General features: G+C 44.3%; 93 protein-coding genes and 2 riboswitches (1 of these 95 cut by a window edge). Of the genes, 54 read left to right on the top strand and 39 right to left on the bottom strand.

Annotation, left to right across the window (positions count from 1 at the left end):
• The 3 genes from uvrB to luxU form a co-directional block, all read left to right on the top strand.
• Positions 1–289, top strand: the 3' end of a protein-coding gene (uvrB, locus tag AB4384_RS01505; protein WP_017066592.1) for an excinuclease ABC subunit UvrB. It extends 1,742 nt beyond the left edge of the window; 289 of the gene's 2,031 nt are visible here — the last part of the coding sequence; its start codon lies off the left edge, out of view; its stop codon occupies positions 287–289.
• A gap of 304 nt (positions 290–593) precedes the next feature.
• Positions 594–1,982, top strand: coding sequence for a quorum-sensing sigma-54 dependent transcriptional regulator LuxO (gene luxO, locus AB4384_RS01500; protein ID WP_004734031.1), 1,389 nt, complete (start codon positions 594–596; stop codon positions 1,980–1,982).
• A 24-nt stretch (positions 1,983–2,006) separates the two neighbouring features.
• A complete protein-coding gene (gene luxU, locus AB4384_RS01495; protein ID WP_017062179.1) occupies positions 2,007–2,351 on the top strand; it encodes a quorum-sensing phosphorelay protein LuxU in 345 nt (114 codons plus the stop codon).
• A gap of 74 nt (positions 2,352–2,425) precedes the next feature.
• Here luxU and AB4384_RS01490 read toward each other — a convergent pair whose 3' ends face one another.
• Complete coding sequence (locus tag AB4384_RS01490; RefSeq protein ID WP_017062178.1) at positions 2,426–3,313, bottom strand: YvcK family protein; 888 nt, start codon at positions 3,311–3,313, stop codon at positions 2,426–2,428.
• 194 nt (positions 3,314–3,507) lie between these two features.
• Positions 3,508–3,660, top strand: a riboswitch (molybdenum cofactor riboswitch).
• Here AB4384_RS01490 and moaA point away from each other — a divergent pair.
• The 11 genes from moaA (at position 3,649) to AB4384_RS01435 (ending at position 13,800) form a co-directional block, all read left to right on the top strand.
• Positions 3,649–4,638 (top strand): GTP 3',8-cyclase MoaA, encoded by a 990-nt coding sequence (gene moaA, locus AB4384_RS01485; protein WP_009848642.1) that lies wholly within the window; start codon positions 3,649–3,651, stop codon positions 4,636–4,638. (Overlaps the previous riboswitch by 12 nt.)
• Positions 4,639–4,724: 86 nt before the next feature.
• Positions 4,725–5,237, top strand: coding sequence for a molybdenum cofactor biosynthesis protein B (gene moaB / locus AB4384_RS01480; RefSeq protein WP_004734027.1), 513 nt, complete (start codon positions 4,725–4,727; stop codon positions 5,235–5,237).
• A gap of 12 nt (positions 5,238–5,249) precedes the next feature.
• Positions 5,250–5,729 (top strand): cyclic pyranopterin monophosphate synthase MoaC, encoded by a 480-nt coding sequence (gene moaC, locus AB4384_RS01475; RefSeq protein ID WP_004734026.1) that lies wholly within the window; start codon positions 5,250–5,252, stop codon positions 5,727–5,729.
• Entirely contained in the window at positions 5,726–5,971 is a 246-nt protein-coding gene (gene moaD, locus AB4384_RS01470) for a molybdopterin synthase sulfur carrier subunit (RefSeq protein ID WP_017063465.1), read from the top strand. The genes moaC and moaD overlap by 4 nt, the downstream gene beginning before the upstream one ends.
• A gap of 2 nt (positions 5,972–5,973) precedes the next feature.
• Entirely contained in the window at positions 5,974–6,429 is a 456-nt protein-coding gene (gene moaE / locus AB4384_RS01465; protein ID WP_017062176.1) for a molybdopterin synthase catalytic subunit MoaE, read from the top strand.
• A gap of 652 nt (positions 6,430–7,081) precedes the next feature.
• On the top strand, positions 7,082–8,713 hold the full coding sequence (locus AB4384_RS01460) for an ABC transporter substrate-binding protein (protein WP_372128746.1): 1,632 nt from the start codon (positions 7,082–7,084) through the stop codon (positions 8,711–8,713).
• 114 nt (positions 8,714–8,827) lie between these two features.
• Entirely contained in the window at positions 8,828–9,748 is a 921-nt protein-coding gene (gene oppB / locus AB4384_RS01455; protein ID WP_017062174.1) for an oligopeptide ABC transporter permease OppB, read from the top strand.
• A 15-nt stretch (positions 9,749–9,763) separates the two neighbouring features.
• Entirely contained in the window at positions 9,764–10,666 is a 903-nt protein-coding gene (gene oppC / locus AB4384_RS01450) for an oligopeptide ABC transporter permease OppC (protein WP_017062173.1), read from the top strand.
• Positions 10,667–10,708: 42 nt separating this feature from the next.
• Positions 10,709–11,680 (top strand): ABC transporter ATP-binding protein, encoded by a 972-nt coding sequence (locus tag AB4384_RS01445; protein WP_012603544.1) that lies wholly within the window; start codon positions 10,709–10,711, stop codon positions 11,678–11,680.
• On the top strand, positions 11,677–12,663 hold the full coding sequence (gene oppF, locus AB4384_RS01440) for a murein tripeptide/oligopeptide ABC transporter ATP binding protein OppF (RefSeq protein ID WP_017062172.1): 987 nt from the start codon (positions 11,677–11,679) through the stop codon (positions 12,661–12,663). Before AB4384_RS01445 ends, oppF begins: the two co-directional genes overlap by 4 nt.
• A 198-nt stretch (positions 12,664–12,861) precedes the next feature.
• Positions 12,862–13,800 (top strand): glutathione S-transferase family protein, encoded by a 939-nt coding sequence (locus AB4384_RS01435; RefSeq protein ID WP_102321139.1) that lies wholly within the window; start codon positions 12,862–12,864, stop codon positions 13,798–13,800.
• Positions 13,801–13,882: 82 nt separating this feature from the next.
• Here AB4384_RS01435 and pta read toward each other — a convergent pair whose 3' ends face one another.
• Both pta and AB4384_RS01425 read right to left on the bottom strand, forming a co-directional pair.
• Positions 13,883–16,048 (bottom strand): phosphate acetyltransferase, encoded by a 2,166-nt coding sequence (gene pta / locus AB4384_RS01430; protein WP_017062170.1) that lies wholly within the window; start codon positions 16,046–16,048, stop codon positions 13,883–13,885.
• A 147-nt stretch (positions 16,049–16,195) separates the two neighbouring features.
• A complete protein-coding gene (locus AB4384_RS01425; protein WP_017062169.1) occupies positions 16,196–17,392 on the bottom strand; it encodes an acetate kinase in 1,197 nt (398 codons plus the stop codon).
• Between the two features lie 341 nt (positions 17,393–17,733).
• Here AB4384_RS01425 and yfbV point away from each other — a divergent pair, with 341 nt between their 5' ends.
• From yfbV to AB4384_RS01410, 3 genes are all read left to right on the top strand, one after another.
• Positions 17,734–18,186 (top strand): terminus macrodomain insulation protein YfbV, encoded by a 453-nt coding sequence (gene yfbV, locus AB4384_RS01420; protein WP_017062168.1) that lies wholly within the window; start codon positions 17,734–17,736, stop codon positions 18,184–18,186.
• 302 nt (positions 18,187–18,488) lie between these two features.
• Positions 18,489–19,454, top strand: a complete 966-nt coding sequence (locus AB4384_RS01415) for an ABC transporter substrate-binding protein (RefSeq protein ID WP_017062167.1) — start codon at positions 18,489–18,491, stop codon at positions 19,452–19,454.
• Positions 19,455–19,705: 251 nt separating this feature from the next.
• Positions 19,706–21,172 carry a GGDEF domain-containing protein gene (locus AB4384_RS01410; protein ID WP_372109818.1) on the top strand — a complete coding sequence of 489 codons (1,467 nt, stop codon included), beginning with the start codon at positions 19,706–19,708 and terminating at the stop codon, positions 21,170–21,172.
• 132 nt (positions 21,173–21,304) lie between these two features.
• Here AB4384_RS01410 and dusC read toward each other — a convergent pair whose 3' ends face one another.
• Entirely contained in the window at positions 21,305–22,261 is a 957-nt protein-coding gene (dusC, locus tag AB4384_RS01405; RefSeq protein WP_017069187.1) for a tRNA dihydrouridine(16) synthase DusC, read from the bottom strand.
• A gap of 175 nt (positions 22,262–22,436) precedes the next feature.
• Between dusC and AB4384_RS01400 the strand changes: the two genes are divergently transcribed.
• Positions 22,437–23,057 (top strand): YecA family protein, encoded by a 621-nt coding sequence (locus AB4384_RS01400; protein WP_137002094.1) that lies wholly within the window; start codon positions 22,437–22,439, stop codon positions 23,055–23,057.
• A 127-nt stretch (positions 23,058–23,184) separates the two neighbouring features.
• On the opposite strand, the gene dsbB is transcribed toward AB4384_RS01400, so the two are convergent.
• Positions 23,185–23,694: a disulfide bond formation protein DsbB gene (gene dsbB, locus AB4384_RS01395; protein ID WP_102394342.1), complete on the bottom strand. Its 510-nt coding sequence runs from the start codon at positions 23,692–23,694 to the stop codon at positions 23,185–23,187.
• Positions 23,695–23,841: 147 nt separating this feature from the next.
• On the bottom strand, positions 23,842–25,434 hold the full coding sequence (gene nhaB, locus AB4384_RS01390; protein WP_372128745.1) for a Na(+)/H(+) antiporter NhaB: 1,593 nt from the start codon (positions 25,432–25,434) through the stop codon (positions 23,842–23,844).
• Positions 25,435–26,074: 640 nt separating this feature from the next.
• Here nhaB and fadR point away from each other — a divergent pair.
• Positions 26,075–26,914, top strand: a complete 840-nt coding sequence (gene fadR, locus AB4384_RS01385; protein ID WP_017062161.1) for a fatty acid metabolism transcriptional regulator FadR — start codon at positions 26,075–26,077, stop codon at positions 26,912–26,914.
• Between the two features lie 194 nt (positions 26,915–27,108).
• Here the strand turns inward: fadR and AB4384_RS01380 are convergent, their stop codons facing one another.
• Both AB4384_RS01380 and metG read right to left on the bottom strand, forming a co-directional pair.
• Positions 27,109–27,588 carry a DUF1456 family protein gene (locus AB4384_RS01380; RefSeq protein WP_010437231.1) on the bottom strand — a complete coding sequence of 160 codons (480 nt, stop codon included), beginning with the start codon at positions 27,586–27,588 and terminating at the stop codon, positions 27,109–27,111.
• Between the two features lie 221 nt (positions 27,589–27,809).
• On the bottom strand, positions 27,810–29,870 hold the full coding sequence (gene metG / locus AB4384_RS01375) for a methionine--tRNA ligase (RefSeq protein WP_017062160.1): 2,061 nt from the start codon (positions 29,868–29,870) through the stop codon (positions 27,810–27,812).
• Between the two features lie 157 nt (positions 29,871–30,027).
• Here metG and apbC point away from each other — a divergent pair, with 157 nt between their 5' ends.
• The 3 genes from apbC (at position 30,028) to AB4384_RS01360 (ending at position 34,248) form a co-directional block, all read left to right on the top strand.
• Positions 30,028–31,104: an iron-sulfur cluster carrier protein ApbC gene (gene apbC / locus AB4384_RS01370; protein ID WP_048613198.1), complete on the top strand. Its 1,077-nt coding sequence runs from the start codon at positions 30,028–30,030 to the stop codon at positions 31,102–31,104.
• Between the two features lie 257 nt (positions 31,105–31,361).
• Positions 31,362–32,003, top strand: coding sequence for a uridine kinase (gene udk, locus AB4384_RS01365; protein WP_004734002.1), 642 nt, complete (start codon positions 31,362–31,364; stop codon positions 32,001–32,003).
• A gap of 106 nt (positions 32,004–32,109) precedes the next feature.
• The gene (locus tag AB4384_RS01360; protein WP_102427874.1) at positions 32,110–34,248 is read left to right on the top strand and encodes an AsmA family protein; all 2,139 of its coding nucleotides are present in this window, start codon (positions 32,110–32,112) and stop codon (positions 34,246–34,248) included.
• A gap of 223 nt (positions 34,249–34,471) precedes the next feature.
• On the opposite strand, the gene cobO is transcribed toward AB4384_RS01360, so the two are convergent.
• Entirely contained in the window at positions 34,472–35,077 is a 606-nt protein-coding gene (gene cobO, locus AB4384_RS01355) for a cob(I)yrinic acid a,c-diamide adenosyltransferase (protein WP_017062158.1), read from the bottom strand.
• A gap of 84 nt (positions 35,078–35,161) precedes the next feature.
• Here cobO and AB4384_RS01350 point away from each other — a divergent pair, with 84 nt between their 5' ends.
• On the top strand, positions 35,162–35,611 hold the full coding sequence (locus AB4384_RS01350; RefSeq protein ID WP_017067202.1) for a low molecular weight protein-tyrosine-phosphatase: 450 nt from the start codon (positions 35,162–35,164) through the stop codon (positions 35,609–35,611).
• Between the two features lie 114 nt (positions 35,612–35,725).
• Here AB4384_RS01350 and AB4384_RS01345 read toward each other — a convergent pair whose 3' ends face one another.
• Complete coding sequence (locus AB4384_RS01345; protein WP_017062156.1) at positions 35,726–37,273, bottom strand: SulP family inorganic anion transporter; 1,548 nt, start codon at positions 37,271–37,273, stop codon at positions 35,726–35,728.
• 258 nt (positions 37,274–37,531) lie between these two features.
• On the bottom strand, positions 37,532–40,699 hold the full coding sequence (gene rne, locus AB4384_RS01340; RefSeq protein ID WP_102321128.1) for a ribonuclease E: 3,168 nt from the start codon (positions 40,697–40,699) through the stop codon (positions 37,532–37,534).
• Positions 40,700–41,317: 618 nt separating this feature from the next.
• On the opposite strand from rne, the gene rluC reads away from it, so the two are divergent.
• Positions 41,318–42,262 (top strand): 23S rRNA pseudouridine(955/2504/2580) synthase RluC, encoded by a 945-nt coding sequence (rluC, locus tag AB4384_RS01335; protein ID WP_017054981.1) that lies wholly within the window; start codon positions 41,318–41,320, stop codon positions 42,260–42,262.
• 265 nt (positions 42,263–42,527) lie between these two features.
• On the opposite strand, the gene AB4384_RS01330 is transcribed toward rluC, so the two are convergent.
• Entirely contained in the window at positions 42,528–43,109 is a 582-nt protein-coding gene (locus AB4384_RS01330; RefSeq protein WP_372128743.1) for a nucleoside triphosphate pyrophosphatase, read from the bottom strand.
• 149 nt (positions 43,110–43,258) lie between these two features.
• On the opposite strand from AB4384_RS01330, the gene yceD reads away from it, so the two are divergent.
• From yceD to AB4384_RS01255, 15 genes are all read left to right on the top strand, one after another.
• Positions 43,259–43,786 (top strand): 23S rRNA accumulation protein YceD, encoded by a 528-nt coding sequence (gene yceD, locus AB4384_RS01325; RefSeq protein ID WP_372128742.1) that lies wholly within the window; start codon positions 43,259–43,261, stop codon positions 43,784–43,786.
• A gap of 35 nt (positions 43,787–43,821) precedes the next feature.
• Positions 43,822–43,992 carry a 50S ribosomal protein L32 gene (rpmF, locus tag AB4384_RS01320; RefSeq protein WP_004737376.1) on the top strand — a complete coding sequence of 57 codons (171 nt, stop codon included), beginning with the start codon at positions 43,822–43,824 and terminating at the stop codon, positions 43,990–43,992.
• 9 nt (positions 43,993–44,001) lie between these two features.
• The gene (gene plsX / locus AB4384_RS01315; RefSeq protein ID WP_372113120.1) at positions 44,002–45,027 is read left to right on the top strand and encodes a phosphate acyltransferase PlsX; all 1,026 of its coding nucleotides are present in this window, start codon (positions 44,002–44,004) and stop codon (positions 45,025–45,027) included.
• 5 nt (positions 45,028–45,032) lie between these two features.
• The gene (locus tag AB4384_RS01310) at positions 45,033–45,983 is read left to right on the top strand and encodes a beta-ketoacyl-ACP synthase III (protein WP_017054985.1); all 951 of its coding nucleotides are present in this window, start codon (positions 45,033–45,035) and stop codon (positions 45,981–45,983) included.
• Positions 45,984–46,063: 80 nt separating this feature from the next.
• A complete protein-coding gene (gene fabD / locus AB4384_RS01305) occupies positions 46,064–46,987 on the top strand; it encodes an ACP S-malonyltransferase (RefSeq protein ID WP_017063479.1) in 924 nt (307 codons plus the stop codon).
• Positions 46,988–47,012: 25 nt separating this feature from the next.
• Positions 47,013–47,747, top strand: coding sequence for a 3-oxoacyl-ACP reductase FabG (gene fabG, locus AB4384_RS01300; protein ID WP_029235138.1), 735 nt, complete (start codon positions 47,013–47,015; stop codon positions 47,745–47,747).
• A 166-nt stretch (positions 47,748–47,913) separates the two neighbouring features.
• Positions 47,914–48,147 carry an acyl carrier protein gene (acpP, locus tag AB4384_RS01295; RefSeq protein WP_004737381.1) on the top strand — a complete coding sequence of 78 codons (234 nt, stop codon included), beginning with the start codon at positions 47,914–47,916 and terminating at the stop codon, positions 48,145–48,147.
• Between the two features lie 93 nt (positions 48,148–48,240).
• The gene (fabF, locus tag AB4384_RS01290) at positions 48,241–49,485 is read left to right on the top strand and encodes a beta-ketoacyl-ACP synthase II (protein WP_010437291.1); all 1,245 of its coding nucleotides are present in this window, start codon (positions 48,241–48,243) and stop codon (positions 49,483–49,485) included.
• A 104-nt stretch (positions 49,486–49,589) separates the two neighbouring features.
• Positions 49,590–50,468 carry an aminodeoxychorismate lyase gene (pabC, locus tag AB4384_RS01285; protein ID WP_065583975.1) on the top strand — a complete coding sequence of 293 codons (879 nt, stop codon included), beginning with the start codon at positions 49,590–49,592 and terminating at the stop codon, positions 50,466–50,468.
• Complete coding sequence (gene mltG / locus AB4384_RS01280) at positions 50,465–51,481, top strand: endolytic transglycosylase MltG (protein WP_017062149.1); 1,017 nt, start codon at positions 50,465–50,467, stop codon at positions 51,479–51,481. Before pabC ends, mltG begins: the two co-directional genes overlap by 4 nt.
• Positions 51,482–51,491: 10 nt before the next feature.
• Positions 51,492–52,124 carry a dTMP kinase gene (gene tmk, locus AB4384_RS01275; RefSeq protein ID WP_017062148.1) on the top strand — a complete coding sequence of 211 codons (633 nt, stop codon included), beginning with the start codon at positions 51,492–51,494 and terminating at the stop codon, positions 52,122–52,124.
• A 6-nt stretch (positions 52,125–52,130) separates the two neighbouring features.
• The gene (locus tag AB4384_RS01270; RefSeq protein ID WP_017062147.1) at positions 52,131–53,096 is read left to right on the top strand and encodes a DNA polymerase III subunit delta'; all 966 of its coding nucleotides are present in this window, start codon (positions 52,131–52,133) and stop codon (positions 53,094–53,096) included.
• The gene (locus AB4384_RS01265) at positions 53,087–53,854 is read left to right on the top strand and encodes a TatD family hydrolase (RefSeq protein WP_372128741.1); all 768 of its coding nucleotides are present in this window, start codon (positions 53,087–53,089) and stop codon (positions 53,852–53,854) included. The genes AB4384_RS01270 and AB4384_RS01265 overlap by 10 nt, the downstream gene beginning before the upstream one ends.
• Before the next feature lie 445 nt (positions 53,855–54,299).
• Complete coding sequence (gene ptsG / locus AB4384_RS01260; RefSeq protein WP_017062145.1) at positions 54,300–55,730, top strand: PTS glucose transporter subunit IIBC; 1,431 nt, start codon at positions 54,300–54,302, stop codon at positions 55,728–55,730.
• Between the two features lie 229 nt (positions 55,731–55,959).
• Entirely contained in the window at positions 55,960–56,364 is a 405-nt protein-coding gene (locus tag AB4384_RS01255; RefSeq protein ID WP_017062144.1) for a hypothetical protein, read from the top strand.
• 92 nt (positions 56,365–56,456) lie between these two features.
• Here AB4384_RS01255 and AB4384_RS01250 read toward each other — a convergent pair whose 3' ends face one another.
• A complete protein-coding gene (locus AB4384_RS01250) occupies positions 56,457–57,050 on the bottom strand; it encodes an outer membrane beta-barrel protein (protein ID WP_017067207.1) in 594 nt (197 codons plus the stop codon).
• Positions 57,051–57,195: 145 nt separating this feature from the next.
• On the opposite strand from AB4384_RS01250, the gene AB4384_RS01245 reads away from it, so the two are divergent.
• Both AB4384_RS01245 and AB4384_RS01240 read left to right on the top strand, forming a co-directional pair.
• Positions 57,196–57,285 (top strand): YnhF family membrane protein, encoded by a 90-nt coding sequence (locus AB4384_RS01245; RefSeq protein ID WP_100214626.1) that lies wholly within the window; start codon positions 57,196–57,198, stop codon positions 57,283–57,285.
• Between the two features lie 41 nt (positions 57,286–57,326).
• A complete protein-coding gene (locus tag AB4384_RS01240; protein WP_372128740.1) occupies positions 57,327–58,541 on the top strand; it encodes a patatin family protein in 1,215 nt (404 codons plus the stop codon).
• A 159-nt stretch (positions 58,542–58,700) separates the two neighbouring features.
• Here AB4384_RS01240 and pyk read toward each other — a convergent pair whose 3' ends face one another.
• Entirely contained in the window at positions 58,701–60,149 is a 1,449-nt protein-coding gene (gene pyk / locus AB4384_RS01235; RefSeq protein WP_017062141.1) for a pyruvate kinase, read from the bottom strand.
• A 319-nt stretch (positions 60,150–60,468) separates the two neighbouring features.
• Between pyk and AB4384_RS01230 the strand changes: the two genes are divergently transcribed.
• Both AB4384_RS01230 and AB4384_RS01225 read left to right on the top strand, forming a co-directional pair.
• Complete coding sequence (locus tag AB4384_RS01230; protein ID WP_017062140.1) at positions 60,469–61,686, top strand: ROK family protein; 1,218 nt, start codon at positions 60,469–60,471, stop codon at positions 61,684–61,686.
• Between the two features lie 168 nt (positions 61,687–61,854).
• On the top strand, positions 61,855–62,796 hold the full coding sequence (locus AB4384_RS01225) for a chemotaxis protein CheV (protein WP_136973550.1): 942 nt from the start codon (positions 61,855–61,857) through the stop codon (positions 62,794–62,796).
• A 332-nt stretch (positions 62,797–63,128) separates the two neighbouring features.
• Here the strand turns inward: AB4384_RS01225 and AB4384_RS01220 are convergent, their stop codons facing one another.
• From AB4384_RS01220 to AB4384_RS01205, 4 genes are all read right to left on the bottom strand, one after another.
• Entirely contained in the window at positions 63,129–66,221 is a 3,093-nt protein-coding gene (locus AB4384_RS01220) for an error-prone DNA polymerase (protein ID WP_372128737.1), read from the bottom strand.
• 73 nt (positions 66,222–66,294) lie between these two features.
• Entirely contained in the window at positions 66,295–67,764 is a 1,470-nt protein-coding gene (locus AB4384_RS01215) for a DNA polymerase Y family protein (protein ID WP_372128736.1), read from the bottom strand.
• 3 nt (positions 67,765–67,767) lie between these two features.
• Entirely contained in the window at positions 67,768–68,475 is a 708-nt protein-coding gene (imuA, locus tag AB4384_RS01210) for a translesion DNA synthesis-associated protein ImuA (protein ID WP_372128123.1), read from the bottom strand.
• Positions 68,476–68,793: 318 nt separating this feature from the next.
• Positions 68,794–69,534 carry a YciK family oxidoreductase gene (locus AB4384_RS01205; RefSeq protein ID WP_017062135.1) on the bottom strand — a complete coding sequence of 247 codons (741 nt, stop codon included), beginning with the start codon at positions 69,532–69,534 and terminating at the stop codon, positions 68,794–68,796.
• Between the two features lie 143 nt (positions 69,535–69,677).
• On the opposite strand from AB4384_RS01205, the gene sohB reads away from it, so the two are divergent.
• Entirely contained in the window at positions 69,678–70,739 is a 1,062-nt protein-coding gene (gene sohB, locus AB4384_RS01200; protein WP_009849001.1) for a protease SohB, read from the top strand.
• Between the two features lie 185 nt (positions 70,740–70,924).
• Here the strand turns inward: sohB and AB4384_RS01195 are convergent, their stop codons facing one another.
• The 8 genes from AB4384_RS01195 to AB4384_RS01160 all read right to left on the bottom strand — a co-directional run bounded on the left by AB4384_RS01195 (position 70,925) and on the right by AB4384_RS01160 (position 83,331).
• The gene (locus AB4384_RS01195) at positions 70,925–72,487 is read right to left on the bottom strand and encodes a SpoVR family protein (RefSeq protein ID WP_017062134.1); all 1,563 of its coding nucleotides are present in this window, start codon (positions 72,485–72,487) and stop codon (positions 70,925–70,927) included.
• Positions 72,488–72,498: 11 nt separating this feature from the next.
• A complete protein-coding gene (locus AB4384_RS01190) occupies positions 72,499–73,770 on the bottom strand; it encodes a YeaH/YhbH family protein (protein WP_017062133.1) in 1,272 nt (423 codons plus the stop codon).
• 127 nt (positions 73,771–73,897) lie between these two features.
• Positions 73,898–75,832 (bottom strand): PrkA family serine protein kinase, encoded by a 1,935-nt coding sequence (locus AB4384_RS01185; protein ID WP_017062132.1) that lies wholly within the window; start codon positions 75,830–75,832, stop codon positions 73,898–73,900.
• A 544-nt stretch (positions 75,833–76,376) separates the two neighbouring features.
• On the bottom strand, positions 76,377–76,877 hold the full coding sequence (locus AB4384_RS01180; RefSeq protein ID WP_017070032.1) for a YfbU family protein: 501 nt from the start codon (positions 76,875–76,877) through the stop codon (positions 76,377–76,379).
• Between the two features lie 221 nt (positions 76,878–77,098).
• Positions 77,099–77,839 carry a pyruvate formate lyase 1-activating protein gene (gene pflA / locus AB4384_RS01175; protein WP_010437353.1) on the bottom strand — a complete coding sequence of 247 codons (741 nt, stop codon included), beginning with the start codon at positions 77,837–77,839 and terminating at the stop codon, positions 77,099–77,101.
• Positions 77,840–78,003: 164 nt separating this feature from the next.
• Positions 78,004–79,005 (bottom strand): lipid A deacylase LpxR family protein, encoded by a 1,002-nt coding sequence (locus AB4384_RS01170; RefSeq protein ID WP_017063491.1) that lies wholly within the window; start codon positions 79,003–79,005, stop codon positions 78,004–78,006.
• Positions 79,006–79,205: 200 nt separating this feature from the next.
• Positions 79,206–81,482, bottom strand: coding sequence for a formate C-acetyltransferase (pflB, locus tag AB4384_RS01165; protein ID WP_017062127.1), 2,277 nt, complete (start codon positions 81,480–81,482; stop codon positions 79,206–79,208).
• A 307-nt stretch (positions 81,483–81,789) separates the two neighbouring features.
• Positions 81,790–83,331, bottom strand: a complete 1,542-nt coding sequence (locus tag AB4384_RS01160; protein WP_017062126.1) for a DUF3360 family protein — start codon at positions 83,329–83,331, stop codon at positions 81,790–81,792.
• Positions 83,332–84,130: 799 nt separating this feature from the next.
• Here AB4384_RS01160 and AB4384_RS01155 point away from each other — a divergent pair.
• From AB4384_RS01155 to AB4384_RS01140, 4 genes are all read left to right on the top strand, one after another.
• Positions 84,131–84,901, top strand: a complete 771-nt coding sequence (locus AB4384_RS01155; protein WP_004736532.1) for an ABC transporter ATP-binding protein — start codon at positions 84,131–84,133, stop codon at positions 84,899–84,901.
• Positions 84,902–85,038: 137 nt separating this feature from the next.
• A complete protein-coding gene (locus tag AB4384_RS01150) occupies positions 85,039–85,809 on the top strand; it encodes an ABC transporter substrate-binding protein (protein ID WP_017062125.1) in 771 nt (256 codons plus the stop codon).
• 79 nt (positions 85,810–85,888) lie between these two features.
• Positions 85,889–86,629, top strand: coding sequence for an ABC transporter permease (locus AB4384_RS01145; protein WP_017062124.1), 741 nt, complete (start codon positions 85,889–85,891; stop codon positions 86,627–86,629).
• A gap of 2 nt (positions 86,630–86,631) precedes the next feature.
• A complete protein-coding gene (locus AB4384_RS01140; RefSeq protein ID WP_017062123.1) occupies positions 86,632–87,309 on the top strand; it encodes an ABC transporter permease in 678 nt (225 codons plus the stop codon).
• A 163-nt stretch (positions 87,310–87,472) separates the two neighbouring features.
• Here the strand turns inward: AB4384_RS01140 and AB4384_RS01135 are convergent, their stop codons facing one another.
• From AB4384_RS01135 to emrD, 6 genes are all read right to left on the bottom strand, one after another.
• Positions 87,473–90,343: a hypothetical protein gene (locus AB4384_RS01135; protein WP_372128735.1), complete on the bottom strand. Its 2,871-nt coding sequence runs from the start codon at positions 90,341–90,343 to the stop codon at positions 87,473–87,475.
• A gap of 30 nt (positions 90,344–90,373) precedes the next feature.
• A riboswitch (cyclic di-GMP riboswitch) is annotated at positions 90,374–90,457 on the bottom strand.
• A 12-nt stretch (positions 90,458–90,469) separates the two neighbouring features.
• Complete coding sequence (locus AB4384_RS01130) at positions 90,470–91,810, bottom strand: HlyD family type I secretion periplasmic adaptor subunit (RefSeq protein ID WP_017070029.1); 1,341 nt, start codon at positions 91,808–91,810, stop codon at positions 90,470–90,472.
• Positions 91,803–93,488: a type I secretion system permease/ATPase gene (locus tag AB4384_RS01125; RefSeq protein WP_372128734.1), complete on the bottom strand. Its 1,686-nt coding sequence runs from the start codon at positions 93,486–93,488 to the stop codon at positions 91,803–91,805. Before AB4384_RS01125 ends, AB4384_RS01130 begins: the two co-directional genes overlap by 8 nt.
• Before the next feature lie 156 nt (positions 93,489–93,644).
• The gene (xthA, locus tag AB4384_RS01120) at positions 93,645–94,451 is read right to left on the bottom strand and encodes an exodeoxyribonuclease III (protein ID WP_017070028.1); all 807 of its coding nucleotides are present in this window, start codon (positions 94,449–94,451) and stop codon (positions 93,645–93,647) included.
• A gap of 169 nt (positions 94,452–94,620) precedes the next feature.
• Positions 94,621–96,711 carry a S9 family peptidase gene (locus tag AB4384_RS01115; RefSeq protein WP_372128754.1) on the bottom strand — a complete coding sequence of 697 codons (2,091 nt, stop codon included), beginning with the start codon at positions 96,709–96,711 and terminating at the stop codon, positions 94,621–94,623.
• Between the two features lie 348 nt (positions 96,712–97,059).
• A complete protein-coding gene (gene emrD, locus AB4384_RS01110; RefSeq protein ID WP_102398100.1) occupies positions 97,060–98,265 on the bottom strand; it encodes a multidrug efflux MFS transporter EmrD in 1,206 nt (401 codons plus the stop codon).
• Between the two features lie 505 nt (positions 98,266–98,770).
• Between emrD and AB4384_RS01105 the strand changes: the two genes are divergently transcribed.
• Positions 98,771–100,888 carry a methyl-accepting chemotaxis protein gene (locus AB4384_RS01105; protein ID WP_102393109.1) on the top strand — a complete coding sequence of 706 codons (2,118 nt, stop codon included), beginning with the start codon at positions 98,771–98,773 and terminating at the stop codon, positions 100,886–100,888.
• Between the two features lie 126 nt (positions 100,889–101,014).
• Here the strand turns inward: AB4384_RS01105 and AB4384_RS01100 are convergent, their stop codons facing one another.
• The 5 genes from AB4384_RS01100 to dinG all read right to left on the bottom strand — a co-directional run bounded on the left by AB4384_RS01100 (position 101,015) and on the right by dinG (position 105,899).
• Complete coding sequence (locus AB4384_RS01100; RefSeq protein WP_017066710.1) at positions 101,015–102,148, bottom strand: cupin domain-containing protein; 1,134 nt, start codon at positions 102,146–102,148, stop codon at positions 101,015–101,017.
• 36 nt (positions 102,149–102,184) lie between these two features.
• On the bottom strand, positions 102,185–102,355 hold the full coding sequence (gene rsmS / locus AB4384_RS01095; RefSeq protein ID WP_017055021.1) for a pleiotropic regulatory protein RsmS: 171 nt from the start codon (positions 102,353–102,355) through the stop codon (positions 102,185–102,187).
• Positions 102,345–102,893 (bottom strand): primosomal replication protein, encoded by a 549-nt coding sequence (locus AB4384_RS01090; protein ID WP_017062115.1) that lies wholly within the window; start codon positions 102,891–102,893, stop codon positions 102,345–102,347. Before AB4384_RS01090 ends, rsmS begins: the two co-directional genes overlap by 11 nt.
• Positions 102,894–102,915: 22 nt before the next feature.
• Positions 102,916–103,695 carry a TSUP family transporter gene (locus tag AB4384_RS01085; RefSeq protein WP_017062114.1) on the bottom strand — a complete coding sequence of 260 codons (780 nt, stop codon included), beginning with the start codon at positions 103,693–103,695 and terminating at the stop codon, positions 102,916–102,918.
• A 128-nt stretch (positions 103,696–103,823) separates the two neighbouring features.
• On the bottom strand, positions 103,824–105,899 hold the full coding sequence (gene dinG, locus AB4384_RS01080) for an ATP-dependent DNA helicase DinG (protein WP_102398102.1): 2,076 nt from the start codon (positions 105,897–105,899) through the stop codon (positions 103,824–103,826).
• Between the two features lie 513 nt (positions 105,900–106,412).
• Between dinG and AB4384_RS01075 the strand changes: the two genes are divergently transcribed.
• Together AB4384_RS01075 and AB4384_RS01070 are read left to right on the top strand one after the other, a co-directional pair.
• Entirely contained in the window at positions 106,413–107,432 is a 1,020-nt protein-coding gene (locus AB4384_RS01075) for a porin (RefSeq protein WP_104216125.1), read from the top strand.
• Between the two features lie 74 nt (positions 107,433–107,506).
• Positions 107,507–108,154: a DUF2057 family protein gene (locus AB4384_RS01070; protein WP_102398103.1), complete on the top strand. Its 648-nt coding sequence runs from the start codon at positions 107,507–107,509 to the stop codon at positions 108,152–108,154.
• 58 nt (positions 108,155–108,212) lie between these two features.
• On the opposite strand, the gene AB4384_RS01065 is transcribed toward AB4384_RS01070, so the two are convergent.
• Positions 108,213–108,941 (bottom strand): pseudouridine synthase, encoded by a 729-nt coding sequence (locus AB4384_RS01065; RefSeq protein ID WP_136973574.1) that lies wholly within the window; start codon positions 108,939–108,941, stop codon positions 108,213–108,215.
• Positions 108,942–109,262: 321 nt separating this feature from the next.
• Here AB4384_RS01065 and AB4384_RS01060 point away from each other — a divergent pair, with 321 nt between their 5' ends.
• Positions 109,263–111,488: an NADP-dependent isocitrate dehydrogenase gene (locus tag AB4384_RS01060; protein ID WP_017067848.1), complete on the top strand. Its 2,226-nt coding sequence runs from the start codon at positions 109,263–109,265 to the stop codon at positions 111,486–111,488.
• A gap of 326 nt (positions 111,489–111,814) precedes the next feature.
• On the opposite strand, the gene cspD is transcribed toward AB4384_RS01060, so the two are convergent.
• Positions 111,815–112,036 (bottom strand): cold shock domain-containing protein CspD, encoded by a 222-nt coding sequence (cspD, locus tag AB4384_RS01055; protein WP_004736548.1) that lies wholly within the window; start codon positions 112,034–112,036, stop codon positions 111,815–111,817.
• Positions 112,037–112,621: 585 nt separating this feature from the next.
• Here cspD and clpS point away from each other — a divergent pair.
• Both clpS and clpA read left to right on the top strand, forming a co-directional pair.
• Positions 112,622–112,942, top strand: a complete 321-nt coding sequence (gene clpS, locus AB4384_RS01050; RefSeq protein WP_004737430.1) for an ATP-dependent Clp protease adapter ClpS — start codon at positions 112,622–112,624, stop codon at positions 112,940–112,942.
• 39 nt (positions 112,943–112,981) lie between these two features.
• Positions 112,982–115,255, top strand: a complete 2,274-nt coding sequence (gene clpA, locus AB4384_RS01045) for an ATP-dependent Clp protease ATP-binding subunit ClpA (RefSeq protein WP_017062108.1) — start codon at positions 112,982–112,984, stop codon at positions 115,253–115,255.
• Positions 115,256–115,343 lie beyond the last annotated feature (88 nt).

The following is a 115,343-nucleotide window of genomic DNA, read 5'->3' as shown; positions in this document are numbered from 1 at the left end:
AGAGCAAGGCATCACTCCGCAAGCGTTGAAACGCAATATCAAAGACATTATGGAACTGGGTGATCTAACCAAGTCGAAGCAGCAGCGCCAATCGAAACAAGTTCCACTATCTAAGGTGGCAGAGCCTTCTGAAAGTTATGCCGTACTTACGCCGCAACAGCTTGATAAAGAGATCAGCAAGCTAGAATCTGCGATGTATCAGCATGCTCAGAATCTGGAATTTGAATTGGCCGCACAGAAGCGTGATGAAATTGATCAGTTAAGAAAGCAGTTTATTACCAACAGCTAATCTCACTTTTCGCTCGAGAATTGATCCCCCTCAACACAAGAATTGAGAGTGTTTCAGACAAAAAAACAGCCAGTAGTAAATGTTCTACTGGCTTACGTTTGTGAACAATCGGTCCACTAACAACGTCAGTTGGCTAGGTGACCCGAAGGTCATTTATACCGTTGCATCGTTCGTGCCAGATAGATAAAACATTGATTGTTTGAAGCAAGTAAAAAAACACACTACAAATACTGTGGCTAATATTTGCATAATGCAAAGCGGAATGCGACTATAATAAGAAATGTAAATTATAAATGGCTAGGATATGCAATCAAAAACGCTAGATAACAAATCGAAGTATTTGTTGATGGTAGAGGATACCGCTTCGGTAGCAGCTTTATATCGCTCGTATCTTACACCGCTCGAAATTGATATCAACATTGTCGGCACTGGCCGCGATGCAATCGAGAGTTTGAATCATCGAATCCCAGACCTTATTTTATTAGATCTACGTCTGCCTGATATGACGGGTATGGACGTACTATTTGCTGTAAAACAAAAATACCCTGAAGTTCCAGTTATCTTCATGACGGCTCACGGCTCTATCGATACCGCTGTAGAAGCGATGCGTCATGGCTCTCAAGATTTCCTTATCAAACCGTGTGAAGCCGACCGACTCCGTATTACGGTGAATAATGCGATCCGCAAAGCCACCAAACTTAAAAATAGCTCGGAACACCCGGGAAACCAGAACTACCAAGGTTTTATCGGCAGCAGCCAAACCATGCAGCAGGTTTACCGAACTATCGATTCTGCTGCATCGAGTAAGGCGAGCATTTTCATTACTGGTGAAAGTGGTACCGGTAAAGAGGTATGTGCAGAAGCCATTCATGCGGCGAGTAAGCGTGGCGATAAGCCGTTCATCGCGATTAACTGTGCCGCTATCCCTAAAGACCTGATTGAAAGTGAGCTGTTTGGCCACGTTAAAGGTGCCTTTACCGGTGCTGCGACCGATCGCCAAGGTGCTGCTGAGCTTGCTGATGGTGGAACACTGTTCCTTGATGAACTGTGCGAAATGGACTTAGAGCTGCAAACCAAGCTGCTGCGCTTTATCCAAACCGGTACTTTCCAAAAAGTCGGCTCTTCGAAGATGAAGAGTGTCGACGTTCGTTTTGTGTGTGCGACCAACCGTGACCCTTGGAAAGAAGTACAAGAAGGTCGCTTTAGAGAAGATTTATACTATCGTTTATACGTGATTCCATTGCACTTGCCGCCATTGCGTGAGCGTGGTGAAGATGTCATCGAGATCGCATATTCTCTGCTAGGCTATATGTCGGTCGAGGAGGGGAAGGCGTTTGTACGTTTTGCTCAGGAAGTACTTGATCGCTTTAATCAATATGAGTGGCCGGGTAACGTTCGTCAGCTACAAAACGTGTTGCGGAACGTGGTGGTTTTGAATAACGGCAAAGAGATTACTCTCAACATGCTTCCACCACCGTTGAACCAACCGATTGAAAACAGTCTGCGATTGAAAGAGAAGCAGAATGAAGACATCACGGTAAAAGATATTTTCCCATTGTGGATCACTGAGAAAACGGCTATCGAGCAGGCCATTAAAGCGTGTGATGGCAACATCCCTCGTGCGGCAGGTTTCTTAGATGTCAGTCCATCGACGATATACCGTAAGTTGCAAACGTGGAATGCGAAGCAGTAATCAACAAACAATAAGAAAATAATAATGACGAAAGTATTAAATCAGCAAAAAGTTGATGAGCTTGCCGGCGAAATAGGCCAAGAGAATGTCCCGGTTTTACTGGAAATCTTTTTAGGTGAGTTGAAAGGCTACTACGAACACCTAGAGATAAATAAAGAGTCGGATACCTCTAAGTACTTGGCTGATATCAGTCATGCGCTTAAGAGCAGCGCAGCAAGCTTTGGTGCGGATTCTTTGTGTAGTTTTGCGATTAGCTTAGACGCAAAAGTGAAGCAAGCGTTGCCTGTAACCGAGATTGATTTTCAAGATATGCAAGACCTCCTGTTATCGACGTACACTGAATATCAGCAGTTGATGACGGACCTTTAAAACAGCGAGTTATTACTGAGATTAAAAAAGGAGCAGCATGCTCCTTTTTTGTTGTTTGTCGCTTGAACCTATGGCTACGCCAACTGGGCTTCAATGGCTTGTTGAAGCTTCACACGGTCGTGTCGCCAATCTCGGTTTGCCGATGCAAGATCTGTGGTCACACAATTCCATTGCACTTCTAGTTCCGGGTGAGGTTCATTGCCTAACACGATGTCTATTTTCCTTGCCTTACAGGTACGTTCACACCACTCCAATTGCTCTTGAAGCGTCATTTTCCCTGCGGGACCGTGCTCTGGTGAAAGGTTTTCAACGAAGATAACTTTTGCCTTGGTGTTCTCAGAGATTGCTTTGCCAATCTCTGGAAGGAGAAGAGGGGGCATCACACTGGTTAAAAAGCTTCCAGGGCCAAGGACAATGCAGTCTGCTTGCTCAACGGCAGCAACGGCTTCTTTGGTTGCTGGCACTTCTGGAGACAAGTCCATCATGCGCAGCTTTTCCGTCATGTCATCAACGTTGGTTTCGCCGGTAACCCAGCGGCCGTCCATTGATAGAGCCGTGAGGTCTGAAGGATGCTCAGTCATCGGCACGATATTGACATCGACCTTGAGCATATTTCGAATCAGGTTAATTGCTTCCAATGGGCGAACGGAAAGGTTGTCTAACGCCGTCAGCATTAGGTTACCCAAGTTATGACCGTCTAGCTCACCTTGACCACGAAAGCGGTATTCGAACATCATCGAACTGATTGAAGGCTCTGTGATTAATTGGTTGATACAGTTGCGTGTATCTCCCCATGCGATGCCACCTTGGCAATCTCTAATACGTCCGGTGGAACCGCCGTTATCTGTCGTTGCAACAATGCCAGTTGCGTTGTTACCAAAGTCTTTTAATGCAGCTAACATGCGACCTAAGCCATGGCCACCGCCGATTGCTACGACTTTCTTTGAAGAGTAAATATTCATTTATTGTTCTTGTTAGGTTATTACCAACTATAATTTAGGTTAAATGCTTCTCGCTATATACTCAACAAGAGTTATTTTGAGCGTTTGATACGTTTTTTTTGCCGATGTGACCCGTTTTTTACCATCAGAGCTAGATTCACGTACAAATATTAAGTATTTTATTACTCAGCTACTGCGCGTGTGAATATAACGCTCAGTTGCCATAACTCCGAGCTCTCGCATGCTAAGTCGCACAGTGGTATTTGCTGTACCGATACGCATCAAGAGCCAGTGACATGTTGTCACAAGGGCTTAATTGGAAATGATTATGCCTCCCGTGTTTGGAAAGGTGTTCCGTGGCGCAACAATTCGAAGATAGATTCCATCGCAAGTTTTATTACTTGCGCTTGTCGGTTACAGACGTCTGTAACTTTAAATGTACTTACTGCTTGCCAGATGGTTACAAACCGTCAGGGCAAAAAAACTCGTCTTTTTTAAGTGTTCCCGAGATCAAACGCGTTGTTAAAGCGTTTGCAGATTGTGGTACCTCAAAGATCCGCATTACAGGCGGAGAGCCGAGTCTGCGTAAAGACTTTCCTGAAATCATACATACCGTTGCTTCTACTCCAGGCATCGAAAAAGTAGCCACCACAACGAATGGCTACCGCATGGAGAAACAAGTAGGGCAATGGCGTGATGCTGGTTTAACCCATATAAACGTGAGCGTGGATAGTTTAGATTCGCGCATGTTCCATCAGATCACTGGTGAGAATAAGTTTACTGAGGTTATGCGAGGCATTGATAAAGCGTTTGAGGTTGGCTTTGAACAAGTCAAAGTCAACGTCGTATTAATGAAAGACCTCAATAGTCAGGAATTACCAGCCTTCCTTAATTGGATCAAAGACAAACCTATTCAATTACGTTTTATCGAGCTGATGAAAACCGGCGAGATGGACGAGTTGTTCGATAAACATCATGTGTCTGGCGTTGCGATTCGCAACCAGCTTATTGCTAATGGTTGGCTGTTAAAAGTCAAAGCCGTTAACGATGGCCCGGCGCAAGTGTTTGTCCACCCAGACTACAAGGGTGAAATCGGTTTGATCATGCCTTACGAGAAAGACTTTTGTGAGAGTTGTAACCGACTGCGCGTTTCTGCGACCGGTAAACTTCACTTATGTCTGTTTGGCGACCATGGTGTTGAACTGAGAGATCTGATTCAAGAAGATCAACAAGAGCAAGAACTCATTGATCGAATTCAGGCTCAGCTTCAAACCAAGTCCGTTAGCCACTTCTTACACGATGGCAACAGCGGCATGACTCCAAACTTGGCGTCAATCGGCGGTTAACCCGCTACACACTCTAAAGCATTTTATCGCTCAGCTTCTTCAGGCTGGGCGAATCAGTCTAATGAAAAATTTATATAGGTGAACAAATGGGTCACGCAGAAAGCAAATTCCAAGCAGCAAACATCGCAGTACTAACGGTTTCAGATACTCGTACAGAAGAAAACGACACTTCAGGCGGTTACCTAGCAGAGCATGCTAAAGAAGCGGGTCACAACGTGGTTGATAAGCAAATCGTTATTGATGACATGTACAAGATCCGTGCGATCGTATCTAAATGGATCGCTGATGAAAGCGTACAAGCTATCATGATCACGGGTGGTACTGGTTTCACTTCTCGTGACAGCACGCCTGAAGCGCTTAAGCCACTGTTCGACAAAGAAGTAGAAGGCTTTGGTGAGCTATTCCGTCAAGTATCTTACGAAGAGATCGGTACTTCGACAATTCAATCTCGTGCGATTGCGGGTTTTGCTAACCACACGGTTATCTTTGCGATGCCAGGTTCTACAGGCGCTTGCCGCACCGGTTGGACTAAGATCATCAAGCAACAGATGGATGCTAGCCACCGTCCTTGTAACTTCATGCCACACCTTTCTGTATAAGGCGGTTTGAGTATGAGCCAATTTACACACATTAACGCGTCTGGCGAAGCAAACATGGTCGATGTATCGGCTAAAGCGGAAACAGTACGTGAAGCGAGAGCGGAAGCCTTCGTTCAAATGTCGGCAGAAACGCTAGAGCTGATTGTCTCTGGTAGCCACCATAAAGGTGATGTTTTCGCAACGGCACGTATTGCGGGTATTCAAGCGGCGAAGAAGACGTGGGATCTGATTCCCCTGTGTCACCCTCTGCTATTAACTAAAGTAGAAGTGCAGCTTGAAGCTATCGAGTCTGAAAACAAGGTTCGCATCGAATCTGTTTGTAAGCTTGCGGGTAAGACGGGCGTAGAGATGGAAGCGCTAACGGCTGCTTCTGTGGCTGCGTTAACGATTTACGATATGTGTAAAGCTGTTCAGAAAGACATTGTTATCGAAAACGTGCGCCTGCTAGAGAAGACAGGTGGTAAATCTGGTCACTTTAAGGTGGAGTCATGATTACAGTACTTTTCTTTGCTCAAACTCGTGAACTTGTTGGTGTGGACAGTGTTGAAGTTGATGCACAATTTAAGACGATTGAAGCGATTCGTAGTCATCTTGTGACACAAGAAGGCAAATGGGATATCGCATTGGAAGAGGGGAAGCTTCTGGCTGCACTTAACCAATCAATCGTACCTCTGACAGCTGAAGTGAAAGACGGCGACGAAGTGGCTTTCTTCCCACCAGTGACTGGAGGCTAAGCATGGATCCAAGAGTATTAGTGACAGCTGAGGACTTCTCGGTAGGCGACGAATACGACTACTTGGCTCAAGGTACAGCTGCCGGAGCGATTGTGACGTTCGTTGGTAAAGTTCGCGACATGAACCTTGGCGACAATGTGATTGGTTTGTCTCTGGAGCACTATCCGGGTATGACAGAAAAATCACTGAGCGAGATCTGTGACCAAGCTGAGGCTCGCTGGCCTATTCAGAAGATGCGTGTTATCCACCGTGTAGGTGACTTAGATATCGGCGACCAGATTGTTTACGTTGGTGTATCCAGTGCACACCGTGGTGCTGCATTTGAAGCCTGTGAATTCGTTATGGACTTCCTGAAAACCAAGGCTCCCTTTTGGAAAAAGGAACGCACGACCGAAACGACGCGTTGGGTTGATTCTCGTGATTCAGACACGAAAGCAGCGGAACGCTGGGAGAAGTAATTTCTCTTAAAGTGATGTTGCTTCAGCATTTACTCATTTGTATATGAGACAGTCAAAAACCGACCACTTAGGTCGGTTTTTTTGTACCTGCTATAAATCTATTTATAGATAATCATTGATTTGACAAATGATAATTCATTGTGGTTGCATATAAATTCAGCGCGTAATTTTGTCTTAATTGGTGCATTGGATAACCCGGTTTGGTGCAGAGCATTATGCTGTCTTGTATAAAGTGATTATCCTCACAAATAGTGTAGACGGTTTAGGTGATATGTGATGTGCAATTAGATTTCATGTGGCATTAATGTTAATTTGCGCTCAGTGTTCTAGCATAAGATGCTAAAAAAAAGTATCAACACAGATACATCAACACTAAAGGCTGTTTTTTAATTAATCCCTCTACGCAAGTCACTACTGATTTGGGGTTTTTTAGATATTTACACCGATACCTTAAGTATTTCGGAGAATTATCCGATTTTTTGCGACTTGTTTGTGGCAAATTACTTCAATGGTTGATAGTGTGTGCCTCAATCTTTGTAAGGTTTTAGATTTTTATGCTTAAATTTTGAGCTAAATAAATCTAAATCACTGCCGTTCAGTGAACCAAGCAAAGAAGTCATGGATGCAATACATAAAACTTGGAGTTTATTAAATGTACAAGAATAAAATCACTCAGGCCCTTCTTCTAGGTGCTGGTTTGGCAGTGGCTGCCTCTTCTACTCTTTCTATCGCTGCTGAAGTTCCAGCAGGCACAGAACTGGCAAAAGTTCAGGAACTTGTTCGCGGTAACGGTACTGAAGTTGCAACTATCGACCCACACAAATCTCAAGGTGTACCAGAATCTCACGTAATTCGTGATCTTCTAGAAGGTCTAGTGAACCAAGACGGCGACGGCAACACTATCCCTGGTGTTGCGGAAAGCTGGGAAACGACAGACAACAAAACATTCACTTTCCACCTACGCAAAGACGCAAAATGGTCTAACGGCGATCCTGTAACAGCTCAAGATTTTGTATACAGCTGGCAACGTGCAGTTGATCCTGCAACGGCTTCTCCATACGCTTGGTACATGGAATACACCAAGATGGCGAATGCGAAAGATATCGTAGCGGGTAAGAAAGACAAGAGTGAACTAGGCGTTAAAGCAGTGGATGCAAACACTCTAGTTGTTGAATTAGAAACAGCGGTACCATACTTCGTAATGATGATGGGCCACACAACAATGAAGCCAGTACACCAGGCAACTGTTGAAAAATACGGTGACCAGTGGACTAAGCCAGAGCACTTTGTTGGCAACGGTGCATTCTCTGTTGATAAATGGGTTGTTAACGAGCGTCTAGTACTCAAGCGTAACGAACAGTACTGGGACAACGATAAAACAGTTCTTAACAAAGTAACGTTCCTACCAATCGAAAACCAAGTAGCGGAAATGAACCGTTTCCTATCTGGTGAAATCGATTTCACAAACGAACTTCCAACTGAGCACTTCAAGCGTCTTCAAAAAGAGTACGCAGAAGATGTATCTGTAGCGGGTAACCTATGTACTTACTACTACATCTTCAATACGAAGAAAGCACCATTTGATGATGTTCGTGTTCGTCAAGCAATCTCTTACGCGATCGACCGTGATATCGTAACAGGTGCAATCCTAGCGCAAGGTCAAAAACCTGCTTACTTCCTAACGCCTGAAATCACTGCTGGCTTCAACCCTGAGCTACCTGCTTACGGTAAGATGTCTCAAAAAGAGCGTAACGCAGAAGCAGAGCGTCTTCTTGCAGAGGCGGGTTACGGTAAAGACAACCCACTTAAATTCAACCTGCTTTACAACACTTCAGAGAACCACAAGAAGATTGCTGTAGCGCTAGGTTCTATGTGGAAGAAAACACTGGGTCTTTCTGTAACACTTGAGAACCAAGAGTGGAAAACGTACCTATCTTCTAAAGATTCTGGTGACTTCGAAGTAGCACGTGCTGGTTGGTGTGGTGACTACAATGAAGCGTCTTCGTTCCTAACGCTAATGAAGAGTAACAACACTACCGGTGGTGTTCACTACGACAGCGCGGCTTACGACCAGATCATCGATAAAGCACTTAACTCAACTTCAGAAGAAGAGCGTAAAGCACTTTACCTAGAAGCTGAGGCGCTAATGGCAAACGACATGCCAATCGCTCCTATCTACCAATACGTTAAATCTCGTCTACTTAACCCGCATGTTGGTGGTTTCCCAATCAACAACGCGGAAGACAAGATCTTCTCGAAAGACCTATACATCAAAGCTCAATAATAAGCTTCGATTCTAAAAAGTTAATATAACTATAACGATACAGGCACTACATGCGCAGGGCGCGCATGTAGCGTCTTTCTAATTTTAATTGTCACAGACTGAAAGAGTGAGTTTATGCTTAAATTCATTATGAAACGGATATTTGAAGCGATTCCAACCATGTTGGTGTTGATCACTATATCTTTCTTTCTCATGCGTTTCGCACCGGGTAACCCGTTTTCAAGCGAACGTCCATTACCGCCAGAAGTTATGGCTAACATCGAAGCTAAATACGGCTTAGATAAACCAGTATTTGAACAATACACCACGTATTTGACAAATATCTTACAAGGTGACTTCGGCCCCTCGTTTAAGTACCAAGATTACACAGTAAATGAGCTGATCGCGGTTGCACTTCCAGTATCTGCGAAGGTAGGTTTCGTTGCCTTTATCTTCACACTATTGATGGGGGTCACTGTCGGGACGATTGCTGCCTTGAAGCACAACACCTGGGTCGACTACACCATAATGTCGACCGCCATGCTCGGGGTGGTAATGCCATCTTTCGTGTTGGCACCGGCGCTTATTTACCTTTTCTCCCTGCACTGGAACATATTCCCAGCAGGTGGTTGGCATGGCGGTACATTCATGTACATCGTGCTGCCTGTTATCGCGATGTCTCTTCTTTACGTAGCAACCTTTGCTCGTATTACTCGCGGTAGCATGATTGAAACGCTAAACAGTAACTTTATCCGAACTGCGCGTGCAAAAGGTCTAAGCTACCGTTATATCATTCTAAAACATGCACTTAAGCCAGCAATGCTACCTGTTGTTTCTTACATGGGACCTGCGTTCGTAGGTATCATCACAGGTTCAGTTGTTGTTGAAACCATCTTCGGCCTACCAGGTATCGGTAAGCTGTTTGTTAACGCCGCGTTTAACCGTGACTACTCGCTAGTAATGGGTGTAACCATCTTGATTGGTTTCCTATTCATCTTGTTCAACGCAATCGTTGATATTTTGCTAGCGCTTATTGACCCGAAAATTCGCTACTAACAGGGACGCATGGTTATGTTGAAGAAAAAAGAAAATTTAGAAGCGATCGAAAAGTTCTCTGAGAGCTTAGAGATTGAAGGTCGTAGTTTGTGGCAGGACGCGCGCATTCGTTTCATGCGAAACAAAGCTGCGATGGTGAGTCTGTTCATTCTTACGCTTATGGTACTGGCAGTTATCTTCTTACCAATGCTGGCTCAGTACACTTATGATGATACTGACTGGTACGCAATGCACGTTGGTCCGAATGCGGATCACTGGTTTGGTACCGATAGCTTAGGTCGTGATTTGTACGTTCGTACTCTTGTCGGTGGCCGCATCTCATTGATGGTTGGTGTGATGGGTGCCTTCGTAGCGGTACTGATTGGTACGCTTTACGGTGCAGCTTCAGGCTTCATCGGCGGTCGTACTGACCGAGTGATGATGCGTATCCTAGAGATCTTGTACGCAGTGCCATTCATGTTCCTAGTAATCGTACTGGTAACGTTCTTTGGTCGTAACATCGTCCTAATCTTCGTTGCTATTGGTGCGATTGCTTGGCTAGATATGGCGCGTATTGTACGTGGTCAAACGTTGAGCCTACGTAGTAAAGAGTTCATTGAAGCTGCACACGTATGTGGTGTAAGCAAATGGAAGATCATTACACGTCACATCGTACCGAACGTACTGGGTATCGTAGCGGTTTACTCTACGTTGCTTATTCCAAGCATGATCCTTACAGAATCATTCTTATCTTTCCTTGGTCTTGGTGTTCAAGAGCCTATGACAAGCTGGGGCGCATTGCTTCAAGAAGGTTCGCAAACAATGGAAGTTGCAATCTGGCAATTGACATTCCCTGCGGCATTCATGGTAGTTACGCTGTTCTGCTTTAACTACGTAGGTGATGGTCTGCGCGACGCGCTTGATCCAAAAGACAGATAACGAAATAGCAATTAAAAGCTATAAAAGATTAAGGAAGCAATAATGAGCTTATTAGATGTCAAAGATCTGCGCGTCGAATTTACCACACAAGATGGTATCGTAACCGCAGTAAACGACTTGAACTTCTCACTTAACCAAGGCGAAACGCTGGGTATTGTTGGTGAGTCGGGTTCAGGTAAATCACAAACGGTATTTGCACTGATGGGGCTGCTGGCTAAGAACGGCATCATCTCAGGCAGTGCAAAGTTTGAAGGCAATGAAATCCTCAACCTGCCTGAAAAAGCGCTGAACAAGGTTCGTGCTGAACAGATCGCAATGATCTTCCAAGATCCAATGACGTCACTGAACCCTTACATGAAAGTAAGTGATCAGTTGATGGAAGTACTTATGCTGCACAAAGGCATGGGTAAAGCAGAGGCGTTTGAAGAATCAGTACGCATGCTTGAAGCGGTTAAAATCCCTGAAGCACGTAAGCGTATCACCATGTACCCACACGAATTTTCTGGCGGTATGCGTCAGCGTGTGATGATCGCAATGGCACTGCTGTGTCGTCCTAAATTACTTATCGCTGATGAACCAACAACGGCACTGGATGTAACCATTCAAGCGCAAATCATGGAATTGCTGAACGAACTTAAAGATGAGTTCAATACGGCAATCATCATGATCACCCATGACTTGGGTGTTGTTGCTGGCTCATGTGACAAAGTACTTGTGATGTACGCGGGTCGTACAATGGAGTACGGCACGGTTGATGAAATCTTCTACGAGCCAAGCCACCCATATGCGGAAGGCCTGCTTAAAGCGATTCCTCGTTTGGATACCGAAGGTGAAATTCTACCGACGATTCCAGGTAACCCACCTAACTTACTTCGCCTACCAACAGGTTGTCCTTACCAAGACCGTTGTCACCGTGTAATGGACCGTTGTAAGCAAGAAGCACCGATTTTGCAGCCATTTGCTAAAGACCGTCAGCGTGCTTGTTTTTCAGATTGGGAGACTTGGACAAAATGAGTAAAGAATTACTATTAGATATTAAAGACCTGAAAGTTCACTTTAGCATTGCAGCTAAGTCTGCTTGGCCTTGGGCAAAACCATCAAACCTTAAAGCGGTTGATGGTGTTGATGTTCACCTTTACGAAGGAGAGACTCTGGGTGTAGTAGGTGAGTCTGGTTGTGGTAAGTCGACTTTTGCCCGTGCGATTATCGGCTTGGTTGAAGCGACTGAAGGTCAAGTGATGTGGTTAGGTCAAGACCTAACTAAGATGCAGGAAGTGAAGCGTCGTGAGACTCGTAAAGAGATTCAGATGATCTTCCAAGACCCGCTAGCATCGCTTAACCCACGTATGTCAGTAGGCGATATTATTGCTGAGCCTCTAGAGACTTTCTTCCCTGAACTTTCTAAACAAGAAGTGAAGGACAGAGTTAAAGAGATGATGGCAAAGGTTGGTCTACTACCCAACGTAATCAACCGTTACCCTCATGAATTCTCTGGTGGTCAGTGTCAGCGTATTGGTATTGCACGTGCGCTTATCTTGAAACCTAAGATGATCATCTGTGATGAACCTGTTTCTGCACTGGATGTATCTATCCAAGCTCAAGTAGTTAACCTTCTGAAGGAGCTACAAAAAGAGCTAGGTTTGTCTTTGGTATTCATCGCGCACGATTTGTCGGTTGTTAAACACATCTCTGATCGCGTATTGGTGATGTACCTAGGTAATGCGGTAGAACTTGGCGAATCAGATGCATTGTTCTCTGATCCTAAGCACCCATACACCAAAGCGTTGATGTCTGCAGTTCCAATTCCAGACCCACGCTTAGAGCGCAGCAAAACCATTCAGATGTTGGAAGGTGATCTCCCATCGCCAATCAATCCGCCATCAGGTTGTGTGTTCCGTACTCGTTGCCCACAAGCAACAGAGGCGTGTGCGCAAACTAAGCCAACGATTCAAGGCGATGACGTTCACGCAGTATCTTGCTTGCACGTACAAGTCTAGAGCCTATTTAAAACGGTTCAGCCTGTGACAGGCTTAAGCGCGACTAGTTATTAGAGTCGCGCTTTTTTTGTCTTAGGCTTATTGGTTCGCTCAACAAGCTTCATCAAAATATTCGAACAACTAAGCCAACTTCTTCTAGTTTTGAAAAAGTTGGCTTTTTTTATACTAGAGAAAAGTTTCGATGACAGAGGTTTGGATATGGGTAAGTTAGTTGAAGGTGTTTGGCACGATGTGTGGTACGACACCAAAGAAAGCGGTGGTAAGTTTGTTCGTGAAGATGCGGGCTTTCGTCACTGGATAGAGAACAAACCGGGCGCGCAGTTTGAGCCTGAAAGCGGCCGTTATCACTTATACGTATCATTGGCTTGCCCTTGGGCGCACCGAACCCTTATCTTCCGTGAGCTGAAAGACCTAACCGATCACATTGACGTGACGGTTGTTTGCCCAGACATGATGAGTGAAGGTTGGCAAATGGGGTTACCTGAACCTCTATTTGGCCATACCCGCATGCACCAAATCTACACTCAAGCCAAGCCTGACTACTCGGGTAGAGTAACGGTACCTGTGCTGTGGGATAAGAAAACCAACACCATTGTGAGTAACGAGTCGTCTGAAATCATTCGCATGTTTAACTCAGAGTTTAACGAGCTAACGGGTAACACCGATGATTACTACCCGTGGGAGTTGTCCAAGAAGATTGATGAGTGGAATGATTATATCTACCCAAACATCAACAACGGCGTATACCGAACCGGCTTTGCGACAACACAAGAAGCCTACGAAGAGGCGTATGAAGCGTTATTTGAAGCGTTAGATAAAGTGGATGCGCATCTTAGTGAGAAACGTTATTTAGCGGGAGAGCAGATTACTGAAGCGGATTGGCGGTTGTTCACGACCTTGGTTCGATTCGATGCTGTGTATGTGGGTCACTTCAAGTGTAACAAGCAACGAATTGCGGATTACAAACATATCCAAGGTTATCTAAAAGAGCTCTATCAAATAGAGGGTATTAAAGAGACGACGGATTTCTACCACATCAAGCGCCACTACTATTACAGCCATACGGGCATCAACCCGACTCAAGTGGTGCCTAAAGGGCCTGATCTGGATTTAGATTCGCCTCACGGACGTGGTTAGAATCATTAATTAATCCGCTTTTCTTCAGGCGTAAAAAAACCCTAGATAAACATCTAGGGTTTTTGCTTTCTGAAAAAGAAAATTAGTTAACTACTTTTTCTTCAGCTTGCGCAGCTTGGTCTGCTTGGATAGCCGTTAGAGCTACTGTGTAAACGATATCGTCTACTAGAGCGCCACGAGACAAGTCATTTACTGGCTTGCGCATACCTTGAAGCATTGGACCGATAGATACTAGATCTGCTGAACGCTGTACAGCTTTGTAAGTCGTGTTACCCGTGTTTAAGTCTGGGAATACGAATACTGTCGCTTTACCTGCAACTGGAGAGTTAGGCGCTTTAGAAGCGGCTACGTTTTCCATGATTGCTGCATCGTACTGTAGAGGACCGTCGATCACTAGATCAGGACGCTTCTCTTGAGCAAGTTTCGTTGCTTCACGTACTTTATCTACGTCTGCACCCTTACCAGATTCACCAGTAGAGTAAGAGATCATAGCAACGCGTGGGTCGATACCGAATGCCGCAGCAGAATCTGCAGATTGGATAGCGATTTCAGCAAGCTGTTCAGCTGTTGGATCTGGGTTGATCGCACAGTCACCGTATACAAGAACTTGATCAGGCAGAAGCATGAAGAAGATCGAAGATACGATAGAAGCATCAGGAGCAGTCTTGATGATCTGGAACGGAGGAACGATAGTGTTCGCCGTTGTGTGAACAGCACCAGAAACTAGGCCGTCAACTTCGCCAGCTTCAAGCATCATAGTACCTAGGAATACTGAATCTTCTAGCTTCTCACGAGCAACAACTTCAGTCATACCTTTAGCGCCACGAAGTTCTACTAGACGAGCTACGTAGTTTTCGCGAACTGATGCAGAATCGATGATCTCAACGCCAGCGCCAAGCTCAACACCTTGCTGCGCTGCAACGCGACGGATTTCTTCAGGGTTACCTAGAAGTACACACGTTGCGATACCGCGCTCAGCACAGATAGCCGCAGCTTTAACTGTACGTGGCTCATCACCTTCAGGAAGAACGATGCGCTTAGCCGCTTTACGAGCAAATTCAGTTAGCTGGTAACGGAATGCTGGTGGGCTTAGACGACGGATGCCTTGAGTACCTTCAGATAGAGAATCAATCCAAGGGCCATCAATGTGGCTTGCAACGTGATCGTTAACGAACTCGATACGCTCTTTATCGTCTGCAGGAACTTCTAGGTTGAAGCTCTGTAGGTTTAGAGATGTCTGCCAAGTGTTACCTTGAGCCTTGAAGATCGGTAGACCTGAAGCGAATGCTGGTGCACAAAGGTTAGCAATGCTTTCTGGAATGTCGTAACCGCCAGTAAGCAGGATTGCGCCAATCTCAACACCGTTTTTCGCAGCAAGAGCCGCAGCAACGATAACGTCAGGACGGTCTGCAGAAGTTACTAGCAGTGAGCCTGGTTTGAAGTGCTCAATCATGTGCGGTAGAGAACGTGCACAGAAAGTGATGCTCTTAATACGACGAGTTGAGATTTCACCTTCGTTAACGATTTCAGCGTTAAGGTGCTTAGCCATATCAACCGCACGAGTTGCGATTAGATCGATGCTCCATGGCACGCAGCCAAGAACACGGATAGGGCTAGAGTTGAAGATTTGCATTACTTCAAGGTTCGCTTGCTGAGCGCTGTCTGCATCATCAAAGATTTCAGATAGGTCAGGGCGAGTACGGCCAGCCTCATCAACAGGAGCGTTAAGCTTGTTGATGATTACGCCTTTGATGTTTTTGTTCTTAGTACCGCCGAAGTTAGAACATGCTACTTCTATACGCTCTTTAAGCTGCGTAGGGTTGTCAGTACCAGGAGTCGCAACGAATACGATCTCCGCGCCAAGTGTTTTTGCGATTTCCGCGTTCACTTGGTTAGCAAATGGGTGCTTACGAGTAGGTACTAGACCTTCGATTAGCGTAACTTCTGCGTCTTTGTTGATCTTGTTGTATTGCTCAACAACAGACTCAAGAAGCTCGTCCATTTTTTCGCTACCGATCAAAGCTTCAGCTTTAGTCATTGCGATTGGCTCACCAATCTTAATGTCGCTGTTTGCGCTGATGATAGTAGACGTTAGATCTGGTTGGTTACCACCGCTGCGAGGCTGAGCGATTGGCTTGTAGAAAGAAACACTTACGCCCTTACGCTCCATAGCGCGAAGAACACCCATGCTAACACTAGTAAGACCAACACCAGCGCTTGTAGGGATAAGCATAATAGTACGTGACATTGACGAACACCTTTGACTATTGGAAATAAAAAAAGCTCAACTGCTATTCCCACCGATATTTAAATTGGGGTAGGAATAGAAGTTGAGCCCCATTTTCTTGATATGAAAAACTGACTAGCTTCGAATGAAGCTAGTCAGGAAAATCAATTAAAGACCTGCTAGTTTCGCAGTGTCTTCAGCAATTACTAGCTCTTCGTTAGTAGAGATAACCATTGCAGGGATACGGCTGTTAGCTGTAGTGATAGTACCTTCGCCGCCGAAACGAGCTTTAAGGTTAGCTTCACCGTCAACTTCGATACCGAAGATGCCTAGGCGGTTAAGAACCATTTCACGGATTGGGCCTGAGTTCTCGCCGATGCCGCCAGTGAAAGTGATTGCGTCTAGACGACCTTCTAGAGTTGCAGTGTAACCAGCTACGTACTTAGCTAGACGGTGACAGAACACGTCCATTGCACGAGTTGCTTCTTCTTTCTCACCGTAGTTGTCTTCAACGAAACGACAGTCAGAAGTCACTTCAGTTAGACCAGCAAGACCAGACTCTTTAGTTAGCATGTTGTTGATTTCTTCAACAGAGTAACCAAGTGCGTCGTGTAGGTGGAAGATGATTGCAGGGTCTAGGTCACCACAACGAGTACCCATTACAAGACCTTCAAGAGGAGTAAGACCCATAGAAGTGTCTACAGATTTACCGTTCTTGATTGCACATACAGAAGCGCCGTTACCTAGGTGACAGTTGATGATGTTAACTTCTTCAACTGGCTTGTTTAGTAGGCCTGCAACTTCACGAGTGATGAATAGGTGAGAAGTACCGTGCATGCCGTAACGACGGATGCCGTGCTCTTTGTACAGGTTGTACGGTAGAGCGTATAGGTAAGACTCAGAAGGCATTGTTTGGTGGAACGCAGTGTCAAAAACAGCAACGTTTTGTAGACCAGGGAAGTTCTGTTGAGCCGCTTCGATACCGATAAGGTGAGCAGGGTTGTGAAGAGGTGCGAAAGTCGCAGCGTCTTGAATACCCTTAAGAACTTCATCAGTGATAAGTGCAGAAGAAGTGAACTGCTCGCCACCGTGTACGATACGGTGACCGATAGCGCCAAGGTTAGCTTTAAGCTCAGGCTTAGAAGCAAGAATAGTTTCTACCATGAAAGATAGTGCTTCTACGTGAGCTGCGCCCGCGCCTAGTTGTGCTTCATGCTTGCCATCAAGTTTCCACTTCATACGAGCTTCTGGAAGACCTAGACACTCAGCAAGACCAGTTAGGTGCTCTGCACCTGTTTCTGCATCAACAACAGCGAATTTAAGAGAAGAACTACCACAGTTTAAAACTAAAACTAGCTTAGACATTAATGACTACCTGTTTATTTTTCTGATCGAAATCAGTTAAGGATGAAAATTAATCTCAAGAATAGTCGAAGCACATAGGCTTGCGTACTAACCTTGGTCAAAAAAACGTTAATTTCCGTATAAAGTGAAAGCGCTCTTTATCAAAAAGAGGCTTGTGCATTCCTTGCAGAAGTCTTCTCAAAGTTGCTTAAATTGTAAATAAGGGCAACAATGAGATTGAGGTCTGCAAATAATAGCGATATTGTGCAAATATAACAAAAAAATTTGAAAGAATATTATTTTTCGTCAAATTTTTGTGTTTTTAGTTGATGATTTCAACTTTTTTTTAATGGGAGACTCATATGAGCAATAGAGTTGGTTTAGCTAGTAGTTTAAAAGATGGCCAAAAGTACATGGATCTCTGGCCCGTCCGAAAAGAGTTAAACGCGATCTTCCCAGAACAACGCATTATTAAAGCGACCCGTTTTGGCGTGAAAGTGATGCCTGCGATTGCCGCTATCAGTGTTCTTACACAAATGGTCTTTAATAATTACCAAGCGATGCCACAGGCTGTGGTTATGGCTTTGTTTGCGATCAGCTTGCCGCTACAAGGTATGTGGTGGTTGGGCAATCGCTCAAATACACAACTTCCGCCGGCGCTAGTATCGTGGTACCGCGAACTGCATGAAAAGATCACTGAAACGGGTTTTGCGTTAGAGCCTATGAAGCCGCGCCCTCGCTATAAAGAATTGGCAATCATTTTAAATCGTGCCTTTCGTCAGTTAGATAAATCCTCAATGGAGCGTTGGTTCTAAAGAATCCCAGCTCTCCCTCTTGTCTGAGAACAACTATTCATCTTCTATAGCTTGTTCTCAGATTTGCTCCTCTTTTTGTTACCTCGCTTACTTTCCGTTTAGCTTACCTGTCCTTATTCACTTGGTTTCTTACTTTCCTCCGAAGTCAATATAACCTTTCTCACATAACTCGAGCCTTGTTGCATTTTTGTTAAATATCACTTCAAGTTATCAATGGTTACTGGTAATAATGTCAATAGTGATTTTGATGTTGTTCTCTTTGAGCGAGTAATGACGGGTAGAGCTTGATTCAGGGAGCGATAATGAGTTCTGTAAGAAAGGTATTGGCAGCGGTTTTAAGTTGCTTGATGTTGCTATGGACTGGCAATGCAATGGCAAACGTTGCCAAAGTGTCGGTTTCACAAGTTGTTGACCATCCAGATCTGAATGCGACACGTTTAGGGCTTCTTGAAGGATTGAGAGCCAATGGTTATGAACCCGGTAAGAACTTAGAATTCTCCTATGAAATGGCGAATGGTAACCCGGCTCAGGCAGCCAAGATTGCCAGAGAGCTCGTCAGTGAAAATCCACATGTACTTGTTGGTATCGCGACACCGACTTCACAAGCCTTAGTGTCGGCGACTCGCTCGATTCCTATCGTGTTTACCGCGGTTACGGATCCTATCGGCGCTAGGCTCGTTAAACAATTAGAAAAGCCGGGGCGTAATGTCACGGGGCTTTCTGACTTATCTCCGATCACTCAGCATGTGTCATTAATCAAAGAACTGCTCCCTGAAGCTAATTCAATCGGTGTAGTTTACAACCCAGCAGAAGCAAATGCCGTTGCGTTAGTTGGGTTATTGAGAAAGGCAACTCGAGATTTCGGTTATACACTTCACACCGAAAAAGCGCTGACTGTTGACGATGTCGAAGCAAAAGCAGAATCCATTGCTAAGAAGTCCGATGTTATCTATGCCTTGACCGATAATACGGTTGCAAGCGGCATGGAGGGTCTTATCAAAGCGGCTAACCATGCAGATACGCCAGTCGTCGCAGGCGCCACATCTTATGTCGGAAAGGGAGCGATTGCTGGTTTAGGTCTAGATTATTATGATGTTGGGGTTCAGACCGCGGATTATGTCGCAGCCATTCTGGAAGGACAGAAGCCCGGGAAGTTGAGTGTCAAAACTGCGCAGAGCTCTCAGCTGGTGGTCAACCTAGATGCTGCTCGTGAGCTTGGCGTGACAGTGCCTCAATCTGTGATTGAGCGTGCGGTCATTAGCCGGTGAATTGAGTTTGGTGTTAGGTGAGCTAATAGGCCATAAGTCATATTATTAACAGCATTGAAATGGGCTCAGATAACAAACTCACCTGCTCTATATGTTGGCGCTTCTCTATTTTATTCATTTGTAAGCGGTTATTTGACCGTTAGGTGTGTCGTTAATATCAATTTACATTATTTTGCGTCGAGCGAATTGCCGATTAATGTAATAATATTAATGGGGAAAATGAAAATAGCTGAACGCTAAGAGCACATTATATGAAAGTAAATAGGCACTTTAGCCTAACCTTTGTTTTCGGGTTTCCCGCTGTGATCGCCGCGATGTTACTTGGCCTAATAGGAAAGAATCATTTTGACGCGGTAGAAAAAGATATCAGTAGTGAGTTTCATCGTATTGAAGATGTGTTCAAAAGAACCACAAAAGTGGCGACAGCCCTAGACTACAGCTTCTCCAACTATTATAAATCAGGAAACCCTCTCTTTCTTGATCACAACAAACATGTTGTGGATGGTCTTTGCCAAATTTGGCCTATTGATGTATTGCTACTTGCCGACGGTAAAACCTCAGACATTCCCTCTGTCGATATCGACTATATGCTAATCGGTCAAGAGTCTCTTTGTTCTGAAAGCAGTGATAGTTATAAGAGCGCGTCAGAAAAAATAGCGTTAGCTCCTATTCTTTCATTTTTATCCCAGCTTGATGAATACCATGCCGGCGTGCACTTTATTGATACGAGCGGCTATGTGATCTCTTCACCTGAAGGTTTTGCCAAAGGGCTGAGCAAAGAGTTACTCGCGACCATAAAGAGTCGTCCTTATTGGCAGAAAACTGCCAACAACCCTGACCAACTCACCCTTTCAGGCCCTGGTTATCGTTTTGATTCCCTTGACCGTATAATCAGTATGACGATCCCTGTATTCCATAAAGGCGTTCACCAAGGGATGCTGTCGGTGGATATTAATGCTGACAAGCTGCTCGCAAACTCGAATGAGCATCTTGCAGGTCGGATCGATATCATTGATACCACTTTAGCGACTCCGGTAGATTCTGCTGCTTTTTATCACGAGATCAAACTGGATGGTGTCTCGTCTCACCATGCGATGTATTACAAATTAGACATCGCGAAAGAGGTTGAGCACTTTTTCGTCTACGAGAAAGACAGCCTTATTGTTGCCATCATTGTGTATCTGTTCTCAGTAACCATCTTCTTCTACGTCAATTCCAATATTGAACGTGGTTACTTCAAAGATCTCGCAGCCAAAGACCCTATGACAGGGTTATTGAATCGTCGTGGCTTAGAAGCGTTCTGGCGCAGTGTAGAGCACGATCAACTGTTTGCATTAACCGTCTTCGATATTGATGATTTTAAGTCAATTAACGACACCTACGGCCACGATAAGGGGGATGATGTGATTCGTTATATGTCGCGTCAGATCAGCAACAGTATTCGAAGCAGTGACGTTGCAGCACGGTTTGGCGGTGAAGAGTTTGTCGTTTATATGAAAGGCGAAGATCGTGAAACTTTGATGAGAACATTAGAGCGAGTGAAGAATGCGATTTGTTCCACTTCAGCCGACATTATTCCAAATGGATTTACGGTGTCTGGCGGTGTCTGCATTGTTGAAACTGAGCAAAGTAAACTTAACTTCGATGAGATATTTAAGTACGCCGATGAAAAGCTGTACGTGGCTAAGACGACGGGCAAAGACCGTCTTAAATTTTAACCACGTTATTGAATCGATGCTTTGTATGAAAATGAAAATGAAAGAGGGAAGAGCGAACGTGTCTACCAAGCAAAGCTTATTTGCACCGGTAAACACGTTTGTAGCGTTGGGTATTTAACCCTAAACATAATCTTAAACAGGTTGGCGGCGTTCTTCTTGATAACGCTGAAGGCGTTCTACAATCGGTGGCGCCTTTTTGAAAGTACGAATTTCTTTAAACAGTTCGTTCGCTTCAGGGTAGCCTTTACTTAGATAAACAAACCACTGCTTCACTCTATTGGGGTAGTACATGCCTTTGTCCCCTTTAATTTGAAACTCTGAATAGCGCAGCAAAAGTTCAATGACTTTATCCCACGGCATTTTCTGGTGGTTGTGCTTAACGACGTTACCAAGGTTTGGAATATTGAAAGCACCACGGCAGACCATTAATGAATCGACGCCTGTTGCTTCTATGCAATCTTGACCATCTTGATAGTTCCAGATCTCCCCATTAGCAATCAACGGCAGAGATGTTTTTTCTCTTATTTGATTGATGAAGTCCCATTTGATTTCGCTGGCTTTATAGCCGCCAACTTTGGTTCTTGCATGCACGGTGAGTTCGTCAGCTTTGGCTTGTTCGATGGCATCGACGATTTCAAAGCACTCTTCCGGATGCTCCCAACCTAATCGAATCTTTGCGGACACAGGAATGTGTGCCGGTACCGCTTCTCGACAGGCGTTCACCACTTGATAGATGAGCTCTGGCTCTTTTAGCAATGAAGCGCCACCATTACTTTTGTTGACCGCTTTTGCTGGGCAACCAAAATTAAGATCGATCCCTTTCGCGCCTAAGCTAGCAGCTTGAAAAGCATTCTCGGCCATCCAATTTGGGTGTTGCCCTAGAAGTTGGAGATGGATTGGCACACCAGCCATGGTCTGAGAGCCTTGATGTAGCTCAGGGCAAATACGGTGGAACACATGCGGGGGAAGAAGTTGATCTACGACGCGCACAAACTCTGTCACACAGAGATCGTAATCATTAATCTCTGTGAGAATTTCACGCATTAGGTGGTCTAGAACGCCCTCCATAGGGCCAAGTATTACGCGCATGTTGCTTTACCAAAACTGAATGAACCGAAAAATTCGAGGCGTGATTGTACGGTGTGCTTACAGAATTGTCACTATGAGTGTGGTGTATGTCTTAATGATGGTTTCGTCTCTTAATAGCGACATCTTTGGGAGGATGGCGTTATAATATCGAAAATGCCCAATATCCAGAGCTTTCATGACATATCAATTATTAAGCCTACCAGAATCAATCACTGACATTACTCCGCAGTTTATGGAAGGTGCAATCCTTGCCTCTAACTTAGCGACCAAACCACTCGATCCAGAAGAGTGGCTGGTTATCGTTGCGCCTGAAGCGGGTAAAGAGCTGGTAAAAACGGTGACAGAACAGATTAATCGCCAGCACAACCTGATTCAGCGTAATGAATACCTATTAACAGACGTACTGGCTGAAGGTGACTTTAACGAACAGTTCGCTGATTTTTCTGAAGGCTTCATGATGGTTTGGCCAACAGTGGAAGAGCAGTGGCAGAGCGTGACAGTCGCGGATGGTACTCTGCGCATGTTGCAAGCGCTCTTAACCACCTTGATGCTTGCGATTGATGAAGAGCAAACTCAACAACAAATGATCGCTGCAGGGCTTACTAACCCACCATCGCTTGCCGATTTAGTGGGTCAAGTCGATCTGATGATCTCAGAAGTGGCAATGGCAGCGGATGAAGCTATGTTGGGCAATAAGTCCCAGAGCGTGAACCCGTTTAAAGACATTGGTCGAAACGACCTTTGCCCTTGTGAAAGCGGCAAGAAGTTTAAACAATGCTGCGGTAAAAGCAGCTAATCACGGCTTGTTGAGCAACTTAGTTTGTGTGAATAACAGACTCTCTTAATATGTTCAAAAGCTTAAGTAATAAAAAAGTCGACCTAGTGGTCGACTTTTTTGTTGTCCAAGTGTCAACGGCTTACTGTTAGTCGTTTTTCGACTTCACAAATTGAGAAATAACCACAATACCGAAAGCAACCAAGTTACCTGCAAAGATAATTACTAGCCACTGAGGCATAGAAAGATCGAAGAACTGCCACACAACCTTGCTGCAATCGCCGTAAGCCTCAAACATCCACGGAGCCCATTGGTTTAAAGGCGCCCAGCTAGGGAAGGTTACGAATAAGTCGCAGGTTGCGAAAGGGGACGGATTGAACTGGTAATCGACGTGCTCTAAAGCAAGCATCAAACCTTTGTATGCGCCAAATCCCCAGCTAGCAAGGCCTAACCAGCGTGATATTGGGTTATTCGGGGCAATCGCACCAATCATGGCGGCAACACCGATAGCGAGCATAGCAACGCGCTCATAGATACACATCACGCAAGGACCAAGCATCATCACGTGTTGGAAGAAGAGAGCGCACGCTTCAAAAAAGACAATAAAAGCCAGCAGTAAAAGCCAAGATAAACGTCCCTTAGAGAAGTCTTTGATCATTGCTAAAAAGTTCACGAATTGAATCCTGTCTATAAAATAAAAAAGCCCTGATTACTCAGAGCTTTTTATCTTGGATAAGTTTCCTAATCAACTAATATTTTTGATTAGTTAGTTATAGTTATTGTGGTTTGCGACACAGTGTTTAGCTTAGTGACCACCAGAGATAACTGGAGCGACGACTTCACCAGTGCGTTGAATGATCCAACCTGCATCATGGAACCATGCTGTCATTGGCTCTACGAAGAACACAATGCCTGCTAGGCCAACCAGTGCCAATACGATGGTGTATGGCAACGCCATGATAACCATGCGACCGTAAGACAATCTAATTAACGGAGCAAGTGCTGATGTTAATAGGAATAGGAATGCAGCCTGGCCGTTTGGCGTTGCAACAGAAGGTAAGTTAGTACCAGTGTTGATAGCAACAGCAAGTAGGTCGAACTGATCACGAGTGATGATGCCTTCAACCAGTGCAGTTTTCACTTCGTTAATGTAAACCGTACCGACGAACACGTTATCTGAAACCATCGATAAAATACCGTTGGCAATATAGAAGAGTGCGAGCTGTGCGCCTTTATCTTCAACGTGAAGTACTGCATCGATGACTGGCTTAAATAGAGCTTGGTCGATGATCACAGCAACAACCGCGAAAAAGACGGCAAGAAGTGCGGTAAATGGCAGTGCTTCTTCAAAGGCTTTACCCATTGAGTGCTCTTCGATAACGCCAGTAAATGCCGTTGCCAAGATGATCACTGAAAGGCCAATCAAACCTACTTCAGCAACGTGAAGTGCAAGGCCGACGATAAGCCAAACTGCGATTGCACTTTGAACCCATAGTTTTGCTACGTCTTGCTTTGTGCGGTTTGCACGTTCTTTGTTGTCAAACTCAACTAAGATTTGGCGAACATTCATTGGTAGTTGAGCACCGTAACCAAACACTTTGAATTTCTCGACAAGTGCACAAGTTAAAATACCGCAGAAGAAAACAGGTAGTGTTACTGGCAGCATACGGATGATAAATTCACCGAACTCCCAACCTGCTTGCTTAGCAATTACCAAGTTTTGTGGTTCTCCTACCATGGTCATTACACCACCCAGTGCTGTACCCACACCAGCGTGCATTAGCAGTGAACGTAGGAAAGCACGGTAGTTTTCTAGGTCATCACGAGTTAGCTCTGAGATCTCTTCATCATGAGTATGATCGTGCGAAGACGTTGTGCCCTTGCCTGATGCAACCTTGTGGTAGATAGAGTAGAAGCCGACCGCAACGCTAATAACTACGGCGATTACTGTTAGTGCATCTAGGAATGCTGATAAGAAAGCGGCAGCAACACAGAAGGCAACGGAGAGTAAAATTTTAGATTGGATGCCAAGCAAGATCTTCGTGAAAATGAACAAAAGCAGTTCTTTCATGAAGTAAATGCCAGCAACCATGAATACGAGCAAGAGTAATACGGGAAGGTTTGCTTGCAGCTCGTGATAAACCATTTCTGGTTTGGTCATGCCAATGGCGACTGCTTGAATAGCTAATAGACCACCCGGTTGAAGTGGGTAGCATTTGAGAGCCATAGCTAGAGTGAAAATAAACTCAACCACCAATAGCCAGCCCGCAACAAATGGGTCAACTAGGAAGAAAACAAACGGGTTGATGATTAAAAAGGAAATGATGGCAAGTTTATACCAATCAGGAGCTTTACCAAGGAAGTTCTTGATAAAAGCGTTTCCGAGAGACATCGGCATGTTAATACTCTTTTATGTTGATTATGAATAGACAAGCAATACAACATTTTGAGAATCGAGCTATAGAAATTGTTAAAAACTATAACTAACAGTGACTTAGAAAAACTACATTCCATGTAATGTTCTGTGGTCTTGCCAAGTCACTCCCTTAGAAACTCAAGCACTGCTTATTTTTGAGCGCAACTTTACTCTTAGATAACATTTAGTCAACAGGAAAAGCCCTGTAGCCCTAAAAATACCTCTTTTTTGTTGAGAAACGCGATCAAAGTAGCGCAAGCATACCACTTAAAATGTGATAAAAACCGACTAGAATCAATATTTCAGCGAAATGATTGAAAATTACAGAATAACGACGGCTTATATATGATTATTACAACTTAATATTGCGAATTAATAGCTTTAAAAATATGTCCAATCCCATTGATTTTAAAGAAAAATTGTTGTGTTAACGGTTTGTTTAAATGGTGGTTTAGAGTCGCTTGCTTTACAAACCTGAGGTGCAAACGTGTGCTGAACTTTAGAGTTATAACTCTAACGGTGTTTAGGGTGAGTAAAATTTTTGAGGGTGTTTCCGCTAGGTGTGAACTAGTGGTATGATGAGTAAATTAGAACAGAATAATTAAATTGGATTGAAGTGTAGATGGTCATTAAGGCGAAGAGCCCGGCAGGATTTGCAGAGAAGTATATCATTGAAAGTATTTGGAATGGCCGTTTCCCTCCAGGTTCTATCTTGCCCGCAGAGCGTGAGCTTTCTGAGCTGATTGGTGTTACACGTACTACGCTTCGTGAAGTACTACAACGTCTTGCTCGTGATGGTTGGTTGACAATCCAACATGGCAAACCAACTAAAGTTAACCAGTTTATGGAAACCTCAGGTCTTCATATCCTTGATACGCTAATGACGTTGGACGTTGATAACGCAAGCAAAATGGTAGAAGACCTGCTTGCTGCTCGTACTAATATCAGCCCGATCTTTATGCGTTATGCATTCAAAGCAAACAAAGAAGCTTCAGAGCGTACTATCAGTAACGTGATTGAATCTTGTGAAGCGCTACTTGCGGCACCAACTTGGGATGAGTTCCTAGAATCGTCGCCATACGCTGACAAGATCAAACAAGCGGTAAAAGAAGATTCAGAAAAAGATGAAGCGAAACGTCAGACGATCTTAATCGCGAAGACTTTCAACTTCTATGATTACATGCTTTTCCAACGTTTGGCATTCCACTCAGGCAACCAGATTTACGGCCTGATCTTTAACGGTGTGCGTAAACTTTATGACCGTATCGGTAGCTACTACTTCTCTAACCCAGAAGCACGACGTTTAGCGATGGACTTTTATAAAGAGTTGTTCATTATCTGTGAAAGTGGTGAGCGCGAAACTTTGCCATTAGTGATTCGTAACTACGGTATCGCAAGTGCACAAGTTTGGAATGAAATGAAAACGACATTGCCGACGAACTTCACTGAAGACGACAGCTAAGGCATAGGTTTACTATTGTTGTTCCTGTTTAGTCAGTGACGTAAAGAAAACGAAAAAGCGGCGAGATAATTCAATTATCTCGCCGCTTTTTATTTATCTGTCGTTACTAGAAAATTATCAGTGGGTCAGTTACTTACCTATGACGAGTAATTTATCTATGTGTAGCAACTTAAAATTTATCTAGGAGTAGTAACTTAACCCGCAAACTCTTCTGAGTCTGGACGGTTGGTAAATTGCACACCGTTTAGAAAATCGCAAAGTAGTTGGTCTTCACACACTTTGTAGTTTTTGTTTTCTGGCTTGCGGAAGTAAGCGCCGATTTCGTACTTGCTCAAGCTAATGCCAACCACTTCTAGTACGTCCAAAACATCTTCTGCTTTCATGTTCAATGCGATACGAAGCTTCATGAAGATCATGTTGTTCGTCAGTGCAACTTCAGGTTTAGGTTGCTCGCCTTCTTTTTTGCCACGCTTAAGGTTGATGAAACCATTTAGGAATACCGCTAACTCTTTATCTTTCATCTTAGAGCATGACTTGTCGTTGTCATCTTTTAGCCAGTTAATCACTTGGTCATGAGCAACAGTCACATCAGCTTGTTCGATAGCTTTGATGATTTGTGCATTTTTAAGGTTTAGTGCGTGTTGAATACGACGCAAGATTTCGTTGTTAGTCACTGGGGATTCCTAAAAAGGGTTTTAGAGTAAAGAGGTGTTGGTTTAGCCTATTTTTGTCGACGAACCAATTTCTACTCTACATAGCATAGTTGACGGCGACTCTAACAGAGAACGCTAATTTTCGGTAGATATAAAAAATCCCCAATGCTGATTAACTCTTTCAAGTCAAAAATGCATTAGGGATTTAGTTATGGGTGCTTGTTATCTGACTGGAGTCAGAATTACATTACACGCATACCAGGTTGAGCACCTTCGTGTGGCTCAAGGATCCATAGGTCGCTGCCGCCAGGGCCCGCTGCTAGGATCATGCCTTCAGACATACCAAACTTCATCTTACGAGGTTTTAGGTTTGCTACCATTACAGTTAGCTTGCCTTCTAGCTCTTCAGGTTTGTATGCTGATTTGATACCAGAGAATACTTGGCGAGTCTCACCACCGATGTCTAGTTGGAACTTCAGTAGTTTGTTCGCTTTTGGTACTTCTTCACAAGAGATGATACGAGCGATACGCATGTCTACTGCTGCAAAGGCATCGAACTCAATCTCGTCTGCGATTGGCTCTTTGTCTAGCTCAGTTTGGCTTGCTTGCTCTTTTTCAGCTTCTGCTTTTTCTTTCGCTGCTGCTTCAGCGGCTGCATCTTCTTTAGAAGACTCAACCATTGCTTCCACTTTCTTAGGGTCAATGCGGTTGAATAGCGCTTTGAACTTAGTGATCTCGTGATCAGTTAGCGGAGTAGCAATCGCTTCCCACGTTAGCTCTTCGTTTAGGAAAGCTTCAGTGCGAGCTGCAAGCTCTGGCATCACTGGTTTCAGGTAAGCCATCAGTACGCGGAATAAGTTAATACCTACAGAAGAAACTTGCTGAAGCTCAGCTTCTTTGCCTTCTTCTTTAGCAAGAACCCAAGGTGCTTTTTCGTCGATGTACTGGTTAGCTTTATCCGCTAGTGCAGTGATTTCACGGATAGCACGGCTGAATTCACGAGTTTCGTATAGCTCACCGATACGCTCAGCAGCAGCAACGAATTCGTTGTATAGCTCAGGCTCTGCAAATTCAGCAGCTAGCTTGCCTTCAAAACGCTTAGTAATGAAGCCAGCGTTACGAGAAGCTAGGTTAACAATCTTGTTTACTACGTCAGCGTTTACACGTTGAGTGAAGTCTTCAAGGTTAAGATCTAAGTCATCGATGCGGCTGTTTAGTTTAGCAGCGTAGTAGTAACGTAGACACTCAGGGTCTAGGTGGTTTAGGTACGTGCTTGCTTTGATGAATGTGCCTTTCGACTTAGACATCTTCGCACCGTTCACTGTTACGTAGCCGTGTACGAATACGTTGTTTGGCTTACGGAAACCTGCGCCGTCTAGCATTGCTGGCCAGAATAGGCTGTGGAAGTAAACAATGTCTTTACCGATGAAGTGGTAAAGCTCAGTTGTGCTGTCTTTCTTCCAGTATTCATCGAAGTTTAGATCGTCACGTTTGTCACATAGGTTCTTGAAAGAAGCCATGTAGCCAACAGGTGCGTCTAGCCATACGTAGAAGAACTTGTCTTTTTCGCCTGGGATTTCAAAGCCGAAGTAAGGTGCATCACGTGAGATATCCCACTGTTGCAGACCAGACTCAAACCATTCCTGCATTTTGTTTGCAGTTTCATTCTGTAGAGAGCCAGAACGAGTCCACTCTTTAAGCATGCTTTCGAACTGAGGTAGGTCGAAGAAGAAGTGCTCAGAGTCTTTCATTACTGGAGTTGCGCCAGAAACCGCTGATTTAGGGTTAATTAGCTCAGTTGGGCTGTATGTCTCACCACAGTTATCACAGTTATCACCATACTGGTCTTCTGACTTACACTTAGGGCAAGTACCTTTTACGAAGCGGTCTGGTAGGAACATCTCTTTCTCAGGATCGAAAAGCTGAGAAATAGTGCGGCTAGAAATGAAGCCGTTCTTTTTAAGTTCTAAGTAGATGTGAGAAGCCAGTTCACGGTTCTCTTCGCTGTGTGTGCTGTGGTAGTTATCAAAGCTGATATCAAAGCCAGCGAAGTCTTTTTGGTGCTCTTCACTAACAGCAGCGATCATCTCTTCTGGCGTGATACCCATCTGTTGAGCTTTAAGCATAATTGGCGTGCCGTGAGCATCGTCAGCACAGATGAAGTTTACAGTGTTGCCACGTAGACGCTGGTATCGAACCCAGATATCAGCTTGGATATGCTCAAGCATATGGCCAAGGTGAATAGAGCCGTTAGCGTACGGAAGCGCACAAGTTACCAAAAGTTGTCTTGGATCAGTTGCCATACTTAATAATTCGCTTTTTTGATAGGTATAAATTTGAGAGGTAATACTACTTTATAACGTGTGATACGCCAAGGTATCAGACTAAGGATTCCCCTAGTTTTTTAGGGGTTCAGTCTTCATCTCGTGGGTGATAGCATAAATAAAAAAAGGAGTCCCAATGCGTAACTTTACTTCTAAGCAAGATTTCTGTTCATGGTTGAATGAGTTCGAGTCACCAATCCTCATCCCAGAGTGGGCGCTACACCAAAATATTGTATCGGTTGATCCGCGTGGATCATTTGTTATCACCTTACCTTTTGCCGCTAATCAGCTTGCGGTTGAATTGGAACAGTGGATTCACTCTCAGATTGAACAACAGCTTGTTAGCGCTTTTCAGTTTGAAGTGAAGGTGAAGCCGTCTGCGTTAGAAACCACGGTTGCGACACCATTGAAGGGGGTGAAGAACATCATCGCCGTGACATCTGCAAAGGGTGGGGTGGGTAAATCGACCACTTCAGTCAACCTTGCTTTGGCTTTATCTAAGTCTGGTTCAAAAGTGGGTTTGTTGGATGCGGATATCTATGGTCCTTCTGTACCTATGATGCTTGGCCAATTAGATGCGAAACCAGAAGTCCAGAATAACAAGTGGATGATGCCAATCGAAGCGCACGGTATTTTCACTCACTCTATCGGTTATCTTGTGTCGAAAGATGACGCTGCGATTTGGCGCGGTCCAATGGCGGCCAAGGCTTTAGGTCAGCTTGTTAACGAAACCGTATGGCCAGAGTTGGATTATCTAGTTATTGATATGCCACCGGGCACGGGCGATATTCAGCTGACGTTATCGCAACAGATCCCAGTGACCGGGGCTGTAGTGGTGACCACTCCTCAAGATTTGGCGCTAGCGGATGCACGTAAAGGCGTAGCGATGTTTGATAAGGTGAGTGTGCCAGTCGCAGGCTTAGTTGAAAACATGAGCTATCATATTTGTAGTCACTGTGGTGAGAAAGAGCATATCTTTGGTGCTGGTGGTGCCGAAGCTATGTCAGAAGAGTTTTACCTCGATATTTTGGCACAGATCCCTCTTCATATTGATGTGCGAGAAGATATCGATGCAGGTTGCCCGACGGTGATTCGTCGTCCAGATAGTGAACATACACGTCACTACTTAGAGCTTGCAGAGAATGTGGCTGCGAAGATGTTCTGGACCGGCAAGGCGAGACCAGAAGCGATTAACTTTTCTTTGGTTGAATAGCGAAAGATAATCAAAAAGTTGTGTTAATCATGTTGGATTAGATAAATAGCGGTTGGATTTAGGCTGATAGCCATTGGGGTTGTGCAAATAGTTGTAGGCAAGTTATTTGAAAGCAAACGATTGCATTCATTAAATGCATTGATATCATCAATTTGACTGCAATTAGCTAAAATGGCGACTAGAATCTATGTGCTTTAGCCCCTATAATCAGGCGGTTTATCTCTTCCCACCACCAAACCATATCGGGTGCAAAATTAATGTCTGATAATAATCAATGTGTCATCGTAGGTATCGCTGGCGCTTCAGCTTCAGGAAAAAGTCTGATTGCTAGTACAATTTATAATGAATTGCGCGAAAAAGTAGGCGACCATCAAATTGGTGTTATCACGGAAGATTGCTATTACAGCGACCAAAGCCACTTGAGTATGGAAGAGCGTGTTAAAACTAACTACGATCACCCAAATGCACTAGATCATGATCTTTTATGTGAACATCTACAGCAGCTAATGAGTGGCAACGCCGTAGAAGTTCCTGAATACAGCTACACAGAGCACACACGTACTTCTGAAACGACTACACTTACTCCAAAGAAAGTGATCATTTTAGAGGGTATTCTGCTTCTAACAGACCCGCGTCTTCGTAAACTAATGCACGCAAGTGTGTTTATGGATACACCATTAGACATCTGTCTATTACGCCGTGTTAAGCGTGATGTAGAAGAGCGTGGTCGTACAATGGACACTGTACTTAAGCAATACCAAGAAACAGTACGTCCAATGTTCATGCAGTTTATCGAGCCTTCAAAACAACATGCAGACATCATCGTTCCTCGTGGTGGTAAAAACCGTATTGCGATTGATGTGCTAAAAGCGCACATTGCGAAGTTGTTGAAGTCTTAATCGAATAAAATTTTGCCTAAGTGACTCACTTAGCTTTATTTTTTACCGAATCAGTGGCACTTTTATAGTGCCACTTTCTTTTGGAATCTAAGCAAGGAATATGCGGATGAAGAAACTACTCATTTTCATAGCTGTACCAGTGTTTGTTGTCGTTGCAGCAATTCTGGCACTAGTGCTGTTAGTGAATCCCAACCAATTTAAGCCATTAATTGTCGAACAAGCCCAAAAACACACAGGCCTAGAGCTAGTGATCGAGGGTGATATCAGCTGGCAATTCTTCCCATCCATTGGCTTTGAACTTGGTCAAACTGAATTACGCAACCCTGAAGGTTTTACGCAACCTAACCTATTTAAGGTTGATACCGTTGGCGTTGACGTTTCGGTTACTCCGCTATTTAGCAACCAACTAGAGATCGGCAACATTACTCTAGATGGTGCAGAATTCTATTTAGAAACGCTTAAAGATGGTCGCAAGAACATTGATGCACTAACGCAAGCGTCAGCGCCTCAAGAATCTGAGCCTGCAGCAGGCACAAGTTCTGAATCAGCGCCTGCCCCTCAAGAGCAAACTACCACAGACGCATCGGGTTGGACGATCAACCTTGCAGGCGTAACTGTATCAAACGCATTGTTTGAAATGGACGACAAGCAAGCGGGTTCATTCACTAAGCTATACGATGTGTCTTTGAATCTTTCTGAGTTTGCCGTTGATACATGGACAACCGCGACATTTGCGGCTTCTGGTGAGAACAATCAACAGAAGTTCTCTGCACAAGGCAGTGCAGAATTCAAATTAGCTGAAGGCTTTGCAAGTTACGCACTTCGTAATATCGACTTAAACGCTAAGTTCAATGATCCAGCGACGTCGATTGAGTCAGCAAAAATTGGCTTGAATACGTTTGAGTTCGATAAGGTAAACCAACTGACTTACGCTGTAATCGGTAATGCAGCTGGCCTTGACCTTGATCTTAAAGGTGGCGGTGAACTTACTGTTGATAGCGCGATTTCAAAAGTAACGCTGAACAAGTTAACGTTAGACTCAACATTCAAAGGCGACACGCTTCCTCAGTCTCCAATGAAAGTCGACATGCTGTCTGACTTAAGCTTCGATCTTAACAAGAGCCACCTGAGCTTTGTGTTAGAGAAGCTACAAGCTAACGCTATTGCATTAGACGGTAAAGCAGACGTAATCCTATCTGAAATACCAAAGGTTCGTTTCTCTCTTCATAGCCCGAATATTGATTTAGATGAATTCTTAGGCTTAGGCAATACAACAGAAACAGCGAGCACAGCGCCTTCTGGTTCTGCTGGTGGTTCAACGTCAAGTTCTGGTAGTTCAGATCCAGCTAAAGAAGTGGAACCTGATCTGTCGGCTCTGAAAACGTTAGACGTGAAAGGTGACATCACGATTGATAAGTTCAAGGCGAACAACGCGAAGATGCAGAATGTTAAAACCGCATTTTCGGTTAACCGTGGTATCGCAGAGCTAACCTCATTCACCTCGAATCTTTACCAAGGTTCTATTTCTGCTACTGCAAAGTTAGACGCTCGTAAAACACCAGCGACTTACACGGCTAAGAAGAAAATCAAAGGCGTGAAAGTACAACCGTTACTGGTTGATGTTGCAGATAACGATATGCTGGAAGGTACCGGTAATATTGATGTCAACGTGAAAGGTAAGAGTCTAACTCCGACGGGTATCAAGAAAAACCTAGTCGGTACTATCGCGATTAACTTTGAAGATGGTGCAGTTAACGGCATCAACGTAGCTCAACTGATTCGAGAAAACTACGCTAAGATCAAGGGCGAGAAAGTTGAAAGCACAAATGAAGCTCAAAAAACGGACTTCAGTGCAATGAAAGCGACGCTGAAAGTGGATAAAGGTTGGGTTTCAACTAACGACTTATCAGCACAGTCGCCACTGTTACGTGTGACAGGTCAAGGTAAAGCAAACTTCATCAATGAAACGGTCGACTTCCTTGTGCGTACATCAATTGTGGGTTCACTTGAAGGTCAGGGCGGTAAGAGCATCGACGACCTGAAAGATGTGACTATCCCAATTAAGGTAACAGGTCAGTGGGCAGCCCCGAAATTTGCACTTGTTTTTGATGATGTATTGAAACAGAAAGCACAGAAAGAAATTGATCGTGGTTTAGAAAAGTTAGACGAAAAGTATGGTGACAAGATCAAAGATGAGAAAACAAGAGACGCAGTAAACGGTCTACTAAAAGGTTTGTTTAACTAGTCTTCATCTCATTTAAAAATGAACAAAGTGCCACTCCTGTTGTAGGAATGGCGCTTTTTATTTTTGGCTCGATAATACTCAAGAGAGATTCCCTATGACACTCGTCCCTCGCTCTAGGGAATGACGATAGGCCGTCGTCCTTTGTTCAAGAGCGTAACGGCCTAGTGGTCGTCATCCTCGAGAGGGAAGAATGACCGAGTCGGGGATCTCTGGTTGAAGGTGATTACCAGTCAACGCCTTGTAGCGCTTTAACACCAGATTCAAAAGCGTGTTTCACATTGCGAACTTCAGATACTGTATCTGCTATCTCAGTAAGAGTACGGTGCGCGCCACGACCTGTAATGATGACAGACTGCATCTTCGGGCGGTTATTCAACGCCTCAACCACTTCATCGAGTTCGATGTAACCGTAGCTAACCATGTAAGTCAGTTCATCAAACAGAATCACATCGATCGACTCATCAGCCAGCATGCGTTGGCACTCTTTCCATACACGCTGCGCAGCTTCAATATCTTGCGCTTTGTTCTGAGTTTCCCAAGTAAAGCCTGTGCCCATGACTTGGAACTCGACATCAAGCTTTTGCAGAACGTTTTTTTCGCCGTTATCCCAGGTACCTTTAACAAACTGAGCAACGGCGCATTTCTTACCATGACCAACTGCACGTGTAATCGTACCAAAACCGGATGTTGATTTACCTTTACCGTTACCCGTGATGACCAGCAATAGGCCTTTTACTTCTTGTGCTGCAGCGACACGTGCATCGACTTGTTCTTTTACTTTCTGTTGTCTTGCTTTGTGGCGTTGTTCTTTGTTGTCTTCAGTCGACATAACAAATCCTTTTAAGTTGTGATTGCGTCTATCATAGCCTAACTTAACGATAGCAAAAACCATCGGAAGAACAGGTGATTAGGGATGAAAAAGATACTCGTAGTTTGTATGGGGAATATTTGCCGCTCGCCAACAGGTGAAGCGGTGCTAAGGAAGAAAGCGCAACAGCTGGATATTGATGTTGTGGTCGACTCTGCGGGGACGATTGGTTTTCATCAAGGCAACCCGCCAGACTCGCGATCCAAATCTGCAGGAGAGAAGCGAGGCTACAGCTTTAAGGGGATTACTTCTCGTAAAGTGGTAGATAATGACTTCGAAGAATTTGACCTGATACTCGCGGCCGATAGGGCGAATTTAGACGACTTAATGAGCCAATGCCCAGTTCACCTCCAATACAAGCTCGCATTATTTTTGAGCTTTGGAGAGTCACAATATCAAGAGATCCCCGATCCGTATTATGGTGAGGGAAATGGTTTTGAATTGGTGTTGGATTTAATCGAAGAGTCTAGCGAAGCGATACTGCGTTCGATGTAGTGTAGGAACAATGTACGTCGTTTTGTTATCAGCGTAAGGGCTGACCGAGAGGTATAAAAAAGGCCGACATTGAATGTCGGCCTCTCTAAATCTAACTTAAAGCTACAGCTAAGATTACTTAGACATTACTTTGTAGATTGGGTCTTCTGCAACGTTCGCTTCAACTAAGCTACCTGCTTTGTGCAGCATAGCAACACAGTCTTGGCTTAGGTGGCGAAGGTGAAGTGTTTTACCTAGCGCCGCGTAACGGTCAGCAATCGTGTCGATCGCTTCAATTGCAGAGTGGTCAGTCACGCGTGAGTTTGCGAAATCAACGATTACATCTTGTGGATCGTTGTATGCGTCAAACAACTCTAGGAAGTTAGCCGTTGAACCAAAGAAGATTGGGCCGTTAACTTTGTACTCTTTTGAGCCTTCAGCGTTTACTGATGTATCTGCGTAGATGTGTTTAGCATGTTGCCAAGCAAACATTAGCGCAGAAGCGACAACACCAACACCTACTGCCACAGCAAGATCAGTCAGTACTGTTACTACGGTAACAAGAACGATAACGAAGAAGTCTTGTTTAGGAACGCGACGCGCAAGCTTGAAGGTTGCCCATTCAAATGTGCCGATAACAACCATGAACATTACGCCCACAAGTGCTGCTAGAGGAATCATTTCAATCAGTGCAGAACCGAACAGGATGAACATCAGTAGTGCAACTGCGGCGACGATACCTGAAAGACGACCACGACCACCTGAGTTTACGTTGATCATCGATTGACCGATCATCGCACAACCACCCATCGCACCGAATACAGAACACGTTACGTTAGCCATACCTTGACCAACACATTCACGGTTAGATTGACCACGAGTGTTTGTCATTTCGTCTAGTACTGTCAGTGTCAGCAGAGATTCAATCAGGCCGATAGCCGCAAGGATAATTGCGTAAGGCAGGATGATCTGTAGTGTATCTAAAGAAAACGGAACAGCAGGAATTGAGAATGTTGGAAGAGAGCCCGCTAGCGTAGCAGCTTCGTCACCAGACATTGTACGTAGGAAGTCGACAACAGTGCGAGTTTCAAGGTCAAGACCCACAACCAAAGCCGTTACTGTAACAATAGCAACTAATGAAGATGGTACTGCTGTTGTTAGCTTAGGTAGGAAGTGGATGATAGCCATTGTAAGGGCTACTAGACCTAGCATTAGTGTCATTTGACCGCTTGGTAACCAAGTCAACGCACCTGTTACGTCTGGCGCTTTAAATTGACCAAGTTGAGCTAGGAAGATAACAATGGCCAAACCGTTCACGAAACCAATCATTACTGGGTGTGGAACGATACGGATAAATTTACCTAGTTTAAATACACCTGCTGCAATTTGCAGAAGGCCAGCCAGCATAACGGCTGCGAATAGGTATTGAACACCATGGGTTGCCACTAGGCTCACCATTACAACGGCCATTGCGCCGGTTGCGCCAGAAATCATACCTGGACGGCCGCCAAAGACAGAAGTGATTAAACCTACGATGAATGCTGCATAAAGACCAACCATTGGGTCAACGCCAGCAACAAAGGCGAATGCTACAGCTTCAGGTACCAGAGCCAGGGCTACTGTAAGACCTGAAAGCACGTCATTCTTTACAGAGTGCTTTGAAAATTGTGGGAATTCGAACATGTTTGCTCAGCTATGCTTAAGATGGATTTACCGACACGGGTGTATTGCGTAGCCAAACAGTGATGGAAAAGAGCGGCAATAGCGAAGTGTCGAAAAGATAAGTGCGCGAATGCTACCCAAAAATGTGATTAAGTTCAAGGTTGAACCTAACTTTGAGTAATATATCTGTTAATTTTTATTCGATTAGTAGATATGAAAAAGGCTGCTTTAATAAGCAGCCTTTGATTCTATTTACTCGCGATTACCTATCAGTAATCACTAGTAGTTTGGCTTAGTCATCGCCGCGCCAGCTTTGTTCGACGCTGCCTGACTGCCTGCACCTTTCGATACAAAACGTTCAGTGCGGAACGGAGCTGCAATCACTTCAATCTCTTTGATCTCTTGAGGACCAGGAGCTTTAGTCATTGGTGAACCGGCTTGCTTCTTAGCAACAGCTGCCTTTGGTGCCGCTTTAGGAGCTTCTGCTTTAACAACAGGTGCTTCTTCAACTTTTGCACTTTCAGCTTTAGGCGCTTCAGCTTCAACAACTGGTGTTGCTTCTGCTTGCACAGCTTCTGCTACAACAGGCGCTTCAACTTTCGTCGCTTCTGCAATCACTGGAGCTTCAACTTTCGCGGTTTCAACAACCACTGGTGCTTCTTCAACGACTGCAGGAGCTTCAACTACAGCAGGAGTCTCAGCTACTTGAGCTTCAACAGCAGCATCTTCACGACGGATGATAACTTTACCCATTGCAAGCTCTGGACATGCGAAGCCGCCAGTCATTGCTACGTTGCTTTGTTGTGCCGTCTCTAGAGCAACATTCTGCTCTTGAACAGATGTTTGATCTTCAGCTGCTACTTGAACTTCAGCCACTTCAGGCTTTGCCTGCTTGTGGTGAGGTTTTGGAATGAAGCGAGGCATCACTTTACCCATAGCCATCTCTGGAGAAGCTACACCACCTTTACGTAGGCGGAATGGGTTAGGGCGACGATCACGACCGCGACGACGACGTTGACCACTTGCACGTAGGTGACGTGGAGAACGACGGTTACGACGTTGTTTCGGCTCTTCCTGTTCAGTTTGCTCTGCATTCGCTTGAGTTGCTTCTACTTGTTCCGCAACTTTTTGCTCTTGAGCTACTGACTGTTCTTTTGAAACAGATAGTTCTTTAGCAGCAACCTGCTCTTTTGAAGCGTTATCTTCAGCTTGAGCTTGTTGGTCTTTAACACGAACTTGCTTGTTCAGTTTACGACGCTGACGACGCTCTTTAATCTTAGCTGCTTTCGCTTCAGGTTTAGCCTTAGGCGCTTCCGGTTTACCAGCTTGTGCTTCTGCTGCTAGCTGTAGACCTTCTTCTGCTAATTTAGATGGTGCTTGCTCTTCGCGTTGCTTCTGCTCATCACGTGGCTTGTTGCGACGGTCTTGCTTAGGCTTGCGAGGCTGACGAGTTTGCTGTGGAGCTGCTTCTTTTTGCTCTTCAGGCTTCTCATCACGAGCTGGCTTACGGCGGCGTTTGTTGTCACGGTTTTCGTTACGATTGTCACCACGTTCACCACGGTCGTTACGCTGTTCGCCACGCTCACCACGTTGGTTACGACGACGGTTATCGTTACGATCACGGCGTTGACGGTTGCCGTTGTTACGATTGTTTTTAGGTTTTTCTTCTTCTTTCTTCTCTTCTTCTTTTTTCTCTTCTTGAGTTGAAGAGCCAAATAAGAAGCTACCGATAGCTTTGAAGAAACGACCAATTAGGCCTGGTTCTTGAGTCGCTGCTGGTTCAGCTTTCTTCTCTTCTACAGCTTTAGGTGCTGGAGCAGGAGTTGGTGCTGATTGAGCAGGAGCTGCGAAGCCTTTCAGAGCAGGTTCTTCGATCTTCTTAGGACGAATAGTCTGTTCAGCAGGCTCTTTGCTTTCCGCTTCTTTTAGAGCTTCTAGCTTGTTAGGCAGCAAGTAAGATAGTAGATCGAACTCTTCACCTTCACGAACACGGATAACCTCAAAATGCGGCGTTTCCATGTCTGAGTTAGGAACAACAGTGATCTTAACTTCTTGGTTCTTCTCGATGTGGTTTACTGAGCGACGTTTTTCGTTCAGAAGGTAAGAAGCGATTGGAACAGGCACAACAGCAAGTACTTGTGCTGTGTTGTCTTTTAGAGCTTCTTCTTCAATCAAACGTAGAACAGAAAGTGCTAGAGATTCGTTATCACGAACAACACCAGTACCTGTACAACGAGGACAAATGTGGTGGCTTGCTTCTGCTAGTGATGGGCTCAAACGTTGACGAGACATCTCTAGAAGACCAAAGCGAGAAATACGACCAATCTGAACACGTGCGCGATCTAAACGAACGGCATCACGTAGACGGCTTTCTACTTCGCGTTGGTGGCGAACCGGGGTCATATCGATAAAGTCGATTACAACAAGACCACCTAGGTCACGTAGACGTAATTGACGTGCAATTTCATCGGCAGCTTCTAGGTTAGTGTTAAGTGCTGTTTCTTCAATATCGCCGCCCTTTGTTGCACGAGCAGAGTTGATATCGATAGAAGTCAGTGCTTCTGTTGGGTCGATTACGATAGAACCACCAGATGGAAGACGAACTTCACGTTGGAAAGCAGATTCGATCTGGCTTTCAATCTGGTAATGGCTGAATAGTGGCACTTCACCATCGTATTTCTTAACGCGATTCATGAAATCTGGGCGTATTAATTGAATGTGCGCTTGTGCACGTTCAAAAATAGTATTGCTGTCGATTAGAATCTCGCCAATATCACGACGTAGGTAGTCACGAATTGCGCGAACAATAACGTTACTCTCTTGGTGAATTAGGAAAGGAGCTGTATTTGAATCAGAAGCTTGCTTGATAGCGCCCCAATGGTTCAATAGAACATTCAGGTCCCACTCTAGCTCTTCTGCGCTTTTGCCAACACCCGCTGTACGCACGATTAAGCCCATACCTTGAGGAAGCTCAAGAGTGCTTAATGCTGCTTTCAGTTGAGTGCGTTCATCACCTTCGATACGACGAGAAATACCGCCAGCACGAGGGTTATTAGGCATAAGAACTAAGTAACTACCAGCCAAAGAGATGAAAGTTGTCAGTGCAGCACCTTTGCTACCACGTTCTTCTTTCTCTACTTGTACGATTACTTCTTGGCCTTCTTTTAGCACTTCTTTAATGCTAGGACGGCCTTGGTATGTATAACCTTCAGGGAAGTATTCGCGGGCAATTTCTTTAAGAGGGAGGAAACCGTGACGTTCTGCGCCGTAATCAACGAATGCCGCTTCTAGGCTTGGTTCAATACGGGTAATACGTCCTTTGTAGATATTCGCTTTCTTTGACTCGTGACCTGGACTTTCGATATCTAGATCGAACAGTCGTTGGCCATCAACCAAAGCGACACGCAACTCTTCTTTTTGAGTTGCGTTAATTAACATTCTTTTCATTTAGAAGTTCTCATTGTCTTTTCTTATTTTCATCATTGTTCTTATCGCTTTATTTCGTTTCTCATGGTGCCAGATCCCATGGCTTTATCGGTGCAGCCTCCCGGCTGGAGAGGGATGCTCTGGGGCACGTCAGTCATCATAGGGAGTTAGCCTATGATCCGCGATGTGGCGGTGAATACTCAACATGAGTGTACGTGAGTAGAGCGATAAGGAACTCAGTTGACCGTGTCTTACGCCGATTGCAGCACTGTCTAATCTGAGTTATCTACTCATTTACTTGCTTATGAATGGTTAGCTGTTTAAATAATAGTCAAACCACTGATAGCAGCTGTGAACTATAGCAGCGGTCGGTAAACACAGCAATCTGCTTTGTCGGAATGCTGTAAAAAAAACAGTTTTTGTTTGGGTTTTGATAGCTCTAACTCACTGTCTATAAATAATTTATCAATTGATATTTTAATTTGCAGGAATCTTGGTGCTTTTTTGTTCGAAGAATCAAAGAAATATAGAACTTCGGCGACCATTTTGGGATAGATCGGTAAGGATTAGGGATAAATAAGTTCGGAATAGGGCTAAGAAAATCTCAATTATCAAAAGTGACAGTGATACAATAACGCAATGAGCGAAATTAGAACCCAAGTCCAATTCGTCGACATTGACGAAGATATGGCTGGTCAGCGTATTGATAACTTCTTACGCAACCAATTAAAAAACATCCCGAAAAGCATGATTTACCGAATCGTGCGTAAAGGCGAAGTCCGCGTAAATAAAAAACGCATTAAGGCTGAGTACAAACTAAAAGCTGGCGATTTAGTTCGTATCCCTCCGGTTACTATTGAAGAGAAAACAGAAGAGAACGTGCCGAGCACGAAACTCAACAAGGTTTCAGAATTAGAACAGTGCATCATTTATGAAGATGATCACATGCTAATTCTTAACAAACCGTCTGGCACTGCTGTTCATGGTGGTAGCGGATTAAAATTTGGCGCGATTGAAGCATTACGTGCTCTTCGCCCTGATGCTCGTTTTCTTGAATTAGTGCACCGTATCGATAGAGATACGTCTGGCATTTTGCTTGTTGCTAAGAAGCGCTCGGCGCTAAGACACCTTCAAGCACAGTTCCGTGAAAAAACGGTTCAAAAATACTACTTCGCTTTAGTTATGGGCGAATGGAAGAACAGCTGCAAAGTCGTCAACGCACCTTTGTTGAAAAATGAAGTGAACAGCATTGTTCGAGTTAACCCGAATGGTAAAGCTTCTGAAACCCGTTTTAAGGTTTTAGAAAAATTCCAAGAGGCGACGTTGATTCAAGCAAGCCCAATTACAGGCCGAACACACCAAATTCGTGTGCACGCTCAGTATACTGGTCACCCAATTGCTTGGGATGATCGCTACGGTGATCGTCGTTTTGACGCTTACACGGGTAAGGTTGGTCTTGATCGTCTGTTCCTACATGCAGCAAACATCAAGTTCACACACCCAGGTAGTGAAGAGAAGATGGATATCTCGGCGCCAATGGAAAGAAGGCTAGAGAAAGCCCTAACTGGTTTACGTAAGCTTTAAGAAGATACGAGATACGAAGGTATAGAGTGCCTCAAATTTGTTCTTCAGTATCCATAAATGAGAAAGGTTGACGAATATCGTCAACCTTTTTTGTTTTCATCTGTTGTAGAAGATCCCCAAGTCGCTCGTTCCTCGCTCTTGAGGATGACGACTTTTTAAAATCACGCTCTATATCATTAGTTGGTTAGATAAAATTGCGTGTTCCGCCATTCCCTAGACTGACGAAGGAAGGTGTAGGGAATCTCTAACAAAGAGAGCGTATCCGTTATAGTACACCCATTCCTTGCGCTTCTAACATATCGACTAGATCGATCAGCGGTAAGCCGATCAAAGTATTTGGGTCTTTCCCTTCCATCTGTTTAAACAACGCGATGCCTAACCCTTCACACATAAAGCTACCTGCGCAGTAATAAGGCTGCTCTTTTTCAACATAACTAATGATCTGTTGCTTAGTTAAATCGCGGAAATGCACTACAAAGGTGTCGAGACGTGTGTCAGCTTCATTGGTTTCGTTGTTCCAAACCGAAAGCCCAGTATAAAAAGTAATGCTCTTGCCGCTTTGACGAGATAACTGCTCGATCGCTTTTTCTCGAGTGTGAGGCTTACCAATGATCTCTCCATCAATTACGCAAACCTGATCAGAACCAATGACTAAGCTAGGTTGCTCCACAACACAAGACTTAGCTTTGGTCTCAGCAAGGCGCATCACCAACTGTTGTGGTGTCTCTTCTGGAAGTGGCGTTTCATCGCAGTCAGGCTTCGCTGTGACAAAGTCTAACTGTAGTTTTTTGAGGATCTCTTGCCTAAATGGAGATGTAGAAGCTAAAACTAGTTGGTAATTTCTCATTTTAATTTACAATTCGTGTAAGCATTTAGTTCAGGATAACGTAACTTATCCTGCTATTCATAATGCTCTGAACAGGAAAGGTAGGAAAGTACATTTTTTTTGCCATTTCCTTTGACTAAACACGATTTGGAAGATAAGATTCGCGCCCTATGCAAAAGGAAAAAATACCGCGTACAGTTGATCCGGCAAGAACGGCTCAAAAACGACTCGATATGGATGGTATCATTCAAGTCAGTCTTTTAAAGCGTTTAACCGAAACAACTGAAGGCGTAAAACGTGACGCGCAAGTCTCAATGTCATTTGGGCTTGATGAACAACGATTAGTCGTTATCTCTGGTAAAGCTAACGTCGAAGTCGATTTAGAGTGTCAACGTTGTAATGAGGTTTTCGCACATGAGTGCGATGTCCAATTTACTTATACTCCTGTTTACAGCGAGAAAAGTGAAGAGGAAGCACCGGAAGAGTACGATTTGGTAGATCTGAACGAGTACGGTGAGTTAGACCTGATTCAATTAGTTGAAGACGAGTTCATCCTTGGATTGCCACAAATAGCAATGCACGACGATGCGAAATGTAGCGTTAACTCAAATAACTTGGTGTTTGGTGAACTTCCTGAAGAAATTGAGGAAGATAAAAAGCCGAATCCATTTGATGTTTTAAAAAGCTTAAAGAAGTAATTGCTTCTTTAAGAATTTACATAGGAGTAGGGTCAATGGCCGTACAAAAGAGCAAGAAATCACGTTCAATGCGTGGCATGCGTCGTTCACACGATGCGCTAACTACAGCTGCACTTTCTGTAGACGCAACTTCAGGTGAAACTCACCTACGTCACAACGTGACTGCCGAAGGTTTCTACCGCGGCAAAAAGGTTATCAACAAGTAAGGTTGACCTTTGCAAAATCTAACCGTTGCGCTTGATGCAATGGGCGGGGACTTCGGTCCTCGTGTAACAGTGCCTGCCGCCGTGCAGGCACTGTCGTATTTCCCAGAGCTAAAAGTCATTCTAATAGGTGATCGAAACGCGATCACATCTCAATTATCTTCATTAGGTCGAATGCCTGATTCTCGTTTGAGTATCCAGCATTGTGATCGAATCATTTCCAATTCTGAAAAACCTTCACTAGCCTTACGTAATAGTCAGGGTAGCTCTATGCGTGCCGCTATCGATCTGGTTGCCGAATCACAGGCTGATGCTTGTGTGAGTGGTGGTAACACTGGCGCATTGATGGCTTTATCCCGTTTCAGACTCAAGCTTCTTCCCGGTATTGATAGGCCTGCATTGGTTTCAGCTTTGCCTACTGCATCCGGAAATCGCACATGGATGCTTGATTTAGGGGCGAACGTTTCTAGTGACGCAGATTCACTGTTTCAGTTTGCTGTCATGGGCAGTGCATTAGCAGAACAACATTTAGGTCGCGCACCACGTGTCGCTATCTTGAATATCGGTGCAGAAGAAATTAAAGGCAATGACCTTGTAAAACGATGCGCTGAAATGTTGTCTAATACTCAGTCTGTGAACTTCATAGGCTATATTGAAGGTAATCAATTACTTCAAGATGCTGCTGATGTCGTCGTATGTGATGGTTTTGTGGGCAATGTCTGCTTAAAAACGTGCGAAGGTACGGCTCAGCTCTTTATTGATAAGCTAAAAACGCGCATGATGGCTTCAACAATAAAGGGTTGGATAGCCAGAATGCTGTTTTCTGAGCTATTTACTGAATTAAAAACCTTGAACCCCGACCAGTATAACGGCGCAAGTTTGTTAGGATTGCGCGGCATTGTCATTAAAAGTCATGGAAGTGCTGATGTGTCTGCAGTCGTCAACGCGATTGGTGAAGCAGTACACGAGGTCAAACGACAAGTCCCCAGCCGCATTAGCGATCGTTTGGAAGCGGTTTTACTCGAGAGGCATTATTAGTCTTCATGTATAGCAAAATTTTAGGTACTGGCAGCTACTTGCCATCTCAGGTGCGTACTAACGCAGACTTAGAGAAAATGGTAGAGACTAGCGATGAGTGGATCGTTGCTAGAACGGGTATTAAAGAGCGTCGTATTTCAGCGGAAAACGAAACCGTTGCTGATATGGCGTTTTACGCTGCTGAAAATGCCATTGAAATGGCAGGTATCGACAAAGAAGAGATTGATTTAATCATCGTTGCGACAACCAGCAGTAGCCACACATTCCCGTCTTCGGCATGTCAGGTACAAGGCAAGCTTGGTATCAAAGGCTGCCCTGCGTTTGATTTGGCTGCAGCGTGTTCTGGTTTTGTCTACGCACTGTCTGTTGCTGATCAACACATCAAGACTGGCATGTGTAAGAACGTTTTGGTAATTGGTGCGGATGCACTGTCAAAAACCTGTGATCCGACTGACCGCTCTACTATCATCCTATTTGGTGATGCAGCAGGCGCGGTGGTTGTAGGCGCAAGCGAAGAGCCAGGTATTTTGTCTACTCATATTTACTCTGATGGTAAATACGGTGAGCTTCTAAGCCTAGAAGTACCAGAGCGCGGCGGTGATGCAGACAAATGGCTGCACATGGCGGGCAACGAAGTATTTAAAGTGGCGGTAACTCAGCTTTCTAAGCTAGTTAAAGACACCTTAGCGGCGAACAATATGGATAAGTCAGAGCTTGATTGGTTAGTTCCACACCAAGCGAACTACCGTATTATCTCGGCAACCGCTAAAAAGCTGACGATGTCGCTTGATCAAGTAGTGATTACTCTTGATAAGCACGGCAACACGTCAGCAGCTACCGTACCAACGGCCCTAGATGAGGCTGTTCGCGACGGGCGAATTAAACGTGGTCAAACGCTTCTACTTGAAGCATTTGGCGGCGGCTTCACTTGGGGTTCTGCGTTAGTTAAATTCTAACCCTAAGCGATAATCAACAAACAAGGCACATAACTTATGTGCCTTATTCAATTTTTTGCTTTGCTTAAAGGAAAATTACAATGAGCAAATTTGCTATCGTATTCCCAGGCCAAGGCTCTCAAGCTATCGGTATGCTTGCTGACCTAGGCGAACAGTATGATGTTGTTAAAAAGACATTTGCTGAAGCTTCAGAAGCACTTGGTTACGATCTATGGGCATTGGTTCAAGATGGTCCTGTAGAAAATCTAAATGAAACTTTTCGCACTCAACCGGCTCTATTAACAGCGTCTGTTGCAATTTGGCGTGTATGGCAAGAGCTTGGCCTAGAGCAACCTGTAAATCTAGCAGGTCACAGCCTAGGTGAATATTCTGCACTTGTATGTGCCGGCGTTATCGACTTTAAAGAAGCGATCAAGCTGGTTGAACTACGTGGTCAACTGATGCAAGAAGCGGTTCCTGCAGGTGTTGGTGCAATGTACGCAATCATCGGTCTAGACGATGAAGCGATTGCTAAAGCGTGTGAAGAAGCTGCGCAAGACGAAGTTGTGTCTCCAGTTAACTTTAACTCTCCTGGCCAAGTTGTTATCGCGGGTAACAAAGCTGCAGTAGAGCGTGCTGGTGCACTTTGTAAAGAAGCGGGCGCTAAGCGTGCACTTCCGTTACCTGTTTCTGTGCCGTCTCACTGTGCACTGATGAAGCCAGCAGCAGATAAGCTAGCAGTGGCTCTAGAAGCTCTAGAGTTCAACACGCCAGCATTGCCTGTTATCAATAACGTTGATGTTATTGCTGAAACAGACCCTGCAAAAATTAAAGACGCACTTGTTCGTCAGCTATACAGCCCAGTTCGTTGGACTGAAGGTGTACAAGCGATGAATGAGCAAGGCGTTGAGAAGCTACTTGAATTAGGCCCTGGTAAAGTTCTTACTGGTCTAACAAAACGAATCGTAAAAACTATGACAGCTGCTGCAGTTAATGATACTGCATCACTAGAAGCTGCTAAGTAAATAACCACTTAATAGAGAAGTTATGATGAATTTAGAAGGCAAAGTTGCACTAGTTACAGGCGCAAGCCGTGGCATCGGTCGTGCAATCGCTGAACTTTTAGTTGAGCGTGGTGCTAAAGTTATCGGTACTGCGACATCTGAAGGCGGCGCAGCTGCAATCAGCGAGTACCTTGGTGAGAACGGTAAAGGTCTTGCTCTTAATGTAACGGATACTGACTCAATTGCTGCTACACTGAAAACCATCAACGATGAATTCGGTGCGATTGACATTCTAGTTAACAACGCAGGTATCACTCGTGATAACCTACTGATGCGTATGAAAGACGACGAATGGAATGACATCATCGATACTAACCTAACTCCTATCTTCCGCATGTCTAAAGCTGTATTGCGTGGCATGATGAAGAAGCGTCAAGGTCGTATAGTAAACGTTGGTTCTGTAGTAGGTACAATGGGTAACGCTGGTCAAGCTAACTACGCAGCTGCAAAAGCAGGCGTAATTGGTTTTACTAAATCAATGGCTCGTGAAGTTGCGTCTCGTGGCGTTACAGTGAACACTGTAGCTCCTGGTTTCATCGAAACTGACATGACTAAAGCGCTAAATGATGACCAACGTGCAGCAACTTTGGCGAATGTACCAGCAGGTCGACTAGGTGACCCTCGCGAAATCGCTGAAGCTGTGGTATTTTTGGCGTCACCTGCGGCAGCTTATATCACAGGTGAAACACTTCACGTCAATGGCGGTATGTACATGGTGTAAATTATGTGCAACATTTGTGCATGATTTAAGTCAAGATCATACGTAATTTCGGTTAAAATCGTGAAAATTGTGGTTTGACCAGAAAAGTTGACCTTGCAACTTTCAATAGATTGAATAAACTACGGAAAACATCGCATAAAGCGAACTCTGTAAAGGAAAAGAAAAAATGAGCAACCTCGAAGAACGCGTAAAGAAAATCATTGTTGAACAGCTAGGTGTAGACGAAGCTGAAGTTAAAAACGAAGCTTCTTTCGTTGATGACCTAGGTGCAGATTCTCTAGACACAGTAGAGCTAGTAATGGCTCTAGAAGAAGAATTTGACACTGAAATCCCAGATGAAGAAGCTGAGAAAATTACTACTGTTCAAGCAGCTATCGATTACGTAACTAGCGCTCAGTAATAATCTCTCCCAGGCGGTCACCTCGACCGCCTGTGTTTTATCTAACTCATCTATCCTCATCTTAAATCACCTCAATCCCCGGAGTGTAAAATCGTGTCCAAGCGTCGTGTAGTTGTCACTGGCATGGGTATGTTGTCACCGGTAGGCAACACTGTAGAATCTTCTTGGAAAGCCCTGCTAGCTGGTCAAAGTGGTATCGTTAATATCGATCATTTTGATGCAACCAATTTCTCAACTCGTTTTGCAGGTCTAGTTAAAGACTTTAACTGCGAAGAGTATATGACTAAAAAAGATGCTCGTAAGATGGACTTGTTCATCCAGTACGGCGTCGCAGCAGGTATTCAAGCTTTAGATGATTCAGCCCTAACTATTACTGAAGAAAACGCTCCACGTGTGGGTGTTGCTATCGGTTCTGGTATTGGTGGTCTTGGTTTGATCGAAGCCGGTCACCAAGCTCTAACTGAAAAAGGCCCTCGTAAGATCAGCCCGTTCTTCGTACCGTCGACGATCGTGAATATGATTGCTGGTCACATGTCTATCATGCGTGGCCTACGCGGTCCAAACATCGCGATTTCTACTGCATGTACGACTGGCCTACATAACATTGGTCACGCGGCTCGTATGATTGCATACGGCGATGCAGACGCAATGCTAGCGGGTGGTGCTGAAAAAGCATCAACTCCACTAGGTATGGGCGGTTTTGGTGCGGCTAAAGCACTTTCTACTCGTAACGATGAGCCTCAAAAAGCTTCTCGTCCATGGGACAAAGGCCGTGATGGCTTCGTTCTTGGCGACGGTGCAGGCATGATGGTTCTTGAAGAGTACGAACATGCGAAAGCTCGTGGCGCTAAGATTTACTGTGAGCTAGTTGGCTTCGGTATGTCGGGTGACGCTTACCACATGACATCTCCAAGTGAAGATGGCTCTGGTGGCGCACTAGCAATGGAAGCGGCTATGCGTGATGCTGGCATTACTGGTGAACAAATCGGTTATGTAAACGCACACGGTACTTCGACTCCTGCAGGTGACGTAGCGGAAGTTAAGGGCATCAAGCGTGCTCTTGGCGAAGCAGGCAGCAAGCAAGTATTGGTTTCTTCTACGAAATCAATGACAGGCCACCTTCTAGGTGCTGCTGGTTCTGCTGAAGCTATCATCACGGCTATGTCTCTGGTTGACCAAATTGTTCCACCAACAATCAACCTAGATGATCCTGAAGAAGGCTTAGATATTGACTTAGTACCTCACACTGCGCGTGAAGTTAGCAACATGGAATATGCTGCATGTAACTCATTCGGTTTCGGTGGTACAAACGGCTGTTTGATCTTCAAAAAGATTTAATCATCTTATTAAAGACGTAAACACTCGTAGATAGTCACAATTAGACTTGTTTTTAAACGGCTTGATGCTTTAGCATTGAGCCGTTTCTTTTTATGGGGAAAAACATGTTTTGGGTTGATGGAGAAAGCCAGCAAACTATCGATATTTTGGATCGCTCGTTTCAGTACGGAGACGGCTGTTTTACGACAATGCTCGTAAGTGATGGTGAGATACAACATCTTCACGATCATCAGCACCGTGTCGACGAGTGCCTTAAAGCACTACGCATTTCTGCTCTTGATTGGGATGTTGTTAGTCTTTGGCTCGATACTGCGCTTCAACACATCCAACATAACGCTCTTCATGGCACAAAGAGCCTTGATGGTTCAAAGAAGCTCCATAACGCCAACAAGCCTCATAATCAAAAAGCAGGGATCAAGCTGCACGTTAGTCGTGGAGCGGGTGGGCGTGGCTACAGTACCAAGAATATCGCCAAGCCGACAATCACCATCAGTACCTTTGATTACCCAAGCCATTATTCAGCGTGGCAAGACTCCGGTGTTGAACTCGGTATCTGCCATCAAGCGCTAGGTTTGAGCCCACTACTGGCTGGCCATAAGCACAATAATCGCCTTGAGCAGATTTTGATGAAAGATGAAATGGATCAAGCTAATGAAGTGGATGGTGTGGTTCTTGATATATCGGGCAATGTGATTGAAACCACCATGGCCAATCTGTTCTGGCGCAAAGGTCAGTCGATATACACACCTCAACTCACTCAAAGTGGTGTCGCGGGGGTTATGCGTAAGCAAGTGTTAACCGCGCTGAATCAGGCTGAACTTTCCGTTACAATTAGTGACTACTGCTTATCTCAACTCATGCAAGCTGATGAGGTTTTCATGACAAACTCCATTTTAGGGGTTGCCCCAGTTACCCGTATTAGTGATACCCAATTTAACATTGGAACCGTTACTCGTAGCCTTCAAGGACAACTAAACTCGTGATCAAAAAGTTATTTATTTTTATTATCTTGTGCTTAATTGCAGCCGGTGCTGCTGGTTTTTATGTTTACAACCAAGCGCAAGATAACCTGAAACAAGTTATTCAATTAGAAAAACCACAAGTCGTGACTGTTGCTTCAGGTAGCAGCTTTAACCGCGTTCTAGCCCAGTTGATTAACGAGGGGCTGTTTGAGGCTTCTCCTTACGAGAAATTAATCCGTAAGTTACATCCTGAGCTTGTAGACGTAAAAGCGGGTACTTTCCTGCTTGAACCGGGTTTAACCTTAGAGCAAGCGCTACAGGTGCTTGTAGAAGGGAAAGAACACCAGTTTACTATTACCTTTGTTGAAGGCAGTCGTTTTGACGAATGGCTTGTTCAGCTAAAAGACAACGAATTCATTCAACAGACATTGGATGGCGTTTCTGAAAAAGAGATCGCTGAAAAGTTGGGTATTGAAAACGAAAAGCTAGAAGGTCTCTTCTTAGCAGAAACGTATCACTACACCTACGGCACCACTGATTTAGATTTGTTGAAGCGCGCGCATCGAGACCTAATGAGCGTGGTGAATGAAGAGTGGGAAAATCGAGCGGATAAGCTGCCTCTTAAATCGCCATACGAAGCGTTAATTCTTGCATCTATCATTGAGAAAGAGACCGCTGTTGCGTCAGAACGTGAGCGTGTTTCTTCTGTGTTTGTTAACCGTCTAAACAAGCGTATGCGTTTGCAAACTGACCCAACGGTTATCTATGGCATGGGTGACAGCTACGATGGCAACATCCGTAAGAAAGACTTACGCACGCCAACGCCTTACAACACCTATACAATGAGTGGCTTGCCACCGACACCTATCGCTATGGCAGGCAAAGCGTCTATCAACGCGGCGTTGAATCCAGAGAAGAGCAACTACTTGTATTTCGTTGCGAGTGGAACAGGTGGGCACGTATTTTCAAAGAGTTTGACTGAGCATAACCGTGCAGTGCGAGCTTACTTAAAGCAATTAAGAAAAAACAGATAAAGAAATAATTATGAATCAGTCGAAATTTATCGTGGTTGAAGGCCTTGAAGGCGCTGGCAAAAGCACAGCAATCAATGCCATCGTTGAGACATTAAAAGCATCGGGTGTTGAAGATATTGTTAATACTCGCGAGCCGGGTGGTACTGTCTTAGCTGAAAAGATGCGTTCATTGGTTAAAGAAGAGCACGAAGGCGAGAAGCTTCAAGACATGACTGAATTGCTGTTGATGTATGCAGCACGTGTTCAATTAGTCGAGAACGTCATCAAGCCGGCACTCGCCAATGGTCAATGGGTATTGGGTGATCGTCATGATATGTCTTCACAGGCATACCAAGGTGGTGGTCGCCAGATCGCGCGCACGACTATGGAATCACTGAAAGCAACCACGCTAGGCGGCTTTAAACCCGATCTAACGCTATATTTGGACCTAGACCCTAGAGTAGGGCTAGAGCGTGCTAGAGGCCGTGGTGAGCTTGATAGAATTGAAAAGATGGACATCTCATTTTTCGACCGCACGCGTGAGCGCTATCTAGAAATTGCAGAACAAGATGATTCTGTACTTGTGATTAACGCGCAGCAAGAAATTGAGCAAGTAGCCGCTGATATTAAAGTCGCGCTAACTGCTTGGCTCGACAAACAGTAGGTAGTCATGGCTGAAGTGTATTCTTGGCTCACACCGGTATGGAGTGAGTGGAAAAAAAGTCTCGATGCGGAGCGTTTTCCTAACTCTGTGATTGTTAATGCACCGGAAGGGCTCGGCGTTGATGCTTTGATTAGCCAACTTACCGACGCATTGATGTGCACGAACTATGAAAGCGAGTCGTGCGGGTTTTGCCACAGCTGTGAGTTAATGAAGTCGGGCAGTCATCCTGATTTTCATGTGATCTCACCCGAGAAAGAAGGTAAGTCGATCACGGTTGATCAAGTGCGTGCCAGTAACCGCTGGGCTCAAGAGTCTTCTCAGTTAGGTGGTTTGCGCGTTATTTTGCTTAACCCTGCTGAAGCAATGAACGAATCGGCTTCCAACGCACTATTGAAAACTCTGGAAGAGCCATCAAGCAAGTGCATCTTCATTCTGTCTACTCGTAACAGTAATCGCTTAATGCCGACTATTATTAGCCGTTGTCAGCAATTCAATGTGGTTAGTCCGCAGTTAGAGACAGCATCAGCGTGGTTAGATGGTGAAGTGGGCAAAGCGGTACCGCAGTATATTTTAGCACTCAATGACAACGCGCCTTTAAAAGCAAAAGCGATGTTTGAGCAAGGTGGCGTTGAAGCTTCAACAAAAGCGCTCGATGGCTTTGTGAATGTGATAAAAGGCACTCAACCTGACATGCTAAAGTTCTCTACAGAGCTTAGCAAAGACCCTTTGATTCAACTTGGCTGGCTTTGGCATCTATTGTCAGATGTACAGAAGCTGCATTTTGGTTTGGCGAATCAGGCTTTCACTCCGAGTGCGAAAGCACTGTGTGAGGCGATGTCTTATCAAAGTGCTTATGCAGCATCGAATAAACTGCTGACATTGATTGAGCAGTTAAAGCAACACCCTGGGCTCAATACGGAGCTACTCATAATGAATTGGCTGATAGCCACTTGCGAGGAAACATGTTCGTAGATTCCCACTGTCATTTAGACAAACTGGATTACCAAGATTTACACACCAGCGTAGAAGATGTGGTTAACAAGGCGAAGGCTGCTAATGTAGACCAATTGCTTTCTGTCGGTGTGACACTCGATTCGTTTGAAAATATGCTCGAGATGATCTCGCCGTTTGATAACGTTAAAGCCTCTTGTGGCGTTCACCCTCTCGATGTTGAAAGTGATTTCAGCCTAGAGACAATGCGTGAATACGCGAGCAACCCTAAGGTTGTGGCGATTGGAGAGACAGGTTTAGATTATCACTACCAACCAGAGACGGCGGAGCTGCAACAGCTACGATTTAAGCAGCATGTTGAGTTAGCCGTTGAGCTGAATAAACCTTTGATCATTCACACTCGTAACGCACGTGAAGACACATTAGCTATTTTACGTGATGGCGGAGCTGAGAAGTGTGGCGGTGTGATTCACTGCTTTACCGAAGATCAAGCATTCGCAGAAGCAGCAATGGAACTAGGTTTCTATATCTCAATTTCAGGCATTGTGACCTTTAAGCAGGCTACAGAACTTAAAGAAGTTGTTAAAAACCTACCGCTAAACAGGTTGCTGATCGAGACGGATTCGCCATACTTGGCGCCCATTCCATATCGTGGAAAGCAGAATCAGCCTGCATATGTCGTCGAAGTGGCGGCCTACATTGCGCAATTAAAAGGTGTGTCGATGAAAGAGGTTGCTGAACAAACAACCAAAAATTACCGAAAACTTTTTTTGCGATAAAAAACTAACTAAACAAATAAAAGGGAGCAAAAGCTCCCTTTTTGTGTTTTTGATCACCAAAAATACGTTTTTTTTTAATGTTTACGAATTATGTTGAACTTGAGAGCGCTAATTATAACATTTGTAATTTTGTTACTAAAAATAACATTCGCTCCTATTTTATTTACCCAGTAAAATAATAGGGCTCTTGAAAAATACTTATATATTTCAATGCATTAAACACTTGTAAAGCATTGCATTTCTAGATTTGACATGTGATCCAAGACGTGTTTTGAAACTAAATTTCGTAAGTGACTAGAAAGTTAGTTCCCCATCAATATATATTTAGCGGCAGAAAATATAATGCAATACATGGTTACATTTTCGCAGGGTGCTAACATATAGGCTACGGGGGTGTGCCGTTAGAACCCAATATAATTATTTTATCTTTATCAGGAGCATAAACATGTTTAAGAACCTTTTTGCTAGCCTGCAGAAAGTTGGTAAGTCTCTGATGCTTCCAGTATCAGTTTTACCAGTTGCGGGTATTTTGCTAGGTGTCGGTGCAGCAGATCTTCCTTTCATTCCAGAAATCGTTTCAAACTTAATGGAACAAGCTGGTGGTTCAGTATTCGGTCAAATGGCACTACTGTTCGCAGTAGGTGTTGCACTTGGCTTTACTAACAACGATGGTGTAGCGGGTCTAGCTGCTATCGTTGGTTATGGCATCATGACTGCTACACTTGGCGTAATGGCTGGTGTAATGGGCGTTGATAAAATCGATACTGGTGTACTAGGTGGTATCCTAGTCGGTGGTGTTGCTGCTTGGGCATTCAACCGTTTCTTCCGTATTCAACTACCAGAGTACCTTGGCTTCTTCGCTGGTAAGCGTGCTGTGCCAATCATCACAGGTTTCTCTGCGATTGGTCTAGCAATCCTACTATCTGTAGTATGGCCACCAGTTGGCGGCGCTATCTCTGCGTTCTCTGATTGGGCTGCTCACCAAAACCCACAAGTGGCGTTTGGTATCTACGGTATCGTTGAGCGTTCTCTAATTCCATTTGGTCTTCACCACGTTTGGAACGTACCTTTCTTCTTTGAAGCTGGTACTTGTGTAAACGCTGCTGGCGAAACTCAAAACGGTGTTCTTACTTGTTACTTAGTTGCTGATGACGCATCTCGTGCAGCGGGCAATGGCTTCGGTCAGCTAGCTGGTGGTTACATGTTCAAGATGTTCGGTCTACCTGCTGCTGCAATCGCGATTGCACACTCAGCTAAGCCTGAAAACCGCGCTAAAGTAATGGGCATCATGGCTTCTGCTGCGTTGACTTCATTCCTAACGGGTATCACTGAACCAATCGAATTCTCTTTCCTATTCGTTGCTCCAGTACTGTACGCAATCCACGCTCTACTAGCTGGTTCTGCATACGTTCTTGCGAACACTCTAGGTTTTGTACACGGTACATCTTTCTCACACGGTCTAATCGACTTCCTAGTTCTATCTGGCAACGCGTCTAAGATGGGCCTAATGGTTGTATGTGGTATTGCTTACGCTGCAATTTACTACATCGTATTCCGCACTGTGATTAAAGCTCTAGACCTTAAAACTCCAGGCCGTGAAGACGAGACTGAAGAAGAGTCAGTTGCGACTGGTTCTGAACTTGCTGGTGAGCTAGTTGCTGCATTCGGTGGTAAAGCGAACATCACTGGTCTTGACGCTTGTATTACTCGTCTACGTGTTGCAGTAGCTGATACAGCTCTTGTTGACCAAGACAAGCTGAAGAAACTAGGCGCTGCAGGTGTTGTAGTAGTAGCGGGTGGCGTACAAGCTATCTTCGGTACTAAGTCTGACAACCTTAAGACAGACATGGATGAGTGGATCCGTAACAACGGTTAATTCTCTGATTCAATAAATTGAAAGGAGGCCGAAAGGCCTCCTTTTTTGTTTTCTGCTCTATGAAAGATCTATTGTGCTTAATCTCCATTAACTCAGATACTTATCATTCAACTCGATCAGTTGATGGTTGCTCTTAAATTTTTCGTGTCTTTTATCTTTTACCCAGCGATGACACCTTTTGCTGAGATTCCAGTAGACTTCCGTTTTTTAAATACAGTCTGAGAATATTATGAAACATCGTTACTTGATCGGCCTTATGTGCTGCAGCGGAGCCTCGTTTGCTCAAGCTTCTGAAGCTCCAGCTTTGGAAGTGGGACTCGCCATTGACCAAGACCTGAGTGTCGTTGTGGAATTTGATCAGAAATACCGTGCTACGATTGGCAATGACGGCGCTGCCTTTGATTACATTTTGAAGCGTGGTCAGTTCGAGACTGAAGCTCCGTTGAGCTGGTACGTCGGTGCTGGTGCTTGGGCTGAATGGAATGACGACTTTGGCTTACGCTTGCCGTTAGGCGTGAAAGTGAATTTCTACGAAGGTTGGAATGCTTACGCTCAAGTTCACCCTGAACTCGATATGTATAAAGGTGTTGAGTTGCAAGTGGGCGGCGCTTTAGGTGTTACCTATAAGTTCTAACCTGAACTAAAACCGTTTTAATAATGAAAAAACCAGCATTTAGCTGGTTTTTTAGTTTGGGCCGATCTTATATTTTTGCTTCATTGAGCCGCTTAGAAAGTAAAACTCAGTCCGACATTGGCTTGGAATTGGTTCATCCAGTCGGTATCAAAGCGAATGATGCACTCTTGCCCGTTATTTGGGATATTACAAACACCGGAGGTATCGTTGTCGACAACCGTGCCTAACCAACGTACTTGTGTGTTCAACGCTAGTCGGTCACTAAATTTGTACTCTAAGCCACCAAAGATAGAAGTTGAGAATCCATACTTATCTTTTGCCCAGTCTACATCGACGTAAGAAGCACCCAGGCCTAGCCCTAGATAACCCGACAACACAGGCGAAGCAGGGTAGTAGATGCTGCTTTGAAGGTGCAGGTATTGGATGGAGGAGCTTAGGTTAAGCGTTTCTAATTCCGAGCTCTGATTGGAGTAGAAGAAGCCGATGCGTCCTTTTTCAAGTGGCGTTTCAATGGCAAAGGTGTAATTTTCAGAGCCTTTCATGTCATAGGTTTTACCGTCCTGGTCTTCGACACTGCCACCGCCGGTATAACCTACCATAGGTGTAATGATGATCTCCGGCGAAGCATACGCGCTTGAAACGGAGAGAAGCGTAATCAGTGCCATCATATTTGCTTTGTTATTCATGAGTATATCCTTATCCATACACTTACTAATTGTGATGGTTACATCAATATTGTGCGACTAATTTCGACGATTCTTGAAGATACTTCACACACCTGATAGTACTTAAATAGAGACTCGACAAATTAATAATAAACCAGAGGTGTCTATGGACCATAATCTGAAAAATGCCCTACAAATTACCGTGTTTATCTACATGATCATTCTTTCATTTGGCTTTATTGCGATTGGTAGTTAATACCATCTATTGCGAGGCTGAGTTTTGATACTCAGGGAATAATGAATAGTGGGATTATAACCAATATTGATACAGCAATAGACTTGGATTATTACGCTAAGTTTATTGCTGGAAAAACAGCACTGGTCGCTCAAGGTGGCGGACAGAGAAGTATTTTTACTTCTGGAGTGCTGGATGCCTTTCTTCTCTCAAATTTTGACCCCTTCGACGAATTTTTTGGTACCTCAGCAGGTGCTCTCAACTTATGTGCTTATCTGTGCCGTGATAAAGGCCTTGGACGTTCTTTTGTTTTCGACCTCACAACCTCACCAGAGTTCTTCAATCTCTTTTCCTATATACGACACAGAAAGAACCTAGGATTAGAATGGGCGCTAGAACAAATCATGGCTTACCCATATAAGCTCGATCTGGATTTAGGGCGACAAACGCTAGGCGATCGCCACTTCTATGCGGCTGTAACGGATTCCAAAGACTTACGAGACCACTACTTCCCATTATTGGGCGAAGATTGGTACAAGGTGATGATTGCGACCTGTGCTATTCCTCGCTTGTACAATGACGAAGTCTTTATTGGTGACAGTGCTTATGTGGACGGTGGTGTATCGGCGTGTATCCCAGTTCAGGAAGCGTGGCGAAGACAAGCTCGTTCTATTGTGGTGATTCGTACTGAGCCAGTGGTGGAGGAAGGTAATACCCATTTGGTTGAAGCACCAGTTAAGGGATCTTCAGTCAAAGCGCCTAAACCAATCTCTGCCGAAGAACTGGAGTGGTTTCGCGAATCTTTCGACAGTGTTCAAGGTCATTGGCAACAGAAAGTGGAGCAGTGGAAAACCGATTGGACCTCTTTCTTCCAACAACAAATTATGCGCTCAAAAGAGCAGAAGCGTGACCGTGGGCATTTAGACCTGCTGAACGGTGGTCGCTGGCTATTTGGTGCAGATGATATTTATCGCTTAAGTCATTTGATTGGCGATAAGTTTGATTCAGGCTTGGCTGACATGCTGATGGTGCATTATCAGACCTACTCATTGACTCAGGATTTTTTGAATTCGCCACCAGACGACGCGTTTGTGGTTCAGATAGCACCTAGTCAAACGCTTAAATCGAGCTCATTAATGAGTCATAAAGATGATTTACTGCATGATTACGAATTGGGTTTAGAAGCCGGTTACCGATTTGTGGAGACCTATACCTCAACGGAAAACGCTCGCAACTCGCATATGCCACAGTTAGCCACCATTGCTGCGGGTAACTAATTCCCGAAGTTGATGAGCTAGCATGCTGTGAGCTCGTTATGCTGTTTAAGCAGATTGTAGTGAGTCGTGTTCTGAAATGAAAAAGGGTTATTGAACTTGGTTCGATAACCCTTTTAAGTTTTTGAGATTAGGCGAATCGTTTCGCCTTAAGGTCAAATATTAGGTGACAGGCAAGATTCTCATACAGTTGGTTGACCCTGCTACATCCATAATGTCGCCTTGAGTGACGATCACTAGGTCACCAAACTTAAGGTGTCCTTTCTCTTTCAAGCAAGTGAGTGTAGATAGTGCAATGTCAAAGCTGTCTTCGGCTTCTGTCTCGAAGTAGATTGGTGTCACACCTCGGTATAAGGTACAGCGATTAAGCGTTCCTTCGTTACGAGACAGCGCGTAGATCGGCATGTCGGCACTCAGGCGAGACATCATCAGTGCGGTGCGGCCTGACTCGGTGAGAGTGACAACGCCTTTAATACCTTCCATATGGTTTGCAGAGTAGATGGTCGCCATCGAAACGGTTTCTTCGGCAGTAACAAAGGTGCGGTCAATACGGTAATTGGATTGGTTATTAATGCCTGCCATTTTTTCCGCACCAATACAGACTTCAGCCATCGATTTTACGGTCTCGACTGGGTAGTCACCAGCTGCAGTTTCACCAGACAGCATCACAGCATCGGTGCCATCGAGTACGGCGTTGGCAACATCCATAACTTCGGCACGGGTTGGCATTGGCGCAGAAATCATTGATTCCATCATCTGAGTTGCGGTGATGACAGTTCGGTTAAGCGCTCTGGCACGGCGTATAAGCTGTTTTTGTACTCCGACTAACTCAGGGTCGCCAATTTCCACTCCGAGGTCACCACGAGCCACCATGACCACATCTGAGGCCATTATGATGTCATCCATGTTCTCAACTGTAGCTACTGTCTCTGCTCGCTCCACTTTTGCGACGAGGTGAGCTTCTAAGCCGGCTTCTCGTGCAAGCTGACGAGCATAGTGCATGTCTTCACCATTACGAGGGAAAGACACCGCTAGGTAATCCACTTTGATTTGTGCGGCGGTGACGATGTCGCGCTTGTCTTTTTCTGTTAGCGCTTCTGCGGAAAGGCCACCCCCTTTTTTGTTGATGCCTTTGTTATTTGAGAGTGGGCCGCCAATGATGACTTCGGTATGAACGCGACAGCCTTCCACTTTGGTTACTTTGAGTTGAACACGACCATCGTCAAGCAACAGTATATCGCCGGCGGATACGTCGTTAGGCAGTTCTTTGTAATCAAGGCCAACGGCTTCTTGATTGCCTTCACCTAAACCTAGGCTGCTATCGAGAGTGAACAGGTCGCCTACGGCAAGTTGGATTTTGCCATCTTTGAATGTCGACACACGAATCTTGGGACCTTGTAAGTCTCCGAGAATGGCGATTTGAGTACCGTGTCTTTTTGCTATTGCTCTGACTTTTTCTGCGCGTTGTATATGGTCGTCGCTGGTGCCGTGAGAGAAGTTCATACGAACAATATTGGCACCGGCTTTGATGATCTCTTCAAGCACGTTACCTTTATCAGTAGAAGGGCCTAGCGTTGTGACGATTTTCGTTTTTCTTAATTCGGCTGTCATGAATACTCCTAGAGTGAGGCCAAGTAATCTTTTAAAAGACTGAATTAAGTATATGCATTAATTGATAATTTATTGGGAGCTAGGAGGATATTTCTTGATTTGCCTTTAATTATTGAATTCAGGGCTCAAATACGATGTTTTATTCTGAAAATTAAGTCGCAAATTATCGATGTGGGTGTTAATTTTCCTCGAACTATTTGACTCGATACACAAAGATTCATGTATATACGTGATACTGGTCACGGCGATATACCAAGTGACTTCACAATTACTTCGCAAAGTAAAAAAATTACCTCGTTGATGATTTCTGGAGCGTAAAATGTACATGGCTCAACCGGGCCATATTGATCATATCAAACAGGTCAATGCTGGTCGTGTATATAAACTAATTGACCTTAAAGGTCCTATTTCTCGTATCGATCTGTCCAAGCAAAGTGAGTTGGCTCCGGCGAGTATTACTAAAATTACCCGTGAACTCATTGAAGCTCACCTTATTCACGAAACGACGGTTCAAGAAGCCACGACTCGTGGGCGTCCTGCTGTCGGTCTGCAAACCAATAACGAAGGTTGGCAATTTTTGTCGATGCGTCTTGGTCGCGGATACTTGACGATCGCGCTCCATGAATTGGGCGGCGACGTGCTTATCGATACCAAGATTGATATCCATGAACGTGATCAAGACGATGTGCTTGCGCGTCTTCTCCATGAAATCGATGAGTTCTTCCAAACCTATGCCGAGCAACTCGACAGGGTGACGAGTATCGCTATCACACTGCCAGGTCTGGTGAATTCAGAGCAAGGTATTGTGTTGCAGATGCCGCACTATAACGTTGAAAACTTAGCGTTGGGGCCGGAGATCTACAAAGAAACCGGTTTGCCAGTCTTTATTGCCAATGATACCCGAGCGTGGGCATTAGCAGAAAAGCTGTTTGGTAACTCACAAGACAACGACAACTCTGTTCTTATCTCGATTCACCACGGTTTAGGTGCCGGGATCATTCTTGATGGTCGCGTTCTGCAAGGACGTCACGGTAACATCGGTGAGTTGGGGCATATCCAGATCGACAAGGAAGGCAAGCTTTGCCACTGTGGTAATCGAGGCTGTTTAGAAACGGTGGCGAGTTCTCAGGCAATCCGTGAGCAAGTTAAAGAGCGATTGGTAAATGGTGAAGAATCAACGCTAACGGTGTTTGAAGACGTCACTATTGAACAGATCTGTGCTGCCGCTGCTAATGGGGATCCGCTGGCTGTCGAAGTGATTGAACAGTTAGGCCGTTATCTAGGTTCTGCGATTGCGATTGTGATTAACCTGTTCAACCCAGAGAAAATCTTGGTGGGTGGTGTTATCAATCAGGCGAAGAGCGTGTTATACCCGGCGATTCAAAAGTGTATCGAAGAGCAGAGTCTATCGGTTTACCATAAAGACTTAGAGCTGGTGGAATCTCGTTTTTATAAGCAGGCAACCATGCCAGGTGCTGCGCTCATCAAGCAGGCCTTATACGATGGCCAACTGTTAATGAAAGTTATTGAAGGTTAACCCCTTTTTCTCGTCTTGTAGCCTTACCTTGAACCTTTCCATGTACTTAAGCTTTGTATAACATCATTTGTTGTACTTAGTTTAAGCATTCTGTGCATTGGCGCTTTGCTTTAACCTATTGAAGTAGGCTATTGTAGCCACAGTTATTATTTGTCACTAAGGTGTTGTATGTCTGGCGTTTTAAATTCGGTTGATCAGAGAACCAAACTGGTCGGTGAAAACCGTCTGGAACTCTTGTTATTCAGCTTAAATAGTCGTCAACTATTTGCGATTAACGTATTTAAAGTGAAAGAAGTCCTCAAAGTGCCAGTACTCACTCGCTTACCGGGCTCTCATCATCATATTACGGGTGTTGCGTCTTTACGTGGTGAATCGGTGCCTGTTATCGATTTACGCAGTGCCATTGGCTTTCCGCCATCTCGTGCGGAGTCTCAAGAGAGCAACCTGATTATTACGGAATACAACCGAACCGTACAAGGTTTCTTGGTTGGGCAAGTTCGTAATATCGTGAACACGACATGGACAGAAATCCAGCCGCCGCCAAAGACAACAGGCCGTGCAAATTACCTAACCGCTATCACGCATATTCAAGAAGAAGAGCAGAACAAGATCGTCGAGATCATCGATGTTGAGAAAGTGTTGGCTGAGATCATTGATTACGATGTCTCGATCTCTGAAGGCGTTTTAGATGAACAATTAGCTCAGGAGATGATAGGACGCAATGTGCTTATCGTTGATGACTCTTCAACAGCGCGTAACCAGATCAAAGGCACCTTGTCGCAGTTGGGTTTGAACATTATTGAGTGTTGTGATGGCTTAGAAGCACTGACCTTACTTAAGGGCTGGTGTGATGAAGGCAAAGACATCAATCAAGAAATATTGTTGATGATCACCGATGCTGAAATGCCTGAAATGGACGGCTACAAGCTGACACACGAAGTACGTACTGACCCAAGAATGCATGACCTATTCATCACGCTAAATACTTCATTAAGTGGAAGTTTTAATGAAGCTATGGTTGAGAAAGTAGGGTGTAACCGCTTTATTTCTAAGTTCCAGCCAGACCTCTTGGTTGAAGTGACTCAAGAGCGAATGCGTCAGATTTTATAATTAATGCTGCTGTACGGTTTGTTTTGAGTGACCTTATAGAAAACGCTTGCTAATATTCACGCAGCATATTTTTCTTAACGAAATATGCTCAACTACTAGCGTGATTTTTCACACACAATCTAAGGTAGTTCCTCTTAATGATATGGTTAACGTCTAAAGTCGTCATGACTTTGAGCTTATTACTGTATAGGGAATTTAAGAAAAGACGTACGGAAGCTGAAGTTGAGTCATAACTCAACAACTGGAATTGAAGGGAAGCGGATGCTTCCCTTTTTCGTTTTCTTTCTCTCTTTTCTTTAGCCAATGATCGATTGAGAACAGTTGGTACTTCGCTAATGAAAATCCCGAGATTTGGTTTTCAAGCCAACAATTTCATCGGTAATATCGATAAGTTTTCCCGCGATAACATGCACGACTTCACCTTCTTTTTCTAATATCCCTTGTACTTTTAACGCCTTGGCTGTGAGATAAGCTTGCTGTTGAGCGCGTGCGGTTGCTCCCCATACCACGACATTAATATTGCCAGTGCTATCTTCCAGCGTAACAAAGGTGACACCTGCCGCGGTGCCGGGAGATTGTTTACCTGTGACTAATCCGACAACGGTGACCATAGATTTGTGTCTTTGCTGTATTAAATCTTTCATGTGTGTGAATCGACCTAATCGTCCTGCTTCTTCGAGCAAAGTGATGGGGTGCTTGTTCAATGAAATTCCGACACTGGTGAAGTCTTCGAGTAGATCTTGCATCTCATTGGGCTTGTGCAGTACATGTTCGTCATGTCCTGCCTCAGCATCGTCATAGGCTTGGCTAAACAGAGGTAAATCCGACGCCGAGTCCATGATCGCCCAGCGAGTCTGGAAGCGGTCTCCAGAAACGTTATGTAGCGCATTAGCCGATGCCAGTAGCTCGATATCTTTCTTATTCATCGATAACTGTTTCACCTGACTAGGGTGGCGATAACCGGATGGTGGACGATTGGCGAGCACGCTTTGAATTCCATGCTCGCTGAATCCTTTGATTTGTCGCAGCCCTAAGCGAATCGCTAGACCATTCTGATGAGGGACAACCGTGTGGTCGTTTTGAGAAGCGTTCACACATATCGGAAGTATCACCACATTGTGTCGTTGTGCGTCTTGTACCAATTGTGAGGGGCTATAAAAGCCCATGGGTTGGCTATTCAACAGAGAAGCGTAGAAACATTCAGGGTAGTAGCACTTCAACCAAGCGGAGCAATACGCTAACACCGCAAACGAAGCGGAGTGGCTTTCAGGAAAACCGTACTCGCCAAAGCCGCATATCTGTTTAAAGATCTGCTCAGCAAACTCTGTCTCATAGCCGCGCTTTTGCATTCCTTCGATGAGTTTGTTTTTAAACTTAAAGACGTTGCCATTTTTCTTCCAAGCGGCCATTGCCCGTCTGAGTTGATCTGCTTCTCCGCCTGTGAACCCTGCAGCGACCATCGCGAGTTTGATCACTTGCTCTTGGAATATCGGTACACCTAAGGTGCGCGACAGTACTGATTCCACGTCTTTAGATGGATAACTGATTGGCTCAATGCCATCTCGACGCTTGAGAAACGGATGCACCATATCACCCTGAATAGGGCCTGGGCGTACGATAGCGATTTGAATCACCAAGTCGTAATAAGTCTTCGGTTTAAGCCTTGGCAGCATGCTCATTTGTGCGCGTGACTCAATTTGGAATATCCCGACTGTGTCTGCTCGCTGAATCATGCCGTAAACCTGAGGATCGTCCTTAAGGCGAGTGATCTCAGCAATGGTCAGTGATCGCCCGTGAATACGTTTGATCAGGTCGAAACATTTACGAATCGCAGAGAGCATACCCAACGCGAGCACATCAACTTTCAGCAAGCCTAAGGTTTCTAGATCATCCTTATCCCATTGGATAATGGTTCGATCGTGCATCGCTGCATTTTCGACGGGAACCAGCTCATACAAAGGCCCTGAGGATATGACAAAGCCACCGACATGTTGAGATAAGTGACGTGGGAAGCCGATAATCTCATTAACCAAGTGGATAAACTGCTGCCCCTTCAAAGAATCAGGTTGTAGCCCTAATTGAGTGAGCTGAGCCTGCCAACCTAAGCTTTTGTCCCTGCGATTGGTGTTCTTGATGAAGTAGTCGAGCTGAGTTTCTTGTAGCCCTAATGCTTTCCCCACATCTCTCACCGCACTTTTGAAGCGATAAGAGATGACTGTTGCAGCAAGTGCAGCCCGTTCTCTACCGTATTTTTTATAGATGTATTGGATGACTTCTTCACGACGTTCGTGTTCAAAATCGACATCAATATCAGGCGGCTCATCGCGCTCTTTACTGATGAAACGCTCAAACAGCACCGAGATCTGTCTTGGGTCGACAGAGGTGATTTCTAAGCAGTAACAGACCACGGAATTGGCCGCTGAACCTCGACCTTGGTAAAGAATGCCTTGGCTTTTGGCAAACATCACGATGTCGTGAATGGTGAGAAAAAAGAAAGGGTAGTCAAGCTCGTCAATTAATCCCAATTCTTTATCTATGATTTGTTGGATGTCGTCAGGTACACCTTGTGGGAAGCGGGCTCGTTTTCCTTTTTCGACCAACATGCGCAGATAACTCATGGGTGTCTCCCCTTGAGGAATCAGCTCACTGGGATATTCGTATCGCAAGCTATTTAAATCAAATTCACACAGCTCAGCGATACGGTTGCTCTCTTCTAGCCACTCCGCTTTGAAGATATGAGAGAGCTTATTGATACTCCGTAAACAGCGCTCGGCATTAGCGAGTAAGTGACTGCCCACTTCGGTAATGGGCTTTTGGTACTTTATCGCAGTGAGTGAGTGCTGCAAGGGTAAGCGGTTAGCATTGTGCATTAGCACGCCACCACAAGCTGTTATCGGCAGTTGATGATGTTGTGACAGCTCAACGCAGTAATCTGTGTACTGCTGGTCGGTTTGCTTTAGGTGTCTTTGTAAGCCGATCCAAAGCCGACCTGAATGGTGCTGAGATAGCCATTGCCCCCAGTGCGCGTCTTCATTTTTCTGTTGAGGAAGCCAAAGAATAAAGCAGTGCTTAGCCGACATGATGTCCCACTCAGAGAGCTGATAATGTCCCTTACTGCTACGACGTCTCGCGTTGGTAATTATACGGCACAGCTCGGCGTAGGCTTGTCTGTTTGGGCATATCAAGATCACTTGGCACTCTTCATTTAACCAAAACATGCTCCCGACAATTTGCTTGAGTGACAGTTTATGTTGCTTGATTGCAGAGTGAACCTTAACGATGCCCGCGACTGAGCACTCATCAGTAACCGCGAGTGCCTTGTAACGTAAGAAGTCGGCCTGTAAAACAAGCTCTTCCGCATGCGAAGCTCCCTCTAGAAAGGAGTAATTGCTTTGACAGAAAAGCTCTGAGTATTGCTGAGACATAAAGTAATCTCACTTAACCATTGCGAGTGAACATGATTGAAAAGGGACGCTGAAATTGAATCAGTAGAACAGACTAGCTAAATAAGCCGTGCAAAAACCACTGTTTATCTGGCGTTCTAAATATCCAGAGCCACCGACCGTTTTCGCTGTGAGCAATAAAGTAGTCACGAATGACCTTCTCTCCGTCCCACCAGCCAGACACAATGCGCTCTGGGCCTTGAGATAAGGTGACGCTATCGGTTAAGGCTTCGGGCTCTGGCAGTAAAATACTGGGCCTGAGCCGCTGTTGAACGACGCTGAGAGCTATGGTTTGTTGCTCGCTCTCTGGGGGTGTTTGCCTTTTTGTCACAGACTTACTCAGTGTTGGGAGCGAATACTGATTGGCCTTTTCTGGCCTTGGGTCGTGCTGTATTTTTGGTGTTTGAATACAGGCTTGTCCAAGCTTTGCTTGCAGTAGTGAGAGCAAATCTAACGCGGCAAGTGTTCCGGTATTACCATCAAAAAGATCATGGTAGGCCATTTGGGGTTCTCCATGACGAACCAAGCTGAGGGTCAGTCCTTGAACCGGTGCGGTGAGCTTGAGTGACTCTAAGGTGAGATGAGTAAGGTTCGCCCATTTTTCAGCAAGGTAATCACCTTGTGCCGAATAAAAAGAGACAGGGTGATCGTCTTTATCTCTTAGGTGTAAAGTCAGAGTTAACTCGAAAGCCACTCGATCGCGTAGCTTCAAAAAACATTCGAGTTGATTCAGTAATTTCAGCAACGGCTTTTCGATAAATAGGATGTTTTCAATATCAAACAATAGCTCCAAATATTGCTGGAAATTCTCTGGTGGATGATAGAAATCAATCGGGTGCTTGAACTGGCCGTTAAGGCGACCGACATAATTCACCAAGTCGATATCAAAGCGGCGTGCGACCTCTTGCAAAGGCAGCTTCAATAACTCTTCAATGATATTAATGCCGACACGATTTAAGCGTTCAACTTGTTTAGGCGGCAGTTCGCTAGAACTTAGAGCTTGCTGATTAACCCAAGTCTTCATCTGTTGAACATTGTTTGTTGCTTGGTTGATCGCTTGCTTACCCAAAAGGATCGCAGAAAGCGGTGAATAACCCGTCGCAAAGTTGAACTGAATATTGAGCGTTTCTAAATGGCTTTTGAGTTCATGCCAATAGTTATCTAGCCCGTCGTAAAGTGACAGCATGTTAGAGGCTTTAATCAACAAACCATTAGGTGGCAATAACGCCATATCAGAAGTGACCAGATACGCCCATTGAGCTATCTCTTTCAGCTTACTTTTCTCCAGCTCAATACTGTAAGGGTGGACGTGTAAGTTATGGCAAAGCGCTGCCGCAGACCCTAGACCCATCTCCAGTGTAATGCCTGAGTCCAGTGCTGCTTGATTAGCCTGCAGCACACGATGATCTTTTTCATCCACGATGATAATAGGTTGTTCGCGTGAGTCTTCGCTCGAACCCAATTCATTAGAGTTAAATAAGGTATCCAACTGCAGAGATGGAAAGTGCAGATAAAGCCACAGCATGCGCTAACCTTGTTTCGCAATAGGAAAGGCCAATACAGTATTACCTGATAGACCGTGGTGTGAACTATCGATGTTGATGACTTTCTCTGTCAGTAACGGCCAATTTGGGGTCATGTCGAGAATAAAGCTGCCATACGACCAACTGCCTTTTCTCTTCGTCACTTCAACCTTTAACCCCTGCGCGTGAGAAGAGAGTTTCATGCTTAAAGAAACGGGTAGGGATAATTGATTATGGCTGGTGGCTTTAAAGTGAAATTGCAGGCACTTGCCCGTTTCGCTTGCTGCTTGTAGGCGTTTGGTTTGGTGAATTTCGAGATCGATTCCCCATAACAATACAGAATGGCAAGCGCCGCTTTTGAGGCACTGCTCAGCTGCCCACAACGCATCGAGATCGCGTTGAGGCTGGATAACGAGAATGTTTTCTAATTCAATGCCTTGGCTGTTAAAAAACTCAGCACAGATCTTCCCTGGCGGGTTAATGAATATGGCCAGTTTTTGCGAGTTTTGTTGAGATAAATAGGGCGTCAGTAGGCGAAGCTCGCCGATCCCTTGTTGTGATTCAACTTCAATAACGCCGTGCGTCGGGAAGCCGCCATCAAGCTGTTTATCCAGTTGAGGATAGCCTGTTGAAGTGGTGCTTCCTTGCGTTGTTGATTGTAACCCTTTCCAGATTAGCTGGCGGTCTTGTAAGTTTTTTATTAGTTCATGCATAATTAAATACCTGTATATTTATACAGTATATTTAACAATGAAAAAGATGCAAAGCAAAATGACGAAAATTAGGGGAATAATACCAATCACAGTAAGTAAGTGATCATAAATAGCGCAGGAAAAATGCTTGAGAACAAGGCAGAAATTTTCGATAAGTAGTTATTCTACAATCAAAATTTCTAACGCCGTTATCGAGTGTTTTAACAAGCTAGGATGACCAGTTATTTACTACGATTGGTATCAGTGTTAGTTGATTGATTTAGATACAAAAAAAGCCGCTATGGAAGCGACTTTTTACTATTGGTCAATGATATCAAGTTACTTAGGTTGAGCATCGATACATTGGCCATTAATGTCTGTCACACTTGGGTTCATTAAGTGTAGGTACAGTGGGATGATGTCGAGTGGCGTTTTTAGCTTATTCGCATCTTCTCCTGGGTACGCTTTTGCACGCATACGTGTTTGAGTGCCGCCTGGATTGATTGCGTTAACACGGATGTTCGTGTCTTCAAGCTCGTCCGCTAGGATCTGCATCATACCTTCGGTAGCAAACTTAGAAATTGCGTAAGTGCCCCAGAATGCACGGCCAGAGTGACCAACCGTTGAAGAGGTAAATACGATACGACCTGCTTCTGCTTTTTTAAGTGCAGGTAGCAGAGCTTGAGTCATCAAGAACTCAGACTTCACATTGATCTGCATAACATCATCAAAGGTTTCTTCATCAATCTGCTCAAACGGGCTCAGAGTGCCAAGAACGCCAGCATTATGAAGTAGACCGTCTAAACGACCGAACTGTGATTGAATGGTTTCAGCCATATCAACGTAGTTCTGCTTTGTCGCACCTTTTAAATCCAATGGGATAATCGCAGGTTGTGGGTAACCAGCGCTTTCGATTTCATCGTAAATGAATTCAAGGTTTTTAACATTGCGGCCTAACAGAATGACAGTTGCACCATGTTGAGCGAAGCTTAGTGCTGCTTGGCGACCAATGCCAGCACCGGCACCTGTAACCAAAATTACTTTATCTTTGAGGGCATCTGTAGAGATTGGGTAATCCACTGTGCTTATCCTTCTTTCTTTTATTATGTTCGTCATTCCATTGATGTTTAATCACACAGATAACCGCAGGAATGATGAGAAATTCTTGGTAATCGTGACAAGATGGTTACAATACACTAATTCATACAATAGGGGATATGACATTGGAATTTTTGTTGGACTACGGCTTGTTTTTAGCCAAGATTGCGACCGTTGTAATCGCCATCATCGCAATTTTAGTGATTGCTAAATCTGTGGGTGGGAAATCAAGCGCGATTAAAGGTGAGCTGGAAATCACGAACCTATCTGAACATCATAAACAGACGATTGAACAACTAGAGCACCATCTACATGATGATGCTTTCATCAAAGCCCGTGATAAAGCAGAAAAGAAAGCGGAAAAAGAGAAAGTAAAATCACGCGGTAAAGAAGTGAAGAAAGCAGCGAAAGAGGGTGAGCTTGATAGTAAGCGTGAACCACATCTATTCGTTCTTGATTTTAACGGCAGCATTGATGCGAAAGAAGTGGCTTCATTACGTGAAGAGGTAACGGCGGTTCTGGCTGTGGCTCGTGAAGGTGATGAAGTATTGCTGAAACTTGAGTCTGGCGGTGGCATGGTTCACGGCTATGGTTTAGCGTCTTCTCAACTTGATCGCATCAAAGCGGCAGGTTTGCCTCTGACTATCTCGGTAGACAAAGTGGCGGCAAGCGGCGGTTACATGATGGCATGTATCGCAGACAAAATTGTATCTGCACCGTTTGCTATTGTTGGCTCTATTGGTGTTATCGCTCAACTGCCAAACTTCAACAAACTACTTAAAAAGCACGATATTGAGTTCGAGCAGCTAACGGCGGGTGAGTACAAACGCACGCTTACTATGTTTGGTGAGAACAGCGATAAAGCACGTGAGAAGTTCAAAGAAGAGCTAGAAGAGACACATGGCCTATTCAAAGACTTCATCCGTGACCATCGTCCTGCGTTAGATCTTGAAAAAGTAGCAACGGGTGAACACTGGTTTGGTACACAAGCACATGAACTTGGACTGGTGGATGAGATCAGCACTTCTGATGACTTAGTCGTAGCGGCATGTAAGGACAAAACGGTTCTAGCGATCCACTACGTACAGAAGAAAAAGCTTTCAGACAAACTAGCGGGCGTGGCAGGTAAATCTGCAGACAGCGTGTTGATGAAGCTGATTGAACGCGGTCAAAAGCCGATTGTTTAAGCTTATTGAGTTCTAGTTCTAGGCTTGGTGCCTTACGTTCATTTACAGACGTTTGAGCCTTAAAAAGAAAGCGCATAAGTCATCAGACTTATGCGTTTTTTTATTGCTCCACTTCCGAGCGGGTGACCACTATGTTGTAGGGGGAGCGGAGTTTTATACCAAACACTGACTTACTGTGATTGATATTAAATCTTGGCTCCATAATCATTACGTTTTGGACAAGTAGTCAGAATCTCTCTATGACCCGTATCTTTGAGCTCTTCCAAAATCACATCAAAGCCCCACAAGCGATAGAGATGCTTCATCACTTCGTCGTAGCCTTTATCAAGCGGGATGCGGTCGTGAGGCACATATTGCAGTGTCATTGAGCGGTCACCACGAACATCGACATTAAACACCTGAATGTTTGGTTCAAGGTTACTTAGGTTGTATTGCGCCGCAAGCTTCTCACGAATCAGGCGATAGCCCGGATCATCATGAATAGCACTCACCTCAATGGTATTTTTACGGTCGTCGTCGAGTACAGAGAACAGCTTAAAGTCTCGAATGATTTTTGGAGAAAGGTATTGGCTGATGAAACTTTCATCTTTGAAGTTGTGCATCGCAAAGTGCACCGCTTCTAACCAATCACTTCCGGCTAACTCAGGAAACCACTCTCTATCTTCATCGGTTGGCTCTTCACAGATGCGTCGGATGTCTCTAAACATCGCAAAGCCAAGCGCATAAGGGTTTATCCCGCTGAAATAAGGACTGTTGTAGGCAGGTTGTGCGACGACACTGGTATGGCTGTGTAGGAATTCTAAGATGAACTTATCACTCACCAAGCCTTCGTCGTAAAGGTGGTTAAGAATGGTGTAATGCCAGAAGGTTGCCCAGCCTTCGTTCATCACTTGAGTTTGTTTTTGAGGGTAGAAGTATTGGCTCACTTTGCGAACGATGCGAACACACTCTCGTTGCCAAGGTTCAAGCAGTGGTGCGTTCTTCTCGATAAAGTAGAGAATGTTTTCTTGAGGCTCGCTAGGAAAGCGGATCTTGGTCTCTTCTTCCTTACTTTTATTTTGAGGAACGGTTCGCCATAGCTCATTCACTTGAGATTGCAGATAAGCTTCGCGTTCTTCTTGTCTTGCTGTCTCTTCTGCAATGGAAATCTTCTCAGGGCGTTTGTATCGGTCTACGCCGTAATTCATCAGTGCGTGACAAGAATCAAGGAGCTGCTCGACTTCAGCAACACCATATTTCTCTTCACAACCACTGATGTACTTCTTAGCAAACAACAAGTAATCGATGATGGAACTGGCATCGGTCCATGTTTGGAACAGGTAGTTGCCTTTAAAGAAAGAGTTGTGGCCATAACAAGCGTGAGCCATTACCAGCGCCTGCATTGTGACCGTGTTCTCTTCCATCAGGTAAGCGATACAAGGATCGGAGTTGATTACGATTTCGTATGCCAAGCCCATTTGGCCATGCTTGTAGTTTTGCTCGGTTTGAATGAATTTCTTACCAAAAGACCAGTGGTTGTAATTGATAGGCATACCAATGCTCGAGTAGGCATCCATCATCTGTTCTGAAGTAATCACTTCAATCTGGTTTGGGTAAGTATCTAAACGGTAATGCTGCGCAACACGTTTGATTTCTACGTGGTATTTCTCCAAGAGGTTGAACGTCCAATCTGGACCATCAGGCAGCATCTTGTCGTTTTTCTTTTTTGCAGCTTTGTTTTTCTCTGCAACGTTTGATTTCGCTGTCATGGCAAACTCCCTTACGCTGTCTCTTTCTGGAACAGTTCTCTAAACACAGGAAAAATATCATCCACCGTTTTAATGTTTTTCATGGCGAAGTTGTCAAAGCTACTCTCGAGTTTTTCGTATTCGTGCCAAAGTGTTTGATGAGAGCGGCGTGTTATTTCGATGTAAGAGTAATATTGGCAAGTTGGCAGAAGCGTATTGACCAGTAACTCTTTACAGCGAGGAGAGTCATCAGCCCAGTTATCGCCATCAGAGGCTTGTGCTGCATAGATGTTCCACTCATTCGCAGGGTAGCGGTCTGCGACAATTTCCTTCATCAGCTTCAGTGCACTAGAAACAATGGTGCCGCCGGTTTCTTGTGAGTAGAAAAACTCATGTTCATCAACTTCTTTAGCCTGAGTATGGTGACGAATAAACACAACATCGACGTTTTCGTAGGTGCGGTTTAGGAACAGGTACAGAAGGACATAAAAGCGCTTCGCAATATCTTTTGTGGCCTGATCCATAGAGCCCGATACATCCATTAGACAGAACATCACGGCTTGGCTAGATGGAATAGGGCGCTTCTCGTAGTTTTTAAAACGTAAGTCGAAGGTGTCAATGAACGGCACGCTTTCAATCTTTTTACGTAACTCGGCAATCTCTTCTTTGAGGCGACCTTCCTCAAAAGGTTGTGCCGGCTCCGTCATTTTAACTTGGTCAAGCTGTTCCATCAGTAGGTTAAGCTCGCGCTTTTTACCTGCTGTCATCGCGGTTCTACGAGCCAGAGATTGCTGTAGTGAACGAACGATAGCGATGTTGGATGGAATCCCCGCGCTTTGGTAACCAGAGCGGTGAGTTTTCCATTCGGTGATTTTGTTGACCTGATTTTTCTCTAGATTAGGTAGAGCTAAATCTTCAAAGAGAATATCAAGATACTCATCTTTTGAAATTTGGAAGGTAAATTCATCTTGGCCTTCGCCATCAGGGCTTGCGTCGCCTTGGCCTGAGCCACCACCTTGACCACCACCTTTAGGGCGTTCGATTTTATCGCCAGTGATGAACTGATCATTACCTGGGTGAACGCGCTCTCTTACGCCGCCTTGACCTTGGTGAAAGTTCGGCTCTTTGATGTCTTTATGGGGAATAGTGACGTCTTCACCTGTTTCTGTATTGGTGATTGAGCGTCGGTTAACTGCATCGGCCACAGATTCTTTGATTTGCTCTTTATGGCGTCGTAAGAAACGCTGTCTATTCACAGCACTCTTATTTTTGCCATTGAGCCTCCGATCGATAAATTGTGCCATAAGAACTCCCTCTCAGCTGATGTCGCGATCCTACTTTTTATTCGGGTATAAGAGTTATTGATTTACTAAGGTATAAAAGTTATTGGTTTATACGAGCTGCTCAGTTGAGCAGCTCAATACCGTTTAGTTATGAGGATTTACGAACTCTTAGGTACCACTCAGATAGCAGTCTCACTTGCTTCTCGGTGTAGCCTTTTTCCATCATACGAGCAACGAAGTCGTCATGTTTTTTCTGATCATCCGTTGAGGTCTTAGCATTGAACGAAATAACAGGAAGTAGCTCTTCTGTGTTAGAGAACATTTTCTTCTCAATCACAGTGCGCAGTTTCTCGTAGCTCGTCCACACTGGGTTTTGACCGTTATTGTTGGCTTTGGCACGAAGCACAAAGTTCACAATCTCATTTCGGAAGTCTTTAGGGTTACTGATACCGGCTGTCTTCTCGATTTTCTCTAGTTCACCATTCAGAGAAGCACGGTCAAATAGTTGGCCTGTTTCTGGGTCGCGGTACTCTTGGTCTTGAATCCAGAAATCTGCGTAGGTGACATAGCGGTCGAAGATATTCTGACCGTACTCAGAGTAAGACTCTAGATAAGCGGTTTGAATTTCTTTACCGATGAACTCTACGTAGCGTGGCACTAGGTATCCTTTCAAGAACTCTAGGTACTTCTCGGCGGTCTCTTGAGGGAACTGCTCCCGTTCGATTTGCTGCTCAATAACGTAGAACAGGTGCACTGGGTTCGCGGCCACTTCGGCTTGGTCGAAGTTAAACACACGAGACAGGATCTTAAAGGCGAAACGCGTTGATAGCCCAGACATGCCTTCGTCAACGCCAGCATAATCTCGGTACTCTTGGTAGCTCTTCGCTTTTGGATCGGTGTCTTTTAGAGTCTCACCATCGTAAACACGCATCTTAGAGAATAGAGATGAGTTTTCAGGCTCTTTTAGTCTCGAAAGAATGCTGAATTGCGATAGCAGATCGAGTGTGCTTGGTGAGCAAGGCGCTTGGGATAGCTCACTGTGCTCAAGCAGTTTCTTGTAGATCTTAACTTCTTCAGACACACGCAGACAGTAAGGGACTTTTACAATGTACACACGGTCGAGGAATGCTTCGTTGTTTTTGTTGTTACGGAAGGTCTGCCACTCAGATTCGTTCGAGTGAGCGAGAATCATACCGTCAAATGGCAGTGCAGAAAGCCCTTCGGTACCGTTGAAGTTACCTTCTTGTGTTGCCGTAAGTAGAGGGTGTAATACTTTGATTGGCGCTTTGAACATCTCCACGAATTCCATCACACCTTGGTTGGCTTTACAAAGCGCACCAGAGTAGCTGTAGGCATCAGGATCATCTTGAGAGAAGTGTTCAAGTTTACGAATATCAACTTTACCAACCAGAGACGAGATATCTTGGTTGTTTTCATCACCTGGCTCCGTTTTCGCGATCGCAACTTGATCGAGAATAGAAGGGCGCAGTTTGATGACTTTGAATTTGGAAATATCACCGCCAAAATCGTGCAGACGTTTCGCTGCCCACGGAGACATAATTGAGCGAAGATAGCGTTTCTCAATGCCATATTCATTCTTCAATAAGTCGCCGTCTTCGTTAACGTCGAATAGACAGAATGGGTGATCGTTTACTGGGCTTCGTTCACCGTCAGCAGACAATACATAGATTGGTAGTTTCTGCATCAGGGCTTTGAGTTTTTCAGCGAGAGAAGATTTACCACCGCCCACAGGGCCAAGTAGGTAAAGGATTTGTTTACGTTCTTCTAAACCTTGCGCAGCATGTTTTAAGTAAGAAACAATCTGTTCAATCGCATCTTCCATACCGTAGAAATCTTTAAATTCGCTGTAGCGTGAGATGACACGGTTTGAGAAAATACGACTCAGTTGAGGGTCTTGAGCAGTGTCAATAACCTCTGGTTCGCCAATGGCTAGTAATAAGCGCTCGGCAGCATTAGCGTAAGCACTTTTATCGTCTTTACACAGCCCTAAGAACTCCTGCAATGTCAGCTCTTCTTCCTTGGCTGCTTCATAACGTGATTGATAGTGGTCAAAGATACTCATAGTCACATTCCCCTTGTTAACCAGTCAAAACTGACGAGCGATTGAAAAATAGGCTCTCCCTACATTTTAAGGTTAGACCCGCTTCCACAATTTTGCTTAACAATTATGTATTTATTTACAATTTTGCGTGTGAAAAACGTGGCGAGCGCAATAGGCAACTTGAGGCGCGTAGAATCAAATTATTTTACATTCGAGGGGATCTGGCCGTTTGTTTTGAGATTTTAGGTCGCTTAATAATACCCGTGCTGGATTTATGTATGTTAAATACATAGTCGAGCCTTATTAATAATCTTGCATGATGAACGGTCTAATGCGCTTGGCTATCAGAAAATAACAAGAGAATGTGAGAATGGTTTATCAAAAAAGTCGTTATTGATTCTCATTATGTTTGAAATGGTAAATTGATACTCTAGAAGGTTACTGCGTTATTTGACGCTGCTTGCGTTTTCTAGTTCAAGTGATTCGAATAAAAAAAGGGTTACTCACGATGAGTAACCCTTTTTCTTGAAACTTTTTAAAAAGTTATCGCTGATCTATTAACGTATTAAGCGCTAAAGATTTGAGATAGCTCTGTCGCACATAGGTGGTACTGACGAGGACAGTTGCGCCATGTTGTTAGCATGCGACGGTACTTCTCTAGCATTGGCATTTGGCTATTGAAGTGGTGATCGGCTTTGTCGAATTGAGGGTAAAGACCTTCAGAATCAACAAGGAAACGCACGTAGTGTACGATCTGCGCTTCAGAAGCGATATCAAAACCTAAGAACTGCAGGCGACGTTGGTCTACTTCAGCACGCTCTTGTTCTGCAAGCATTTTGTTCGACTCTTGCATTGCATGGTACATCTCCATGATGTCGATAATTTCGCGACATTCTGCTTCAGTCAAACAACCAAACTCTTTGTTAAGTTCACGCATTTGGAGTTCGTAACCACGTTCTACAATCGTTTGTAGACGCTGGTATTTCGCCGAGTTCTCAGGGTTCATTTGAGACATTAGGTAGTATTGATTTGATAGAATTAGACGCTGAGCATTGGTCATTTCCATGGGATGAGCCTCACTAAAAAACTAAATGTTATATTCTTTTGTTGCAGTAAGAGTAACAGCATTCCTACGCGTGGAAACATGATCTCAACACGGATTTAATATGATTTTTTTAATTGATAAACAAAAGTTGTAAAGAAAAGTGAAAGGATAGTTAGCGCTAGAAAAGAAAACGCCCCAATCGAAATTGAGGCGCTTGAAATCACTATGAACGTCAGTCTAGATTAGTATTTTACGTTTGAATGGTACTGGCTAAGAACAGCAACAATCTCGTCCATTTTCTCTTTGCTTGGCGGGTTTGTACCTTCAAGAGGGTAGTCAAAACCAAGTGCTTCCCACTTATGTGCACCAAGCTTATGGTATGGAAGCAGTTCTACTTTCTCGATGTTATCCATGTCTTTGATGAATTCGCCTAGCAGATGAGCATCTTCAGGTGTGTCCGTGTAGCCAGGGACAATCACATAACGAATCCACGTCTTCTTACCGATTTTGTGTAAGTAGCGTGCGAAATCCAGAGTACGTCTGTTTGATACACCAATGAAATCGTGGTGAATCTCATCTCGCATGTGCTTAAGATCCAACATAACTAGATCAGAGGCTTCTAGGACTTCATCAACCACTTCAGTGTGCTTACGAATGTAGCCATTAGTATCAAGACAAGTGTGGATGCCTTCAGCTTGAGCTGCGCGGAAAAAGTCACGAACAAACTCAGGTTGTAGCATCGCTTCACCACCAGAACAGGTGATACCACCGCCCGATGCTTTCATGAAATGACGGTATGATTTTGCTTCGTTGATGATCTCTTCGACCGTTACTTCCTTTCCGTCATGAAGATCCCATGTATCACGGTTATGACAGTACATACAACGCATTAAGCAGCCTTGAAGAAACACAATAAAGCGGATACCAGGGCCATCGACAGTACCACAAGATTCGAATGAGTGAATGCGACCAGTTGTAGACATGAGCTATTCTCGTAGAGGAATTTATACCGTTTATTTTATTACAAAAACGGTACATAAAATAGGGTCAAATGGTAACGAGACCTTTAAAAATAAAGGCAACCACCTGTGAAGATGATTGCCTTTATTAAACTTGAAAAGTAAAGGACGAAAGCCCTTACTGGTGGCTAGAAGAAAGCAAACATTGTGATACCGCCAGTGGTGTACACTGACTCTTTCGCTTCTTCGTAATCCGGTGTTTTTGCGGTTAGCGCTAAAGAGGCACCAACGTATCGGTTATACCAAGCGACACCCAATACAGCAGTTGCTTGAATGTTCTCTAAAGTCACATCGTAGATCGCTGGATCTTCGTTGTTTTTATTAGCGTACTCATCAACACCTGAGCGATCGCCTTCGATAGTCAGGTCGTTGAATCGGTAGCGACCTTCGAGGCCTGCATAGGTAAACCAACCAGCGTTTGATGCGCCGATCATGCCCGGTTTGAATGGGTTTTCTGTGGTGATGTTAGCTGCACCAAAGTTACCGCCTAAGTCTGTACCCCAACGAAACATGAAGCCCGTTGAAATGTCACTTCTAAAGTTACCGACGTTGATTTCAGAAACGTTAGAGATTTCGTAGTCAGTATTCGCAAGAGCTTGATTACGCATTAGGTTGAAATGGCTTAGGTAACCAACGCTTCCCGCCCATTCATCATCGACTTGGTATTCCCAACCCATCGGCTCATCCGACTTAGTGATTGAGTGAACCAGCTTTTGAGCATCTTCAGACAGTGCACGTTCGCCCGTAGTACCAAACGTGATATTAAAACGCTGGGCTTGCTGTGGGTTTAAGCTGATGTAATTGAATTCAGTGTGAAGGTAACCTGCGTATGGGCGATCATTAGGCGATGGCGTTTCTAACTCAATGTCAGAAGGCGTATACATCTTGTGGCCAATGGTGATTTCCCACTTGTCTAGAGAGCTTGCGCCCCAGTAGGAAAGACTCAATGGTTTTACCCAGTTATATGGCGTAATACTTGATGATGTGTAACCCAGAAATAAGCCGTTGGTATAGTCTTGGTCGACACCAAAAATACCATCATTATCTAAAGCAAAAGTTAACGTAGAACGCTCAGAGGCTAAAGATGAGAAAGAGAGAAGAATCAGGGGTAAACAACGCAGGTATTTCATGGAGCAGTTACTCTTAAATTATGAACCGCGATATTACCGTAATTTGACAGAATTTGTGGAAAAAAAGTGAATGGCAGGGTGCTTTTTTGCTCAACCTAACATTTCGCGGGATAGGTGAGTGTAGTGCGATTTATTTCAGATATAAAAAAGCCCCGCACATTGGCGAGGCTAATATTATTTACTGTCTATTGAGCGTGAGCTTATAGAGACTCAGTAAATGTACGTGCGATTACGTCAGCTTGTTGCTCTGCAGTTAGAGAGTTAAAGCGAACAGCGTAACCAGATACACGGATTGTTAGCTGAGGGTATTTCTCAGGGTGCTTAACTGCGTCTTCAAGAGTTTCGCGGTTAAGAACGTTAACGTTAAGGTGTTGACCACCTTCAATGCCAGCTTCGTGGTGGAAGTAACCATCCATTAGGCCTGCAAGGTTAGCACGTTGGCTGTCTTGTTCTTTACCTAGTGCGTTTGGCACGATAGAGAACGTGTAAGAGATACCATCTTGTGCGTCAGCAAACGGTAGTTTACCTACAGACGTTAGTGAAGCTACAGCGCCTTTCTCATCACGACCGTGCATTGGGTTTGCACCAGGAGCGAAAGGAGCGCCAGCACGACGACCGTCTGGAGTGTTACCTGTTTTCTTACCGTAAACCACGTTAGACGTGATAGTAAGAACTGACTGTGTAGGGATAGAGTTACGGTAAGTCTTAAGCTTACGGATCTTGTTCATGAACGTAGAAACTAGTTCACAAGCAATATCATCTACACGAGAGTCGTTATTACCGTATTTAGGGTAATCGCCTTCAATTTCGAAGTCAGTTGCAATGCCATCTTCGTCGCGGATTGGTTTAACAGTCGCGAACTTGATTGCAGACAGTGAGTCAGCTGCAACAGATAGACCAGCAATACCACAAGCCATTGTACGACGAACGTCACGGTCATGAAGAGCCATTAGAGACGCTTCGTAGCTGTACTTGTCGTGCATGTAGTGAATGCTGTTTAGTGCAGTCACGTATTGCTTAGCTAGCCAGTCCATGAAGTGATCTAGACGGTCCATTACTTTATCGTAATCAAGAACAGCGTCAGTCATTGGAGCTTCTTTAGGACCAACTTGCATCTTAAGTTTTTCGTCCACACCGCCGTTGATTGCGTAAAGCATTGTTTTCGCAAGGTTAGCACGAGCACCGAAGAACTGCATTTGCTTACCAACGATCATTGGAGATACACAACAAGCGATAGCGTAATCATCAGACTCAAGGTCAGGACGCATTAGGTCATCATTTTCGTACTGGATAGAAGAAGTATCGATAGATACCTTCGCACAGAAACGTTTGAAGCCGTCAGGTAGTTGCTCAGACCAAAGAACAGTGATGTTTGGCTCTGGAGAAGGACCCATAGTGTATAGAGAGTTTAGGAAACGGAAGTTCGAACGCGTTACTAGCGTACGACCGTCGATACCCATACCACCCATAGACTCTGTTGCCCAGATTGGGTCGCCAGAGAATAGCTCATCGTACTCAGGAGTACGTAGGAAACGAACCATACGCAGCTTCATTACGAAGTGGTCGATCATTTCTTGTGCTTGGTCTTCTGTGATTTTGCCAGCAGCGATATCACGCTCGATGTAGATGTCTAGGAAAGTCGAAGTACGACCTAGAGACATTGCAGCACCGTTTTGAGATTTAACAGCAGCTAGGTAGCCGAAGTAAGTCCACTGGATAGCTTCTTGAGCAGTTTGAGCTGGCTCAGAGATATCGAAACCGTATTTCTCAGCCATTTGCTTGATTTGACCTAGAGCACGATGTTGCTCAGAGATCTCTTCACGCAGTTGCATTGTTTCTGCTAGGTTTTCACCGTTTTCGAATTGCTCTTGAAGAGAAGCAAATTGAGCTTGCTTGTCTTTCATTAGGAAATCAATACCGTAAAGTGCAACACGACGGTAGTCACCAATGATACGACCACGGCCGTAAGCATCAGGAAGACCAGTCAGAACACCAGACTTACGACATTTTAGGATATCAGGAGTGTAGATATCGAAAACGCCAGCATTGTGTGTTTTGCGGTATTCTGAGTAGATTTTTGAAACCATTGGGTCAAGAGTTTCACCGTATGCTTTACAAGAACCTTCAACCATACGTACACCACCGTTAGGGATGATTGCACGTTTTAGTGGCTTCTCAGTTTGTAGACCAACGATAGTCTCAAGATCTTTCTCAATGTAACCTGCATCGTGAGCAGTAATGGTAGAGATAACAGAAGTATCGAAATCTACAGGTGCTTTAGTTGCGTTTTCCTGTTTGATACCTTCCATTACCGAAGACCAAAGCTTGTTAGTTGCTTCAGTACCCTCAGAAACTAGGAAAGACTCGTCGCCTTCATACGGCGTGTAGTTCTTTTGAATGAAATCACGAACGTTTACTTCGCTTTGCCACTCACCTGCAGCAAAATCTTCCCAAGCTTTAGCAAATTGCTCTGCCATGACATACCTACCTTTTTAGTAGAAAAAATACGTACATTAACACTGTTGAGCCAGCGCCCCTCGTAAGGGTAGTACACTCTTATTAATAACAATATATATGAGCATATAAGCATCATATGGTTATATATATTGTCACTACCTTTTATATGTTGTCTTTACTCTATGTATTCAAGACTACGCTAAAAAATTTCTGCAAACCTTAAACTAAATCAATAAATGCCAAAAAAAGTTGAAAAAATTTGAGTGGCAGGGGTTGCCACCCAAACTTTTTTTTAATCCTAATACTACTTTTGTGTAGTAAGGACTATTATAGCCAAGCTTTTAGACCATACTGACCTTCTAGCATACCAACTGCAAGCATTGCCACTAGACAGATAACTAAAACGCCAACAGGGATAACAATCTTATCTACAAATGATAGACGCTTTGCACGCTCTTTATCACCAATTAGACCATTATTATCAAGAAGCATAGTTAGTGCCCATGCTAATACTGGGTTAACAACCGCTGAACCAAAGATACAGATACCAGCCGCTTGAGAGTCTTTTGAATCTTTAACCATTTGCATACCTGCTTCAAGTAGAGGTAGAGATACACCTACAAGTAGCGCAACACGCATCACTGGTGGCCATACTGCTACGTCCATCGGGAAACCAAGAATCGCAACAATAATACACAGAGAACCAAGCAAGATAGCGCCGCCAGGGATTGGACGTTTCGCGATTGCTGCTGGGATCATGTAAGTACCCCAAGAAGATGTGATGTTACCACCACCTACTGCAGTACCGACCATTTGACGAACAGAACACATCGTCATTGTGTCATCTACGTCCATCAGAACTTTTTCAGAACGTTTAGGGTAGTTCAGCTCTTGGAAGATACGGTGACCTAGGAAGTCTGGTGACCACATTGCTACTGCAAGAATAGCGAACGGTAGCGAAGCGATGAAGTGCTCAACGTTTGGCAAGCCAAGCATCCAACCTTCAGAAGTCGAACCCCACCAGTAAACTGGGTTTAGGTTTGGAATGCCCATTTCAGTTTCGAACACGATATCGAAACCAGCGCCTAATGCTAATGCAATAGCAAGGCCTGTAAACGCACAAACTGGAATAGCTAACCAACGCTTGTTCACTTTTGCTAAGAAAGCGTAGATAGCAATAGTAATAGCAAGAACGATAAGACCCACGTAACCCATGCTACCCGCTTCAACAGTAGAAGATTGAAGACCAACCGCCCATGCTTGAATTGAGTTGATTTGGCTCATGGTACCGGTTAAGCCTAAGAATATGAGCAAGCCACCTGCTGTACCTTCAGAAGTTAGGTTAACAAGTTTAGATCCGCCTTTTAGGAAACTTAGGATGAGACCGAACACACCGATCAGGATGGCCAATGCAAGAGGGTGAGCACCAGCGAGAGCGATGGTACCGATAAGAGGGATCATTGGGCCGTGGTTGCCGGCAAGGTTTGCTTTAGGGTTAAAGAAACCAGAAGCAAGGATACAAAACAGTAGTGCAGGAATAAGCATTTCTACACGAGCGACTTCAATTGCGAAGTCTTTACCTAGGTTTACGTGATCCCAAGCTTGAGTTAGGCCATCAGCCCACGACATCATTACTGCAGAGTACATCGCAATGATACCAATAGTACCAGCAAGTGCAGGAACAAGATCTTCAAGTTCAAAGCGGAAGTCACGACCTGGAAGGTTTAAACCGAAGCGGCGAGGCTTCATGATTTGAAGTTCGTGATCTAGATAATCTGAGCGGCTCTCAAATTCAGAAGCAGGACGGTGTAGCTCTTTATAGCTTTTCTCTTCTACTTCAGAGTTCGCATTATTGACAACGTCTGACATAGATTCCTCATATTTTTTGTTAGTAATTCTAAAATTGAATTCTATAAGTTCGCGTAATTGCGTAATTGCGTTATTTCTTAGTTATAACTCATTAACATTATGTTGCACGGTTTTGCTGTGCTTTATGCAGCTAAGTTAAAAGAAATGTTTGGCATTTTTAATGCCTTATTCTTTGCTGAGGAGTCTAACAAGCTTACCCTTTAGGGTGATTGATCTTGATCACTTTATGAGTATATGTGAAAGAAAGCTACAAAACGCAGCGATTCATTAACTTCCCATTGATGAATCGTGTAATTAGTTTTCACAAATTGACGTTTACCTATCTTCTTCGAGCCTTTGTCGTCATGGCTCGAGTTCAATACTCAATTCTTACTGAGTTATTTCACTATTACTTGCTTCCCAACTGTTCCGAGTGAAATGCTTACAATGTAATAACCTTAAAATAATTGTGCCTTACGGTGTGTATGTAGTGTTGAGCGTGCAGATTATATTTTGCAGATCTCGGCGTATCTAAGTTCACAAAACTTGTTTTTCTTGTGAGACATCAAGCTACGTGAATCTCATTTTGATTAACTTTATTTAAACAATGTAAGGGGTGTAATTGCAGCTTATTGATAGAACTCATTCATTAAATTGAGGCGAAAACGCTACCTTTTGCATAATAAGTCAGAGTGAATCGCTATTTATTCCAATTTATCAGGTTAATAATTTGTTGCATGTTGTTTCGTGTGGTGCTAGTTTGTATCGCATGAAAAGGTCGGAGTACCTTGCATTTTCACAAACTTGGGAGAGAAAGCGCATGAAAGATGTACCAGCGCTGGACATAAAGGATCTACACAAAACGTTTGGTCAAAATGAAGTTTTAAAGGGAATTTCACTTTCTGCGCATAAAGGCGATGTTGTATCGATTATCGGATCTTCAGGGTCGGGTAAAAGTACTTTCCTTAGATGTATCAACCTTTTAGAGACACCAACTGCAGGCGAGATTTGGGTTAATGGCGAATTAATTCAAATGAAAAACAACCGCCAAGGCGTATCTGTTCCTGCCAACGAAAAACAAGTACAGCGTATCCGTTCACGCTTAGCGATGGTTTTTCAAGGCTTCAATCTTTGGTCTCACCTGACCGTTCTCGAAAATGTTATCGAAGCACCCGTTCACGTATTAGGTGTACCTAAAGCTCAAGCGATTGAAAATGCAGAACTACTACTTAAAAAAGTAGGCTTGTATGAGCGCAAAGATTACTACCCAGGTCATTTATCCGGTGGACAACAACAACGAGCGGCAATTGCTCGAGCGTTAGCGGTTGATCCGGAAGTGATGCTGTTTGATGAGCCAACATCAGCACTTGACCCTGAGTTAGTAGGGGAAGTACTCGGTGTAATGCGAGATCTAGCAGAAGAAGGAAGAACCATGCTTGTGGTAACACATGAAATGGCTTTTGCTCGTGACGTATCAAACCATGTGATGTTCCTGCACCAAGGTCTAGTGGAAGAACAGGGCGATCCAGCTAAACTGTTTACGGAACCTGAATCTGAACGTTTACAACAATTTATCTCATCGATTTACTAATCAGAATTGAAACGCCGTTGCCAACGGTAAACAGCGACGGTGTGAACAATAAAACACAACAAGTAAGTTAATAAGCAACAACAAACACAATATTAAAACTAGCAAAACATAAAAACCTAAATCACAGGAGTAGGGATATGAAAAAGTGGTTATTAGTCGCGGCACTTGCTGCAACTGCTGCAACGGGCGTAGCTCAAGCAAAAGAATGGAAAACAGTACGCTTTGGTATTGAAGGTGCTTACCCTCCATTTAGCTGGACAGAAGCTGACGGGTCACTGAAAGGCTTCGATGTCGATATGGCTAACGCACTTTGTACTGAAATGCAGGTGCAGTGTAAGATCGTTGCACAAGACTGGGATGGTATCATTCCTTCTCTACTTGCTCGTAAATATGATGCGATCATCGCGGCAATGTCTATCACGGAAGAGCGTAAGAAAAAAATCGACTTCACTGGTAAATACGCACTTATCCCAAACAAGTTCATCGCTAAGAAAGGTGCAGGCCTTAACTTTGATGATCTAAGCGGTCAAAAGATTGCAGTTCAACGTGCAACAACTCACGATAAATACCTAACAGACAACTACGGCGATACAGTAGAGATCGTTCGTTACGGTTCATTCGACGAAGCTTACCTTGATCTAGCAAACGGTCGTGTTGCTGCTGTACTAGGTGATGCATCTGCTCTAGAAGAAGGCGTGCTGAACAAAGCTGGTGGTGAAGACTACGAGTTTGTTGGCCCCTCTCTAACGGATCCTAAGTGGTTCGGTGAAGGTATGGGTATTGCTGTTCGTAAGCAAGACAAAGATCTGACTAAGCAATTAGATGCGGCAATCCTTTCACTACGTGAAAAAGGCATCTACCAAGATATCGCGGCTAAATACTTCAACTACGACGTATACGGTCAGTAATCTTTAGCGTCAATTCTTAAGGGAGAGGTTCTCCTCTCCCTGTCTTACCAACTTTTTCGCAGTTCTGTTGGAATCCATTATGTTTGATTTACAAGGATATGAAGCGTCGATCCTGAAAGGGGCGGTGCTCACAATCGAAGTTGCCTTGCTGTCGCTAATTTTAGCTATGGTTCTTGGTATGCTAGGTGCCTTAGCAAAACTCGCGCCTTATCGCTGGGCTCGTGCTATTGCAACCCTCTACACAACCGTCATTCGAGGCATTCCAGATCTCGTACTGATGATGCTGATTTTCTTTGGTGGACAAATCCTTTTAAACAACAGTTTGTATTCCATCAACGAGTGGCTCAACGAGTGGTTTGCATCCAGTGATCCTAACCACGAATGGACCGCTTACTTACCTGATTATATTGATGTCAGCCCATTTGTTGCTGGTGTCTTAACCATAGGCTTTATTTTCGGTGCCTATATGGCAGAAACGTTCCGTGGTGCCATCATGGCTGTCGACAGCGGTGAAATGGAAGCGGCAAAAGCTTATGGTATGAGCCCTGTAAAGGCGTTTCACCGCATACTGCTACCGCAGATGATTCGTCACGCATTACCGGGTTTTGGGAACAACTGGCTGGTATTACTTAAAACCACTGCGTTGGTTTCCATTATTGGCCTAGAAGATATGGTGCGTGTTAGCGCACTGGCAGCGGGTTCAACCAAAATGCCATTTACCTTCTATATGACAGTGGCGATTATCTTCTTATTCTTCACCAGTGTTTCAACGGGCCTGCTTAAGCTGGTTGAACGTAAATTCAGTATCCACGCGAGGTAGTTATGGACTTTTCATTGATAATTGAAAGCCTACCGATTTACCTTGGTGGTTTATGGACAACGGCTTGGATGGTTTGTGTCGCTTTGATTATTGGCTTATTCGTAGCCATACCATTAGCGATTGCTCGTAACAGCCCAAATATGCTGATTAACGCTCCGGCTTGGTCGTTCATTTATTTCTTCCGTGGTACACCGTTATTGGTTCAGTTGTATCTGATTTACTACGGTATGGATCAGTTCTTCCCAGTAAAAGACACGCTATGGGAAAACGCTTGGTTCTGTGCTCTAGTAGCATTCATTCTTAACACATCAGCATATACGGCAGAGATCATTCGCGGTGCCATTAACGGCTTACCTAAAGGTGAAGTTGAAGCAGCAAAAGCGTACGGCATGAGCACACCAAAGACTTACCGCCGCATCATTTTGCCAAGTGCTCTACGTCGTGCATTACCGGCTTACAGTAACGAAGTTATCTTCATGCTTCACGGCTCTGCGGTAGCGGGTATCGTAACCATTATGGATCTAACCGGTGCAGCTCGTTTGGTTAACTCTCGTTACTATGCCCCATTCGAGTCTTTCCTAACGGCAGGTCTGTTCTACATGGCACTAACGTTCATCATCATCGCGATTTTCAAATTCGCAGAGAAGCGTTTCCTTGCTTATCTAAGACCCCTTAGCTAATTGCACGGTATTCACACAGTTAACAAAACGGCGCTCATTGAGCGCCGTTCTTATTTAGGGTTTGTATAGGAATTAGTTGAGTAGCTCTTTGAAGCAAAAAGGACTTATTACACAAGCAATAAGTCCTTTAACTTTGTTTCTGATTTACTAGTTCAAAAAGCAATTAAACTTCATTAACGCCAATGAAATCACCATCAAAGGATGCATCAGTGTAGATGATGACTTCTTTGCCTCCTTTGGTGAAGCTATAAGCGGTAATCGTTTCAGTTCCATCGAGTCCAAGTTTATCTTGCATATCTTGGTCTAGCGTCACTGATGTTGCGGTTTGGTATTGGAATCCTTGAAGATGACTTGCGTCGATATCTTCAATTCCTAAAGCAAAGAATTCAGCAACTTGGTCGTCGTTCTTTGCTCTATTACCATCAAGGTCATGGTTTTGATTGAAGGTTTTACCTAGAGAAATAGTCAGTTTGTCATTAGCTGAGTCTCCCCCTATGACTGCTTCAAACCCATTGATGTTTGACCCCTTCGACATGTCGATATCGACACCACCAGGGTCATTGGCGACCAGTACATCGAACCCTTTACCACCATGAATTAGAGTATCCTCTGCATCAAAGGCTACTGTATCGTTGCCTTTACCAGCACGGATTTCGTCTGCACCACCACCACCAATGATGATGTCATCGCCTTTACCGCCTTTGATATGGTCGATTCCGTCTCCGCCATCAAGCCAATCATCGCCTTTACCACCAAACAATTGCTCTGGTTGGTCGTCGATTTCAACGGTGGTTACCACATCATCGAAGTCACCATCACCGCCAGGGTTGTCATTCCAGAACTGATTTCCGAGTTCTGTACCCGGATTGAAGTTGTTAATGCCGCTAACATCTAAGGTAAGGTTGCCGTTACTACCGACTAAATCTTGTACGCCCAGCAAGAAGGGGTGGTCACTATTGTTAGAGCTGGTCGCTTGTTGAGTGTTTAAGTCAATTGCGATACTTTCGCCTGAGACGAAACCGTCATTCCCGCCATCTGGGATAATGAAGAACCCGAGCGTATCAACGCAATCATCACAGTGCCCCAAATCGAGACTAAAGCTGTTGCCAGCTTCAGAGTTTGGAAGGTGATCTTTCACATTCCCCCAAATGACTTCAGCGTTTACATTGCCTTCACTGTCTTTTGTGAAGTAACCAAACGAATTTTCGAAGCCCGCTTCGGTGCCTTCCATAGTGACGTCAATAGTCCCTCTGAAGCTACTTACATCGTAGTAACCCGTCTCAGGATCGAGTTCAGGTATGCCACCTTTGGCGTTGTCACCACCAAGAATGACATCGTCCCCACGACCACCGCGCAATATATCGGTTCCGTCACCCGTTAGGCCATCGGTGGTAACAGAAGTGACGTAGTAGTCACTTGAATCGGCATTAGCGTTTCCGTTTTTGTCAAATGCAGGACCAACGGCAGTAAACTGAAGTTCATCAAAGGCTTTAAAGCCAGTGTCATCAGGACCGATGTTTAGATAACCGCTGTTGTTATTGCCATCCGCTAAATCGCTCGCAATGAAATCGCCCTCAGCGACCAGAATACCTTCCCGATATGCTGCCCAATGGCCTGCCTCATCTACGCCATTGTCGCCTTCATTTAAGTAGAGGTTGGAAATGCCGACTTTAGCAATCATTGTATGTTCGTCTAAGCTGACGGAAAACATCTCTGATGCACCTTCACCGGTAACGCCGTCGTAGCTGAAGCCAATTTGAGCAAGCACGCCAGCCTCTGCTGCGCCATCTACCCCATAACCTGTACCGCCAGAGCTTGCATTACCTGTATCAACGGTGCCGACAGAACCATCAGCGTTGTAGGCGGTTGAATTTGCTGATAGGTCGACGGATGTCGTTGGATCTGCTAATTCAAACTCGCCGGTTCCTTCGTTAAACGACAGCGCTTCAAAGTTATCGCCGATAATTACGTCATTCCCTTTACCGCCTCGAATCAAATCGTTCCCAGCAGCGCCTTCATTTGCAGCGTCTGGCCCGTTATCACCGATTAGCACATCGTTATGCAGTACTTGCTTCAATGACACATTGTCAATCAGAGCCCCAAAGGTATCTTCTGCACCGTCGGCAATAAAATTGAGTGAGTAATTTCCTGAAGAGAGATCGACATCTTCGCTAAACAGATCCCAATCATCATCTACGCCGTCAATGTCTTGGAAAGACTTCTCGAATACAACGTCGGTGCCCGCCATTATTTGGACTGTGAAAGGAGCGGTGGTGCTATCGCCTCCTTTATTACGGAAAGCGTAGGAAAAATCGAGTTGATATATACCGTCGTCATCGACCGTAAATGTTTGGGAGACGGTTGAATTTGAATTCGCGCCATGCGAGTCTAATTCTAGGAAGTGACCACTGGCGATATCAGTCCCGTAACCATCAGCTGGGACACCGCCATGCAGTTGTTCTTGAATCTCGATACTGCCAACCTCTGCGTTCCATGCACCGGCGCTTGGCGCTGTTCCCCATGTATTGCCAAGGTCAAAAGCTTCAAAATCACCATCGCTGATTAGGTTTTCGCCAAATTCTGCACCAGCGCCTCTGTCACCATAAATAATGTCATTGTTCGCACCGCCTTCAACATAATCATCACCGGCACCTGCAACCACAATGTCGTCAACACACTCTTCTCCTAGCGCTTCTAAATCTTTATCGCGTGCCGCGCTTAAATCGCGGTTAACGCCGGCTTCATCACCAGCATTGAGCGAATGATTCCAAGCTTCAACCACATCGTTTCCGGCACCTGCTTTAATTGTGTCCGATCCACGTCCAGCAGCGATAAAGTCATCGCCGCTGCCGGCATGCACAATGTCGTCGCCTTTACCGGCTCGTACTTCGAGGTTATCGCCGCTGAGGTTAGAAAGGTCATTGTTGACATCTCTAGATTCTGGGGTGGGGAGGTTAGGACCATCTACTAGTGTATTGGTATCATTGCTACCATTACTTTTCAGTCCTGCTGCTGTATTGGTTACTTCTGCCATCGTTTTTTCCTCACATATCATTCGATACATAGAGGCAGCCCAGCCATCTCGGCTTCATCCCTGAGATCTGGAGCTTTCCGTCCTCACCTCACGATGAGTTTGGCTTTATCTTCTTTGTGCGCTTGGTTAAATTTCTCTCATTGCCTTATAGGCGCTCACAGAGAGTGGGTTGAGTAGATACTCGAGCGGTGTTTGTTGCTCAAGTAATATCATCACTTCTGCGGGCATGCCCGGATACAATGAGATGTTTTCTAATGCTTCTAGCTCAGACTTATCTAACGATACTCTCGCTAAGTAAGCAGAAGATCCTGTAGCTTGATCGCTAATGCGGTCAGCCGAAATATGGACTAATTTTCCACGAATCGGTGGTGTTTTACGGAAACTGTATGCAGTCAGTCTTACTTGGGTATCCAACCCAATTCGTAAGGCTTCAATGTCTTCTGGCTTGACTAACGCTTCTACAATCAACTCGTCATTTTGCGGAACCAATTCCATTAAGGTTTCACCGGGTGGAACAATGGCATTTTCGGAGACCACATTAAGTCCAACCACCACACCACTTTGAGGTGCTCTTATTTCAACCCGGGTAAGAATATCTTGAGCATTGACCATAGCTTCTCTGGTTTCATTCAGCTTTCGTTCTAAATCTTGTATCTCTTCGCCGAGCGTTTTGGCGTAAGTATAATCCGCGTTGATCAGCTCTAATTTCGCTTCGGCGATGGTGCGCTTGGCGTGTCCGATTCTAGCTTTGAGGTCAGCAACGTTACCTTGTAATTGAGAGCGTTCTCGCTGTAAATCCAATAAGCGAGATTTGGATGTGTTACCGGAAACAAGCAAATCTTGGTGCATTTGTACCTGTTCTTCTAAATACTTCAGGCTTCGATTTCCGGCTAAGAATCGTTGTTGGAAGCCTTGCAGATCAAGTTTTGATTGCTCGACTTTTTGCTGTAACACATCGGATTCACCGGATTTTAACGATTGTCTTTTGCTGAAAAGTTTACTCTGCGTATCAAGTAAGCTTGATACGTTTGGGTCACTCATAAGGGAGAGTAATCTCATATCAAATTGAATTTCTTGATGACTCGCTAACTCTGATTGTAAGCGGTTCAGCCGCGCTAAATCACTTTGCCACTGAGCTCTTAGCCTTAGAAGCGATGCTTGAGCTTGTGTGTGACTTAACGTGATGAGCAGTTCGTCTTTTTGAACATGGTCGCCGTCAGAAACATGGACGATTTCTACAATCCCGCCTTCTAAGTGCTGAATGGGTTTTCGCTTTGATTCTACGATAATCACGCCTGGCGCAATGGCAGCAGAAGAAAGCGGGGCTAGGTATGCCCAAGCAGCAAAGCCACCAAGAGTAGTCACAAGAACTAACCAGATGAACACCTGTATTTTGAATGTAGAAAAGATCAGTTTTCTACCATCGTCGAAGTGAATACCTTTATCGTCATGATGAATACTAGCCATTCGACACCTCCGAGGAAGCGACATTGAAGAGCGACCGGACAACTTTACTCGCTTCGCCTGCTTGCGTTATCTGGCCGTTTTTCAATTCAACAACCCAATCGACATGTCTGAGTAAGCTTGGGTTATGCGTTACCATCACGACAGAAATGGATTTCTCTTTCGCCAATTGTAATAGCGAAACAAGAAACTCTTCGCCTTCTTTGTCGAGATGTGAATCGGGCTCATCAAGCACGAGTAGCTTAGGTGAGAAAACTAATGCTCTTGCGATGGCAAGTTTCTGGGCTTGTCCACCAGATAACTGATGACCAAAAGAACCGATAATCGTTTCATATCCATTCGGTAAGGCGACAACAGCGTCATGCACACCGGCTTGAATAGCGGATCTGACGATTTGGCTATCCGTAACGTTGGAATCAAATCGGGCGATATTTTGTTTTACAGTGCCATGTAAAAAGTCGATGTGCTGAGGAACATAACCGACGGTGTGTTTGAACTGATTCAGATTCCACAACTCAACATTGAGTCCATCGATAGAAATGCCACCTTTTGAGGGCGATATGCCGTTAGTGATCATTTTGCAGAGGGAAGACTTACCTGACCCGCTAGGGCCTATCAATGCGACTCGATTTCCTGATTCCAGTCTTAGCTTCAAACCATTAAGAGTCGGCTTGTTAAGGTTTTCAGAGGCGAACCATGTGACGTTGTCGATGACCAGATCACCTTTAATGATTTCTAACTCGGTTCGCTCGGTATGTTTAGTATGAGAAGCAAATTCCTTAGCTAAGCGTTTGTTTGCATCCAAACCAGTTTTCCATGCTTGAATACCACTAGAGAGCATCTCAATAGGCTGGAGTGCTCTCGCCATTAGGATTGAACCCGCAATCATTCCGCCAGCAGACATGGCATTTTGAATGACTAGACTTGCTCCGACAGCCATGATGATGAGTTGAAGGACCATACGTATGTAACGAGAAAATGCACTCAGTGAACAGGTGGCTTGATCTAAATGGCTTCGAGACCAGCTCTTCTCCGCCAATATTTCTTGGTAGGTCTGACTTAAACCTTGTTGTTGATGTTGGCTAAAGATCGTGGCGTGTTTTTGAAAGCACTCGTCGTTTTTTCTTTGTGTTGCGAGCTGGCTTAAGTAAGTGGTTTTAAAGTGCTTAGATTTAACCCAATGAGAAAGCAATGTTGTCATGAGAATAAAAACAACGGCACCCACACCGACTAATCCTATATATGGATGAATCGCAAACATAATAATAAGAAAAAGGGGAGTGAATGGCAGATCAAACATGACAAAGTAGGCTGGAGAAGAGAGTAGGCTCTTTACCTCACTTATATCGTTGAACAGATGTTTTTCTTTTGATTTCGATGAGAAGGAGGTTTGTTCAAATAGCTGCTGAGACGCGATAAATTCAAATTTGATCGCTTTCTTTTGTGCATACTTGGCTCTAGACGCGTCAAGGAACGCTTGGGCTGTAAGTAGGAACACAGCAATGAAAGCCAAGAATAGAAGCGTATCTAAACTTTGACTTGAGAGGACTCGATCAAACACTTGAAGGCTGAATAAGGGAACGACTAACATCAATACGCTGATCGCTCCGCTGACCACCATCATCGGAAGTAAACTACGCAGATTAATTGGATTTATACCGGCCCAAGGCTTTGCGTCCATACAAAACTCTCTCCATTGGTTGTCCAAATAGTATAGATGGGCAGTGGCGAGAATGTGAACTATCTCAAGCTTTTTGAGTGGATTTGAGCTAAGTAAAAAAAATGCACAAGCTAAACAAAAGCTTGTGCATTTTTGATTTGAAATTTAATTTGGATTTTATTTAAACGTCGACCAAATCGGAGCGTGATCTGACGGTTTTTCAATGCCTCGTAGCTCGTAATCGATGCCAGCTTCAGTACACTTATCGGCAAGCTTTTGAGTCGCTAGGACTACATCAATACGCAGGCCGCGGTTGTCTACGAAGCCTTTTGAGCGGTAATCAAACCACGAGTATTGATCATTCACTTCAGGGTGCAGCAAGCGGAAGCTGTCTACAAAGCCCCAGTCCATCAATGTTTTCAACCATTCTCGCTCTTCTGGTTGGAAAGAGCATTTACCTGTTTTTAACCAACGTTTCGCATTAGGTTCACCAATGCCGATGTCTGCGTCGATAGGGCTGATATTAATGTCGCCCATCACAATCACTTGCTCATCTTTGTTGTGATAATCGTTTAAGTAAGTCATTAAGTCTTTATAGAACTGGCGTTTGTACGGGTATTTTGTTTCATGCTTGATGTTATCCCCTTGAGGGAAGTAGCCATTTAGCACGGTAACCTTTTCACCATCTTCATCTTCAAACGTCGCCATGATCATGCGTTTTTGATGGTCTTCATTATCTGTTGGGAAACCCTTCTGCACAGAAATAGGCTCTTGCTTACACAACATTGCCACACCGTAGTGGGCTTTTTGACCGTGGAAGTAAACCTTATAGCCCATTGCTTCAACATCAGCAATTGGGAAGGCTTCATCGTGCACTTTTATCTCTTGCAGACCAATCACGTCGGGTTGGTGTTTGTCGATAATAGCTTGCAGTTGGTGAAGGCGGGCTCTAAGACCGTTGATGTTGAAGCTAATTACTTTCATTTGTTTTTATACCTCTCGTAAACCTTTGTCACTGCTTGTTTTTAAAGGTTTTTGATTTGGTGGATTTCATGGTTCATCGTATTTAACCATGCTTAATAATTTCTGTCGCCACTTTGTAGAGACAAAATGGCGACATTAAATGATGTGAGTACTTACAGTTACGTAGAATCTATTGAGTCTTAAGTAAATCCAAAAAGAACGCGTATTCAAGTGCGTCTTCTTTTAATCGTTTAAATCGGCCAGAAGCGCCACCGTGACCGGCTTCCATATCGGTTTTGAACAGCAATACGTTGTTGTCTGTTTTCATTTCACGCAGCTTCGCAACCCATTTCATTGGCTCAAAGTACTGCACCTGTGAGTCATGCAGGCCTGTTGTCACCAACATGTTCGGGTAGTTTTGTACCTTAATGTTGTCGTACGGTGAGTACCCCAGCATGTAATCGTAGTAGGCTTTATCGTTCGGGTTACCCCATTCGTCATACTCGTTGGTGGTTAGAGGAATCGATTCATCGAGCATGGTTGTCACAATGTCTACAAACGGAACATGTGCACCAATACCACGGTACAGTTCTGGTGCTTGGTTGATGATTGCCCCCATCAATAGACCGCCAGCAGAGCCACCAACGGCGAACACTTTATCTTTTGCGCCGTAGCCTTCTTCAACAAGCTCTTTGGTTACATCAATAAAGTCGTTGAACGTGTTTTGTTTGGTCAGTTTTTTTCCATCTTCATACCAAGGGCGACCAAGCATTTCTGAACCGCGGACATGTGCGATGGCATAAACAAAACCTCTATCTAGTAGGCTTAGGCGAGTTGAGCTGAAGGTCGGTTCGATGGTAGAGCCGTAAGACCCATAGCCGTATTGATAGATTGGGTTAGTGCCGTCTTTCTTGAATAAATCTTTGCGATAAACCAAAGAGACCGGGACTTGCTTACCATCGCGAGCCGTAACCATGATTCGCTCTGATTGGTAGTTATCCGCTTCGAAATCACCTAATACGGGTGTTTGCTTCATGAGCTCGAATTCACCTGTACTTAGGTCGAAATCATAATAAGTACCTGGCGTGGTTAAGCTGCTGTAATAGATACGAACTTTTGAGTTATCTAATTCATAGTTACTCGTTAGGTAAGCGGCAAATGCGGTGTCGTTAAATCCAAGTGGGAACTCGTTGCCTGTTGAGAGTTGGCGAACTGTCACTGTAGACAAGCCATCCGCGCGTTGCTCGTAAACAAGATGGTCATCAAACAACTCGAAATCAACAAGCTGAGTATTGTCGTCTGCTGGGATGACATCGACCCATTTTGAGCGATCATGCATCTCTTCGGCGGTGACTTTCATTAAACGGAAGTTGACCGCTTGGTAGTTGGTGTAGATGTAATACCAATCACCTAGCTTAGCGATGCTGTACTCTATGCCGGTCTCTTTTGGGTAGAAAGCCTCAGCTGTAGCCTTTGGGTTGTTGGCATCGATGACTGAAACACCGCTGGTTTCTGTGCTCGAGTGCCAAATGTAGACCTGTTCACCATCTTTGCTTTTGCTCAAAGAGGTGTAGTAAGCGCTATCGGTCTCTTCGTAGATTAACTCATCGCTTGCTTGATCTGTGCCTAATACGTGGCGGTAAACTTGATAACCCAGCAATGTTTGTGGATCTTTTTTGATGTAGTAGAAGGCTTGGTTGTCGTTTTGCCATGCGATTGCACTCGAAGCGCCTTCAATTTCATCTTTTAGGTATTCACCTGTTGTGAGGTCTTTGATCTTGATGGTGTAAATGCGGCGGCTTAGCGTATCTTCGCCATAGGCCAACAAGTTTTCGTCTGGGCTGATCGTTAAGCCACCAATACTGAAGAATTCATGTTCTTTTGCTAGCTCGTTAACATCTAAGATGACTTGCTTGTCTGTGCCTAAAAAGTTTTTTTCACGCAGGTGAACTGGGTATTCGTTGTCACCTGTGACCTTATTCGAGTAGTAGTAACTGCCTTTGCGAACCGGTACCGAATTGTCGTCTTTTGCGATTCGGCCTTTGATCTCTTGAAATAATTGTTTTTGTGCTGCTTCTGTATGTTTTAACACTGTATCTGCGTACTGATTCTCTTGCTCAAGTTGTTGCAATATCTCTGGATCTTGGCGTGCATCATCGCGCATCCAATAGTAATCATCGATTCGGATTTCACCATGAATCGTCATTGCGTGAGGGACTTTCTTAGCAACGGGTGCTTGGGTTTGCTGAGCGACGAGCTGTGATTGAGAGTAGTGGTTCATGGTTGAGATTCCTTGATTGCTGCATCCGGCGACAAGCGCTATTGATACGGCTAATGTGGTTAAAGCGATACGCATCTGTATATCCTTAGTGTGTACCTTACTCGTTTTAATGCCAGCATCCTTTGTTGTGAGAGTTCAGGTACGTTGGTGTTCTTCCAGTGATATTATTTATAATTGGATTCTGGATATGCACCTTCATCGTAAGTGTCTGTTATTGTTTTCAAAAAATCAAAGCAATGTTAAATGAAATTACTGATACGTGAGAGTGGAAGGAATAAATGTGCAACAAAAAGGGACACACTTTTCAGTATGTCCCTTTCCTTTGTTTAGCAAGATTCGAGTTTTACGTTAAATAGCCAATGGCATTTCGCTTGAGTGGTCAGGTTTACGATTAACCCAACGTAAACCAAGCATAGCGATGAATGACATAGCAATCATCAGGCAACCGAGTGGCAGTTGGTCTTGAGCTGGGAAGAACGATGCCAATAGTGTTGCGATGCCAGCACCTAGGTTTTGCATACCACCTAAAATCGCACCTCCAGTACCAGCGTGGTACGGGAATGGCGAAAGTGCCCCTGTTGTTGCTGCTGGGAATAATATGCCAGCGCCCAAGAAGTAAATTGTGGCACCGCCAATCAAAGTTAATGCTGTTGTTTGACCAAACAGACCCGGTATCAATACCACTGTTGAGCCTACCAATATCGCAACCAGACCAACATTCAATGCACGGCGCTCAGAGCGACGTTGTGCGATGTAACTAGATAAGCCTGCACCGACTAAGTAACCTGGAATAGGCAAGACAAACAGCAAGCTTACTGTGGTTGCCGGTAAGCCAAGTACGCCACCAAGCAACACACCTGCCGCTGCTTCAAATACGGCTACACCAGCAAAGGTTGCGACTAATACCAATAAGAAACCTTGGAAACGTTTATCAGACAGAACGAACTTGTAGCTGTTGGCAACCGATTCATGCTTGCGTCGTTCTTTCGGCAGTGTTTCCATCATGCTCGTCATCATAGTGATCACAACAGCAATACCAAACAGCGCAAGGAATAAGTAGCTAGAACGCCAGCCGAAAACTTCTGTTAGGTAACCACCCAGTACAGGAGCCATCAATGGTGAGAAAATCACACACATGCTAATCAAGCTGTTTGCACGGTGCAGCTCTGCGCCTTCAAAACAGTCGCGAGTCAATGTACGAGACATCGCACCACCACAACCGATGCCCAAACCTTGGATAAAGCTGCCCGCTAAGAACCATTCATATTCGTGAGCGAACAATGCTACCAAAGTACCGATGATGTAGATGATCAAACCAATCACGATGATCGGTTTACGACCTAGGCGATCTGAAAGTGGGCCGTAAACAAATTGCGACAGACCATAAGGGATCAAGTAACACGCCATCACTGCCTGCAGTGAAGATGCCGAAACTAAGAACTCACCTGCCATATGACCGATAGAAGGCACGTACATCGTTTGAGTCATTTGACCTACGGCAGTCAGAATAGCGATTAAAAAGGTAAGTTTCGCTAATGGAAACGAGGCGGACATTTGCGTATCTCTCCAAAAATTAAGACGTAAAAAGCCTTAGCGCTCCATTAAAGGAGAGCCAAATGAATAAAGTGTTCAGGGAATCTAGGCGTGAGATATTAGAGCTTGATTGCGGGCTTAGCAATCAAAAAGTGTGAAGTTGATCAAGATAAAAATCTATAACTTGGATTATAAAAACTAATCCGAAGTTACTGCATTTTAAAGAGGGAGAGGGTGGAGTGGGCTTCCTTTAAATATCGATGTTCTGGCTATGTCCAAAGCGCTAAAACCTAAGCAACACAGCTAATGATTATATGAGTACATCATTTGAAATCACAGAAAAAAGGAAGAAAACACGCTCTATTAACATTTGTATAAACTTTCGTTTTATATGTAAGCAATTTGTGCTGTAATTATCCGCTAAGCTATTCGTCTAACTCATTTACATTGTGTACAGCAATTCGTTGTCGATGTGATAGTTATGGTTATGGTTATGGAAGTCTTTTGGCTTAAATAAGGATATTAAATGCGCTCTCTATCGGTACAGTGGAAAATAACCCTCTTAGCAGGTTGTTGTTTAATCATTACGTCACTGTCTCTTATTGGTTTCTCGATCTACAACGCGACGAGCAATCAACAAGTCATCAAATCTCAAAGTTCAGAATCAGTTATCAATAAAACTCAGCAGTTGCTGGCGTCTGTTTCTCAGCTAAACGCTCAAGAAACTCAACGTTATGTAGACGAAGCTATTTACCGCGCAGAGATGCTTGCGGCCAGTGCTCAGTTTCTAAAAAACAATGCAGACGAAAACTTTACACCAAGTGAAGAGCTTCGTACCGCCTTGGATGAAATGGTTCGTCGCTCGGTTTTAAACTTCGACTCTATTCAAGGAGCGTATCTAGTTTTCAAGCCTGACTTGCTCGATAGTGAAGATGCGAATTATGTCGATGCTGATTATGTTGGTTCTAACGAAAAAGGTCGTTTTGCTCCTTACTGGAAGGTGGCAGATAACGGTGAAAATGTTCTAGCGAACGTTCTTTCAGAATCTATCTTGAATGATGACAGCAATAGCGAACGTTTTTACTGTCCTTTGTCTTCAGGGCAAACGTGTATTAGTACGCCGAGAGTCGTGAACAGCGGTGGTGTAGCACTACTTACGTCCTCTATTTCAGTCCCTATTTTGGTTGACGACGTTGCTATTGGTTTTCTTGGTATTGATCTAAGACTTGATGGTTTAACCAGTGTGATTACTCAATCTGACCAGAGCTTGTTTAACGGTGCGGGTAAAGCTTACGTGGTTAGTCTAGATGGTTCGGTCATCGCTTCTGATGATTCAAGCATTGCAGTCGGTTCAACTTTCCAAAGTGGCAATACAAACAGTGATTTAATGACCGACTTTATCTTTGGTGGTGAAGTGACAACGCAATGGAGCGAGAACGGTGAGTGGTTACTTGCCTTTGCACCTGTTGTTGCAGCTAACCAAACTTGGGGGGTGTTGTTTGAGATCCCAAGAGACAGTGTCGTCGCTGACGCAAATAAATTGGATTCCATCATTAGCACTAAGCTAAGTGAAGGCATCAAAACAGAAGTGATCGCCGGTACAGTGTTTATTATCTTTGGCTTAGCCATTATCGCGTTTGCCTCGTTGTCTATTGTGAAGCCGATTCGTCAGGTTGTGGAAAGGTTGAATGACATCGCTTCAGGTGAAGGTGATTTGACGCAGCGCTTGGAAGTGAAGTCTCAAGATGAAATCGGTCAGTTGTCAAAAGGATTTAACCTGTTCCTAGATAAGCTGCAACACACAATCAAAGAAGTCATTCACACCACAGAACAAGTGGCAAATACTACCAGCCAAGCGAAAGCATCAGCATCAAGTACTCGTGAAAGCAGCGAGTCTCAATTTAAAGAAGTGGATCTAGTCGCGACAGCGGCCGAAGAGATGACTCAAACTGCGGGCTTAGTGGTACAAAATGCAGAAGTGGCCGTTGATGCAGCGTGCGAAGCGAATCGTTCTGCTCAACAAGGGCAACAAGTCATCGAACTTTCAGCAGGTGAAATGAGAAAGCTGGTGGAGCGTATGTCGAGTGCTGTTCCTATTGTTGAAGAATTGGCAAAAAATAACGGAAACATCACCGAGATCTTAAGTGTGATTGAAGGGATCTCTGAGCAAACTAACTTACTGGCATTGAACGCGGCGATTGAAGCGGCTCGTGCTGGCGAACAAGGTCGAGGTTTTGCTGTTGTTGCGGATGAGGTAAGAAACCTCGCAAGTCGCACCCAGTCATCGGTTGGTGAGATCAGAGCGGTGATCGACAAGGTTCATGCTGGAACTCAAGATGTCGTTGAAGCAATACAAGAAGGCAATATCCTAGCTAACGATACAGCACTACACGTTCAGAAAGCAGTTGAAGATCTGGGGTCGATCTTTACTTCTATTGAGGCGATCAGTGATATGAACAGTCAGATCGTTCGAGCAGCCGAAGAGCAACAATCGGTTTCCGGTGAAGTAAATCAAAGCGTGGTTAATATTCGCGATTTGAGTGCGAAGATCTTGGAGCAAGCCGCGGCTTCTGAGCAAGTGGGTAATGAAATTAACCAACTGTCTCAACAACAACAGAAGTTGGTCAATCAGTTCAAGGTATAGTTGTTCAAGGATAACTACTAAGCCTTAACCAATTCTTGAATAGAAAAAGGGACAAATGAAGATTTCATTTGTCCCTTTTTTAATTGTTTATTTAGAGGCTAGGCAATAACCAGCGGTTGACGCTGCTTACTCTTCGATAAACCAGTAGCCTTTGTTGACCAATTCAGTCACGACAGTTACGCCCGAAGGAGATAGGGCAGTAGCCGAGGTAATCATGGTCTCATCGCAAAGTATGTTGAGTAACGAAGAATCCGCTTCATCAACCTTAACCACTTCGCCATTGATGTAAGCCGTGTTGCTTTCATTTTCGTGGTAGAGCGCTTTTAAGCCTGATACTCGGTGAATTTCACCTTCAGACTCTATGTGTTGAGCGATCTCTTCTTGAGTCCATAGTGGCTCTGGAGCAACGATATCAAGCTGGTGGCGTGATTGGCTTAGCAGACAACCCATGAATTCACTGATGGTTTCAGGTTGCTCTAGTGCAGATTTCAACATGCCTGTGAGATTACTTAAATCCGATGAACGAATTTTTCCGTAGCCTTCTTGCATTTTGAATTCTGGATCGTGCAGGTGTACGTCACCCATATCATGAGCAAGCACAAAATCGGCAAAGTTGCTGATCAGTTCTTGTTCTTTAGGCGAGCGGTAGCCAATAGAGTAGCTCATTGACGGCTCTAACGTGCTCCCTTCATGTGGGAAACCTGGTGGGATATAAAGGATATCGCCCGGCTCTAAAGTTTCATCAATGATTGGGTCAAAACCTTCAATTTGACGAAGTGCAGACGCTTGAACAGTCTCTTTGTATTGGCCAACATCTTTAGCGCCAACCTTCCATTGACGTTTGCCTTGACCTTGAATGATGAAGACATCGTATTGATCAATATGTGGGCCTACGCCGCCTTCAGGTGCTGAGTAGCAGATCATGAGATCGTCGAATAACCAGTTTGGTAACGCTTGGAACGCCTCAGTCAGCTGATTTGCGCCTTGGTGCCAGTGGTTCGCTGCTTGAACGATCAGTTGCCAATGAGTTTCGGTTAATTCGCCAAACTTTTCTTCAGAGAATGGGCCGTGTTCTGCAGTCCACTGATTGTCGAGGTTAGAGACAAAGCGAGAATCCACTTCTTCTTCCATCGATAAACCAGCAAGTTCTTCCGGCGAAATTGGGTCGACGAAGTTTTGGAAGCCACCCTTTAAGATGGTTGGTTTTTTATGCCAGTAGTTTTCAAGAAACTCGGGCATAGAAAAGCTGAGTTGGTACATGTGAATCCTGTATATTTTTATGCTAGATGCTAGATGCTAGATGCTAGATGCTAGTTTGGCTTGTAAATCTTGCTGGACAATTTTGATTGCTTCTAACGCGACTTTTGGATCGATTTCGTTGCTTTCGAGCAGATAGATCAGGTCGACAGCTAACTTAACTTCTTCTGGTGCGTTATCCAGTGGTGATGGTGTGTTATCAGTGTTCATTTCGCTTAGGGTTCTCTAAGTTAATCAGTCTCTCAATATTTTTCATTGAGTCTTCACAGCGTTCTAATCGCTCTTTTGCTAACTGCCAAGCCTCTTCCGCTTTTTTCTTACTGTGGCGAGGAGCAGAATCAAACGTTAACTTTCGTACTCGTACTAAATCGACCAATCGCTTTTGCCAGTCTTGGTGCTGGGCGAGTTCGTTGTATAGGTCGTTCAGGGTTTTCCCTGACTTGCTTTTTCGGTCCAAGCGTAAATCGTGGTTGGCTAACTCTCTTTGGATTGCTGCAATCTGATTGGTCAGCTTTTCTGTCAGGTAGTTGGCTCTGGACGCGGTCAGTTGATTTGAGGTTTGTTCACGTACAATGGTGCGGTACGTTGCCTGAGTTTCAAGTGCATAGGGAAGCAAAACAGAGGCGCCGCATTTAAATAAGGCTCGGTCAAACAAGGCTTGATGATAAGCCCCTCGAGATTTGTCAACCTGCGAGCAATGGCCAATCAAGGTATCAATAACACTTTTTAGCTTTGAAAATTGATTCATTTCACTTCCCGTTGGCTACTGCCTATAAGTTCACAAACCAAGCTTCGTATGCCAGTTTAATTGCAAGTACGCTTACAACTGTAACAAACACAGGTCTTATAAATGTAGCACCGAACCGAATAGCAGAGTGAGCGCCAACAAATGCACCGGCCATCAAACAAAGGCCCATGGTTAAACCTAGAACCCAATCAATATGACCAAGAATCGCGAAGGTCACCAAAGAGGTAAAGTTACTGGTAAAGTTCATGGCTTTGGATAGACCAGAGGCAAGTAAGATGTTTAAGCGATAAAGCGCCATAGAGCTTACCGTCCAAAACGCGCCAGTTCCTGGGCCAGCAACCCCATCATAAAAGCCAAGAATGAATCCTTGGTACTTTTGTTTTCTCTTAAGCACAGGGCATGGCTTAGGAGACACATTATGGCTCACATCTGGAGTCTTATGAAAAATGGTATAGACCGCTGCGGCAAGAATGACTAACGGCAATACCTTCTCTAACCACTCGGTGCTAATGGCATCAACAGTGAGTGTGCCGATGGTCGCACCTATTAAAGTAGATATGAATGCATTGACCCAACACTCAGGCTTGAACAGCTTTTTACGGTAGTAAGTGAATGCAGCTGTAGATGAAGCAAACGTTGCGGCCAGCTTATTAGTTCCGAGTGCAATGTGTGGCGGCAGGCCAAGCGATAGCAAAGCTGGAACGGTTAACATCCCTCCGCCACCTGCGACAGCATCAATAAAGCCTGCTGCAAATGCAACCAGAGCAAGTATGACCAACATGGTTGGCTCAATCATTTCCATAAATAGCTAGTGTTCTCGTTATCGGCTGATAGGGCAGCCACATGAAAAATCTATGGATTAGTCATGTTGGGTTGTGAATGCAAGGGCCTAGCGATGAAGGCCCATAACTACCTCAAGGGCAGGGGATATTAGTATTTTATTGTTCTTTTAAAAGGCGGTAGTGAATCGAGTAGGGACTTTCCGTATCGCTTCGTTACTATGCGTCTATCAAGGATCGTGACTTTACCAGAATCTCTTTCCTTACGCAGTAGTCTACCCACAGATTGAATAAGCTTTTTACTCGCATCTGGAACAGTAATCTGCATAAAAGGGTTACCACCGCGTGATTCAATATATTCTGAATGTGCTTGCTCTACGGGAGAGGTAGGAACACCAAAAGGAATCTTGGTAATAACGAGGTTTTCAAGAAGCTCACCCGGTAGATCAAGACCTTCAGAAAAGCTGCCAGTTCCAAAAAGAACGCTGGTTTTACCTTGGTCTATTAGCTTTTTATGTTTTTTTAGAATTTCAGTTCGTGAAGTATCGCCTTGAACCTGCAATGCCCACGACTTTTTAACGAAATCTGTTGTTAAAGCCTCTGCAACTTTGTTCATTTGCCAGTAAGAAGAGAATAGAACGAGATTGGCTTTTTTGTCTTCTATTACCTTAGGCAAAATTTCAATAAGATATTCGGTAAACTGAGGTGCTTGTGGTTCGTACTTCATTGCCGGAACGATCAGCTCAGCTTGATTCTGGTAATCAAACGGTGATGCCAAAGCCAAAAACTGTACGCCATCTTCTGCTTTTTGGCTGATACCGGCTTGATGACAGAAAAAGCTGAAAGAGTTGAGCGCCCTCATGGTCGCAGATACTAATACGGCACCCACACAGCGGCTCCAGATTTGTTGATCCAGTTGCCAACCTACCTCTAGTGGCGAAACATTCACAACGAAATCGCCTTCGCTTTCTTTATTCAGTTCGAGCCAACGAGCCAAAGGAGCGCCTTTTTCTCTCTTCGGTTCAGCCATTAAGCGCCAAACTTGAGCAAGGTTCTCTGTTCTTTGTATATAGAAGCCAATTTCTGCCAGTGCCGGCTCTGCAAGTTTTGCTGAAAGCTCGCCGTCTTTAACTCGTTCTGCAATTAGGTCTGCAATCTTCGCAACGGCTTGGCTCGCCTTTTGCGTGAGCTGCTTGAGATCTTTAGATTCATTCTCTAGCCACTCAGGTAAGTCGCCATGTTCGAAGCGATACAAGCCGTCTTCAAAGTGGTTAGCGTCAAACTGTTTACTCATTTGAGTCAGGGTAGGGATCAGCTGTTGCACTGAGTCTTGCAGTTCATTTCGAAACCGGTGGACACGTTTCTCGTCAGCGAGGCCTGAAAGCTTAGTGATGGATTGGTTTAAACGCTCTAACCATGAAGCGGCACCCTTTAGACTTGCCGCCGCAGAAGAGTGATCTCTGGCTACATGCGGTAAATGGTGAGCTTCATCGAATATATAGATGCTATTTTCTGGCTCAGGCAGTATCACACCGCCGCCTAAGTCAGCATCTGCCATCACTAAACTGTGATTGGCGATAATCACGTCTGCTTTATCTAGCTCTGAGCGCGCTTTTTGGAAAGGGCAGTCTCTATGAGTAGGCATACTGTTATTACAGCTGTGCTTATCACTAACAATCATCTGCCAAATCATGTTGTCGATGGGTTTTGGCCACGAATCGCGGTCACCATCCCATTTACCTTGGGTTAGGCTTCGATACATGGTTTGAAGTTGCTCGATATCTTTCTTCTTTGGCTTAGATTCGAACATGGCTATTTGTCCGCCATCAACCCCGCAGGCAGCGGCTAGCTTTTCGGAGCAACAATAACGCTGTCTACCCTTCGCTAATATGAAAGAAAACTCTCGATCAGTCAGTCTTCTATATAGAGGGAGATCTTTATTGACGAGCTGTTCTTGTAGCGCAACCGTCGCCGTTGATATGACTATTTTTCGGTTATTGAGCACAGCGACAGGAATAGTTGCCATTAAATAAGCCAGTGATTTCCCGATCCCGGTTCCCGCTTCTGCAACAATCATGCGATTACTTTTGTGGTATTGACCACAAAGTGTCTTCGCTATTTCTGCAACAAGGTAATTTTGAGCACGTCGAGGTACAAAGTTGTCCAACTGATCTTGGAGGTTTTGATAACTGGTGCGAATAGATTTTTGAATTTTAGTAGTTAGCATACTGTGACCTACGTAACGGAGCGAGGATAGTAGCACATATCACTAGTCGGTACATTTACGGTGAAATAGCTTGCTTTTGAATCAAAGGTAGATCTTGTTCACAAAAAAAAACTGAACCATCAGGAACTTAACTATTTTATTTATGTTGCGAAATATAAATATTAAAAAAGACTTGCTTGTAGGTGTTAAATCCTGAGATGTGGCGTTTTTACAAGTTGTTTGTGGTGTTAAATGCTGTTTTGTTCTTTTTTTGGATTATTATATTTCCTGATAAAACTAAGGATAAGCTGCTCGTAAAACAATGAAAAAAAATGTAAGTGGTTGATTTTGATTGCTTTGTGTTTTTTTTAGGTTTGTTTTTAGTTTATTTGACACGCAGGATAATCTTTTGCAATCTAGACCTCGAAATTTAGTGACGGTGATTAACCAACAAAGAGTGGTAATGACCAGTCATAAAAATAAAAGGGAACCGGGCAAGGATCTCCCATTCTTAGAAAAGGCAGTGGATTTATTATGAAAAAGACTCTATTAGCGCTAGCTATCGCAGCTACAGCAACTTCTGTAAACGCAGCAGAAATTTACTCTAACGACGATACTAAAGTTGGCCTAAAAGGCGAGGTAGATATCTACCTATCTCAATCTGAAGTAGACAAAAACCTAACTGAAACAACTAAGAACGAAGCTGACGTTTCTACTTGGGCTAAAATCCAACTTGACGCTGAGCAGAAGCTTAACGATCAGTTCACAGCATTCGCATCTTTCGAAATCGAAACTGACGGCAGCAACGCTAAGTTCGATGACGTTCTAGCTGGTTTTAAAACTGACACTTGGGGTATGGCTTTCGGTGAAACTGGCGACCTAGCAGAATCTGCTGACGCTATCCAGAAAGATGATATCACAAACGAAGGTAACTACATGGGCTCTACTGGTGGTCACCACCGCGAGTCTTCTGGCCACGGCGCTGTATTCAAAGGTCAATTCGTTGAAGGTTTCACAATCGTAGCTGACGTTAACACTGATTCTACTGAAGACGTTGACAACACTTACGGTATCTCTGCAGATTACGCATTCAGCAACTTCTCTATCGGTGCTTCTTACATCACTGGTGACGCTGCTAAAGACGTAGATTACTCTCTTGCTGGTGTTTCTGCTTCTGCTGAATTTGGTGGTTTTTACTTAGCGCTTACTTACGCACAGTTTGAAGGCAACCAAGGTTACGGTTACTGGGACCTATCTGACATCGCTGCTGATTCTTACGGCAACGGTGAAACTATGGGTATCGCAGCTGCTTACCAAATCGACGCTGTTCGTCTATACGCTACATACTCTGTAGCAACAACTGACGAAATCGCTACAGCAGCGGGTACTTCTAAGATCTCTGATATCGACTCTACTAACCTAGTTGTTGGTGTTGATTACGCATTCCGTGACAACATCCTATTCCTAGCTGAATACCAAACTGCTGATTTCGAATACGCATCACAAACTCTAGATGCTGACGGCGTTATCGCTGGTGTTTACTACACATTCTAATCTGTAGTTAACTATGCTATACAAAAGCCAGCTATTAGCTGGCTTTTTTACATTTATTGATTAAGGAATCGTACATGAACAAGTGGTATTTGAGTTTTGTCTGTCTATTCTCTGCACCATACGCAACGGCTGCTCTTGATTTGGCTTCTGGTATTTCGCTAAATACTTTGAACGGTGAGGTTGTTGAAAGTGTGGAAGACGCTGTATTCACCTCAGGTGAAAACCAACTCGTTTTAGATTACACAGGGTATTTGAGCGATAAAGGCAAACGCGAGTTTATCAGTACAGTTCCTTACATTATGGTAGTTAATGTTCCCGAAAATGCTGATGTTGATATTGATCTTCTAAGTAGAAAGTACGCTAAAATCGAAAAAAATGTAGACAGAGAACTTCCTATATTCAGTATCTCTGTAAACGGTGATGATGCAGAAGTCGTGCAAGAAGTTTTGCCTCCATCTCAAGGTGCACTGCCTTACAGCGATATCCCTCAGTTGGTTAAAGACTACAACCAAGAAAGAGGCTTAGTTTTTGATTCAGGCAAGATTCGTTCGTTGAAAGAAGAGCTAGCGGCGGTACAAACTGGTGCAGTAGTTGGAGCAACGGTAGCTGGCGACAGTACTGTGCAAGAGTCTGAAAATACGCTTCAACTTAAGCTATGGTATTCAAGAGCAAATGAAGAAGAGCGTAAAGCATTCCAAAAATGGTTAATTGACCAAAAGTAATCAATCTTCACGTACAAAAAAGCGAGACGTAAATCTCGCTTTAATATATTGCTATGAGTTAAATCTCTTTCCACTCACCAGGCTGCAGCTGCCCCACATTCATATTACCCATTGAGTAACGGATAAGACGCAGGGTAGGGAAGCCGATATTGGCTGTCATTCGTCTTACCTGACGGTTACGTCCTTCAATGATTGTAATAGCCAACCATGTTGTCGGTATCGCGGCTCTGAAGCGTACTGGAGGATTTCTATCCCACACAACAGGTTCAGACATCACCTCAACCTGAGCGGGCAGTGTCATGCCGTCTTTTAGTTCGACACCTTTTCTCAATTTATCTAAATCTTCCTCAGAAGGTGCGCCTTCAACCTGTACCCAGTAAGTCTTTGGGGATTTTGAGTTTGGTTGAGTTAGCTTAGCTTGAAAAATACCATCGTTGGTCAAGACCATTAACCCTTCGCTGTCGCGGTCAAGGCGACCTGCAGCATAAACGTCTTTCACTGGAATAAAGTCCGCTAGCGTTTTTCTCCCTTCGCCATCTGTAAATTGGCTTAGAGTATCGAAAGGCTTGTTGAACAGAATTACTTTGCGATCTTCGAGCGCAACCTTAGGTTTTGCATTGGTAGGCTTGCCTTTATATCGGTGCTTGCTTGAGTGAGATTTGTTGTGCGAATTGCCAGTGTTATTCTTATCACTGCTTCGGCTTTGTCTATTACCGCTTTGTTTTAATGTTGCACCAGAACGAGCCGGTTTGTCTGAACGAGATGCGCTGCGTGAGCGAGTAGACATGTTAACTACCTTGCAAAAATGTAAACGAAGTGTGCTGAAAAGTTTTCACTGAAACGGAATTGAGCTATCATTTGCGCGCCTAAAAGACACAAAATAGAACAAGTTGATGGACTCTTAAGCCTGATTTGTTTAATTATACCTTCGTGTTTTATTATAACAACGCACTCACGGATTTGGTTCATGCTGTCATCAAGATTGTATGAAAAATAAGATAGAGTACGACTATCGAGTAAGCAGTTTTCACTCTTAGAGTGGCTTACTGGTCAATTTATAACACGCTCACTACTTTAAATGAGCTTGTAAGAACTATAGGGAAATTTCATGCCTACTGAAAAACCAACGATCATCTATACCATTACAGACGAAGCTCCGGCGCTAGCAACATACTCTCTGCTGCCTATCATTCAATCTTTTACAGCTTCTTCTGGTATTAACGTTGATACTCGCGACATTTCACTTGCAGGGCGTATTATTGCCAACTTCCCTGACTATTTGAACGAAGAGCAACGTATTGGTGATGCATTAGCAGAACTAGGTGAATTGGCTAAGACACCAGAAGCAAACATTATCAAGCTTCCAAACATCTCTGCATCTGTACCTCAGCTTCAAGCAACAATCAAAGAGCTACAGTCAAAAGGTTACGCACTTCCTAATTACCCAGAAGAAGCAAACACTGACGAAGAGAAAGCAGTAAAAGCGACTTACGACAAAATCAAAGGCAGTGCAGTAAATCCAGTATTGCGTGAAGGTAACTCGGATCGCCGCGCTCCACTTTCTGTTAAAAACTACGCGAAGAAGAACCCACACTCAATGGGTGCTTGGTCTGCAGATTCTAAGTCGCACGTTTCAAGTATGGACGACAAAGACTTCTTCGGTAGCGAAAAGTCAGTAACCATTGAAGGTGCTACAGAAGTTAGCATTGAATTCGTTGGCAAAGATGGTGCGAAGAAAACATTGAAGCCAGCTTTTGCACTGCAAGATAAAGAGATCATTGATGCGTCAGTGATGAATAAGGCCGCTTTGGTTGCATTCTTCGAAAAAGAAATCGCATCGGCTAAAGAGCAAGGTGTACTGCTTTCTCTTCACTTGAAAGCGACGATGATGAAAGTATCTGACCCAGTGATCTTTGGTCACGCGGTTAAGGTTTACTACAAAGACGTATTTGCTAAACACGGTCAGCTGTTTGAAGAGCTAGGCGTTGATGTAAATAACGGCATCGGTGATGTCTACGCGAAGATTGATGCGCTTCCTCAAGAGCAGAAAGAAGCAATCGAAGCTGACCTGCAAGCGGTATACGAGACTCAGCCACCACTAGCGATGGTTGATTCGGACCGTGGCATTACTAACCTACACGTACCAAGCGATATCATTGTGGATGCATCTATGCCTGCAATGCTGCGTTCTTCTGGTCAAATGTGGGATCCAGAAGGTAAGCAAAAAGATACCAAAGCAATGATCCCAGATCGTAGCTACGCGAGCATTTACCAAGCGGTTATTGATTTCTGTAAAGAGAACGGCGCGTTCGATCCAACAACGATGGGTAGCGTACCAAACGTTGGCTTGATGGCTCAAAAAGCGGAAGAGTACGGTTCTCATGATAAGACTTTCATCCTTGAAGCTGCTGGTCAGGTTCAAGTTGTTGACGCTTCAGGCGCTGTGCTTCTTGAGCAAGACGTAGAGGAAGGCGATATCTTCCGTATGTGTCAGGTTAAAGATGCACCAATCCAAGACTGGGTTAAGCTTGCGGTAACGCGTGCTCGTGCATCGGGTGTTCCAGCGGTATTTTGGCTAGATGCGTCACGCGCACATGATGCTCAGCTTATCAAGAAAGTTGAAGCATACCTTCCTGAATACGATACCGATGGTCTTGAAATTAAGATCCTTGCTCCACTTGAAGCGACTCAATACTCACTGGTTCGTATCAAAGAAGGCCTAGATACTATTTCGGTTACTGGTAACGTATTACGTGATTACCTAACTGACTTGTTCCCGATTTTAGAGCTTGGTACATCAGCTAAGATGCTATCGATTGTTCCACTAATGAACGGTGGTGGTCTGTTTGAAACAGGTGCTGGCGGCTCTGCTCCTAAACATGTTCAACAAGTAGAGAAAGAAAACCACCTGCGTTGGGATTCTCTAGGTGAATTCTTGGCACTAGCGGCATCTCTAGAGCACCTGAGTGTAGTAACAGGTAACGCTAAAGCACAAGTTCTAGCTGATGCGCTTGATAAAGCGACGGGTGAGTTCCTTGATAACAACAAGTCTCCTTCACGTCGAGTAGGTGAGCTTGATAACCGTGGTAGCCACTACTATCTAGCGGCATACTGGGCTAAGGCGCTTGCTGAGCAAACGGCTGACGCTGATCTTGCTGCTGAGTTTGCAGGTGTGGCAAGTCAACTGGCTGAAAGTGAAGAAGCGATCGTTGCAGAGCTGAACAACGCTCAAGGTGTGGCTGGCGACTTAGGTGGTTACTACCTACTTGACGATGCATTGGTTTCAACACTAATGCGCCCAAGCTCAACGCTAAACGCGTTTATTGATGCATAGTGATTGGACTCATCGTTAGTCACTCATGAACGTGATTTGCTAACGAGTTGCTTAGGCTGGTAGCTAAGTTATAGATAAAGTCAAAACGAAAGACGCTTTAACGATAATGTTAAAGCGTCTTTTTTCTGTCTAATACTTCTTAAGACCTAGCTTAAGGGGAGTAGCTCTTCGAGCTCATTGTCCAGTGAGCAACTTTAGAGCCCCCAAAACGAAAAAAACCGCTCACGTAATCCTGTGTTACAGGTATTAAATGAGCGGTTTCAATATTCTGTTTACCTGTCACCGTTAATGACGACTGATGGAGGTTAACATGAGTTTGCATTCGCCTATTTTGCGGCGCTGCCTTCTACAGGAACAACGGAGCTAGCATGCGAGCCTTTAGGTCCACTTTCTACTTCATAGTCGACCTGCTGACCAGCCTTTAAGGTTCGATAACCTTCCATTTGTATTGTGGAGTAGTGCGCGAAAATATCGCCGTCTTCACCTTCTGGACAAATAAAGCCAAACCCTTTGGCATTGTTAAACCATTTTACTGTACCTGTAGCCATGCTATACATCCCTCATGCATTTTGTTACTAACGTTGTTATATCAATTGTTGTAAGTGCGATTGATATCATTCCTACCAGCTAAAGAATTTCAGCTAATAGCTTGAATCTCGTACATTGCTTACGGAAATTAACGCTACCCTGCGTAATTATTCCTTATTGTTAATTTTTGAAGCGTGTTACTGATTTTAATTCATGTTGCAAAAGTGTATTAAAAAACCTTTTAGCTCCAATGTAGCTAATGATTGAGCACAGTCAATAGTAAATTGGTATAAAAGTGATCAATTTTAATAACAAATCACATTCGAGATTAACCGCAAACTATTAACCAAATAGTAACTTAGCGGTAATCTTATCGTTAGTATCAATAGTTATGGCGTCTTTTTAATCAATCACATATGTTAATCTTGTTAATCGAGATCTTTTATTTGCAGCGATGGAAATGGTGGATTAGGCTCAGTATAGAGGAATATTTTTTGGTACTGTTTCTAGGTGCAGTTTCTTAGTACACGGTAAAGCGTGAATGTGGTAAATTTGAGTTAGGTAAACACTCACGACTTCCGAAAAATAACCCTTAGCAAAGCGATATGAGCAGAAACTTTGAATGGGCATCTCCAGGCTCAGATTTACTGGAGAAAGAAGCAACAAAAGTAAAGCCACCGGCGATGTATAACGTTGTGTTGAATAACGATGACTACACGCCCATGGACTTTGTAATCGAGATCCTAGAGCGATTCTTCTCACTAGATATCGAAAAAGCAACGGAAGTGATGCTCAAGGTTCATTATGAAGGTAAAGCTATATGCGGCACATACAGTGCTGAAATAGCGGAAACAAAGGTAGCGCAGGTCACGATGTACTCAAAGGAAAATGAGCATCCGCTACTATGTACAATGGAGCAAGTATAAATTGCTCGAACAACACTGTTGTTCCCTTAGGAGGTACTTATGCTAAATAAAGAATTAGAGACGAGTTTAAATGGCGCATTTGCTCGTGCGCGAGACAAGCGACATGAATTCATGACTGTCGAACACCTCCTACTAGCATTATTAGAAAATGATGCGGCCAAGGAAGCGCTCCAAGCTTGTCAGGCTGATCTCGATGCTCTTCGCAATGAGCTCGATATTTTTATCGATCAAACGACCCCACTTATCCCTGAAAGCGACGAAACTCGCGAAACTCAGCCTACGTTGAGCTTCCAACGAGTACTTCAACGCGCTGTTTTTCATGTTCAATCTTCAGGTCGCAGCGAAGTAACAGGTGCTAACGTACTTGTGGCTATTTTTAGTGAGCAAGAATCTCACGCGGCATATCTTCTCAAGAAAAACGACATTAGTCGCTTAGATATTGTTAACTTCATCTCACACGGTATTACCAAAGCGAGCAACGAAGGCGACAGTCCTTCATCATCCGATTCATTTGGTGGTGCAGAAAATGCTGAAGAAGCTAACTCTGAAGACCGTTTAGAAAATTTTGCTACTAACCTTAACGAAGTCGCAAAGCAGGGCAATATTGACCCACTAATCGGTCGTGACAAAGAGCTAGAACGCACTATCCAAGTTCTGTGTCGTCGTCGTAAGAACAACCCTCTATTAGTGGGTGAAGCGGGGGTAGGTAAAACTGCCATCGCGGAAGGTCTTGCATGGCGCATCGTTGAAGGACAAGTGCCTGAAATCATTCAGAGCAGCGTAATTTATTCTCTAGATATCGGTTCACTGTTAGCCGGAACCAAATATCGTGGTGACTTTGAGAAACGTTTTAAAGCGATTCTTAAGCAACTGGAGAAAGAAGAAGACGCGATTCTGTTCATCGATGAGATCCACACCATTATCGGTGCCGGGGCTGCATCGGGTGGTCAGGTTGATGCGGCAAACTTAATTAAACCACTACTAAGCAGTGGCAAATTACGTTGCATCGGTTCAACAACGTACCAAGAGTACAGCAGTATTTTTGAGAAGGAGCGTGCTTTAGCTCGTCGCTTCCAGAAAATAGATATTATTGAACCATCGCTAGACGATACGACCAAGATCCTGATTGGCTTGAAGCCAAAATACGAAGCTCACCACGAAGTGCGCTACACCAACAAAGCGTTGCGTGCCGCTGTGGAACTGTCAGCTAAATACATTAATGAACGCCACCTTCCTGATAAGGCCATTGACGTAATCGATGAAGCGGGCGCTCGTAGTCGTTTGGCACCTGCAAGCCGTCGTAAGAAAACGGTAAGCGTGGCTGATATTGAGTCAATGGTTGCGAAAATGGCGCGTATTCCTGAAAAGTCAGTATCGTCTTCAGACAAAGATACACTCCAGAAACTGGATGAGCGCATGAAAATGTTGGTATTCGGACAAGACCCTGCAATCGATGTATTGAGTGAAGCGATTAAGCTGACCCGTGCTGGATTGGGTGCAGACAATAAACCTGTTGGTTCATTCTTGTTTGCTGGTCCTACTGGTGTCGGTAAAACAGAGGTGACTGTTCAGCTGTCTAAGTTGATGGGTATTGAGCTTCTGCGCTTTGATATGTCTGAGTACGGTGAGCGACACTCAGTGAGCCGCTTGATTGGTGCGCCTCCTGGTTATGTTGGTTACGACCAAGGTGGTTTGCTAACGGATGCCGTAATCAAGAACCCGCACTCTGTTGTGTTACTGGATGAAATCGAGAAAGCTCACCCAGATATCTTTAACTTGCTACTGCAGGTAATGGATAACGGCACGCTAACTGACAACAATGGTCGCAAAGCGGACTTCCGCAATGTGATTCTAGTGATGACGACCAACGCAGGTGTGGCTGAAACCGAGAAGAAATCGATCGGCCTGATCCAACAAGATCATGCGCCAGATGCGATGGGCGAAATCAAGAAGGTATTTACTCCTGAGTTCCGTAACCGTCTTGATAATATCATTTGGTTCAACAGCCTTGACCCAAGTGTGATTAGCCAAGTAGTTGATAAGTTCATTGTCGAGCTTCAGGTTCAACTGGACGCTCGTGGCGTGTCTTTAGAGGTTTCTGAGGATGCTCGTCACTGGTTAGCTGATAAAGGCTATGACAAGACCATGGGTGCTCGTCCAATGGGACGTGTGATTCAAGAGAAGCTTAAGAAACCACTTGCTAACGAGTTACTGTTCGGTAGCTTGGTTGATGGCGGTACGGTTAAAGTATCCCTGAAAAAAGACGAATTGGATTTCATCTATGTTGGTGCTAAAGAAGAGGTCATGCACTAACGAAGTTATTGATAAATCAAAGGCTTAAATATAAAACGCATGACTTAGGTTGTGCGTTTTTTTATGCTTGCGAGATGCGAGATGCGAG

Source organism: Vibrio sp. 10N.261.51.A4 (assembly GCF_041471945.1).
Lineage (GTDB): Bacteria > Pseudomonadota > Gammaproteobacteria > Enterobacterales > Vibrionaceae > Vibrio > Vibrio crassostreae_C.
Note: the sequence above shows the minus strand (reverse complement) of the source record. Positions and strands in the feature narration are given on the sequence as shown.

Coding starts and splice junctions, on each gene's coding strand:
- luxU (WP_017062179.1), top strand. CDS start 2,007: ATGACGAAAGTATTAAATCAGCAAAAAGTTGATGAGCTTGCCGGCGAA.
- AB4384_RS01270 (WP_017062147.1), top strand. CDS start 52,131: ATGGCTGAAGTGTATTCTTGGCTCACACCGGTATGGAGTGAGTGGAAA.
- pyk (WP_017062141.1), bottom strand. CDS start 60,149: ATGACAGCCGAATTAAGAAAAACGAAAATCGTCACAACGCTAGGCCCT.
- apbC (WP_048613198.1), top strand. CDS start 30,028: ATGCGTAACTTTACTTCTAAGCAAGATTTCTGTTCATGGTTGAATGAG.
- AB4384_RS01135 (WP_372128735.1), bottom strand. CDS start 90,343: ATGGCAGAAGTAACCAATACAGCAGCAGGACTGAAAAGTAATGGTAGC.
- AB4384_RS01460 (WP_372128746.1), top strand. CDS start 7,082: ATGTACAAGAATAAAATCACTCAGGCCCTTCTTCTAGGTGCTGGTTTG.
- AB4384_RS01240 (WP_372128740.1), top strand. CDS start 57,327: ATGAATAGTGGGATTATAACCAATATTGATACAGCAATAGACTTGGAT.
- AB4384_RS01190 (WP_017062133.1), bottom strand. CDS start 73,770: ATGGCACAATTTATCGATCGGAGGCTCAATGGCAAAAATAAGAGTGCT.
- rluC (WP_017054981.1), top strand. CDS start 41,318: ATGAGCGAAATTAGAACCCAAGTCCAATTCGTCGACATTGACGAAGAT.
- AB4384_RS01155 (WP_004736532.1), top strand. CDS start 84,131: ATGAAAGATGTACCAGCGCTGGACATAAAGGATCTACACAAAACGTTT.
- pta (WP_017062170.1), bottom strand. CDS start 16,048: ATGTCACGTACTATTATGCTTATCCCTACAAGCGCTGGTGTTGGTCTT.
- fadR (WP_017062161.1), top strand. CDS start 26,075: ATGGTCATTAAGGCGAAGAGCCCGGCAGGATTTGCAGAGAAGTATATC.
- emrD (WP_102398100.1), bottom strand. CDS start 98,265: ATGTCCGCCTCGTTTCCATTAGCGAAACTTACCTTTTTAATCGCTATT.
- AB4384_RS01070 (WP_102398103.1), top strand. CDS start 107,507: ATGAACAAGTGGTATTTGAGTTTTGTCTGTCTATTCTCTGCACCATAC.
- yceD (WP_372128742.1), top strand. CDS start 43,259: ATGCAAAAGGAAAAAATACCGCGTACAGTTGATCCGGCAAGAACGGCT.
- AB4384_RS01250 (WP_017067207.1), bottom strand. CDS start 57,050: ATGAATAACAAAGCAAATATGATGGCACTGATTACGCTTCTCTCCGTT.
- rne (WP_102321128.1), bottom strand. CDS start 40,699: ATGAAAAGAATGTTAATTAACGCAACTCAAAAAGAAGAGTTGCGTGTC.
- AB4384_RS01180 (WP_017070032.1), bottom strand. CDS start 76,877: ATGGAAATGACCAATGCTCAGCGTCTAATTCTATCAAATCAATACTAC.
- AB4384_RS01490 (WP_017062178.1), bottom strand. CDS start 3,313: ATGAATATTTACTCTTCAAAGAAAGTCGTAGCAATCGGCGGTGGCCAT.
- pflA (WP_010437353.1), bottom strand. CDS start 77,839: ATGTCTACAACTGGTCGCATTCACTCATTCGAATCTTGTGGTACTGTC.
- AB4384_RS01215 (WP_372128736.1), bottom strand. CDS start 67,764: ATGCTGTGGCTTTATCTGCACTTTCCATCTCTGCAGTTGGATACCTTA.
- AB4384_RS01220 (WP_372128737.1), bottom strand. CDS start 66,221: ATGTCTCAGCAATACTCAGAGCTTTTCTGTCAAAGCAATTACTCCTTT.
- pabC (WP_065583975.1), top strand. CDS start 49,590: ATGTTTTGGGTTGATGGAGAAAGCCAGCAAACTATCGATATTTTGGAT.
- AB4384_RS01170 (WP_017063491.1), bottom strand. CDS start 79,005: ATGAAATACCTGCGTTGTTTACCCCTGATTCTTCTCTCTTTCTCATCT.
- moaD (WP_017063465.1), top strand. CDS start 5,726: ATGATTACAGTACTTTTCTTTGCTCAAACTCGTGAACTTGTTGGTGTG.
- AB4384_RS01310 (WP_017054985.1), top strand. CDS start 45,033: ATGTATAGCAAAATTTTAGGTACTGGCAGCTACTTGCCATCTCAGGTG.
- AB4384_RS01225 (WP_136973550.1), top strand. CDS start 61,855: ATGTCTGGCGTTTTAAATTCGGTTGATCAGAGAACCAAACTGGTCGGT.
- AB4384_RS01160 (WP_017062126.1), bottom strand. CDS start 83,331: ATGTCAGACGTTGTCAATAATGCGAACTCTGAAGTAGAAGAGAAAAGC.
- AB4384_RS01060 (WP_017067848.1), top strand. CDS start 109,263: ATGCCTACTGAAAAACCAACGATCATCTATACCATTACAGACGAAGCT.
- moaB (WP_004734027.1), top strand. CDS start 4,725: ATGGGTCACGCAGAAAGCAAATTCCAAGCAGCAAACATCGCAGTACTA.
- clpS (WP_004737430.1), top strand. CDS start 112,622: ATGAGCAGAAACTTTGAATGGGCATCTCCAGGCTCAGATTTACTGGAG.
- rpmF (WP_004737376.1), top strand. CDS start 43,822: ATGGCCGTACAAAAGAGCAAGAAATCACGTTCAATGCGTGGCATGCGT.
- AB4384_RS01085 (WP_017062114.1), bottom strand. CDS start 103,695: ATGGAAATGATTGAGCCAACCATGTTGGTCATACTTGCTCTGGTTGCA.
- AB4384_RS01435 (WP_102321139.1), top strand. CDS start 12,862: ATGGGTAAGTTAGTTGAAGGTGTTTGGCACGATGTGTGGTACGACACC.
- AB4384_RS01065 (WP_136973574.1), bottom strand. CDS start 108,941: ATGTCTACTCGCTCACGCAGCGCATCTCGTTCAGACAAACCGGCTCGT.
- cspD (WP_004736548.1), bottom strand. CDS start 112,036: ATGGCTACAGGTACAGTAAAATGGTTTAACAATGCCAAAGGGTTTGGC.
- oppB (WP_017062174.1), top strand. CDS start 8,828: ATGCTTAAATTCATTATGAAACGGATATTTGAAGCGATTCCAACCATG.
- AB4384_RS01150 (WP_017062125.1), top strand. CDS start 85,039: ATGAAAAAGTGGTTATTAGTCGCGGCACTTGCTGCAACTGCTGCAACG.
- AB4384_RS01330 (WP_372128743.1), bottom strand. CDS start 43,109: ATGAGAAATTACCAACTAGTTTTAGCTTCTACATCTCCATTTAGGCAA.
- acpP (WP_004737381.1), top strand. CDS start 47,914: ATGAGCAACCTCGAAGAACGCGTAAAGAAAATCATTGTTGAACAGCTA.
- metG (WP_017062160.1), bottom strand. CDS start 29,870: ATGGCAACTGATCCAAGACAACTTTTGGTAACTTGTGCGCTTCCGTAC.
- nhaB (WP_372128745.1), bottom strand. CDS start 25,434: ATGCCGATGTCTCTCGGAAACGCTTTTATCAAGAACTTCCTTGGTAAA.
- AB4384_RS01400 (WP_137002094.1), top strand. CDS start 22,437: ATGACATATCAATTATTAAGCCTACCAGAATCAATCACTGACATTACT.
- dusC (WP_017069187.1), bottom strand. CDS start 22,261: ATGCGCGTAATACTTGGCCCTATGGAGGGCGTTCTAGACCACCTAATG.
- moaE (WP_017062176.1), top strand. CDS start 5,974: ATGGATCCAAGAGTATTAGTGACAGCTGAGGACTTCTCGGTAGGCGAC.
- AB4384_RS01245 (WP_100214626.1), top strand. CDS start 57,196: ATGGACCATAATCTGAAAAATGCCCTACAAATTACCGTGTTTATCTAC.
- AB4384_RS01265 (WP_372128741.1), top strand. CDS start 53,087: ATGTTCGTAGATTCCCACTGTCATTTAGACAAACTGGATTACCAAGAT.
- AB4384_RS01090 (WP_017062115.1), bottom strand. CDS start 102,893: ATGAATCAATTTTCAAAGCTAAAAAGTGTTATTGATACCTTGATTGGC.
- AB4384_RS01195 (WP_017062134.1), bottom strand. CDS start 72,487: ATGACAGCGAAATCAAACGTTGCAGAGAAAAACAAAGCTGCAAAAAAG.
- oppC (WP_017062173.1), top strand. CDS start 9,764: ATGTTGAAGAAAAAAGAAAATTTAGAAGCGATCGAAAAGTTCTCTGAG.
- fabG (WP_029235138.1), top strand. CDS start 47,013: ATGAATTTAGAAGGCAAAGTTGCACTAGTTACAGGCGCAAGCCGTGGC.
- AB4384_RS01075 (WP_104216125.1), top strand. CDS start 106,413: ATGAAAAAGACTCTATTAGCGCTAGCTATCGCAGCTACAGCAACTTCT.
- ptsG (WP_017062145.1), top strand. CDS start 54,300: ATGTTTAAGAACCTTTTTGCTAGCCTGCAGAAAGTTGGTAAGTCTCTG.
- AB4384_RS01350 (WP_017067202.1), top strand. CDS start 35,162: ATGAAAAAGATACTCGTAGTTTGTATGGGGAATATTTGCCGCTCGCCA.
- yfbV (WP_017062168.1), top strand. CDS start 17,734: ATGAGCAATAGAGTTGGTTTAGCTAGTAGTTTAAAAGATGGCCAAAAG.
- AB4384_RS01415 (WP_017062167.1), top strand. CDS start 18,489: ATGAGTTCTGTAAGAAAGGTATTGGCAGCGGTTTTAAGTTGCTTGATG.
- AB4384_RS01100 (WP_017066710.1), bottom strand. CDS start 102,148: ATGTACCAACTCAGCTTTTCTATGCCCGAGTTTCTTGAAAACTACTGG.
- AB4384_RS01125 (WP_372128734.1), bottom strand. CDS start 93,488: ATGGACGCAAAGCCTTGGGCCGGTATAAATCCAATTAATCTGCGTAGT.
- rsmS (WP_017055021.1), bottom strand. CDS start 102,355: ATGAACACTGATAACACACCATCACCACTGGATAACGCACCAGAAGAA.
- udk (WP_004734002.1), top strand. CDS start 31,362: ATGTCTGATAATAATCAATGTGTCATCGTAGGTATCGCTGGCGCTTCA.
- AB4384_RS01140 (WP_017062123.1), top strand. CDS start 86,632: ATGGACTTTTCATTGATAATTGAAAGCCTACCGATTTACCTTGGTGGT.
- AB4384_RS01345 (WP_017062156.1), bottom strand. CDS start 37,273: ATGTTCGAATTCCCACAATTTTCAAAGCACTCTGTAAAGAATGACGTG.
- AB4384_RS01115 (WP_372128754.1), bottom strand. CDS start 96,711: ATGAACCACTACTCTCAATCACAGCTCGTCGCTCAGCAAACCCAAGCA.
- clpA (WP_017062108.1), top strand. CDS start 112,982: ATGCTAAATAAAGAATTAGAGACGAGTTTAAATGGCGCATTTGCTCGT.
- oppF (WP_017062172.1), top strand. CDS start 11,677: ATGAGTAAAGAATTACTATTAGATATTAAAGACCTGAAAGTTCACTTT.
- AB4384_RS01185 (WP_017062132.1), bottom strand. CDS start 75,832: ATGAGTATCTTTGACCACTATCAATCACGTTATGAAGCAGCCAAGGAA.
- dsbB (WP_102394342.1), bottom strand. CDS start 23,694: ATGATCAAAGACTTCTCTAAGGGACGTTTATCTTGGCTTTTACTGCTG.
- luxO (WP_004734031.1), top strand. CDS start 594: ATGCAATCAAAAACGCTAGATAACAAATCGAAGTATTTGTTGATGGTA.
- AB4384_RS01130 (WP_017070029.1), bottom strand. CDS start 91,810: ATGGCTAGTATTCATCATGACGATAAAGGTATTCACTTCGACGATGGT.
- AB4384_RS01445 (WP_012603544.1), top strand. CDS start 10,709: ATGAGCTTATTAGATGTCAAAGATCTGCGCGTCGAATTTACCACACAA.
- fabD (WP_017063479.1), top strand. CDS start 46,064: ATGAGCAAATTTGCTATCGTATTCCCAGGCCAAGGCTCTCAAGCTATC.
- AB4384_RS01410 (WP_372109818.1), top strand. CDS start 19,706: ATGAAAGTAAATAGGCACTTTAGCCTAACCTTTGTTTTCGGGTTTCCC.
- moaC (WP_004734026.1), top strand. CDS start 5,250: ATGAGCCAATTTACACACATTAACGCGTCTGGCGAAGCAAACATGGTC.
- cobO (WP_017062158.1), bottom strand. CDS start 35,077: ATGTCGACTGAAGACAACAAAGAACAACGCCACAAAGCAAGACAACAG.
- imuA (WP_372128123.1), bottom strand. CDS start 68,475: ATGCATGAACTAATAAAAAACTTACAAGACCGCCAGCTAATCTGGAAA.
- dinG (WP_102398102.1), bottom strand. CDS start 105,899: ATGCTAACTACTAAAATTCAAAAATCTATTCGCACCAGTTATCAAAAC.
- AB4384_RS01230 (WP_017062140.1), top strand. CDS start 60,469: ATGTACATGGCTCAACCGGGCCATATTGATCATATCAAACAGGTCAAT.
- AB4384_RS01360 (WP_102427874.1), top strand. CDS start 32,110: ATGAAGAAACTACTCATTTTCATAGCTGTACCAGTGTTTGTTGTCGTT.
- xthA (WP_017070028.1), bottom strand. CDS start 94,451: ATGAAAGTAATTAGCTTCAACATCAACGGTCTTAGAGCCCGCCTTCAC.
- tmk (WP_017062148.1), top strand. CDS start 51,492: ATGAATCAGTCGAAATTTATCGTGGTTGAAGGCCTTGAAGGCGCTGGC.
- AB4384_RS01145 (WP_017062124.1), top strand. CDS start 85,889: ATGTTTGATTTACAAGGATATGAAGCGTCGATCCTGAAAGGGGCGGTG.
- pflB (WP_017062127.1), bottom strand. CDS start 81,482: ATGGCAGAGCAATTTGCTAAAGCTTGGGAAGATTTTGCTGCAGGTGAG.
- AB4384_RS01255 (WP_017062144.1), top strand. CDS start 55,960: ATGAAACATCGTTACTTGATCGGCCTTATGTGCTGCAGCGGAGCCTCG.
- AB4384_RS01425 (WP_017062169.1), bottom strand. CDS start 17,392: ATGTCTAAGCTAGTTTTAGTTTTAAACTGTGGTAGTTCTTCTCTTAAA.
- AB4384_RS01105 (WP_102393109.1), top strand. CDS start 98,771: ATGCGCTCTCTATCGGTACAGTGGAAAATAACCCTCTTAGCAGGTTGT.